Source organism: Streptococcus sp. 9.1(2021), assembly GCF_030466425.1.
Classification (GTDB): Bacteria; Bacillota; Bacilli; order Lactobacillales; family Streptococcaceae; genus Streptococcus; species Streptococcus wuxiensis.
This window is the reverse complement of the sequence record NZ_JAGQFU010000002.1, coordinates 173015-288357: the sequence shown is the minus strand read 5'-3', so window position 1 is coordinate 288357 and position 115343 is coordinate 173015. Positions and strand designations below refer to the sequence as shown.

General features: G+C 39.1%; 113 protein-coding genes and 2 pseudogenes (2 of these 115 running past the window's edge). 80 read left to right on the top strand and 35 right to left on the bottom strand.

Going from position 1 to position 115343, the window contains the following annotated elements; all coding sequences use genetic code 11:
• The 9 genes from KBU52_RS07125 to KBU52_RS07085 all read left to right on the top strand — a co-directional run.
• Positions 1–358, top strand: partial view of a phosphatidate cytidylyltransferase gene (locus tag KBU52_RS07125; protein WP_254724707.1) — the final stretch only. 446 nt of this gene lie to the left of the window's left edge; the window shows 358 of its 804 coding nt (coding positions 447–804); the start codon falls outside the window, past its left edge; it ends in the stop codon at positions 356–358.
• 21 nt (positions 359–379) lie between these two features.
• Complete coding sequence (gene rseP, locus KBU52_RS07120) at positions 380–1636, top strand: RIP metalloprotease RseP (RefSeq protein WP_254724708.1); 1257 nt, start codon at positions 380–382, stop codon at positions 1634–1636.
• A 16-nt stretch (positions 1637–1652) separates the two neighbouring features.
• Positions 1653–3506, top strand: coding sequence for a proline--tRNA ligase (locus tag KBU52_RS07115; protein WP_254724709.1), 1854 nt, complete (start codon positions 1653–1655; stop codon positions 3504–3506).
• A gap of 108 nt (positions 3507–3614) precedes the next feature.
• A complete protein-coding gene (locus tag KBU52_RS07110; RefSeq protein ID WP_254724710.1) occupies positions 3615–4994 on the top strand; it encodes a glycoside hydrolase family 1 protein in 1380 nt (459 codons plus the stop codon).
• A gap of 315 nt (positions 4995–5309) precedes the next feature.
• The gene (locus KBU52_RS07105; protein WP_254724711.1) at positions 5310–6362 is read left to right on the top strand and encodes an LLM class flavin-dependent oxidoreductase; all 1053 of its coding nucleotides are present in this window, start codon (positions 5310–5312) and stop codon (positions 6360–6362) included.
• A gap of 224 nt (positions 6363–6586) precedes the next feature.
• Complete coding sequence (locus KBU52_RS07100; protein WP_254724712.1) at positions 6587–7732, top strand: amidohydrolase; 1146 nt, start codon at positions 6587–6589, stop codon at positions 7730–7732.
• On the top strand, positions 7733–8767 hold the full coding sequence (locus KBU52_RS07095) for a methionine ABC transporter ATP-binding protein (protein ID WP_254724713.1): 1035 nt from the start codon (positions 7733–7735) through the stop codon (positions 8765–8767). It abuts the gene before it with no gap.
• Between the two features lie 67 nt (positions 8768–8834).
• Positions 8835–9401: a methionine ABC transporter permease gene (locus KBU52_RS07090; protein ID WP_254724714.1), complete on the top strand. Its 567-nt coding sequence runs from the start codon at positions 8835–8837 to the stop codon at positions 9399–9401.
• 17 nt (positions 9402–9418) lie between these two features.
• A complete protein-coding gene (locus tag KBU52_RS07085) occupies positions 9419–10252 on the top strand; it encodes a MetQ/NlpA family ABC transporter substrate-binding protein (RefSeq protein WP_254724715.1) in 834 nt (277 codons plus the stop codon).
• Between the two features lie 138 nt (positions 10253–10390).
• Here the strand turns inward: KBU52_RS07085 and KBU52_RS07080 are convergent, their stop codons facing one another.
• From KBU52_RS07080 to KBU52_RS07045, 8 genes are all read right to left on the bottom strand, one after another.
• The gene (locus KBU52_RS07080) at positions 10391–11065 is read right to left on the bottom strand and encodes a rhomboid family intramembrane serine protease (protein ID WP_254724716.1); all 675 of its coding nucleotides are present in this window, start codon (positions 11063–11065) and stop codon (positions 10391–10393) included.
• Positions 11049–11588, bottom strand: a complete 540-nt coding sequence (locus tag KBU52_RS07075; RefSeq protein ID WP_254724717.1) for a 5-formyltetrahydrofolate cyclo-ligase — start codon at positions 11586–11588, stop codon at positions 11049–11051. The genes KBU52_RS07080 and KBU52_RS07075 overlap by 17 nt, the downstream gene beginning before the upstream one ends.
• A 3-nt stretch (positions 11589–11591) precedes the next feature.
• Positions 11592–12722: an N-acetyldiaminopimelate deacetylase gene (locus KBU52_RS07070; RefSeq protein WP_254724718.1), complete on the bottom strand. Its 1131-nt coding sequence runs from the start codon at positions 12720–12722 to the stop codon at positions 11592–11594.
• 61 nt (positions 12723–12783) lie between these two features.
• The gene (dapD, locus tag KBU52_RS07065; RefSeq protein WP_254724719.1) at positions 12784–13482 is read right to left on the bottom strand and encodes a 2,3,4,5-tetrahydropyridine-2,6-dicarboxylate N-acetyltransferase; all 699 of its coding nucleotides are present in this window, start codon (positions 13480–13482) and stop codon (positions 12784–12786) included.
• 63 nt (positions 13483–13545) lie between these two features.
• Positions 13546–14478: a DMT family transporter gene (locus KBU52_RS07060; protein ID WP_036758080.1), complete on the bottom strand. Its 933-nt coding sequence runs from the start codon at positions 14476–14478 to the stop codon at positions 13546–13548.
• A 9-nt stretch (positions 14479–14487) separates the two neighbouring features.
• Positions 14488–17034 carry a penicillin-binding protein PBP1B gene (gene pbp1b, locus KBU52_RS07055; protein ID WP_254724720.1) on the bottom strand — a complete coding sequence of 849 codons (2547 nt, stop codon included), beginning with the start codon at positions 17032–17034 and terminating at the stop codon, positions 14488–14490.
• A 122-nt stretch (positions 17035–17156) separates the two neighbouring features.
• On the bottom strand, positions 17157–18056 hold the full coding sequence (galU, locus tag KBU52_RS07050) for a UTP--glucose-1-phosphate uridylyltransferase GalU (protein ID WP_254724721.1): 900 nt from the start codon (positions 18054–18056) through the stop codon (positions 17157–17159).
• 21 nt (positions 18057–18077) lie between these two features.
• Positions 18078–19094, bottom strand: coding sequence for an NAD(P)H-dependent glycerol-3-phosphate dehydrogenase (locus KBU52_RS07045; protein ID WP_254724722.1), 1017 nt, complete (start codon positions 19092–19094; stop codon positions 18078–18080).
• A gap of 239 nt (positions 19095–19333) precedes the next feature.
• Between KBU52_RS07045 and leuS the strand changes: the two genes are divergently transcribed.
• The 10 genes from leuS to pepC all read left to right on the top strand — a co-directional run bounded on the left by leuS (position 19334) and on the right by pepC (position 30171).
• Positions 19334–21835, top strand: a complete 2502-nt coding sequence (leuS, locus tag KBU52_RS07040) for a leucine--tRNA ligase (protein WP_254724723.1) — start codon at positions 19334–19336, stop codon at positions 21833–21835.
• 111 nt (positions 21836–21946) lie between these two features.
• Positions 21947–22639, top strand: a complete 693-nt coding sequence (locus KBU52_RS07035) for a GNAT family N-acetyltransferase (RefSeq protein ID WP_254724724.1) — start codon at positions 21947–21949, stop codon at positions 22637–22639.
• Positions 22640–22650: 11 nt separating this feature from the next.
• Positions 22651–23073, top strand: a complete 423-nt coding sequence (locus KBU52_RS07030; RefSeq protein ID WP_254724725.1) for a GNAT family N-acetyltransferase — start codon at positions 22651–22653, stop codon at positions 23071–23073.
• A gap of 276 nt (positions 23074–23349) precedes the next feature.
• The gene (locus tag KBU52_RS07025; protein ID WP_254724726.1) at positions 23350–24213 is read left to right on the top strand and encodes an ABC transporter ATP-binding protein; all 864 of its coding nucleotides are present in this window, start codon (positions 23350–23352) and stop codon (positions 24211–24213) included.
• Positions 24213–25067, top strand: coding sequence for an ABC transporter permease (locus KBU52_RS07020; protein ID WP_036758070.1), 855 nt, complete (start codon positions 24213–24215; stop codon positions 25065–25067). Before KBU52_RS07025 ends, KBU52_RS07020 begins: the two co-directional genes overlap by 1 nt.
• 166 nt (positions 25068–25233) lie before the next feature.
• Positions 25234–26232, top strand: coding sequence for a Holliday junction branch migration DNA helicase RuvB (ruvB, locus tag KBU52_RS07015; protein ID WP_016466300.1), 999 nt, complete (start codon positions 25234–25236; stop codon positions 26230–26232).
• Entirely contained in the window at positions 26213–26785 is a 573-nt protein-coding gene (locus KBU52_RS07010) for a nucleotidyltransferase family protein (protein ID WP_016466299.1), read from the top strand. The genes ruvB and KBU52_RS07010 overlap by 20 nt, the downstream gene beginning before the upstream one ends.
• A 954-nt stretch (positions 26786–27739) precedes the next feature.
• Positions 27740–27940 (top strand): hypothetical protein, encoded by a 201-nt coding sequence (locus KBU52_RS07005; RefSeq protein WP_254724727.1) that lies wholly within the window; start codon positions 27740–27742, stop codon positions 27938–27940.
• Between the two features lie 66 nt (positions 27941–28006).
• On the top strand, positions 28007–28717 hold the full coding sequence (locus tag KBU52_RS07000) for a pseudouridine synthase (RefSeq protein WP_254724728.1): 711 nt from the start codon (positions 28007–28009) through the stop codon (positions 28715–28717).
• Between the two features lie 119 nt (positions 28718–28836).
• A complete protein-coding gene (gene pepC, locus KBU52_RS06995; protein WP_036758066.1) occupies positions 28837–30171 on the top strand; it encodes an aminopeptidase C in 1335 nt (444 codons plus the stop codon).
• Positions 30172–30236: 65 nt separating this feature from the next.
• Here the strand turns inward: pepC and KBU52_RS06990 are convergent, their stop codons facing one another.
• From KBU52_RS06990 to KBU52_RS06980, 3 genes are read right to left on the bottom strand one after another with little or no spacing between them, the layout of a single operon-like run.
• Positions 30237–31148: a PTS system mannose/fructose/sorbose family transporter subunit IID gene (locus KBU52_RS06990; RefSeq protein ID WP_004250646.1), complete on the bottom strand. Its 912-nt coding sequence runs from the start codon at positions 31146–31148 to the stop codon at positions 30237–30239.
• Positions 31149–31162: 14 nt separating this feature from the next.
• Positions 31163–31975 (bottom strand): PTS mannose/fructose/sorbose transporter subunit IIC, encoded by an 813-nt coding sequence (locus KBU52_RS06985; protein WP_016466294.1) that lies wholly within the window; start codon positions 31973–31975, stop codon positions 31163–31165.
• Positions 31976–32004: 29 nt separating this feature from the next.
• Positions 32005–32994: a PTS sugar transporter subunit IIB gene (locus KBU52_RS06980; RefSeq protein WP_254724729.1), complete on the bottom strand. Its 990-nt coding sequence runs from the start codon at positions 32992–32994 to the stop codon at positions 32005–32007.
• Positions 32995–33312: 318 nt separating this feature from the next.
• On the opposite strand from KBU52_RS06980, the gene KBU52_RS06975 reads away from it, so the two are divergent.
• The 5 genes from KBU52_RS06975 to KBU52_RS06955 all read left to right on the top strand — a co-directional run bounded on the left by KBU52_RS06975 (position 33313) and on the right by KBU52_RS06955 (position 39468).
• Positions 33313–34590: a gamma-glutamylcysteine synthetase gene (locus KBU52_RS06975; RefSeq protein ID WP_254724730.1), complete on the top strand. Its 1278-nt coding sequence runs from the start codon at positions 33313–33315 to the stop codon at positions 34588–34590.
• 74 nt (positions 34591–34664) lie between these two features.
• Positions 34665–36149 (top strand): threonine synthase, encoded by a 1485-nt coding sequence (thrC, locus tag KBU52_RS06970; RefSeq protein WP_006152891.1) that lies wholly within the window; start codon positions 34665–34667, stop codon positions 36147–36149.
• Positions 36150–36209: 60 nt separating this feature from the next.
• Positions 36210–37490, top strand: coding sequence for an MATE family efflux transporter (locus KBU52_RS06965; RefSeq protein WP_254724731.1), 1281 nt, complete (start codon positions 36210–36212; stop codon positions 37488–37490).
• Between the two features lie 3 nt (positions 37491–37493).
• Positions 37494–38108, top strand: coding sequence for an HAD family hydrolase (locus tag KBU52_RS06960; RefSeq protein ID WP_254724732.1), 615 nt, complete (start codon positions 37494–37496; stop codon positions 38106–38108).
• 166 nt (positions 38109–38274) lie between these two features.
• Positions 38275–39468, top strand: coding sequence for a LysM domain-containing protein (locus KBU52_RS06955; RefSeq protein ID WP_006152904.1), 1194 nt, complete (start codon positions 38275–38277; stop codon positions 39466–39468).
• Positions 39469–39677: 209 nt separating this feature from the next.
• Here the strand turns inward: KBU52_RS06955 and KBU52_RS06950 are convergent, their stop codons facing one another.
• Positions 39678–40535 carry a DUF975 family protein gene (locus KBU52_RS06950; RefSeq protein WP_074324505.1) on the bottom strand — a complete coding sequence of 286 codons (858 nt, stop codon included), beginning with the start codon at positions 40533–40535 and terminating at the stop codon, positions 39678–39680.
• Between the two features lie 116 nt (positions 40536–40651).
• Between KBU52_RS06950 and tgt the strand changes: the two genes are divergently transcribed.
• The 3 genes from tgt to KBU52_RS06935 all read left to right on the top strand — a co-directional run bounded on the left by tgt (position 40652) and on the right by KBU52_RS06935 (position 44204).
• Positions 40652–41794: a tRNA guanosine(34) transglycosylase Tgt gene (tgt, locus tag KBU52_RS06945; RefSeq protein ID WP_254724733.1), complete on the top strand. Its 1143-nt coding sequence runs from the start codon at positions 40652–40654 to the stop codon at positions 41792–41794.
• 133 nt (positions 41795–41927) lie between these two features.
• On the top strand, positions 41928–43745 hold the full coding sequence (locus KBU52_RS06940) for an acyltransferase family protein (protein ID WP_254724734.1): 1818 nt from the start codon (positions 41928–41930) through the stop codon (positions 43743–43745).
• Between the two features lie 117 nt (positions 43746–43862).
• On the top strand, positions 43863–44204 hold the full coding sequence (locus KBU52_RS06935; protein ID WP_254724735.1) for a metal-sulfur cluster assembly factor: 342 nt from the start codon (positions 43863–43865) through the stop codon (positions 44202–44204).
• A 56-nt stretch (positions 44205–44260) separates the two neighbouring features.
• On the opposite strand, the gene ilvD is transcribed toward KBU52_RS06935, so the two are convergent.
• Positions 44261–45964 carry a dihydroxy-acid dehydratase gene (gene ilvD / locus KBU52_RS06930; RefSeq protein WP_004250671.1) on the bottom strand — a complete coding sequence of 568 codons (1704 nt, stop codon included), beginning with the start codon at positions 45962–45964 and terminating at the stop codon, positions 44261–44263.
• A gap of 218 nt (positions 45965–46182) precedes the next feature.
• Between ilvD and rpmF the strand changes: the two genes are divergently transcribed.
• Together rpmF and rpmG are read left to right on the top strand one after the other, a co-directional pair.
• On the top strand, positions 46183–46365 hold the full coding sequence (rpmF, locus tag KBU52_RS06925) for a 50S ribosomal protein L32 (protein ID WP_000290417.1): 183 nt from the start codon (positions 46183–46185) through the stop codon (positions 46363–46365).
• 15 nt (positions 46366–46380) lie between these two features.
• Positions 46381–46530 carry a 50S ribosomal protein L33 gene (gene rpmG / locus KBU52_RS06920; RefSeq protein WP_001265622.1) on the top strand — a complete coding sequence of 50 codons (150 nt, stop codon included), beginning with the start codon at positions 46381–46383 and terminating at the stop codon, positions 46528–46530.
• A 563-nt stretch (positions 46531–47093) separates the two neighbouring features.
• Here the strand turns inward: rpmG and KBU52_RS06915 are convergent.
• Together KBU52_RS06915 and KBU52_RS06910 are read right to left on the bottom strand one after the other, a co-directional pair.
• Entirely contained in the window at positions 47094–47225 is a 132-nt protein-coding gene (locus tag KBU52_RS06915) for a hypothetical protein (protein ID WP_006146247.1), read from the bottom strand.
• Between the two features lie 52 nt (positions 47226–47277).
• Positions 47278–47580, bottom strand: a complete 303-nt coding sequence (locus KBU52_RS06910) for a helix-turn-helix transcriptional regulator (protein ID WP_006146248.1) — start codon at positions 47578–47580, stop codon at positions 47278–47280.
• A 226-nt stretch (positions 47581–47806) separates the two neighbouring features.
• On the opposite strand from KBU52_RS06910, the gene KBU52_RS06905 reads away from it, so the two are divergent.
• From KBU52_RS06905 to KBU52_RS06895, 3 genes are all read left to right on the top strand, one after another.
• Positions 47807–48961 (top strand): MFS transporter, encoded by a 1155-nt coding sequence (locus KBU52_RS06905; protein ID WP_075228136.1) that lies wholly within the window; start codon positions 47807–47809, stop codon positions 48959–48961.
• Positions 48962–49138: 177 nt separating this feature from the next.
• Positions 49139–49327, top strand: coding sequence for a hypothetical protein (locus tag KBU52_RS06900; protein WP_000171299.1), 189 nt, complete (start codon positions 49139–49141; stop codon positions 49325–49327).
• Positions 49320–49931, top strand: a complete 612-nt coding sequence (locus tag KBU52_RS06895; protein WP_075228135.1) for a Fic family protein — start codon at positions 49320–49322, stop codon at positions 49929–49931. Before KBU52_RS06900 ends, KBU52_RS06895 begins: the two co-directional genes overlap by 8 nt.
• A gap of 192 nt (positions 49932–50123) precedes the next feature.
• Here KBU52_RS06895 and KBU52_RS06890 read toward each other — a convergent pair whose 3' ends face one another.
• Positions 50124–50879 (bottom strand): SDR family oxidoreductase, encoded by a 756-nt coding sequence (locus tag KBU52_RS06890; RefSeq protein ID WP_075228134.1) that lies wholly within the window; start codon positions 50877–50879, stop codon positions 50124–50126.
• 283 nt (positions 50880–51162) lie between these two features.
• Between KBU52_RS06890 and KBU52_RS06885 the strand changes: the two genes are divergently transcribed.
• Entirely contained in the window at positions 51163–51525 is a 363-nt protein-coding gene (locus KBU52_RS06885) for a MerR family transcriptional regulator (RefSeq protein ID WP_075228133.1), read from the top strand.
• Positions 51526–51822: 297 nt separating this feature from the next.
• Positions 51823–52185 carry a hypothetical protein gene (locus KBU52_RS06880; RefSeq protein WP_049526032.1) on the top strand — a complete coding sequence of 121 codons (363 nt, stop codon included), beginning with the start codon at positions 51823–51825 and terminating at the stop codon, positions 52183–52185.
• A 69-nt stretch (positions 52186–52254) separates the two neighbouring features.
• Here KBU52_RS06880 and KBU52_RS06875 read toward each other — a convergent pair whose 3' ends face one another.
• Genes KBU52_RS06875 through KBU52_RS06865 form a run of 3 tightly spaced genes read right to left on the bottom strand, consistent with a single transcriptional unit; the run spans position 52255 to position 54646 of the window.
• Entirely contained in the window at positions 52255–52983 is a 729-nt protein-coding gene (locus tag KBU52_RS06875; protein ID WP_006149384.1) for an ABC transporter permease, read from the bottom strand.
• Complete coding sequence (locus KBU52_RS06870) at positions 52980–53729, bottom strand: ABC transporter permease (RefSeq protein ID WP_075228132.1); 750 nt, start codon at positions 53727–53729, stop codon at positions 52980–52982. The genes KBU52_RS06875 and KBU52_RS06870 overlap by 4 nt, the downstream gene beginning before the upstream one ends.
• 5 nt (positions 53730–53734) lie before the next feature.
• Positions 53735–54646, bottom strand: a complete 912-nt coding sequence (locus KBU52_RS06865) for an ABC transporter ATP-binding protein (protein WP_080979260.1) — start codon at positions 54644–54646, stop codon at positions 53735–53737.
• 223 nt (positions 54647–54869) lie between these two features.
• On the opposite strand from KBU52_RS06865, the gene KBU52_RS06860 reads away from it, so the two are divergent.
• Together KBU52_RS06860 and KBU52_RS06855 are read left to right on the top strand one after the other, a co-directional pair.
• Entirely contained in the window at positions 54870–55568 is a 699-nt protein-coding gene (locus tag KBU52_RS06860) for a response regulator transcription factor (RefSeq protein WP_006149379.1), read from the top strand.
• A complete protein-coding gene (locus KBU52_RS06855; RefSeq protein ID WP_254724736.1) occupies positions 55565–56935 on the top strand; it encodes a sensor histidine kinase KdpD in 1371 nt (456 codons plus the stop codon). The genes KBU52_RS06860 and KBU52_RS06855 overlap by 4 nt, the downstream gene beginning before the upstream one ends.
• Positions 56936–57047: 112 nt before the next feature.
• Here the strand turns inward: KBU52_RS06855 and KBU52_RS06850 are convergent, their stop codons facing one another.
• The 6 genes from KBU52_RS06850 to KBU52_RS06825 all read right to left on the bottom strand — a co-directional run bounded on the left by KBU52_RS06850 (position 57048) and on the right by KBU52_RS06825 (position 60754).
• Entirely contained in the window at positions 57048–57734 is a 687-nt protein-coding gene (locus KBU52_RS06850) for an XRE family transcriptional regulator (protein WP_070458752.1), read from the bottom strand.
• Between the two features lie 8 nt (positions 57735–57742).
• Positions 57743–58603 (bottom strand): ImmA/IrrE family metallo-endopeptidase, encoded by an 861-nt coding sequence (locus KBU52_RS06845; RefSeq protein WP_254724737.1) that lies wholly within the window; start codon positions 58601–58603, stop codon positions 57743–57745.
• Positions 58604–58723: 120 nt separating this feature from the next.
• Positions 58724–58909 (bottom strand): hypothetical protein, encoded by a 186-nt coding sequence (locus KBU52_RS06840; RefSeq protein ID WP_006595229.1) that lies wholly within the window; start codon positions 58907–58909, stop codon positions 58724–58726.
• On the bottom strand, positions 58890–59903 hold the full coding sequence (locus KBU52_RS06835; RefSeq protein WP_006595228.1) for a hypothetical protein: 1014 nt from the start codon (positions 59901–59903) through the stop codon (positions 58890–58892). Before KBU52_RS06835 ends, KBU52_RS06840 begins: the two co-directional genes overlap by 20 nt.
• 29 nt (positions 59904–59932) lie before the next feature.
• A complete protein-coding gene (locus KBU52_RS06830) occupies positions 59933–60349 on the bottom strand; it encodes a pyridoxamine 5'-phosphate oxidase family protein (RefSeq protein ID WP_049502658.1) in 417 nt (138 codons plus the stop codon).
• 57 nt (positions 60350–60406) lie between these two features.
• Positions 60407–60754 carry a helix-turn-helix domain-containing protein gene (locus tag KBU52_RS06825; RefSeq protein ID WP_049502657.1) on the bottom strand — a complete coding sequence of 116 codons (348 nt, stop codon included), beginning with the start codon at positions 60752–60754 and terminating at the stop codon, positions 60407–60409.
• A 660-nt stretch (positions 60755–61414) separates the two neighbouring features.
• On the opposite strand from KBU52_RS06825, the gene KBU52_RS06820 reads away from it, so the two are divergent.
• The 16 genes from KBU52_RS06820 (at position 61415) to KBU52_RS06745 (ending at position 75429) form a co-directional block, all read left to right on the top strand.
• Complete coding sequence (locus KBU52_RS06820; RefSeq protein ID WP_195968996.1) at positions 61415–61597, top strand: hypothetical protein; 183 nt, start codon at positions 61415–61417, stop codon at positions 61595–61597.
• A 34-nt stretch (positions 61598–61631) separates the two neighbouring features.
• Positions 61632–61928 (top strand): cytoplasmic protein, encoded by a 297-nt coding sequence (locus KBU52_RS06815; RefSeq protein WP_138261591.1) that lies wholly within the window; start codon positions 61632–61634, stop codon positions 61926–61928.
• 21 nt (positions 61929–61949) lie between these two features.
• Complete coding sequence (locus KBU52_RS06810) at positions 61950–62411, top strand: hypothetical protein (protein ID WP_014713934.1); 462 nt, start codon at positions 61950–61952, stop codon at positions 62409–62411.
• 13 nt (positions 62412–62424) lie between these two features.
• On the top strand, positions 62425–64113 hold the full coding sequence (locus KBU52_RS06805) for an FtsK/SpoIIIE domain-containing protein (protein WP_254724738.1): 1689 nt from the start codon (positions 62425–62427) through the stop codon (positions 64111–64113).
• A gap of 207 nt (positions 64114–64320) precedes the next feature.
• A complete protein-coding gene (locus KBU52_RS06800; RefSeq protein ID WP_254724739.1) occupies positions 64321–65553 on the top strand; it encodes a replication initiation factor domain-containing protein in 1233 nt (410 codons plus the stop codon).
• Between the two features lie 14 nt (positions 65554–65567).
• Complete coding sequence (locus tag KBU52_RS06795; RefSeq protein ID WP_254724740.1) at positions 65568–65801, top strand: hypothetical protein; 234 nt, start codon at positions 65568–65570, stop codon at positions 65799–65801.
• 1 nt (position 65802) lies between these two features.
• Positions 65803–66360 (top strand): conjugal transfer protein, encoded by a 558-nt coding sequence (locus tag KBU52_RS06790; protein ID WP_254724741.1) that lies wholly within the window; start codon positions 65803–65805, stop codon positions 66358–66360.
• Between the two features lie 10 nt (positions 66361–66370).
• Positions 66371–67366 (top strand): conjugal transfer protein, encoded by a 996-nt coding sequence (locus KBU52_RS06785; RefSeq protein ID WP_254724742.1) that lies wholly within the window; start codon positions 66371–66373, stop codon positions 67364–67366.
• Positions 67367–67375: 9 nt separating this feature from the next.
• The gene (locus tag KBU52_RS06780) at positions 67376–67600 is read left to right on the top strand and encodes a TcpD family membrane protein (protein ID WP_001095596.1); all 225 of its coding nucleotides are present in this window, start codon (positions 67376–67378) and stop codon (positions 67598–67600) included.
• Between the two features lie 2 nt (positions 67601–67602).
• Positions 67603–68013 (top strand): conjugal transfer protein, encoded by a 411-nt coding sequence (locus KBU52_RS06775; protein WP_049503699.1) that lies wholly within the window; start codon positions 67603–67605, stop codon positions 68011–68013.
• A 13-nt stretch (positions 68014–68026) separates the two neighbouring features.
• Positions 68027–70531: an ATP-binding protein gene (locus KBU52_RS06770; RefSeq protein ID WP_254724743.1), complete on the top strand. Its 2505-nt coding sequence runs from the start codon at positions 68027–68029 to the stop codon at positions 70529–70531.
• Positions 70532–70542: 11 nt separating this feature from the next.
• Positions 70543–72426 carry a conjugal transfer protein gene (locus KBU52_RS06765; protein ID WP_254724744.1) on the top strand — a complete coding sequence of 628 codons (1884 nt, stop codon included), beginning with the start codon at positions 70543–70545 and terminating at the stop codon, positions 72424–72426.
• A gap of 1 nt (position 72427) precedes the next feature.
• Positions 72428–72652, top strand: coding sequence for a hypothetical protein (locus KBU52_RS06760; protein ID WP_254724745.1), 225 nt, complete (start codon positions 72428–72430; stop codon positions 72650–72652).
• A 16-nt stretch (positions 72653–72668) separates the two neighbouring features.
• Positions 72669–73781 carry a CHAP domain-containing protein gene (locus KBU52_RS06755; RefSeq protein ID WP_254724746.1) on the top strand — a complete coding sequence of 371 codons (1113 nt, stop codon included), beginning with the start codon at positions 72669–72671 and terminating at the stop codon, positions 73779–73781.
• Between the two features lie 13 nt (positions 73782–73794).
• Positions 73795–74052 carry a MerR family transcriptional regulator gene (locus tag KBU52_RS06750; RefSeq protein ID WP_006149329.1) on the top strand — a complete coding sequence of 86 codons (258 nt, stop codon included), beginning with the start codon at positions 73795–73797 and terminating at the stop codon, positions 74050–74052.
• 111 nt (positions 74053–74163) lie between these two features.
• Positions 74164–75429, top strand: coding sequence for a site-specific integrase (locus tag KBU52_RS06745; protein WP_254724747.1), 1266 nt, complete (start codon positions 74164–74166; stop codon positions 75427–75429).
• A gap of 181 nt (positions 75430–75610) precedes the next feature.
• On the opposite strand, the pseudogene KBU52_RS06740 reads toward KBU52_RS06745, so the two are convergent.
• Positions 75611–75796 (bottom strand): annotated as a pseudogene (locus tag KBU52_RS06740) (FanG protein).
• A 28-nt stretch (positions 75797–75824) separates the two neighbouring features.
• Here KBU52_RS06740 and KBU52_RS06735 point away from each other — a divergent pair.
• The 13 genes from KBU52_RS06735 (at position 75825) to KBU52_RS06675 (ending at position 84875) form a co-directional block, all read left to right on the top strand.
• A complete protein-coding gene (locus tag KBU52_RS06735; protein WP_301797083.1) occupies positions 75825–76439 on the top strand; it encodes a CadD family cadmium resistance transporter in 615 nt (204 codons plus the stop codon).
• Between the two features lie 11 nt (positions 76440–76450).
• The gene (gene cadX / locus KBU52_RS06730; protein ID WP_225749960.1) at positions 76451–76789 is read left to right on the top strand and encodes a Cd(II)/Zn(II)-sensing metalloregulatory transcriptional regulator CadX; all 339 of its coding nucleotides are present in this window, start codon (positions 76451–76453) and stop codon (positions 76787–76789) included.
• A 424-nt stretch (positions 76790–77213) separates the two neighbouring features.
• Complete coding sequence (locus KBU52_RS06725; protein WP_006149342.1) at positions 77214–77453, top strand: GlsB/YeaQ/YmgE family stress response membrane protein; 240 nt, start codon at positions 77214–77216, stop codon at positions 77451–77453.
• A gap of 85 nt (positions 77454–77538) precedes the next feature.
• Positions 77539–78102 (top strand): alkaline shock response membrane anchor protein AmaP, encoded by a 564-nt coding sequence (gene amaP, locus KBU52_RS06720; RefSeq protein WP_006149343.1) that lies wholly within the window; start codon positions 77539–77541, stop codon positions 78100–78102.
• 11 nt (positions 78103–78113) lie between these two features.
• On the top strand, positions 78114–78284 hold the full coding sequence (locus KBU52_RS06715) for a DUF2273 domain-containing protein (RefSeq protein WP_004250679.1): 171 nt from the start codon (positions 78114–78116) through the stop codon (positions 78282–78284).
• A gap of 11 nt (positions 78285–78295) precedes the next feature.
• Positions 78296–78925, top strand: coding sequence for an Asp23/Gls24 family envelope stress response protein (locus tag KBU52_RS06710; RefSeq protein ID WP_254724862.1), 630 nt, complete (start codon positions 78296–78298; stop codon positions 78923–78925).
• Between the two features lie 36 nt (positions 78926–78961).
• A complete protein-coding gene (locus KBU52_RS06705) occupies positions 78962–79168 on the top strand; it encodes a CsbD family protein (protein ID WP_254724861.1) in 207 nt (68 codons plus the stop codon).
• A gap of 737 nt (positions 79169–79905) precedes the next feature.
• The gene (locus KBU52_RS06700; RefSeq protein ID WP_036756622.1) at positions 79906–80520 is read left to right on the top strand and encodes a YesL family protein; all 615 of its coding nucleotides are present in this window, start codon (positions 79906–79908) and stop codon (positions 80518–80520) included.
• Positions 80498–82171, top strand: a complete 1674-nt coding sequence (locus KBU52_RS06695; protein ID WP_254724860.1) for a sensor histidine kinase — start codon at positions 80498–80500, stop codon at positions 82169–82171. The genes KBU52_RS06700 and KBU52_RS06695 overlap by 23 nt, the downstream gene beginning before the upstream one ends.
• A 2-nt stretch (positions 82172–82173) precedes the next feature.
• Positions 82174–83460, top strand: a complete 1287-nt coding sequence (locus KBU52_RS06690) for a response regulator transcription factor (RefSeq protein WP_254724859.1) — start codon at positions 82174–82176, stop codon at positions 83458–83460.
• 61 nt (positions 83461–83521) lie between these two features.
• The gene (locus KBU52_RS06685; RefSeq protein WP_254724858.1) at positions 83522–84052 is read left to right on the top strand and encodes an ABC transporter permease; all 531 of its coding nucleotides are present in this window, start codon (positions 83522–83524) and stop codon (positions 84050–84052) included.
• 75 nt (positions 84053–84127) lie between these two features.
• Positions 84128–84595 (top strand): class Ib ribonucleoside-diphosphate reductase assembly flavoprotein NrdI, encoded by a 468-nt coding sequence (gene nrdI, locus KBU52_RS06680; RefSeq protein ID WP_214262685.1) that lies wholly within the window; start codon positions 84128–84130, stop codon positions 84593–84595.
• A gap of 70 nt (positions 84596–84665) precedes the next feature.
• The gene (locus tag KBU52_RS06675; RefSeq protein ID WP_004250709.1) at positions 84666–84875 is read left to right on the top strand and encodes a hypothetical protein; all 210 of its coding nucleotides are present in this window, start codon (positions 84666–84668) and stop codon (positions 84873–84875) included.
• Positions 84876–84909: 34 nt separating this feature from the next.
• Here KBU52_RS06675 and KBU52_RS06670 read toward each other — a convergent pair whose 3' ends face one another.
• Both KBU52_RS06670 and argS read right to left on the bottom strand, forming a co-directional pair.
• Positions 84910–85158 (bottom strand): MarR family transcriptional regulator, encoded by a 249-nt coding sequence (locus KBU52_RS06670; RefSeq protein ID WP_254724857.1) that lies wholly within the window; start codon positions 85156–85158, stop codon positions 84910–84912.
• Positions 85159–85865: 707 nt separating this feature from the next.
• Entirely contained in the window at positions 85866–87557 is a 1692-nt protein-coding gene (gene argS / locus KBU52_RS06665) for an arginine--tRNA ligase (protein WP_254724856.1), read from the bottom strand.
• A gap of 153 nt (positions 87558–87710) precedes the next feature.
• On the opposite strand from argS, the gene argR reads away from it, so the two are divergent.
• Together argR and mutS are read left to right on the top strand one after the other, a co-directional pair.
• Positions 87711–88157: an arginine repressor gene (gene argR, locus KBU52_RS06660; RefSeq protein WP_004250715.1), complete on the top strand. Its 447-nt coding sequence runs from the start codon at positions 87711–87713 to the stop codon at positions 88155–88157.
• Between the two features lie 46 nt (positions 88158–88203).
• Complete coding sequence (gene mutS / locus KBU52_RS06655) at positions 88204–90738, top strand: DNA mismatch repair protein MutS (protein WP_254724855.1); 2535 nt, start codon at positions 88204–88206, stop codon at positions 90736–90738.
• Between the two features lie 39 nt (positions 90739–90777).
• Here the strand turns inward: mutS and KBU52_RS06650 are convergent, their stop codons facing one another.
• Positions 90778–91236, bottom strand: coding sequence for a DUF3021 domain-containing protein (locus KBU52_RS06650; RefSeq protein WP_254724854.1), 459 nt, complete (start codon positions 91234–91236; stop codon positions 90778–90780).
• The gene (locus KBU52_RS06645; RefSeq protein WP_254724853.1) at positions 91233–91673 is read right to left on the bottom strand and encodes a LytTR family DNA-binding domain-containing protein; all 441 of its coding nucleotides are present in this window, start codon (positions 91671–91673) and stop codon (positions 91233–91235) included. The genes KBU52_RS06650 and KBU52_RS06645 overlap by 4 nt, the downstream gene beginning before the upstream one ends.
• Before the next feature lie 343 nt (positions 91674–92016).
• Between KBU52_RS06645 and rpsL the strand changes: the two genes are divergently transcribed.
• The 4 genes from rpsL (at position 92017) to KBU52_RS06625 (ending at position 99939) form a co-directional block, all read left to right on the top strand.
• Entirely contained in the window at positions 92017–92430 is a 414-nt protein-coding gene (gene rpsL / locus KBU52_RS06640) for a 30S ribosomal protein S12 (RefSeq protein ID WP_001142332.1), read from the top strand.
• 19 nt (positions 92431–92449) lie between these two features.
• Positions 92450–92920, top strand: coding sequence for a 30S ribosomal protein S7 (gene rpsG, locus KBU52_RS06635; protein ID WP_004250722.1), 471 nt, complete (start codon positions 92450–92452; stop codon positions 92918–92920).
• Positions 92921–93349: 429 nt separating this feature from the next.
• Positions 93350–95431: an elongation factor G gene (gene fusA, locus KBU52_RS06630; RefSeq protein WP_049495285.1), complete on the top strand. Its 2082-nt coding sequence runs from the start codon at positions 93350–93352 to the stop codon at positions 95429–95431.
• A 113-nt stretch (positions 95432–95544) separates the two neighbouring features.
• Complete coding sequence (locus KBU52_RS06625; protein WP_254724852.1) at positions 95545–99939, top strand: PolC-type DNA polymerase III; 4395 nt, start codon at positions 95545–95547, stop codon at positions 99937–99939.
• Positions 99940–100053: 114 nt separating this feature from the next.
• Here KBU52_RS06625 and KBU52_RS06620 read toward each other — a convergent pair whose 3' ends face one another.
• Positions 100054–101841: an NACHT domain-containing NTPase gene (locus tag KBU52_RS06620; RefSeq protein ID WP_254724851.1), complete on the bottom strand. Its 1788-nt coding sequence runs from the start codon at positions 101839–101841 to the stop codon at positions 100054–100056.
• Between the two features lie 233 nt (positions 101842–102074).
• On the opposite strand from KBU52_RS06620, the gene KBU52_RS06615 reads away from it, so the two are divergent.
• The 5 genes from KBU52_RS06615 (at position 102075) to KBU52_RS06595 (ending at position 106422) form a co-directional block, all read left to right on the top strand.
• Positions 102075–103316, top strand: a complete 1242-nt coding sequence (locus KBU52_RS06615; protein ID WP_016466266.1) for an aminopeptidase — start codon at positions 102075–102077, stop codon at positions 103314–103316.
• A 9-nt stretch (positions 103317–103325) separates the two neighbouring features.
• Positions 103326–103556 carry a GlsB/YeaQ/YmgE family stress response membrane protein gene (locus tag KBU52_RS06610; RefSeq protein WP_006149365.1) on the top strand — a complete coding sequence of 77 codons (231 nt, stop codon included), beginning with the start codon at positions 103326–103328 and terminating at the stop codon, positions 103554–103556.
• 141 nt (positions 103557–103697) lie between these two features.
• Positions 103698–104606 (top strand): LysR family transcriptional regulator, encoded by a 909-nt coding sequence (locus tag KBU52_RS06605; RefSeq protein WP_004250738.1) that lies wholly within the window; start codon positions 103698–103700, stop codon positions 104604–104606.
• Between the two features lie 28 nt (positions 104607–104634).
• Positions 104635–105672: a tRNA preQ1(34) S-adenosylmethionine ribosyltransferase-isomerase QueA gene (gene queA / locus KBU52_RS06600; RefSeq protein WP_254724850.1), complete on the top strand. Its 1038-nt coding sequence runs from the start codon at positions 104635–104637 to the stop codon at positions 105670–105672.
• A gap of 186 nt (positions 105673–105858) precedes the next feature.
• Positions 105859–106422, top strand: coding sequence for an ABC transporter substrate-binding protein (locus tag KBU52_RS06595; RefSeq protein ID WP_225749979.1), 564 nt, complete (start codon positions 105859–105861; stop codon positions 106420–106422).
• Between the two features lie 181 nt (positions 106423–106603).
• On the opposite strand, the gene KBU52_RS06590 is transcribed toward KBU52_RS06595, so the two are convergent.
• Complete coding sequence (locus tag KBU52_RS06590; protein WP_004250745.1) at positions 106604–107137, bottom strand: hypothetical protein; 534 nt, start codon at positions 107135–107137, stop codon at positions 106604–106606.
• Between the two features lie 238 nt (positions 107138–107375).
• On the opposite strand from KBU52_RS06590, the gene KBU52_RS06585 reads away from it, so the two are divergent.
• The 3 genes from KBU52_RS06585 to KBU52_RS06575 all read left to right on the top strand — a co-directional run bounded on the left by KBU52_RS06585 (position 107376) and on the right by KBU52_RS06575 (position 111068).
• A complete protein-coding gene (locus KBU52_RS06585; RefSeq protein ID WP_254724849.1) occupies positions 107376–108035 on the top strand; it encodes a hypothetical protein in 660 nt (219 codons plus the stop codon).
• Positions 108036–108680: 645 nt separating this feature from the next.
• A complete protein-coding gene (locus tag KBU52_RS06580) occupies positions 108681–109970 on the top strand; it encodes a hypothetical protein (RefSeq protein WP_075229763.1) in 1290 nt (429 codons plus the stop codon).
• A 9-nt stretch (positions 109971–109979) separates the two neighbouring features.
• Positions 109980–111068 (top strand): AI-2E family transporter, encoded by a 1089-nt coding sequence (locus KBU52_RS06575; RefSeq protein WP_254724848.1) that lies wholly within the window; start codon positions 109980–109982, stop codon positions 111066–111068.
• 665 nt (positions 111069–111733) lie between these two features.
• On the opposite strand, the gene KBU52_RS06570 is transcribed toward KBU52_RS06575, so the two are convergent.
• Both KBU52_RS06570 and KBU52_RS06565 read right to left on the bottom strand, forming a co-directional pair.
• Positions 111734–112879, bottom strand: a complete 1146-nt coding sequence (locus KBU52_RS06570; protein ID WP_000209242.1) for a low temperature requirement protein A — start codon at positions 112877–112879, stop codon at positions 111734–111736.
• A 164-nt stretch (positions 112880–113043) separates the two neighbouring features.
• Entirely contained in the window at positions 113044–113886 is an 843-nt protein-coding gene (locus KBU52_RS06565) for an aldo/keto reductase (RefSeq protein WP_049486464.1), read from the bottom strand.
• Between the two features lie 102 nt (positions 113887–113988).
• Between KBU52_RS06565 and KBU52_RS06560 the strand changes: the two are divergent.
• Positions 113989–114330 (top strand): annotated as a pseudogene (locus tag KBU52_RS06560) (T6SS immunity protein Tdi1 domain-containing protein); the annotation flags it as partial.
• A 545-nt stretch (positions 114331–114875) separates the two neighbouring features.
• Here the strand turns inward: KBU52_RS06560 and KBU52_RS06555 are convergent.
• Positions 114876–115343, bottom strand: partial view of an HdeD family acid-resistance protein gene (locus tag KBU52_RS06555; RefSeq protein WP_023022109.1) — the 3' portion only. The gene runs 48 nt beyond the window's last position; the window shows 468 of its 516 coding nt (coding positions 49–516); its start codon lies off the right edge, out of view; the stop codon is at positions 114876–114878.

The window sequence follows — 115343 nt, the reverse complement described above, 5'->3', positions numbered from 1 at the left end:
TAGTGGGGCTTATCTCGTAGGAATGAATTTCGGCAAGAGAAGATTGGCTCCGAGAGTCTCACCTAACAAATCCATTGAGGGAGCCTTCGGCGGTATTGTAGCAGCTATGCTTGTTACACTTATCTTTATGTTAGTGGATAGTACAGTTGCCCTTCCTTATGGTATTTACAAAATGACTCTCTTTGCTATTTTCTTTAGTATTGCAGGTCAATTGGGTGACTTGATTGAAAGTGCTATGAAACGCCACTTTGGTGTCAAGGATTCGGGGAAATTTATCCCAGGACATGGTGGAGTGCTTGATCGCTTTGACTCTATGTTAGCTGTTTTCCCTATTATGCACCTCTTTGGCTTATTTTAAGGAAAGGTGAACAAATATTAAATGTTAGGATTATTAACCTTTATCCTTGTTTTTGGAATTATCGTGGTGGTCCACGAGTTCGGACATTTCTACTTTGCTAAGAAGTCTGGAATTTTGGTTCGTGAATTTGCCATTGGTATGGGTCCAAAAATCTTTGCCCATATCGGGAAAGACGGGACTGCTTACACGATTCGTCTCCTACCGCTTGGTGGATATGTCCGCATGGCAGGTTGGGGTGAGGATACCACAGAGATTAAGACAGGAACCCCTGTTAGTTTGACTTTGGCCGAAGATGGCAAGGTCAAGCGCATCAATCTTTCTGGTAAGAAGGTCGACCAAACGGCTCTTCCCATGCAAGTAACCCAGTTTGACTTTGAGGATAAACTCTTTATCACAGGTCTGGTCTTAGAAGAGGAAAAAACGTTCTCCGTAGACCATGATGCAACTATTGTGGAAGCTGATGGAACGGAAGTTCGTATCGCTCCGCTAGATGTTCAATACCAGAATGCGACTGTCTGGGGCAAATTGATTACCAACTTTGCAGGCCCCATGAATAACTTTATCCTAGGAGTTATCGTCTTCTGGATTTTGATTTTCATGCAAGGTGGTGTTCGTGATACACAAAGTAATAACTTTAGTATCATCCCTGATAGCGCTATTGCAAAGGTCGGTGTTGACAATACAGCCCAAATCACCAAAGTCGGTTCACACGAAATCAGTAACTGGCAAGATTTAATTCAGGCAGTTGAGACAGAGACCAAAGACAAAACAGCACCTGTATTGGATGTAACAGTCTCTGAAAATGGAACTGAAAAACAAGTCAGTGTGACCCCTGAGGAAAACCAAGGTCGCTATATTCTAGGTGTTCAACCGAGACTCAAATCAGATATCTGGTCTATGTTTGTAGGTGGATTCACCTCTGCAGCTGACTCGGCTTTACGAATTCTCAACGCCTTGAAGAGCTTGATTTTCCAGCCTGACTTGAATAAATTGGGTGGACCTGTTGCTATCTTTAAGGCAAGTAGTGATGCTGCTAAAAATGGTCTTGAGAATGTTTTGTTCTTCTTGGCTATGATTTCCATCAATATCGGGATTTTCAACTTGATTCCTATCCCGGCACTAGACGGTGGAAAAATCGTGCTCAACATCATCGAAGCTATTCGCCGTAAACCGCTGAAACAAGAAATTGAAACCTATGTGACTCTAGTTGGAGTTGTGATTATGGTTGTCTTGATGATCGCCGTGACTTGGAACGACATCATGCGTACCTTCTTTTAAGAATTAGAGGAAAAATATGAAACAAAGTAAAATGCTAATCCCAACGCTTCGCGAAATGCCAAGCGATGCTCAAGTTATCAGCCACGCCCTTATGTTGCGTGCTGGTTATGTTCGTCAAGTATCAGCAGGTGTTTATTCTTACCTACCACTTGCTAACCGTGTTATCGAAAAAGCCAAGAACATCATGCGTCAAGAGTTTGATAAGATGGGTGCTGTTGAAATGTTGGCTCCTGCCCTTCTCAGTGCCGACCTTTGGCGTGAATCTGGCCGTTATGAAACCTACGGTGAAGACTTGTACAAATTGAAAAATCGTGAGAAGTCAGACTTTATCTTGGGTCCAACTCACGAAGAAACCTTCACAGCGATTGTCCGTGATTCTGTCAAGTCTTACAAACAATTGCCTTTGAACTTGTACCAAATCCAGCCTAAGTATCGTGATGAAAAACGTCCACGTAATGGGCTTCTTCGTACGCGTGAATTTATCATGAAAGATGGTTATAGCTTCCACGCTAACTACGATAGCTTGGATGTAACCTATGATGAGTACAAGGCAGCTTACGAGCGTATCTTTACTCGTAGTGGCTTGGACTTCAAAGCCATCATCGGTGACGGTGGAGCTATGGGTGGTAAGGATAGCCAAGAATTTATGGCCATCACACCTGCTCGTACAGACCTTGACCGTTGGGTTGTTTTAGACAAGTCTGTCGCATCATTTGATGAGATTCCTGTAGATGTACAGAAAGAAATCAAGGCAGAATTGCTCAAATGGATGGTTTCTGGTGAAGATACCATTGCCTACTCAAGTGAGTCAAGCTATGCAGCTAACTTGGAAATGGCAACTAACGCCTACAAACCAAGCAACCGTGTTGTGACTGAAGATGAAGTGACTCGCGTGGAAACACCAGGTGTCAAATCGATTGATGAAGTCGCAGCCTTCTTGAATGTCTCTGAAGAGCAAACAATCAAGACCTTGGTTTATATCGCAGACGAGGAGCCAATTGTAGCTTTACTGGTTGGCAACGACCAACTCAATGAAGTCAAATTGAAAAACTACCTTGGTGCAGACTTCTTAGAACCTGCAACCGAAGCGGAAGTGAAAGAATTGTTGGGAGCGGACTTTGGTTCACTTGGCCCAGTCAATCTTCCAGAAAATGTTAAAATCATCGCTGATCGTAAGGTCCAAGATAGCCGCAATGCTGTTGTAGGTGCTAATGAAGATGGTTACCACTTGACTGGTGTCAACCCAGGTCGTGATTTCACTGCTGAGTATGTCGATATCCGTGAAGTTCGTGAGGGTGAAATCTCTCCAGATGGACAAGGTGTGCTCAACTTTGCACGAGGTATCGAGATTGGTCACATTTTCAAACTCGGTACTCGTTATTCAGCAAGTATGGGAGCGGATGTATTGGATGAAAATGGTCGTGCAGTCCCAATCATCATGGGATGTTATGGTATCGGTGTCAGCCGTCTCCTTTCAGCAGTCATGGAACAACACGCTCGCCTCTTTGTTAACAAAACTCCAAAAGGCGAATATCGTTACGCTTGGGGAATCAACTTCCCTAAAGAATTGGCACCATTTGATGTGCATTTGATTCCAGTTAATGTCAAGGATGAAGCAAGTCTTGCATTGACAAATCGTATCGAAGAAGCCTTGGTCAACAAAGGTTACGAAGTCTTGACGGATGACCGTAACGAACGTGTCGGTGTTAAATTTAGCGATAGCGACTTGATTGGTCTTCCAATCCGTATCACTGTTGGTAAGAAAGCAGCCGACGGGATTGTAGAAGTGAAGATCAAGGCGACAGGGGATACAATCGAAGTTCATGCAGATAACTTGCTTGAAACCCTTGAAATCCTAACAAATAAATAAAATCTATAATCAGAAGAAAAACAAGACAAAAATGTAACTAGTTTTTGCCTTGTTTTTTCTTTATAATGAGAGAAAGTAAACATTAAAATCGTAAAAAGAGGTAGAGCTATGCTAAAATTTCCAAAGGATTTTGTCTGGGGTTCCTCAACTTCTGGGCCACAGACAGAAGGGCGAGTGCCTGGTGACGGAAAGGGAGATAATCTCTGGGATTATTGGTACCAAGTAGAACCAAATCGCTACTACAATGGGATTGGACCAGACAAAACATCGACCTTTTATGAAAATTGGGAAAAGGATATAGAACTATTGTTAGAAACAGGTCATACAGCCTTTCGGACTTCTATCCAGTGGTCTCGTATTTTCCCACAGGGACGTGGGGAAGTCAATCCTCAGGGTGTGGCTTTCTATCGCCAGGTTTTTGAAGCCATCAAGGCTAAGGGTATTCGTCTTTTAGTCAATCTCTATCACTTTGACCTGCCTTTTGCCCTTCAAGAAGATGGAGATGGTTGGGAAAATAAGGCAACCATTAAAGCTTATGAAGACTATGCGCGTTTCTGTTTTGAAACTTATGGAGACTTGGTAGACCAATGGATTACCTTCAATGAGCCTATCGTTCCTGTAGAGTTTGGCTATTTCTATGATGCCCATTATCCTCATAAGGTGGATGCTAAAGCTGCCGTTAAAGTTGCCTATCATACCCAGCTCGCAAGCACTCTTGCGGTGAAGGCCTGCCATGAGGTTTTGCCTGATTCTAAGATTGGAATTGTCCTCAACTTGACACCAGCTTATCCACGTAGTCAGCATCCTGCCGATGTCAAAGCTGCTCGCATTGCTGACCTCTTCCAAGCACAATCTTTCCTAGATCCGTCAGTTTTGGGAACTTATCCAGAAGAATTGGTGGAAATTTTAGCTGATCATGATTTGTTGCCAGATTCTACAGCTGAGGAGTTGGAACTTATTCGTAAGCACACAGTAGATTTCCTTGGAGTCAACTACTACCAACCTTTGCGTGTCATGGCGCCACGTTTTGCTAAGCATCCTGACAGCCCGCTCTTGCCAGAGCATTTCTATGAACCTTACGTCATGCCTGGTCGTAAGATCAATCCGCACCGTGGTTGGGAAATCTACGAGCAAGGAATTTATGACATTGCCCAAAACATCAAGGAAAACTATGGCAATATCGAGTGGATGTTGACAGAGAATGGGATGGGCGTTGAAGGTGAAGATAAATTCCGCGAAAATGGAATGATTCAGGATGATTATCGTATTGACTTTGTCAAAGGTCATCTGGCTGAACTTCATCGCGCCATTGAAGACGGTGCCAACTGTAAAGGCTACTTGATTTGGACCTTTATCGACTGCTGGTCATGGCTCAACAGCTATAAAAACCGCTATGGTTTGGTCGAGCTTGACTTAGAAACACAAGAACGTCGCTTGAAAAAATCAGGCCACTGGTTCAAAGAACTCAGTGACAATAACGGGTTTTAAGGATAAGAAGAGTGAGATGATTTTCATCTCATTTTTCTTATAGGATCATCACTAAGGACCCAATCGTGATCCAATGATTGTTTTAGCGAAAATATCCACGTGATTTCCAAGTTCTCACGAGCGCAGAAGAGAATGTTGCTAAAGATACAGATGCTATGTCCTAACGGCCCTATACTCTTTTCTCTCACCATTTTAAATGGCCATACAATGAACTATCTACTTAATCAAGGTCTTTCTAATGAGCAAATTTATTGCAACTATAACTGACTAGTGATAGAATACCCAAATAACTAATAATAAAGCGAGAAAATTAGTATGGTAGAACTAGGAATTTCAACATTTGGTGAAACAACCGCCTTGGAAGCGACCGGGCAGATTTACAGTCATGATGAACGCATTCGTCAGTTGGTGGCAGAGATTGAGCTTGCTGATAAGGTTGGTTTGGATGTATACGGGATTGGGGAGCATCATCGGGAGGACTTTGCAGTATCGGCGCCAGAGATTGTTCTTGCAGCTGGGGCAGTCAATACCAAGAAAATTCGTTTGACTAGTGCAGTCAGCATTCTCTCGAGTATGGATCCGATCCGTTTGTTCCAACAATATGCCACCATCGATGCCTTGTCAAATGGCCGTGCAGAGATTATGGCAGGGCGTGGTTCATTCACCGAGTCTTTTCCACTGTTTGGCTATGACTTGAAAGACTATGAAGCTCTCTTTGATGAAAAATTGGACCTGCTTCAGCTGGCAAATGAAAGCACCAAAGTGAACTGGCGTGGACAACTGACCCAGAGTATTGCTGGAAAAGAAGTATATCCACGTCCAGTTCAGGGAAAATTGCCCTTGTGGGTAGCGACGGGGGGAAACGTTGAGTCAACAGTCAAGATTGCTCATGCTGGTTTGCCGATTGTCTATGCGATTATCGGTGGCAATCCTCGCTATTTTAAAAAGTTGATTCAGGCTTATCGTGAGATTGGAAGCGAAGCGGGTCATGCTGATAAAGACTTGAAAGTGGGAGCACATTCTTGGGGTTGGATTGCTGAAGATGGCGAGCAGGCAGTGAAAGATTATTTCCATCCGACCAAGCAAGTGGTAGATGCGATTTCCAAAGACCGACCACACTGGCAGGAATTGCGTTATGAGCAATATCTTGAGCAGGTGGGTCCAAATGGCGCTATGTTAGTGGGAAATCCAGATCAGGTAGCAGAAAAATTGATTCGTATGATTGAGGATTTAGACTTGGATCGCTTTATGTTGCACCTACCACTTGGTTCTATGCCACATGATCAAGTTCTACGAGCCATTGAACTTTTTGGAACGCAAGTGGCACCCAAAGTGCGTGCTTATTTTGTCATGAAAGAAGGGTTATAAAAAAATCCAATCAAATTGATAAAAAATCTATATACCCGTCTGATTTTTAAAAAACTAGAAATAAAAGAAACTCTGGAAAGCTAATAAAAACAAGCTTTTTAGGGTTTTTTCTTTTGCTGATATAAAAAAATTTAATCGGATTGATAGTCAATATATATTAGGAAAACACAAGGAGGAGTGGTAAGATGGTGACAATCTAAATGGATGAAATGGAGGAGATTAACATGAGTATCAGTCAATCTCATTTAGAAGAAGAATTTAAATGGTTTCATAGTCACCCCGAATTGTCATTTGAAGAATTTGAGACAACGAAACGAGTACGACAGTTATTAGAAAATGCTGGCATTGAGATTCTAGATTTACCATTAAGAACGGGCCTAGTAGCAGTCATTAGAGGTGGTGAGAGTGGACCAACAATTGCCATCCGAACAGATATTGATGCCCTTCCTATCCAGGAGAAAACATCTCTAGCTTATCGTTCTATCCATTCAAATGTGATGCATGCATGTGGTCATGATTTCCATTTGACTTCTGTATATGGAGCAGCACTCCAGTTGCATGCGCTAAGAAAAGACTTAAAAGGGACTATAAAAATTATCTTTCAACCAGCCGAGGAGATTTTTTCTGGAGCCGTTCATGTGATGGAAACGGGTGTTTTGGATGATGTTGATGCTATATTTGGTTTACATGCCAATCCCTCTTTGCCTATAGGAACTGTCGCTATTAAAACAGGTAGTGTTACAGCAGCTGTGGATCGTTTTCAAATCACTCTACGAGGAGTAGGTACTCATGCAGCTCACCCAGATCAGGGAATTGATCCCATCATTGGGACAACCCAATTAGTGACAGCTCTACAGTCAATCATCAGTAGAAATGTCAATCCTTTTTCAACAAACTTAATTAGTGTAACTCATATAAAAGCTGGAGCAACTTGGAATGTGATACCAGAAGATACTTTTGTTGAAGGGACAGTCAGAACTTTAGATGTAGTGGATAGGCAATTTATCAAAAAGAGAATTTATGAACTAACAGAAAATATTTCACAAGCCTTTCGTTTAAAATCTGAGATCAATTGGATAGCAGGGCCGCCAGCAACCAAGAATGATGGGGAACTAGCTGAGTTTGTCTCAGAAATTGCTCAAAAAAGTGGATTGGAAGTAGTCAAACCAGCAGATAGTTTAGGCGGAGAAGATTTTGCCTTTTATCAAGAAAAGATTAAAGGAATGTTTATCCTGGTAGGAACAGGCGAATCTTATCCTTTACACCATCCAGAGTTTCAAGTAGATCCAACAGCTCTTCTTGCTACTTCGAACTTGCTAGCAAGAATTGGGAAAGAATCTTTAGAGAAACTTGTTGAGAAAGGGGAGTAAATGATTGAATTAAGAGATGTTACGAAACAGTTTCAAACTAAACAGCATACGGTTATTGCCTTAGATAAAGTTTCTCTAAAAATTGAAAAGGGTGATATCTTTGGAATTATCGGTTATTCAGGTGCTGGGAAGTCAACATTGCTAAGAATGGTAAATGGATTAGAGAAGCCGAATGAGGGCGATGTTATTGTCGCAGGTAAACGAATCAAAGATTTGACAGAAAATGAACTCAATCAACTTCGGAAAAAAATCGGAATGGTATTTCAACAGTTTAGTTTATTAGAAACAAGAACTGTATTTCAAAATATTGCACTTCCTTTGGTATTGTTAAGAAAGAATAAGAGTGATATCGCTCAAAGAGTAGAAGAACTACTTGATTTTGTGGACTTAAAGGATAAAAAGGATGTTCCAGTAAATAAATTGTCGGGTGGACAAAAGCAACGTGTAGGTATCGCTAGGGCTTTAGCCACAAATCCAGAGATTCTACTCTGTGATGAGGCGACAAGCGCTTTAGATCCTAAAACAACGCAATCCATCTTGAAATTATTAAAAAAAATCAATCAGAATTTTGGGATTACGATCTTGTTGATTACTCATGAGATGGAAGTTGTCAAGGAAATTTGCAATAAAATGGCTGTCATGGAACATGGGGAAATCGTAGAACAAGGTAGTGTTGTAGATTTGTTCACTTCTCCAAAGAATGACTTGACAAGAAGTTTTATTCATACCATTGTGAATCACAATATTCCACGGAGTATTTTAAAAAGACTTGATCAACGATATCCTATCTATAGATTGACTTTTTTAGGTGAGAATTCAGAACAGGATCTTCTATCAAGAATCAATAAGGAATATAAGGTTTCGACACGGATTTTATCTGCTTCTGTAAATGAAGTAGGGGAAACAGTTTTGGGAATCTTGTTTATCCAAATTGAAGGGGAAGAAAATTTACTCAAAGAAGTTGAGGAGTATGCTCGTAAAAATCAAGTTTCAATAGAGAGGATTGTATATGGTGAAGGATTGGCTACAAATTAGTAGTGATAAATTAGTTGAATCAGCGAATCAAACCATCTATATGATTGGTTGGTCCTTATTTTTTGGAATGTTACTAGCGATTCCGCTGGGCTTAGCAATGACTTTATGCAGAAAAGGTGGTCTAAAGGAAAATTTAGTTGTATTTTGGATCATCAATGGTATTGTAAATATCGTCCGTTCAGTTCCTTTTGTTATTCTATTGGTGTTTATAGCTCCAGTGACAAAAATTGTCGTGGGAACTCGGATTGGTACGACTGCAGCCATTGTTCCCCTGGTTTTGTATATTGCACCCTACCTAGCTCGCTTAATAGAGGCTTCTTTATTGGAAGTGAAATCTAGTGTATTAGAGGCAGCTCAAGCAATGGGAGCCAGTACATTGCAGATTATCTGGTATTTTCTATTACCGGAAGCAAAAGCCTCGCTTATTTTAGCCTTGACAACAGGAACAATTGGTTTGCTTGGTGCAACTGCTATGGCAGGTACGATTGGAGGTGGGGGAGTTGGTGATTTGGCCTTAACTTACGGTTACCAACGCTTTAATACCCCTCTGATGTTTGCTACGGTCGTGATATTGATTGTGATTGTACAGTTAATTCAAGCAATTGGAAATTATTTATCTCTTAAATTTAGATAGAAGGAAAGGTAAACTCAATGAAAAAACTAACAAGTGTGATTCTATTTTTAGTAGGGCTACTGTTTTTAGTAGCATGTTCAACAAATAGTGGAAGTAAAGAAGCTACAAAAGAGCAGTCTTCTGATAAGAAGGTTATCAAGTACGGGAAAGCGGCAGGACCTTATACAGTCTTATTTGAAGATGCGATTATTCCCATCTTAGAAAAAGAAGGGTATCAATTTAAAGTAGTGGAATTTTCAGACTTACTACAGAATGATACAGCTCTAAATGAAGGTGAGATTGACGTCAATGTTGAACAACATACTGCTTATATGGAAAATTTCAATAAAACGCAAAATGGAGATCTTGTTGCTATTAGTAAAATTCCAACAATTCCCGCAGGAATTTTCTCTTCAAAACATAAAGATTTAAAAGCTATTTCAAAAGGTGCTAAAATCGCCATTCCGAGTGATGCTTCAAATACAGCTCGAGCTTATAAGTTGCTTGAAAAGGCAGGTTGGTTAAAAATGGATCCAAATGCATCTGTTTCGAAATTGACAAAAGATGACATTGTTGAAAATCCTTATCAACTTGGGATTACGGAAATGGATTCAGCCAATATCCCTAGAGCTTTGGATGACTTTGATTACGCAGTCATAACAGGAAGTATTGTCTACAGTGCAGGAATCGATGCTTCAACAGCCTTGTTGCAAGAAGATATCTTGGACCATTTGATTTTGCAAGTGGTCGTTAAAGAGGAAAATAAAGATAGTGACTGGGCAAAGGCAATCAAAGATGCTTACCATTCAAAAGAATTCAAAGACTATTTAGAAAAAAATAATAAAGGCTTGTGGTTTGTGCCCAATGATTAATAGCATAAAAATCGAACCGCTGTAATAAGAAACACCTCGAGGACTAGAAAAGGATCTAGTTCTTGAGGTGTTTTTATATATGAGATAAGTGAATTAATCTTTGTTTGAAAATAAAGATACTCCCTAGATGAGACTAGCTTATAACAAGCCCACAAAAAGCATCAAAGCTGATAAAGCAATGAAAACTAGGGTTGCAAGACCCCGTTGACCTGGGCTGTAAATCTTTCGTTCGCCTAGAACTGGGAAGACGATAGCTAGTAATGCACCGCCGACAGCACCCCCGACATGCCCAGCAAGGCTGATACCAGGCATTAAAATACTACCCACTAGGTTGATGACCAAGAGGGAGAGATAGGATTGACCAAGCTGTTGGAGATAGGGATTGCGTGAAGCATATCGGAGAACAACAATTGAGGCAAACATACCGTAGAGGGCAGTTGAAGCACCTGCGGTAATGGCATCAGGACTAAAAACTAGGACAAAGAGATTTCCCATCATACCTGATAGAAGGTAGATAAAGAAAAACTGTTTGGAACCAAAGATTTGCTCCATCTGACGTCCCAAAAAGTAGAGGGATAGCATATTGACTAAAAAGTGCTGCAAGCCAATGTGGACAAAGGTTGCGGAGAATAAGCGCCAGATTTGTTCAGGCATGGCCTTGATAGCAGGGGGATACACAGCTCCAAATTTATACAAGGTGGCTGCGCTGGTATAGTTGAAACCACTGGTTAGAAACATGAGTACAAAAACCAGGGTTGTCACGAGTAGAAAGAAGCTCGTGACAGGATACCGACGATCAAAAATTTCTTTCATAGATGAGTACCTCCTCAACAGGAATATCGTAGTGCTCAGGTTGAAAATTCTGAATCTGACATGGATAAATCGTACTAATTGTATGACCTGGGAAATGCTCTAAGTAGCGGTCGTAGTAACCACCACCGTAGCCAACCCTATATTTTGAAGGATTGAAAGCCAAACCAGGAACATGAATTAGGTCAATCTGAGAGGGTTCAAGGATTGTGAAGTCTCCTTGAGGTTCAAGAAGTCCAAAAGAATTTCTCTCAAGTTGTTCTGGTTTATAGACGACAAAGTCCATTTTCCCATGTGGATAGGTTTTGGGAATGAGGAGTGTCTTCCCATCCTTTTGAGCTTGATTGATGAGTCTAGCTGTCTGAAATTCATGAGGAAAAGACAGGTAAGTGGCGATGGTTTTTGCTTCCTTGTAGAAGGGATGTAGAAGTAGTTGCTCAGTCAACCAAGCGTCCATGACTTCCTTTTCTTCGGCTGATAGAGATTTGAGTTCTTGCAAGACCTGCTTGCGTAGGGCTTTTTTCATTGTTTACTCCGCAGTTTTCTTTGCTAAAAAGCTTGATACAGCCTCGACTCCAATTGCCAGAGCTTCTTCCTTAGGACTCATCTGTGGATGGTGAAGAGCATAGGGACTATCAATTCCAAGCCAGAACATGACTCCAGGAACCTTTGATAGAAGATAACCAAAGTCCTCTCCTGTCATGGCAGGCTCGATATTGATGAGTTCAATTCCCTCTTTTTCATCAAAGAAGGTCATCAATTCCTGGGCTAATTCAGGGTTGTTTTCGACAGGTAGGTAACCTCCCTGCTTGAGTTCAACTTCCACATCCATATCAAAAGCAGCTGCGACACCTTCAGCGATGGCTTTGACACGTTTTTGAACTAAGAGACTCATGCTATGTGTGAGAGCTCGAATGGTTCCATGCAAGAAAGCTGTATCAGCGATGACATTATTGGTTGTTCCAGCTTGAAAGACACCGAAAGTGACGACAGCTCCCTCGATAGGATCGACATTACGGCTGACAACCGACTGAACTTGAGTGACAAAATAGCTAGCTGCAACTAGAGCGTCGTTTGCTTGATGTGGAAAGGCAGCGTGACCACCTTTACCCTTGAAGCGAATCTTGACTTCGCAAGTTCCTGCGAAGAGTGTATGGGTATTGGTCGCAATCTGTCCAACTTTTAGGTCTGGACGAACATGAAGCCCATAGAATTGATCAGGCAACCAGTCACCAAATGCTCCATCTTCATACATGAGCATACCACCTGCTTCGTTTTCCTCGGCAGGTTGGAAGAGAAAGAGGAGATTGTTTTTAGGTTGGTTTTCTAGAGCACGTTCGAGACTTCCTAGGGCAATGGTCATATGAAAATCATGCCCACAAGCATGCATACGGTCTGGGTGCTGAGAGGCAAAGGCAAGACCTGTTTGTTCAAGGATTGGGAGTCCGTCGATATCTGTCCGCCAACCGATGGTACGTTCTGGCTGACTTCCCTGTAAATACACTAGAATACCTGTTTGCCAAGTACGAATCTGAACAAAATCCTTACCAGCTGTTAATTTCTCAATGATATTGAGCAAATAAGCTTGAGTCTTGACTTCTTCTAAACCGATCTCAGGAATTTGGTGAAGATCGCGTCGAGTGTGAATCAAATCTAACATATCTAATTTCCTTCTACTGATACGATAAAGAGGCTGGAAAAGTTTCCGCCTCTGTTACTAATTACAAGGTACGAAGCGCATCCTCTAGCGCTGTTTTTTGTTGAGTTTGGCTATCGATTTCTTTGATAACACGAGCTGGAACACCTGCCACCACAACATTTTCTGGGACATCTTGAGTGACGATGGCACCTGCTGCAACAACAGATCCGCTACCGATTTGAACACCTTCGATAACCACAGCGTTAGCACCGATGAGTACATTGTCACCCACACGGACAGGCTCTGCACTAGCTGGTTCGATAACGCCTGCAAGAACAGCTCCCGCACCCACGTGACTATTTTTACCGACAATAGCACGTCCGCCTAGAATAGCACCCATGTCAATCATAGTGCCAGCACCGATTTCAGCACCAATATTGATCACAGTTCCCATCATGATAACAGCGTTGTCGCCAATCTCAACCTGGTCACGGATGATAGCCCCTGGTTCGATACGAGCATTGATGTCGCGTTTATCAAGAAGAGGTACAGCTGAGTTGCGAGCGTCTTGCTCAACAACATAATCTTTATTTTCTGTTAGTCCTTCAAGAAGAGGTGCGATATCCTTCCAGTCTCCAAAAAGAACATTTCCAAGTTTGGTAACAGAAGCAGGGATAGCTCCGGCAAGTTGCCCCTCAAAGGTTACTTTTACGCTGGTCTTTTTCTCAGCATTGGCGATGAATTGGATAATTTCTTGGGCATTCATTTTTGTAGCAGTCATAGATGTCTCCTCACTCTTTGTAATGCTTACTATTCTACCAAAAAAGGCTTCAAAATTGAAGCCTTAAGTGTTAAAAGAAGATTCTTTCAGTTTGTCCTTTGATTCTTCGATGGATAGGAAGATCATGGGAATAATAATCAAAATCATAGCTAATAGTAGGTAGCCGTCCAAGACCAGACCTAGAAATAGAACGCTTAGAATAGCAGAGGATAGCGGTTCACTTGCACTAACCACTGACACCACCAATGGGGATACGAGCGAGACAGCCTTCATAGATAGGAAAAAGGCAAAAGCTGTTCCCAAAAAGGCAATGGTCAAACAAATCAAGATGCTCACCCAATCAAGCTGAAAACTAATTCTATAAACAGGGTAGAGAAAATTACTAAAGAGTCCAGCCAGCATCATTCCCCAACCAACAGTGGGAACAAAACCATATTTTCGAGCAAATGGCTGGGGCAAAATGACATTAAACATGACGCCCAGTGCACTGAGAAGTCCAGTTAGTAAGGCGATAGGAGTGATGGATAACTTAGAGAGATCGCCCTTGGTAGCCATCAAAAAGACCCCAAGCATAGCAGTTAAAACATAGAAGATTGCTTTTTTAGAAGCTTTTTTCTTGTAGATGATGCGGTTGTAGATGAGAATGAAGACAGGACTGATAAATTGTAGGATGGTTGCAGTTGTCGCATTAGAGTATTCTACACAGAGATAGAAGAAATACTGAACAGAGAAGATTCCTAAGATGGCATAAGCCAGAAAAGGCAGGTAGTTTTTGCGCTTTCTCCAGATATCGAATAGCTGTGAGCGAAACTTAAAGCTAGAGAAGATAAGTACGAAACTACCTGCAAGGCTTAGTCGCATGGAAGTAATCCAGCCGGATGATACTTGATAATGCGTAAAGAAGAATTCTCCTAAAATGCCACAAATACCCCATATTAATCCAGATAGGAGGGAGTAAATGGTTCCCTTAAAAATATTCTTTTGATACTGATTCATATAGAAAGGTTAGCGTTGTAGTCTATTTGACGAAGAGTTGTTACTTCCGTTGGTAATATTATTGTTATTATTACCGTTATTGTTGTTGCTGTTGCTATTATTGCTATTGTTATTTCGATTATTGTTATTGTTGTTATTGTTGTTTGAATTATTATTGTTGGAATTAGAAGATTTTGGCAGACTTCCCAAAATAGTATTCCAAGCATTTTGGTAGTCAGCATCGCTTCCACCAATAGCAAATCTGTAGGTAGTAGTTGGAGCACCAGTTTGATTAGCCCAATAGCTTGTTACCATTTCTCCAGTTACTTCAATTTCTCTACCGTTAATAGTAACCTTACCTGGTTTCTGACCAGTCGATCTAAGGACTTGAGAAGAAGTGACACTTGAGTCAAGGCTAAAGCGTTCAGAACCCCAAACAGAAGGAGAAGCTTGCTGAATAGCATTGACCAGATAAGCCATATATTTAGCATTGCGGTAGTGTCCTGCACCTTTACCAAGTGGTCGGTTATCATCGTGACCAAGCCAACCACCAAGGGTCAATCTTGGAGTTGAAAGCATAAGCCACATATCACCATCTTCATTGGTTGTACCCGTTTTACCAATCCAGTCAGCGCCCGCTAAACTTGGATTGATCGCAGCAAGGTCGCTCTGGAAGCTTGAAGTGACTCGTGACGAAATAACATCTCTCAACAAGCTCTGCATAATGGTTGCAGTCGCTTTAGAGTATACCTGAACAGGTTCGTCTTTGTGCTCATAGATAACCTCACCACTAGTTTTTTCGATTTTCGAAATCATGAATTTTTTATGATAAACACCGTTGTTGGCTAAGGTTTGGTATCCGTTTGTATGTTGAGCTACAGTAACTTCGATTCCTCCACCCATAGGCAAACTTTCAATGTCGTATTCCGGGATTTCATAGCCCATTTTTTCCATGTAAGAGCGAACATCGACTCCTTTTTCACGGAGTGTGCGGTAAGTCCAGTAGGCTGGGATGTTCCATGAATAATTGAGGGCTTCTTTCAAGCTCATCATGCCTGTACCAGGGCTATTGACATACATGATTGGGTTTCCGTTTGAGAAGTTAGTTGGATAGTTAGATAGGACACTTGCACTTCCCATCAAACCTTGGTCAATGGCAATACTGTAGGCTAGGATTGGTTTAGTAGTTGAAGCAGGAGAACGTTTGGTATTAAAAGCGTGGTTGTTTTGGTTACTTTGGTAATCGCGACCCCCAACAAAACCTAAGATAGCTCCCGTTTGATTATCCATCAAAACATTTCCGACTTCAGGTTGACCGGTATTATCATCAACTAGATAGCCATAGTTTGCCACTGCATCTTGCATGGCAGTATGTATAGCTTTGTCGATTGTAGTTGTGATACGGTAACCACCATTTTGAATTTCTTTTTCAGCTAATTCACGATAGGATTTTTGGATGGACTCGTTTTTGAGTTCTTGGGCAGAGACGTTGTCTTTTTGTACCAAGTAATCATACATGAGGTTAGTTGCCTCATCGAGAGCAGTAAAGTAGAGATAGCCCCTAGAAGTTACGTTTACACTTTCAGCTGGTAAGAAATCCTGTTTGATATCGTATGCTTTATAGGTTTCGTAGTCTTCTTGACTGAGGACCCCTGTTCTGTACATATTGTAAAGAACATCTTGAGAGCGTTTGATACCAAGTGCCATATCTTCTTCACTCTTCATTTCTCCCGTAGATTCATAAGGTGAGTAAGAGATAGGACTTTGTGGCAAGCCTGCTATGAAGGCTGCTTGAGGTATCGTTAGCTGATAGGCGTCAACACCGAAAATACCCTTGGCTGCTTGTTGAGCTCCTGCGATATTTTGCCCTTTATTGTTACGACCAAATGGAGCGACATTGAGATAGGTTGTCAAGATTTCGTCCTTGCTCATTGCTCTCTCTAAGGCCAAGGCGTCCACGATTTCAGTAGCTTTACGGGTTAGTGTAGGAGCATCACCAACCACTTGTTGCTTGATGAGCTGCTGTGTTAATGTAGAGCCTCCACTAGAAGAACCAAGTCCGATAAAGTTTCCTAGGCTGGCACGAATAACCGCTTTAGGAACGACTCCATTGTGCTCTGCGAAATGTTCATCCTCAGTCGCAACGATAGCCTGCTTGAGATTGTCTGAAATAGCATCCGATGCGACAGAAGTCCGAAGGAGGTCGCTTTCAATAGCGCCAATCATGGAACCGTCAGCATAGCGAATCTCAGAAATGGACGAAATATCGTTCACTTGTTTGACTAAATCTTCTGTTTGAGGGACGGTCACTTTGTCAAACAGAGATACAGCATAACCGAAAACAACCCCAGTACCTAAAAGTCCACCAAGAAAGGCGATGATGAATAGGGTATTAAAGGTTGCCTTTATTCCCAGTAAGATATTAGCAAAGATAGTCCAAATATTCGTTTTGGTTTGCTTTTTCTTTTTAGAATTTTTAGGACCTTTTTTTCCTAGATGTATATTTTTTAGTTTTGTTTTACGGGACTCCAGTAAGGCCAGTCCTTTTTCTTTCATAGATAATAATTTATTCTTCATTTCTTTCCTCACTCCTTATTATTATACCATAAAAGCAATGATTGCAAGAAATTAGGCTTGGACTAGCTTTGGAGGTGTTTAGACAACAAAAAAACCAGGTATTTTCAACCTGGTTTAAGGGCTTATTTTTCTCCTGAGAGTTCTTTCCCAAGGTTAATCAAATAAGTTTTCAAGTCATCTTTGACTTGAGGGTGTCTAAGTGCGTAGTCGATTGAAGTTTTCATAAAGCCAAACTTGTCTCCAACATCATAACGAGCCCCCTTGAATTCACGAGCAAATACACGTTGAGTTTTGTTGAGGGTATCGATAGCGTCTGTTAGCTGGATTTCATTTCCGGCACCAGGTTTTTGATTTTCAAGAATAGCAAAAATCTCTGGTGTGAGAAGATAGCGACCAATGATGGCTAAATCACTAGGTGCGTCTTCAGGTGCTGGTTTTTCAACGAAGGTTTCAACGCTATAAAGTCCATCTTTTCCTTCACCTTGAGGTGCGATAACGCCATAAGCAGAGACTTCTTCGTGTGGTACAGGCATTACGGCGATAGTAGAAGCGTGAGTCGCTTCGTAATCATTCATAAGTTGCTTGGTCAATGGGACAGCATTGTCATCAGTGATATCCATGAGGTCATCTCCCAGCATGACCACAAAAGGTTCATTCCCAACGAATGCTTTGGCTTGTAAAACGGCATCTCCGAGTCCACGTGGGTGTGTTTGACGGATGAAGTGAAGGCGCATGCCAGTCGTTTCATCAACTAATTTTAAGAGATCTGTTTTTCCTTTTTCCTTGAGGTTATATTCTAGTTCAAAGTTTGAGTCAAAGTGGTCTTCGATAGAACGTTTTGACTTCCCTGTTACAACAAGAATGTCCTCAATTCCAGACTTGAGAGCTTCTTCAACGATGAATTGAATGGTTGGCTTATCCATGATTGGCAACATTTCTTTGGCCAAGGCTTTGGTTGCTGGTAGGAAACGAGTTCCAAGTCCCGCAGCAGGGATAACAGCTTTTCTAACTTTTTGCTTCATGAGCTTCCTTTCTAACGGTGATTATGACCACTCGTTTTCTGCCTTGAACTCGTTACTCATGAGTTCAGAAACAGCATCCTTAATATTAACATTTTCATAAATAACTTGGTAAATAGCCTGGGTAATAGGCATATAGACTCCAAGCTCTTGCGCCAATTCGTAAGCAGCTTTGGTTGTTGAAATTCCTTCGATGACCATTCCCATATTTGCTTCGATATCTGCCAAGGCTTCACCACGCCCAAGAGCATCACCTGCTCGCCAGTTACGTGAGTGGACAGAAGTTCCTGTAACGATTAAATCCCCAACTCCAGAAAGACCACTGTAAGTTAATGGATTTGCTCCGAGCTTGACTCCTAGACGAGTGATTTCCGCAAGCCCGCGCGTGATAATGGCCGCCTTAGCATTATCCCCAAAGCCAAGTCCATGAAGGGCACCTGCACCAACAGCGATGATATTTTTAAGAGCACCAGCTGTTTCCACTCCGATCACATCTGTATTGGTATAAAGACGGAAGTAGTGGTTACTAAAGAGTGTCTGAACATACTGAGCTGTCTCTAAATCTTTAGAAGCAGCAGTAATCAAGGTGATGTCGCGTACAATTGTTTCTTCTGCGTGACTAGGACCAGATACAACCACAATTTCACTGCGGAACTCTTCAGGGATTTCTTCTTCAAGAATGGTTGAAAGACGTTTGTGACTATTTGGCTCGAGACCTTTTGAAGCATGCATAATAACCACTTTATGGTCCAAAACAGCAGCTACCTGTTGAGCTACCAATCTTGTCACCTTAGTTGGAACTACGAACAAGACAGCGTCAACGCCCTTCAAGACTTCTGCTAAATCATGGTAGGCAACAATCTTTTCGTCTAATACAGTATCCTTAAAATAGCGTTTGTTGGTATGTTGTGTATTGATTTCGTCAATTTGGTCAGGAATATTTCCCCAGATACGTACTTCATGTCCATTGTCATTTAAAACTTGTGACAGAGCAGTACCCCAAGAACCAGGCCCTAAAACAGCGATGGTTTGTTTGTTCATTTTCCCCTCCTTCTGAGAAAGCACTTTCCTATATTTTACCATAAAAAGCACTAACTTGCATTAATATTATTTATTAAGAATTGTTTGAATAGGAAATTATATAAATTGGAGAATTTTTAGAATTTATTTGTAAAATAGTTTAGTGTTCAAAGGGCGAAACGATAAAAAACACGAAAATAGGAACAATATTTCCCCTAAAAATGGTATAATAGGTGCATCACGAAAATTGGAGAGACAGCATGAGTTTTTACAATCACAAAGAAATCGAGCCTAAGTGGCAAAAGTACTGGGCTGACCATCACACCTTTAAGACAGGAACAGACGCTTCAAAACCGAAGTTTTATGCATTGGACATGTTCCCTTATCCATCTGGGGCGGGTCTTCACGTAGGGCACCCAGAAGGCTATACAGCGACCGATATCCTCAGTCGTTACAAACGTGCCCAAGGTTACAACGTCCTTCACCCAATGGGTTGGGATGCTTTTGGTTTGCCTGCAGAGCAATACGCTATGGATACAGGGAATGACCCAGCGGAATTCACCGCGGAAAACATTGCCAACTTCAAACGCCAAATCAATGCCCTTGGATTCTCTTACGACTGGGACCGTGAGGTAAATACAACAGATCCGAACTATTACAAATGGACACAATGGATCTTCACCAAGCTTTACGAAAAAGGCTTGGCCTATGAAGCGGAAGTGCCAGTAAACTGGGTGGAAGAGTTGGGAACAGCTATCGCCAACGAAGAAGTCCTTCCTGACGGAACTTCTGAGCGTGGAGGTTATCCAGTTGTCCGCAAACCAATGCGCCAATGGATGCTTAAAATCACTGCTTATGCTGAGCGCCTGCTCAATGACTTGGATGACCTTGACTGGCCAGAGTCTATCAAGGACATGCAACGCAACTGGATTGGGAAATCAACTGGTGCTAACGTAACTTTCAAAGTAAAAGGGACAGACAAGGAATTCCCCGTCTTTACGACACGTCCAGATACCCTTTTTGGTGCAACCTTCACTGTCTTAGCTCCTGAACATGACTTGGTAGATGCCATCACAAGTCCAGAACAAGCTGAGGCTGTAGCTGACTACAAACATCAAGCTAGCTTGAAATCTGATCTGGCTCGTACAGACCTTGCTAAGGAAAAAACAGGGGTTTGGACCGGTGCTTATGCGATCAACCCTGTCAATGGGAAAGAAATCCCAATCTGGATTGCCGACTACGTTTTGTCTAGCTATGGTACCGGTGCTGTTATGGCTGTGCCTGCCCATGACCAACGTGACTGGGAATTTGCCAAACAGTTTGGACTTCCAATCGTAGAAGTACTGGAAGGTGGAAACGTAGCAGAAGCTGCCTACACAGAAGATGGTCTTCACGTTAATTCAGACTTCTTAGATGGACTCAACAAAGAAGAAGCGATTGCCAAGATTGTAGCTTGGTTGGAAGAAAAAGGCTGTGGTCAAGAGAAAATCACTTACCGTCTTCGTGACTGGCTCTTTAGCCGTCAACGTTACTGGGGTGAACCAATCCCAATCATTCATTGGGAAGATGGAACTTCAACAGCTGTTCCTGAAAATGAATTGCCACTTGTACTGCCAGTCACCAAGGACATCCGCCCTTCAGGTACTGGTGAAAGCCCACTAGCTAACTTGACAGACTGGCTAGAAGTGACTCGTGAAGATGGGGTCAAAGGTCGTCGTGAAACCAACACTATGCCACAATGGGCTGGTTCAAGCTGGTACTACCTCCGTTATATCGACCCACATAACACTGAGAAATTGGCCGATGAGGACCTCCTCAAACAATGGTTGCCAGTCGATATCTACGTGGGTGGTGCAGAACACGCTGTTCTTCACTTGCTTTACGCTCGTTTCTGGCATAAATTCCTCTATGATATCGGTGTTGTTCCAACCAAAGAACCATTCCAAAAACTCTTTAACCAAGGAATGATCTTGGGAACTAGCTACCGTGACCATCGTGGAGCTCTTGTGGCAACTGACAAGGTTGAAAAACGTGATGGTTCCTTCTTCCATGTGGAAACAGGGGAAGAGTTGGAGCAAGCACCAGCCAAGATGTCTAAATCTCTCAAGAACGTGGTTAATCCAGATGATGTGGTGGAACAATACGGTGCTGATACCCTTCGTGTCTATGAAATGTTTATGGGACCACTCGATGCTTCAATCGCTTGGTCAGAAGAAGGTCTAGAAGGAAGCCGTAAATTCCTTGACCGTGTGTATCGTTTGATTACAACCAAAGAAATCGTTGCGGAAAACAATGGTGCTCTAGACAAGGTTTATAACGAAACCGTTAAAGCTGTCACTGAGCAAATCGAGTCCATGAAATTCAACACAGCCATTGCCCAACTCATGGTCTTTGTTAACGCAGCGAACAAGGAAGACAAACTCTATGTGGATTACGCTAAAGGCTTTATCCAATTGATTGCCCCATTTGCTCCTCACTTGGCTGAAGAACTCTGGCAAACAGTGGCAGCAACAGGCGAGTCTATCTCTTATGTAGCTTGGCCAACATGGGACGAAAGTAAATTGGTTGAAGACGAAATTGAAATCGTCGTTCAAATCAAAGGAAAAGTCCGTGCTAAACTCATGGTCGCAAAAGACCTTTCACGCGAAGAATTGCAAGAAATTGCTCTCTCTGACGAAAAAGTCAAAGCAGAAATTGATGGCAAAGACATCGTGAAAGTGATTAGTGTACCTAACAAGCTTGTAAATATCGTAACGAAATAAATTTAAAAGTCCTTCAGAGCTAAGTTCTGGAGGATTTTTTGTAGATTACCTGTGAGATGTGATATACTATTCACATCTTTAAACTTATAAGTATGAGACAAGGAGAAAACAATGCCAGTAAATGAATACGGTCAGATGATTGGTGAACCTGTAGATGATACACCTGGAGTTTTGCCTTCACTTGTACGGATAGAAGGGCAGTATACGATTATTGAGGCTCTGTCAGTAGAAAAGCACGCGAAGGATTTGCTGGCTGTCTATGGCCCAGATAGCCCTCGTGACATGTGGACCTATCTCTTTCAACCACCAGTAGAAAATCTCGAAGAATTAATCGTCGCTTTAAAGCAGATGATTGAGCGCAAGGATCGCTTTTACTACGCGATTATAGATAAAGTGACTGGAAAGGCGCTGGGGACTTTTTCTCTCATGCGTATTGACCAAGCTAATCGCACCATTGAAGTTGGCGCGGTGACCTTTTCTCCGGCTCTCAAACAGACCAGGATGGGAACAGAAGCTCACTATTTGCTAGCTCGTTATGTTTTTGAAGAACTCAACTATCGCCGCTATGAGTGGAAGTGCGACGCCCTCAATCTTCCATCTAGAAAAGCAGCAGAACGTTTGGGCTTTGTCTATGAAGGAACTTTCCGCCAAGCTGTTATCTATAAAGGTCGCACCAGAGATACGGATTGGATGTCTATGATCGATAAGGACTGGCCAAAGGTTAAAGCACGATTTGAAGCGTGGTTAAAATCTGAGAATTTTGATGAAAATGGGCAACAGTTGAAATCTCTTAGAGAATGTTAGAAAGGTTTGTTATGATTAAGATTACAAATGAAAGATCTGTTTCAATTAATGACGTTTTGCATCTCTATCAGGCAGTTGGTTGGACAAACTATACCAATCAGCCACAGATGTTGGAGAAGGCCTTGTCTCATTCACTAGCGACTTATCTTGCCCGTGATGATGAGGAAATCGTTGGTTTAGTGCGTCTGGTTGGAGACGGTTTTTCATCCGTTTTTGTCCAGGATTTGATTGTTTTGCCTAGCTATCAGCGCCAAGGAATTGGTAGTAACTTGATGAAAGAAGCCTTGGCTGACTATAAGGATGCCTATCAAATACAACTAGCGACTGAACAGACAGAAAAAACCTTGGGTTTTTACCGTTCTCTGGGGTTTGAATCCTTATCTACTTATGATTGTACAGGAATGATTTGGGTGGATCGAAAAAACTTACAATAATTCTTTTATCTTAAGTTAACTTTAAGTTTACTCATGTATCATGTAATCATTAAGTAAAGACCTCCTAACTTTATTTAATAGAAATCCTAAACTTTTCTTTTTCATAATAATCTCCCTAAAGAAGCCACCAAATCAGGTGGCTTTTTTTATGTTCAAATGCAGAAGTTTTAAGGTAGAATTGACCACATAATCATCCATTTTGACCACATAGTACCAAACTATATTTTTTCTTTTTCCTTTTTGTTAAACTGAAGGTGTAAAAAGGAGGAAGGAAATATGATTTTACAAGCAAAAGGCCTCACTAAGAACTATGGAGACCATACAGCAGTAAAAGATATAAATTTAGAGTTTAAAAAAGGAAGTTTTAACGCAATCTTAGGACCTAATGGGGCTGGTAAATCGACCACGATTTCAATGTTAATCGGACTTAAACGAGCAACTAATGGTCAAATCATCTATGCGCCCAATACTAGGATTGGAGTTGTTTTTCAAGCAAGTGTATTGGATGAAAAGTTGACGGTCAAAGAAAACCTAGCCATTCGCGCTCAGCAGTATAAGGGGATTAAAGGTGGTCGTGTGGAAGATTTAATCAATCAACTAGGGTTGACTGCTTTTCAGAAACAACTTTATGGAGCTTTATCAGGAGGACAGAAACGTCGAGTTGACATTGCTCGGGCTCTCCTATCCAATCCCGATATTTTATTTCTAGATGAGCCTACGACTGGACTAGATATTCAGACTCGCAAATCCATTTGGGATTTATTGTATCGTCTACAAAGAGATGAAGGGATGACTATTATTTTAACGACTCATTATCTGGATGAAGCAGATGAGGCAAATCAACTTTATATTATAGATCATGGAAAGGTTATTGCCCAAGGTTCTGCTGCTGAAATTAAAAGTGAGTACGCTTCCAATCTTTTAAAAATTTGTTTTAAAGACAAGCAGGTGGAGAAATTCTTACCTAAAAATATGCCTGTGGAAAAGGAAAATGAGTTTGAGTATAGTCTTTATCCTAAGAGCCAATTGGAAGCTATTGATTATTTGACCCAAGTTCGTGAGAAGATTGCTAGCTTTGAATTTCGTCCAGGAACTATGGATGATGCCTTCATAGCCCTTACAGGAAGAGAGGTGCGCTAATGTTGGCCTTATTAAAACGTGATTTTTTGTTGTATTTTCGTAATCGTTCAGGAGTCTTTTTCTCATTACTGGGAGCTTTGATTTCCTTTCTACTCTATATCATTTTTTTGCAGAAAAATTTGATGGATGCCTGGTCCCAACTTCCTGATAATAAGAGCCTTTTAAATAACTGGCTGATGGGTGGAACCTTGGCTGTGACTGGGATTACAACCAGTTTTACAGCTTTGACCCAGATGGTACAAGACCGTGAAAATCAAGTGGATCAGGATCTCTTTTTGACAGATTTAGGGAGCTGGGGCTTGCAACTGTCTTATCTTATTAGTAGCCTTATCATTTCCTTTGTTATGCAAGCCTTTATGCTTATTGTTATGAGCCTTTATTTTCAAGAAATTCCAGCTATGAGTAAGCTATTTGAAATAAGTTTAATCATGCTACTAAGTAGTCTCCTTTCAACATTGGTAAATGTACTCTTGATTTATCATTTCCAGTCAGTAGATAGTCTGGGTAAATTGGCTACAATTGTAGGTACAGTTTCAGGATTTTTAGTAGGAACTTATGTACCAATGGGAATTCTTCCTAACTTCGCTCAAGTTCTCATGAAGTGCACACCGGCTACCTATCTTGCTTCTCTCTATAGACAGGTCTTAATGAAGGAGCAATTAGAAACTACATTTATGGGGAATAGTAGCTTATTAGAAGAGTTTCAAGAAAAATTAGGAATCCGGCTTAATTGGCAGAACCTTTTAACAAAGGAAGAAACATACTTAATAGTGGTGAGTATCTGCCTCCTAACTTTTCTGCTTTGGCTGCTAGTAGTTAAAATCTCTAGCAAAAAAATAAAATTTATAGGTTAAGCTAACTTTAAGTCTTCTCTTGTATCATATAGTTATTAAGTAAAGGCCTCCTAACTTTATTTAATAGAAATCCTAAACTTTTCTTTTTCATAATAATCTCCCTAAAGAAGCCACCAAATCAGGTGGCTTTTTTGTTTGTAGGCTGGATTTTTGCTATAATAGGAACATGAGTAGAATTTTAGATAATGAAATCATGGGTGATGAGGAGTTGGTAGAACGTACCCTCCGTCCCCAATATTTACGTGAATATATCGGACAAGACAAGGTCAAGGATCAGCTTCAAATCTTTATCGAGGCAGCAAAAATGCGTGATGAGGCGCTGGATCATGTTCTTTTATTTGGCCCTCCAGGTCTCGGGAAAACAACCATGGCTTTTGTCATTGCCAATGAATTGGGAGTTAATCTCAAGCAGACATCTGGTCCCGTTATCGAAAAAGCCGGTGATTTGGTAGCGATTTTGAATGACTTGGAGCCAGGAGATGTTCTTTTTATTGATGAGATTCATCGCTTGCCCATGTCGGTAGAAGAGGTACTTTACAGTGCCATGGAAGACTTCTACATTGACATCATGATTGGTGCTGGAGAAGCTAGTCGTAGTGTCCATCTAGATTTGCCACCATTTACCTTGATTGGGGCAACGACACGAGCTGGGATGCTTTCAAATCCTCTTCGTGCCCGTTTTGGGATTACAGGTCACATGGAATATTATACCCATTCTGACTTGACAGAGATTGTCGAGCGGACGGCAGATATCTTTGAGATGGAAATCACCCATGAAGCTGCTTCCGAGTTAGCTTTACGCAGTCGTGGAACTCCTCGTATTGCTAATCGTCTTCTCAAGCGCGTGCGTGACTTTGCCCAGATTATGGGCGATGGCTTGATTGATGATGTCATTACGGATAAGGCCTTGACTATGCTGGATGTAGACCATGAAGGTTTGGACTATGTAGACCAAAAAATCCTTCGCACCATGATTGAGATGTATGGCGGCGGACCTGTCGGTCTAGGAACTCTTTCGGTTAATATCGCCGAAGAGCGTGAGACAGTAGAGGATATGTATGAACCTTACCTGATCCAGAAAGGATTTATCATGCGAACTCGTTCAGGACGGGTCGCGACAGCTAAGGCTTATGAACATTTAGGGTATGAATATATTGAAAAATAAGACTGAAATCTTAGACTCTTTCAGAGAAAATCCTGACATGATGGCTATTCTGACTATCATCTGTGACTTGGAGTTGAAAGATTCTTGGTTGGCGGCTGGTTCAGTTCGAAATTTTATTTGGAATCTCTTGTCAGATAAACCAGCCTTTGACCGTGAAACGGATGTGGATGTCATTTTCTTTGACCCAGAGGTGAGTTATGAAGAAACGCTGGCAATAGAAAACAAGTTGAGAGAGGATTTTCCCGAGTATCAATGGGAGCTGAAGAATCAAGCCTATATGCATCAGCATAGTCCCCATACGGAACCGTATGTGAATTCCTGTGACGCTATGAGTAAATATCCCGAACGTTGTACAGCGATAGGACTTCGCTTGCATGCTGATGCAACTTTAGAGCTCTTTGCTCCTTATGGTTTAGAGGATATTTTGAACTTTCAGGTTTCTCCAACTCCCCATTTTTTAGAAAATGACGACCGGATGAAGCTTTATCAACAGCGTTTATCTAAGAAAAACTGGCAAGTAAAATGGAAAAATCTCACATTTAAAAATACTTAAGGAAACTTTAAGATAGGAGCTGTATACTTATCTCATAAGTTAAGAAGACCTTAACTTATACTCCTAAAACTTTTTCATAATAATCTCCCTATAAAAAAATTAAGTCGCCCAATCAGGCGGCTTTTTTTTGTTGCGAACTCGAAGTGAGAATGGTTTCTAATAAAGGGCAAACACCGGCGAAATGTTGACAAAGGGGAAAGATTTCTCTAGTATAAGAAGTGAGCTAGAGATTTTCTGAGATTAGAGTAAATGGAAGTCCAGTGGTTTGAGAAAGAGATGTTGAACAATGACTAAAAGAATGAAAAACAATAGGAAACTAGTTAATCTAGGATTGTATCAAAACAAAATAGTCTATTATGACTTAAAAGAAAAGAGACTTTACTTTTCCATTCTCGAAAGAACCTCTAAGAATCAACACTATTACACTCTTGGACTCACTTTGCTATCTCTCCCCATTATTAGATTGCTGAATGGTTTAACCATTTTTGATATACCTACTATCAAATATTCTAGTTTCATTCTATGTTCCTGTCTTTCCTTGCTCATAGGGAAATTTGTAGTTGACTATTATGACAAAGACTTGGACTTATATCCTGCATTGTTTACGGACATTGAGTACTCAGAGTTTTTAGAAATAGCAAAGAAAAATGGAACTCTTGCTTTCGTATTTATTTGTATTAGTAGTATCAGTTTGATAGGTTGCTTGATAGTTTACCTAGTCTATGCAAAGTTTTTAGGATTGCTGATTTATTCTGTTCTCTTGTTCATTCTCTACATCTGTGTAGTCAATAATGTACATAGAAGGAATAAAGTGATTAAAAAACTAATTTGGTTAACGATTAACGAATAAAGACCTTCCGTATTTTCCATATGATTTGGTTGCGGAAGGTGAGAAGGAATAATAAGTCTCGTGGAGTACTATGAATAAAATTTTTAAAAAAGATTGGAGTAAATATGAGTAACAAAGTATCAATTATGCAAGAAATGTTTAAAAAAGAAGGTTCAGATGAACTCGTTCCTGCAGTAACCATTATCTTGGATGGGCAAATTAGAAATATCATTGATGCCCTAACAGAACAGAATGGCTATGAAGGCTATCCAGAGGCTATTTCAGATATTCTTTTCAAAGGGATAGAAGGTATGATTAAAAAATAAATTGGAGAAAGATAATCCGAGAAAAAGAGAGCGAAAACCGCTCTCTTTTTATGATATAATAGCCCTATGAGATTAGATAAATTTTTAGTAGCCTGCGCTGTCGGGAGTCGGACTGAGGTCAAAAACCTTCTCAAGGCTGGACGCGTGACGGTCAATGGCAAGAAAGAAAAATCTGCAAAGCTACAAATTGATGAAGAGACAGACGAAATTTGTTTTGACGGACAAAAGCTAGACTACGAGGAGTTTGTCTACTACATGATGAACAAGCCCCAGGGCGTTATCTCAGCGACTGAAGATCCTAAACATAAGACTGTTTTGGACTTGTTGGATGACTATGCACGTGCCAAGGAAGTTTTCCCAGTAGGGCGCTTAGATATCGATACGCATGGATTTTTGCTCTTGACCAATGATGGCAAGCTGGCTCATGCCCTTCTTTCACCTAAACGCCATGTGGATAAAACCTATCTTGCGCAGGTCAAGGGAATCATGACGGATGAAGACATTGAGACATTTGACAAGGGCATTCCGCTCAAGGACTTTACCTGTCAGCCTGCCAAGCTGGAGCTTGTGTCGATTGATACGGAAAAGGATCAAAGCCTGGTCCGAGTGACCATTGCAGAAGGGAAGTTCCACCAAGTCAAACGGATGGTAGCCTACTGTGGCAAGGAAGTGGTGGACTTGCAACGTTTAACCATGGGAACTTTGACCTTGGATGAGGATTTGAAACGTGGAGAATGGCGTCGATTAACCAAGGAAGAGTTAGAAGCTTTGCTTTAGAGTGTTCAATAAACTGGATAATCGGAAAAGGAAGGGAGAATATCCCTGCCTTTTTCAGTTTTTGGTTGCTTCCTTTGTGAAAAGCGTTATAATAGACAGTAAGAAAAAAGGAGGATTTTATGAACGCGATTCAAGAATCATTTACAGATAAATTATTTGCCAACTATGAAGCAAATGTAAAGTACCAAGCTATCGAAAATGCTGCTAGCCATAACGGTATTTTTGCAGCCTTAGAGCGTCGCCAAAGCCATGTCGACAATACACCTGTTTTCTCGCTTGATTTGACAAAGGACAAGGTCACTAACCAGAAGGCTTCTGGTCGTTGCTGGATGTTTGCCGCACTTAATACTTTCCGCCACAAACTCATCTCTCAATACAAACTTGAAAACTTTGAATTGTCACAAGCCCACACCTTCTTCTGGGACAAATATGAAAAATCTAACTGGTTCTTGGAGCAAGTCATTGCGACTGCTGACCAAGAATTGACAAGCCGCAAGGTTAGCTTCCTACTCCAAACTCCACAACAAGATGGTGGTCAGTGGGATATGGTAGTTTCTCTCTTTGAGAAATATGGTGTCGTTCCTAAGTCTGTTTATCCAGAGTCTGTTTCATCTAGCAGTAGCCGTGAGCTCAATGCAATCCTTAACAAATTGCTTCGTCAAGATGCTCAAATCTTGCGTGACCTCTTGGCTTCTGGTGCAGACCAAGCGACTGTTCAAGCTAAGAAAGAAGACCTCTTGCAAGAAATCTTTAATTTCCTTGCCATGTCACTAGGACTTCCACCACGTCAGTTTGACTTTGCTTATCGCGATAAGGATAACAACTACCAAAGCGAAAAGGGCATCACCCCACAAGAATTTTACAAGAAATACGTTGACCTTCCACTAGAAGACTACGTTTCTGTGATCAATGCTCCAACTGCTGATAAACCATACGGTAAATCATATACAGTTGAGATGTTGGGAAATGTCGTTGGAAGCCGTGCAGTTCGCTACATCAACGTACCGATGGAACGCTTGAAAGAATTGGCCATTGCCCAAATGCAAACAGGAGAAACTGTTTGGTTTGGTTCTGATGTCGGCCAGCTCAGCAACCGTAAAGCAGGAATCCTTGCGACAGATGTTTATGACTTTGAATCAAGTATGGACATTCAACTCACTCAAGACAAGGCAGGACGTTTGGACTACAGCGAAAGCTTGATGACCCACGCTATGGTCTTGACAGGTGTTGATTTGGATGAAAATGGTAAATCAACTAAGTGGAAAGTTGAAAACTCATGGGGAGACAAGGTCGGTACAGATGGTTACTTTGTTGCCTCAGATGCTTGGATGGACGAATACACTTACCAAATCGTTGTACGTAAAGAATTGCTGACAGCAGAAGAACAAGCTGCCTATGAAGCAGAACCAATCGTGCTTGCACCATGGGATCCAATGGGTGCCTTGGCAGAATAATTGAAAATAAAAAAGAATCAGGTGATAAACCTGATTCTTTTTTTGTTTGTACATTCTCGCCGAGATTACATGATACCGAAGAAACGAGCTGCGATACCAACTGCAAAGAGGGCAAGGATGATTGTGATTGGAGATACTTTTTTCTTAAGCAACCACATGCAAAGGAAAGTAAGGAGAAGTCCCATCAATCCTGGAATCAATGAGTCCAACTGACCTTGAAGTGTTTGTGGTTGAACGCTATCCAAGCTCATACCACTAAGTGCTTGGCCGAGGATTCCCTTCAATTCTCCACCTGTAACAGCACCTTCTGGGAAGTTGATGTAGGCACCTTCTGACAGTTGTTTACCTGGAAGGTTGATAGTGAAGTTGATGGATACCCAACGTTGTACAAGAACGGCAAGGATGAACATACCAAGGATTGAAGCTCCTTTAGTGATGTCTTTCAAGATACCACCTGACATGTCTTTAGTGATTTCAGATCCAGCCTTGTAACCAAACTCTTGTGTGTACCAAAGGAAAGACATACGGATTGCATTCCATCCAAAGAAGAAGAGAAGTGGTCCAACGATATTACCAGTTGCAGCAAGTGAAGCACCAAGAGCACCAAGGATAGGACGAACTGTAAACCAGAAGACTGGGTCACCGATACCAGCAAGAGGTCCCATCATACCAATCTTAACACCTTGGATAGCAGCGTCATCGATTTCAGTACCGTTAGCGCGTTCTTCTTCAAGTGCAAGAGTAACCCCCATGATTGGAGCAGCTACGTATGGGTGAGTGTTGAAGAATTCAAGGTGACGCTCAAGAGCAGCTGCTTGGTCTTCTTTTTTAGTGTAAAGTTTCTTGATAGCTGGGATCAAAGAGTAAGCCCAACCCAAGTTTTGCATACGTTCGTAGTTCCATGAACCTTGAAGGAATTGTGAACGCCACCAAACTTTTTGGCGATCTGATTTTGATAATTGAATTTTTTCAGCCATGATTGTTCCCCTTTCTAGTAGTCTTCTAGGATATCACCGATTGGATCGTTAGAAGTTGCAGCTCCTCCGCCACCGTTTCCACCTTGTTTAGAAAGGTTGAGGTAGATGAAGGCAAGCGCAACACCGATGACACCAAGGGCAATCAAAGTCAATTGAGAAATTGCTGCAAGAGCAAAACCGATAGCGAAGAATGGCCATACTTCACGAGTAGCCATCATGTTGATAACCAAAGCGTAACCAACGGCAACGACCATGGCACCACCGACAGCCATACCACCGTTCAACCAGTCTGGCATTAAACCAAGAGCGTCTTGAACAGCAGAAGCTGGGATAGCAATAAGGAAGGCTGCAGGAACAGCGATACGAAGACCTTGAAGAATAAGGGCAAAGTAGTGAGCACGTTCAACAGCTGCAATGTTTCCTTCTTTAGCAGCAGCATCTGCAGTGTGAACCAAACCAACTGAGATTGTACGAACGATCATAGTCAAGAAAAGTCCAGCTACAGCAAGAGGGATTGCAGTTGCAGTTGCGACTGCGATACCTTCAGTAGTAAAGTTACCACCTTTAATCATGATAATTGCAGCAGCAACAGAAGCAAGAGCAGCGTCAGGAGCTACGGCTGCTCCGATGTTAGCCCAACCAAGGGCAATCATTTGAAGTGATCCACCAAGCATAACCCCTGCTTCGAGGTTACCAGTTACAAGACCGATGAGGGTACATGCTACGATTGGTTGATGGAATTGGAATTGGTCGAGGATACCTTCAAGACCTGCGAAGAAGGCAACAACTACAACCAAGATAGCAGAAATGATTGAAATATCTGACATGGTTTTATTCCTTTTCTATTTAATGTTAATTATTGAACGTTAGCTTTGCTAATCAAGTCAAACAAATCTTTTTTCGTGTCGTTTGGTACTTTACGTACGTCAAATTCAACACCAAGGTCACGCATTTTTTCAAATGTAGCAACGTCGTCTTTGTCCATTGACAATACGTTGTTGATCATTGTTTTACCAGTTGAGTGAGCCATTGATCCAACGTTAAGAGTCTTGATTGGTACACCGCCTTCGATAGCACGAAGGGCATCTTGAGGTGTTTCAAACAAGATAAGGGCGTGTGTGTTACCAAAACGAGGGTCTTTTGCAACCTCAATCAATTTTTTGATTGGTACAACGTTAGCTTTTACTCCGTTAGGAGCAGCTTGTTTGATCAACTCTTTACGCAATTCGTCGTTAGCAACGTTATCTGAAGCAACGATGATACGGTCTGCTTTTGAATCTGGTGTCCAAGCAGTTGCGACTTGTCCGTGAAGGAGACGTGTGTCAAGACGTGCAAGGTTGATTTTCAATTTACCGTCTCCGATAACAGTTCCTTCTGGAATAGCAGCTTGGGCAACTGGAGCGGCTGCAGCAGTTGCAACTTCCTCAGCTGGGTTTAGCTCGTCTGGAAGAGCCTTGATGCCATCCTTGGATTCTTTAATGATGTTTGCAGCAACTTTAGCCACTCCAGCATTAGCGTCCATCAGGCGTTCGGTGTAGGCTTGGATTAACATCGGCAAGTTAAGTCCTGTGATGATGGCAAATTTACGCTCAGGATTTTCTCCCATTACGCGACTAGCTTGGTTAAATGGAGAACCACTCCAAAGGTCAGCCAAGACTAGAACCTCATCTTCTGCGTCAAATGCAGCCACAGCATTGTTGAATTTTGCGTATAAATCATCTGGACCTTCGTTTGGCATAAAGGTTACAACTTGAACCTTTTCTTGTTCACCAAAGATCATAGATCCTGACTGATGAATACCCGCGGCAAATTCACCGTGACTCGCAATAATGATTCCGATACTCATTATTGTCATTCCTCCTTATAAAATGTTTGGCTTGTAGTTTAAGAAAACTTTAAGACTAACTAAGTATAAACCGTTTTCATAAAAAAATCAACAAATTAAATTAAATTATACAAAAATTATAGGAGTAATGATTTTTAAAGATATTGATATATCAACATTTTTAGAAGAGGTTTTAAAAGCAAACATGTAAAATTTAATATAAATTCCAAATCTGCCCTTATTTTGTAAAAAGTTTGTTTTCGACAAGATTATCTCTGATTTTTGGTATAATAGAGAGTAATTTATTTCTAGTATGAGAAGTTAGAGTGAGAGGTATGTATGTCCCCTTCAATTCAGTTATTAAAAGACCGCTATTTAAAAAATATCAAAGAAAATCCAGATCTCTACATCGGTATTGAGTTGGAGTTTCCTATCGTTCATACGAAAGGCCAACCTACAGATATTGAAGTCAGCAAGGATTTGTTGCGCTTTTTGATGGATGCTCTCAATCTGGAAGTTGAAAAGGTAGACCAGGAGGGCAATCCGATTCAACTTGTAGAACCGATGAGTCAAGATCGGATTCTGTTTGAGGTTTCTTATACAACCTTGGAATTTGCCTTTGGTAGGGCTCAGAATATCCAAGAGGTTGAAGGACGTTTTCAGGCCTATATGAAGGTAATTCAAGAAAAGCTAGGCGAAAAGAATCATGCTATCCAGGGTTGGGGGATTCACCCAAATTGGAATCAAAATGACAATCGACCTGTAGCTTATCCACGCTATCAGATGCTGATGGATTATCTGAGTATTGGGAGTCGCCAAGAAAGTGCGCATTTACATGACTTTCCGCAATACGGAGCCTTCATCTGCGGGAGTCAAGTCCAGTTGGATGTTTCGACCGCTAACTACCTACGTGTCATCAATGCTTTCACACAGATAGAGGCAGCCAAAGCTTACCTGTTTGCCAATTCTGAGTTTTCTGGAGCAGACTGGGACACCCAGATTTCACGAGATATCTTTTGGGAAGATTCCATGCATGGGATTTATCCAGAGAATGTTGGTGTCAATACCAGACTCTTTAAAAATGAGGATGATTTCTTTGATTATTTAGACCATTCTGCGATTTTTACAGCAGAACGAGATGGGGAAACCTACTATTTTTCTCCGATTCAAGCTAGAGATTATCTAGCTACTGATGAGATCCATGCTTATACTCTAAATGGAAAAGAGACTCTGCTTGCCCCTCTAGAAAAGGATTTCCAAACGCACCGTAGCTACCAATTCCAAGATTTAACAACTCGAGGAACGGTCGAATTTCGTAGTGTTTGTACACAGCCGTTAGACCGAACTTTTGCTTCAGCAGCCTTTCATCTAGGTTTGTTGGTGAATCTTGACAAGCTTGAAGCTTACCTAGAAACAGCTCCTTTCTTTGAAAGTTTTGGTCGTGACTACAAGTCTTTGAGAAGACAATTTTCTAAGAAACACCTCACAGATGAAGAAACAGCTGGGATTGTCCAGTTCTCCAAAGACTTGCTAGCGATAGCAGAGCAAGGACTTGAGATGAGAGGTCAGAGTGAAACGACTTATTTAGTGCCTTTGAAAGAAGAAATGGACGTATAATTTTCTTATAACGGAAGAATTTTCTGAAAAATCATGTTATAATGAATGAGACTATAGATAAAGGATAGAGATTTATGACATTAGTTTATCAATCAACGCGTGATGCGAACAATACAGTAACAGCCAGCCAAGCGATTTTGCAAGGCTTGGCAACAGATGGAGGCTTATTTACTCCAGTTAGTTATCCAAAGGTGGACTTGGATTTTGACACATTGAAAGACGCTTCTTACCAAGAAGTAGCTAAGCTTGTCTTGTCAGCCTTTTTGGATGACTTTACAGCAGAAGAGTTGGACTACTGTATCACCAACGCCTATGACAGCAAGTTTGATACACCAGCAATTGCCCCTCTTGTAAAACTTGATGGCCAATACAACTTGGAACTTTTCCACGGTTCAACCATTGCCTTCAAGGATATGGCCTTGTCTATCTTGCCTTACTTTATGACAACGGCAGCTAAGAAACACGGCTTGGAAAACAAGATTGTCATCTTGACAGCAACATCTGGAGATACTGGGAAAGCTGCTATGGCAGGATTCGCGGATGTCCCAGGTACTGAAATTATCGTTTTTTATCCAAAAGACGGTGTCAGCAAGGTACAAGAGTTGCAAATGACCACTCAAACGGGCGAAAATACCCATGTTATCGCTATTGATGGAAACTTTGACGATGCTCAGACTAATGTGAAACATATGTTCAATGATGTGGCTCTTCGTGAAAAATTAGCAGCCAACAAGCTCCAGTTCTCATCAGCTAACTCTATGAATATCGGTCGTTTGGTACCACAGATTGTCTACTATGTGTATGCCTACGCTCAGCTTGTTAAAACTGGTGAGATTAAGGCTGGTGACAAGGTTAACTTCACCGTACCGACAGGAAACTTTGGGAATATCTTGGCTGCCTTTTATGCGAAGCAAATTGGCCTACCAGTCGGCAAGTTAATTTGTGCTTCAAATGACAACAATGTCTTGACAGATTTCTTTAAAACTCGTGTTTATGACAAGAAGCGTGAGTTTAAGGTAACCACTAGCCCATCTATGGATATCTTAGTGTCTTCAAACTTGGAGCGCTTGATTTTCCATCTTTTGGGAAATGATGCGGTTAAGACAGCTGAACTTATGAATGCTTTGAATAACCAAGGTCAGTATGAATTGACAGATTTTGATGCAGAGATTCTTGACCTTTTTGCAGCAGAGTATGCGACTGAAGCAGAAACAGCAGCAGAAATCAAGCGTGTTTATGAGGCAGATGCTTATATTGAGGACCCTCATACAGCAGTTGCTTCGGCCGTATATAAAAAATACCAAGCGGCGACAGATGATGTGACTAAGACCGTGATTGCTTCAACAGCTAGTCCTTATAAATTCCCAGTAGTTGCAGTAGAAGCTGTAACAGGGAAATCAGGTTTGAGCGACTTTGAGGCCTTGGCTCAGTTGCACGAAATTTCAGGAGTGGCAGTGCCACCAGCAGTTGATGGCCTTGAAACAGCTCCAGTTCGTCACAAGACAACTGTTGCAGCGGCAGATATGCAGGTGGCAGTAGAATCTTATCTAGGACTTTAAGACAGAGGAAGTAAACTCGGTTGGGAAACTAACTGAGTTTCTTTTCATCAGGAGGAAGGATTGTTTAAGAAAAATAAGGATATTCTCAACATAGCTTTACCTGCCATGGGTGAAAATTTCTTGCAGATGCTCATGGGGATGGTAGATAGCTACTTGGTAGCTAATCTGGGGTTGATCGCCATTTCGGGTGTGTCTGTAGCTGGAAATATAATCACCATTTATCAGGCTATTTTTATTGCCTTGGGAGCAGCAATTTCTAGTGTCATTTCAAAAAGTGTGGGACAGAAAGATCAGCCTAGACTAGCCTACCATGTGACAGAAGCTCTCAAGATAACCTTGCTATTGAGTTTAATTTTAGGTGGCTTGTCCATCTTTGCAGGTCAAGAGATGATTGGTCTTTTAGGTACTGAACAGGCTGTGGCTGAAAGTGGTGGCTTATACCTATCTTTAGTTGGTGGGACAATCGTTCTCCTGGGCTTAATGACTAGTTTAGGGGCCTTGATTCGCGCCACCCACAATCCTCGACTTCCGCTTTATGTTAGTTTTTTATCCAATGCTTTAAATATTGTTTTTTCAAGTGTCGCCATTTTTATCCTTGATATGGGGATAGCTGGTGTAGCTTGGGGGACTATTTTGTCTCGTTTGATCGGGGTTGTAATTTTGTGGTCACAATTAAAACTTCCATATAGGAGACCAACGTTTGAACTGGATAAAGACCTGCTGACCTTGGCGTTACCTGCAGCGGGAGAACGTCTCATGATGAGGGCTGGTGATGTAGTCATAATTGCCTTGGTTGTTTCCTTTGGGACGGAGGCAGTCGCGGGAAATGCTATCGGTGAAGTTTTGACTCAGTTCAACTATATGCCTGCCTTCGGTGTTGCGACAGCAACAGTCATGCAGGTAGCTCGAGCAGTAGGGGAGAATGATTGGGCAAGGGTGGACAGACTAAGTAAGCAAACTTTTTGCTTGTCTTTCTTTCTCATGTTGCCTTTAACGCTTAGTATCTATGCTCTCGGGACACCACTAAGTTATCTCTACACCAGCGATCCTGTGGCTATCAAAGCCAGTGTTTTAGTGACTCTTTTTTCACTTTTAGGGACTCCTATGACAACGGGGACGGTCATTTATACAGCTGTCTGGCAAGGTTTGGGAAATGCCCGACTTCCCTTTTATGCGACAAGTATTGGAATGTGGTGCATCCGTATTGGGACTGGTTACCTGATGGGAATTGTTCTTGGATGGGGTTTGCCTGGTATTTGGGCTGGAACGCTTTTGGATAATGGTTTCCGTTGGATGTTCCTACGCTTTCGTTATAAATCTTATATGACATTGAAAGGATAAGAAATGCAAGAAACGGCTTTTATTTGGGATTTAGACGGGACCTTATTGGACTCCTATGAAGCTATTTTGTCAGGGATCGAGGAAACCTATGCACAATTTTCCATTCCTTTTGACAAGGAAAAAGTTCGAGCTTTTATCTTGAAATACTCTGTCCAGGATTTACTAGTGCAAGTGGCAGAAGAAAGAGGCTTGGATGTTGATAGGCTCAATCAAGTCCGTGCTCAGAGCTTGGCTGAAAAGAATGCCCAGGTCATCTTGATGCCGGGGGCGCGCGAGGTTTTAGCCTGGGCAAATCAGCAAGGAATTCAGCAATTTGTCTACACCCACAAAGGCGATAATGCCTTGACTATTTTACGAGATTTGGGATTGGATGTTTATTTCACAGAAATTTTGACAAGCCAGAGCGGTTTTGCTCGTAAACCAAGTCCAGAAGCAGCGACCTACCTTATCAGCAAATACCATTTAAAACCAGACCGCACCTTTTATATAGGGGATCGTACTTTGGATATCGAGTTTGCTCAGAGTAGTAGCATTCAGAGTATCAATTTCCTTGGAACTCCGGTGGATTGCAATCATCAGATTTCTTGTTTAGCGGATATTCCTTCTCTCTCTTTATGAAAGAGAATATGTCAGCTTTGTGACAAAAATCATACAAACTATTTCAATTAATGTAGTTTGTTACAGAGCTTAGACAGTTTTATTAAATAGCCCCCAAAGGGCTTTTTTTCTTTTTTCTTTATGTTATGATAGAAAGGTACTACATTTGAAAAGGAGTTTGAATAGTATGAAGAAACGAATTATTTTAGCATCAACAGTAGCTCTATCACTTGCCCCTACCTTGGCGACTCAAGCAGAAGAAATTGTATGGTCACCACGTTCAGTTGAGCAAATTCAAAACGATGTTGCTAAAAGCGAAAATAAAACAAGTTACACAATTAAGTACGGAGATACCCTAAGCACGATTGCAGAGGCTTTGGGAGTAGACTTAAATGTCCTTGCAAACTTGAACAAAATCACAAATATTGACTTGATTTTTCCAGAAACTGTACTGACTACAACTGTGAACGACAATGAGGAAGTAACAGAGGTTGAGATTTATACACCTCAAGAAGTTGGTTCTGATGTAGCAAGTGCAACAGCAGATTTAACAACGAATCAAGTAACAGTAGATGAACAAACTGTTCAAGTCGAAGATTTGACACAACCAGTTGAAGAAACAACGACTACTGTTGAGGAGACAACTACAACAGAAGCAACAACTGGAGTTGTAGCAGAAACTACAGTATCGTCAGAAGCAACAACTGAAGCTGCGGCACCTGTCGTTGAAGAAACAACTACGGTCGCTGAACCAACAACTACAGTTGAGGAAACAACTACGGTCGCTGAACCAACAACTACAGTTGAGGAAACAACTACGGCTGCTGAACCAACTACAACAGTTGAGGAAACAACTACGGCCGCTGAAACAACTACAACAGTTGAAGAAACAACGACTACAGAAGCAACAACTGAGGCTGTAACAGAAGCTCAATCGGCTCCAGCAACTTACCAAGCTGAACCAAGTCAAGGTGCATCAGCAACTTATACAGCACCAGCGGCTCCTGATTATGCAACTATTGCAGCAACAAAATCTGAAAATGCAGGTCTTCAACCACAAACAGCTGCATTTAAAGAAGAAGTAGCTAACTTGTTTGGTATCACATCATTTAGTGGTTACCGTCCAGGAGATCCAGGTGACCACGGAAAAGGTCTAGCGATTGACTTCATGGTCCCAGTTAGCTCAGCTCTCGGTGACCAAATTGCAGATTATGCTATCCAAAATATGGCTAGCCGTGGAATCAACTACATCATCTGGAAACAACGTTTCTACGCACCATACGATAGCAAATACGGACCAGCCTACACTTGGAATCCAATGCCAGATCGTGGTAGCGTAACAGAAAACCACTATGACCACGTTCACGTATCAATGAACTAATAATGAATGAGAAGTTGGGAACTGATTCAGTTTCCACTTCTTTTTTCTATTTCGATTGCTTAGGTAGTGAAAAAATCCAGGCATAAATATAGATGAAAAGCCTTATAGAAACATGACGAGGAGACTGTTTTATATTTTTGGAGAGTAGTTCTGGTTAAAATAAAACAACCAGCACTTTCTATGAAGGTGCTGGTTTTTAATAACTGCTGTTAAACTTTTCTCCGCTTGATTTCAAGTAGTCTTTGATAGAAGAAGATTTGGCTACTATAGATATAAGGGAAGATAGAGATACTTGCGATTCCAAAGCTAATCCAGATAAGGATGTACCAAGGAAGTAGCTGTAAATCAAGGACAAAGCGTTGGAACTTATAGCCTTTCATGAGAAAGCGGCTGGTATGTAGCACGCGGCTCGGTTTGGCAATTCCGATTGCAAGGGTGTCACATAAAAGTAGTTCAACTTGGGAATAGGCATAATATTGTGGCAGATAGATAATGGTTCCCAAAATCATTACTAGGACGCTACCAAAGAAATAGAGAGCGAAAGTAAGTAGGAAGTGTTCGATATCTGGATTGGTGACGTCGACAGATGGAAATTCGGGATGAAGTTCCACAAATTTACGAGCCATGGCACTGCTATAAAAGAGCAAGTAGACTCCAAAAAGATTAGGAATGCTCCATAAAAAGAGATAGAAACGCTTGAGTAAGAGCGTTAGAAAAGTTTGGGTAAAGAAGCGGTTGTCAAGCAAGGACAGACTATCTTTAAAGGAAAGCTCTATCTCAGAAATTCTGTAAAGATTAATCGTGGTAAAGAGAGCACCAGCTAGGATGATAGAACTTGTAAATCCAACGGCTATCGGAAAGAGAGCAGACTGGATTGTGATCCCTAGAAAACTCAAGAAGGACTGTTCAAGAATGCCTTCATCAAGTAGGGATAAAGGTCTGATAAAGCTCGATAGAATAAAGAGAATACTTGGTAATAAAAAGACAAGCAGCAAGCGAGGGTGCTCAGCTTGAAATTGTCTAGCCTGCTCGCGAACTTCTTTTAAATTAATTTTTGGGTACTTCATTCTTTCATTATACCATAGTTCGTGACAGTTCCTGTTTTTTTTGATAGAATCATACAGTATGCCCCTGGGCACAAAGTAAGAACTGGGACTGTCTTTCCCAGCTTCGGAGGTAAAAAATGTCAGATTCGCCAATCAAATATCGATTGATTAAAAAAGAAAAACACACAGGAGCTCGTTTGGGTGAGATTATCACACCCCATGGAACCTTCCCGACGCCTATGTTTATGCCAGTAGGGACTCAGGCAACGGTCAAGACTCAGTCGCCAGAAGAATTGAAAGAGATGGGGTCAGGGATTATCCTATCCAACACCTATCACTTGTGGCTTCGCCCTGGGGACGAACTCATTGCCCGTGCTGGAGGTCTTCACAAGTTTATGAACTGGGACCAACCAATCTTAACGGATAGCGGTGGATTCCAAGTGTATTCTCTAGCAGACAGCCGTAATATTACAGAAGAAGGGGTAACCTTCAAGAATCACCTCAACGGTTCTAAGATGTTCCTTTCGCCTGAAAAAGCTATTTCTATCCAGAACAATCTAGGCTCAGACATCATGATGTCCTTTGACGAATGTCCCCAATTTTATCAACCTTATGATTATGTGAAAAAATCGATTGAACGTACTAGCCGTTGGGCTGAGCGTGGGTTAAAGGCTCACCGTCGCCCACATGACCAAGGTTTGTTTGGGATTGTACAGGGGGCAGGATTTGAAGATCTTCGTCGTCAGTCGGCGCATGATCTTGTAAGCATGGACTTCCCAGGCTACTCTATCGGAGGACTAGCGGTTGGAGAAACCCACGAAGAGATGAACGCAGTTTTGGACTTCACCACTCAACTCCTTCCTGAGAACAAACCTCGTTACTTGATGGGAGTGGGAGCGCCAGATAGCTTGATTGATGGTGTTATCCGTGGTGTCGATATGTTTGACTGTGTCTTGCCGACTCGTATCGCTCGTAACGGGACTTGTATGACCAGTCAAGGTCGCTTGGTAGTCAAGAATGCTCAGTTTGCGGAGGACTTTACACCACTTGATCCAGAGTGTGATTGCTACACATGTAAGAATTATACCCGTGCTTATCTACGCCATTTGCTTAAGGCAGATGAAACCTTTGGTATCCGCTTGACAAGTTACCATAATCTGTATTTCTTGATCAATCTGATGAAGCAGGTTCGCCAGGCTATCATGGATGATAATCTCCTGGAATTTCGTGAACATTTTGTTGAAAAATATGGTTATAACAAGTCAGGGCGAAATTTTTAAATTTAGCTTGAGATCCACCAAAAATCCTAAGTTTTCTCTTAGGATTTTTCTGTTTTTTTTGATAAAATAAAGGTACTATGAATGAAAGTTAGATGGCTTTTTTGCCAATCTAATGAATGGAGAATAAACTCGTATGCGTATTAAATGGTTTTCCTTGATTAGGATTACAGGTTTGCTTTTGGTACTCTTGTATCATTTCTTTCAGACGGCTTTCCCAGGAGGTTTCTTCGGGGTTGACGTCTTCTTTACCTTCTCAGGTTTTCTGATCACATCACTTTTATTAGAAGAATTTGGACAAAAAGGGAAGATTGATATCTTAGGATTTTTTAGAAGACGTTTCTATCGAATTTTTCCACCGGTCGTTTTAATGATTCTTGTCATCATGCCATTCACCTTCTTGGTTCGCCAAGATTATGTGGCAGGAATTGGTGGGCAGATTGCCGGTGTTCTAGGATTTATGACGAACTTCTATGAAATGCTGACAGGAGGAAGTTATGAATCTCAGTTTATCCCTCACCTCTTTGTTCACAACTGGAGCTTAGCTGTTGAAGTTCATTATTATATCTTGTGGGGCTTGGCAGTCTGGTTCCTATCTAAGCGAGCAAAATCAAGCGGACAACTACGAGGAACAATCTTTCTACTTTCATCAGCTGCCTTTATCGTCAGTTTCCTTTCGATGTTTATCGGTAGTTTTATTGTAAGTTCTTATTCAACAGTATACTTTTCAAGCTTAACTCATGTGTATCCATTCTTTTTAGGTAGTGTGCTTGCTACCGTAATAGGGGTTCGTCATGCAACGCCACTTCTTAAACGTTTGAATAGAAGCTTGGATTTGAAGCAGACTTTGCTAGTTTTTGGAGCTGGGCTTGGAGTCTTGCTCTTACTGACCTTCTTTGTGAAATTTACATATCTCTTTGCTTATTTACTCGGCTTCTTATTAGCAAGTTTAGCTGCACTTCTGATGATTGTTGCAGCACGCGTCTTGCATGAGAAAACACCGACGATCAAAGAGCCAAAGATTATCAGCTTTTTAGCGGATACAAGCTATGCTGTCTATCTTTTCCACTGGCCGTTCTATATTATTTTCTCACAGTTAATGGGAAATATTCCGGCAGTGATTTTAACCACCATCTTCTCTTATACCTTCGCAACCCTTTCTTTCTATGTTATCGAACCTTTAGTAGCAGGAAAATCTACTGATCTCTTGCAAAAGGCAAAAGAAATTCCGCATATTAAACCGGTCTTTGCTGGTAGTGCTGGAGTACTTGGTCTGATTACCGTTTCCGTGATATTGATAGCTCCTCAAGTAGGCGCATTTGAAACGGATTTGATGGTTAATGGTCTCAATCAGGCGCAAACCAATATGAACCGAACAAAAACCATGGCAGATCAAGCAGAAGCTAGTCGCTATAATATAGCTGAGGGTGTATCCATCATTGGAGATTCGGTAACCTTGCGTGCTTCTGAGGGACTAAAAGAAGTCTTGCCAGATGCGCAGATTGATGGTCAGGTCAGTCGAACTACCAAACAGGCAAATGAATTGATGCTGAATTACAGTCAGAATAAAGCCTTGCCTAAAATTGTAGTCATTGCGACTGGCGTTAATAATCCTGAAAATTATAAAGCCGATTTGGATTTGCTGATAACAAATCTTCCAAAAGGACATCAACTTGTTTTAGTTACTCCATACGAGGGGGACACAACGCAGGAAACACAACCTTATGTTGAGCAGTATGCAAGCTATGCGCGTGAACTGGCACAAAAATATCCATATATAGCACTAGCAGATTGGAACCAAGTCGCCAAAGATCATCCAGATATTTGGAAGGGAACAGACCAGGTTCACTTCGGTAGTGATACGACTAAGCAGGATGAAGGAGCAAAACTTTACGCAGAAACCATTAATGCTGCCGTTAAAGCTCTCGCAGACAAACCTGTCAAATCAAAATAATCACTAAAAAGTAGAGATTGTATCTCTACTTTTTTGCTTTAACGAGAATTGGGAAAAACTTGCCAAATTGTCAGAATTATGAGAAAATAGGAACAATCAAAAAATGGAGGGAATGCAATGAGAGAAGACATCAAGATTAATGACCGTGCTCTAGCATTGGAAGATCAAATCATTGAAGTACTCGAAAAAGTTTATGATACAGATGTAGAGTTAGATGTATACAATCTCGGATTGATTTATGAGATTCATTTAGATGAGGCTGGCCTTTGTACAGTTGTTATGACCTTCACTGATACTGCCTGTGACTGTGCAGAAAGTCTGCCAATCGAGATTGTGGCAGGTTTAAAACAAATTGATGGGATTGAGGATGTCAAGGTTAAGGTTACCTGGTCTCCAGCATGGAAGATTACACGCATTAGTCGTTATGGGCGTATAGCTCTAGGGCTACCTCCTCGATAATGATTTATTTTGAAAATACAAAAAAGCAAGCCAGTTGAGGCTTGCTTTTGATTTGCTTATTTTTTACCAGATTGTTCCATATTCCAGAAATCTGTAACGGCACCACGTGATGCAGAAGATACGGTATGGGCATATTTACCGAGGACACCACGGCTATATAGTGGTGGCAAGGTTGTTTCTGCCTTACGTTTTTCAAGTTCTTCATCGGAAACGTCCATGGAAATTTCTTTTGTATCTTGGTCAACAGTGACGATATCTCCTGTACGGAGGTAGGCAATTGGTCCACCATCCTGAGCTTCAGGAGCGATATGTCCAACAACCAATCCATAAGTACCACCAGAGAAGCGTCCGTCTGTCAAGAGGGCAACCTTGTCTCCTTGGCCTTTACCAACGATCATGGATGAAAGTGATAGCATCTCAGGCATACCAGGGCCACCCTTAGGTCCAACAAAACGAACAACGACTACGTCGCCATCAACGATTTCATCTGACAAGACAGCTTGGATAGCATCTTCTTCTGAGTCAAAGACCTTAGCTGGACCAACGTGGCGACGAACCTTAACACCGGACACCTTGGCAACTGCACCGTCAGGAGCAAGATTACCGTTCAAGATGATAAGCGGACCGTCCGCACGTTTAGGATTTTCAAGTGGCATGATGACTTTTTGACCTGGAGTAAGATCTGCAAAGTCAGCTAAGTTTTCAGCGACAGTCTTACCAGTACATGTGATGCGGTCTCCATGAAGGAATCCATTTGCCAACAAGTACTTCATAACCGCAGGCACACCACCAACTTCGTAGAGATCTTGGAAGACATACTGACCAGAAGGTTTCAAGTCGGCCAAGTGAGGCACACGTTCTTGGATGGTATTGAAGTCCTCAAGTGACAAGTCAACATTAGCCGCGTGGGCAATAGCAAGTAAGTGAAGAGTGGCGTTAGTAGAACCACCGAGAGCCATTGTCACTGTAATGGCATCTTCAAAGGCTTCGCGAGTCAAGATATCAGAAGGTTTGATACCAAGTTCAAGCATTTTGACAACTGCACGACCGGCTGCTTCGATGTCTTCTTTCTTATCAGCAGATTCAGCTGGGTGAGAAGAAGAACCTGGCAAGCTCATCCCCAAAACTTCGATAGCAGTAGCCATAGTATTGGCAGTATACATACCTCCACAACCACCAGGTCCAGGGCAGGCATTACATTCCAGACGTTTGACGTCCTCAGCCGTCATATCGCCGTGGTTCCACTTACCGATTCCTTCAAATACAGAAACCAAGTCGATGTCTTTGCCATCTAGTTTTCCAGGGGCGATAGTACCACCGTAAGCGAAAATAGCTGGGATATCCATATTGGCAATGGCAATCATAGAACCAGGCATGTTCTTGTCACAACCCCCGATAGCCACAAAGGCATCCACGTTATGACCACCCATAGCTGCTTCGATAGAGTCCGCGATGATATCACGTGACGTTAGGGAGAAGCGCATACCAGGCGTTCCCATAGCAATCCCGTCGGCTACCGTAATGGTTCCAAACTGCACAGGCCAAGCACCCGCAGATTTAACCCCTTCTTTAGCCAATTTCCCAAAGTCATGCAAGTGGATATTACATGGTGTGTTTTCCGCCCAAGTTGAAATGACCCCAACAATCGGTGTTTCAAAGTCCTTATCTGTCATACCAGTCGCACGAAGCATGGCACGGTTAGGTGATTTTACCATGCTGTCATAGATGCTACTGCGGTGACGTTTATCTAATTCTGTCATTCAAGTCCCTCCCATTTCAGTTTGTTCCATTATAGCACAATTTTCATATGAATAACAGAAGAAAATTTTTAAATTTTCAGACAATTCAGCAGTGTACGATAAAAAAATACAACTTTTTTTGTCAAGTAACTTTACTTTACAAAAAAGTTTTGATATACTATTAAAGTTGATGAAAATCAAACCTAATTGAATTTATATCTTAAAAGGAGAAAAACGAAATGGCAGTACCTGCACGTCGCACATCAAAAGCGAAGAAAAACAAACGTCGTACACACTACAAAGTAACAGCTCCATCTGTAAACTTTGACGAAACTACTGGAGATTACTCACGTTCTCACCGCGTATCACTTAAAGGATACTACAAAGGACGTAAGATCGCTAAAGCTGCATCAGCTGAATAATAGAAGGGAGATACCATGCGCGTAAATATTACACTTGAACACAAAGAATCTGGTGAACGCTTGTACCTTACTTCTAAAAACAAACGTAACACTCCAGACCGTCTTCAATTGAAGAAATACTCACCAAAACTTCGCAAACACGTTGTGTTTACAGAGGTGAAATAGGGATTCACTACACGTCAATAGATGTGAAAACCCTTGATTTTAAGCGATTCCTGAAATTCTAAATTTCACTACATTGCAATATAAATCAACCGAATCACTACCTTTTTCACTACCTTTTTTGAAATAAAAATAATGATTCGGATATTTAAAAGAAGAGGAACTTTAGTGTGAAGCTCCTCTTTTTTATTTGTTCTTTTACTTACAAATCGTAAGACCTGGTTTGACACGGTTTGATTTCAAGTAATTTATAAATAGCTTTAGATCAGATTTCAGAAGACTTGGACTGCTTTTTCATTTGATAAATTGTAAAATATAGTGCAACAAAAATCTCATAATTAGGAAATTAAATCTTTAGTAGTTAAATATAATTAAACTGTGTAAGAATGAATATGAAGATTAATAGAACAATTTTTCATGTGTAATACATACAAAATAATTTGACACCTCTATAATCTATAAATTTGTTTTATTTCTAATATCAAACCAAATTTTAGGGTAGTGTACAATAAGTTGTGTAAACACAAAAAGGAATAAATCCGTTATAGTAGAGTTGCGAAACATTACTAGAAAGAGATTTCTTCCTTAACTATTTCTACATCAACATGGTCATTAGTCAATGCCTCTAATAAAGTAGTTGTTGAACCAGTATTTCTAAATAAAACATCACAAACTACATTTTTTAAATATCTTTTCATATACCTCCCCGTTAACACAAGAAAACTACTGGTCTAGTTGAAATGCATTTGATTATTTGTCTAAAGAATTAAGAAAGCCAGGTAAGAAAGTATCAAATGTCTCATGATTTAACTTTACAAATTTATTCTGACCTACTTTTCTTGTTGTAGTAAGACCAGCTTCTCGCAAAGTTTTAAAATGATACGAAGCAGCTGATTTACTAATAATGAGCAAATCGCCAATTTCTCCACAACTTAGTTCAGTATTCGCTCTGTACAGTAATCTAATAATTTTTAGACGAACATTATCTGCTAATGCTTTAAAAATTTTAACTCTTAAATCATCTTCGCTAAGGTTATATTGTTTCATAGTCATAAAGTAATTTTACTATTGAAATAAACACTTGTCAATTTTTTGTACGGCCGTCGTTGACTTTTCTGCATTATAGTGATAATATAAAGTTTAATAGTTCAATAATTGTTTAACTATTAAATTTAAAAAGGAGGTGTTTTATGAAACAGAACTGGATAGCAATTATTACGTAAAGTATCTATTTATAACTTATAACAAAAATATTCTTAGAAAGTGATGTTAATATACAATGAAAAAATACTCTTATTTGTTCTTCTTAACAATGTTCATTATAGGGACCGATACATTTTTAATTTCTCCACTGCTTCCAACTTTAGCAAACCTATATAATATAAATTCTTCAGTTTCTGGTTGGATGGTCAGCGCATATGCAATAGGTTATGCTGTATTTGCCCTTATCTCAGGCCCAATTTCAGATGGTCGTGATAGAAAAAAAGTAATGACTTATGGGCTGATTGCTTTTACCATTTCAACTTTTCTATGTGGTTTTGCAACAAGTTTTCCTTTAATGCTCCTTTTTCGCTTATTTGCAGGTATCAGTGCTTCATTTATAACTCCACAAGTTTGGGCTTCAATTCCTATTGTTGTTGATAAAAAGTATATTGTGCAGGTTATGGGATATGCGACCGCTGGTTTATCCGTTTCTCAAATGGCTGGGGTACCTATTGGTGGCTATCTGGCAAACTTTTCTTGGCAAACTCCCTTTTATACGATTGCGTTTGCTTCCTTAATACTTCTCATTTTAATCCATATTTTTCTACCAAAACTTGAAATTGGAAAAGCAAATAGAATTTCTTTTACAGAGGCTTATAAAAATATCCTAACTAATAAAAAATCAGTTAGTTATCTAATTGCTTATTTTGTTTTTCAAACAGGTTCTTTTACAGCCATTACCTTCATATCTACATGGTTTACCAATGACTTTAATATGAGTTTAACTAACATTAGTACTGCAATTATAGCTATTGGTGCAGGTAACTTATTGGGTTCTTTATTTGGAAGTCAATTGGTTAAAAAATTTGGTTTACAAAGAACTTTTAAAACTGAATTACTTACATTAATTATCCTCTACCTTATTCTACCTTTTGCTAATAATTTTTGGGTAGCCGAAATTTTATTAATAATTATCTATATAAATAATGGATTTATTTTTCCTTTGTTTATGGCGACTTTGCAAGGTACTGTTGAAAATGCACGAAGTACGATTTCTTCATTATCAAATGCAGTAATGTATTTAGGTGAAACAATTGCAGGTATAGTGGGAGGAGTTCTCTTTGTGAAATTTACAGGATTCTCAGGAATTTCTGTTTTCGCAGCTATTATGATTGCCTTATCATGGTTATTGTATGCACAAGCAGGGGCGTTTAAGAAAGATAAATCTTAAGCTCAATATTTTAATTCTAAAAACAATATAAAATAAAGAGGTTGGAACAAAAGTCTGACCTCAAATATAAAAAGCGAACAAAACTAGTTTTCTGGCTTTAATAACAGTCTCTATCCTTTAGGTGAAAATACCGATTTTATGGTATAATAAGGATAACTCTATACAAGGAGGTGTGCCATGACTCTTGATGTAAATAAAGAAGAATTAACAATTTTAGGAATTCCCTTTGATAACTTTTCAGATTTTGATACCGTCTGGTATGCTATTGGGTCATCAATGATTGAAAATTATGAACCTACTGTTCAAGATGTGATTGATTTAAAAACTTATGTTATCAACAAACGAAAGGAATTGAATATTGGTTAAAAATCAATACGAAGGCTATGAGTACATTGATCCCAATCACCAATATACCTATCCAAATTCTACAGTCTTAATCAACAAACAAAATATTACAAATATTGAAGAAGCCTACCGGAATGAGCATTTATTCGTTACTAGAAGGCTTGCAGACTTGCGCTTGAAAACCATAGAAGTCTACTCCATTAGTGATATTTTAGCCATTCATAAATATTTATTTCAAGATGTCTATGCTTGGGCGGGACAATTTCGCAAGGTGAATATCTCAAAAAATGGGAATCCTTTTATGTCAATACAATCTTTCAGTACTGCCCAAGCATATATAAATCGCCTTATTCATACCTATTATCAAACTGCTAATTCAAAAGATGAGATTATTAAACAATTAGCAAAAATTCTTGATAATCTTAATTATTTCCATCCCTTTCGAGAAGGGAATGGACGAACTCAACGAGAAGTTATTCGTTCCTTAGCACTATCAAAAGGTTATTCTGCACAAATACGAGTGGAACAAGATGATGAAATTTACAACCTTTATATGGACGGAACTGTCTATGGAGAATTAAGAAAGTTAGAAGAACTACTTGGTAAAATACTGGAAAAATTGTAAATTAGTCTACAAAAATACTTCTATATTTTTAAATATCCTAAATATCACAGAAAATTATAACTTACCAAGGTTTAAATCATAATAGATAGACAAAAAGCTTCTGAAATCTAACATTTCAGAAGCTTTTTTCTTGTCATAAAATGGCTGCAACTATTATTATTCAATACATATTATCTCTATTTATTAAAATAATTAATGATTAAGTAGTGGCCCACTAAGATGAAAATCAAAATTTGTAACATCAACTAAACCAACAACTTTGTCACTTTGATATAATTCCATCAAAAATTGTGCCATCTCTTCACTTGTGTGATATTTAGCAAAATGCTCATCATAATCATATTCTTTAGAATCTGTAGCAACTTGACCGAATTCCGTTTTTGTGGCAGCTGGAGCTAAAACCTTAGCTTTTAATTGATGTTGATTTGCCTCTAGTTCCAATGCCAAGCCTTCTGTAAAAGCACTGACATAAAATTTACTTGCACAGTATGTAACTGCATTTGGAACCATCATGTATCCGCCTCTAGATGATAAGTTAATCAATTGAGCGCCTTTACAATCTTTATAATCTCTCACATATAGAGTTGATAGAATTGTTAAAGCTTCAATGTTTAGATGGATTAATGTTATTATCTTTTCTAAATCTTGAGATTCAACCTTATCATAATTTCCAAAACCAGCATTATTTATTAGCGTAGTAATGTGATATTTTTTCAAGCTTTCATAAAGAGCAAAAATATTACTGGACTTCGATAAATCAACAACTTTAATAACAACATCTAAATCCGGATAATGGTTCAAAATCTCTTGCTTCAATTTTTCTAGTCGTTCTTGACGCCGAGCAATTAAAATAAGATTCGTTCCTAATTTTGCAAATTGTCTTGCTGTCTCCGCTCCTATACCAGCACTGGCTCCAGTAATACAAGTATAATTCTTCGTTTGTCCCATACTTTTTTCTCCTTTACAGATTGCTATTTGCATTTTTTATAAGAGTCGCTGCTCCCATCAAGGTTCTTGACAGCCTTATCACTAAGCCCCTTTGGAGCTCTCTATTCCTTCAAACCAATTTTTCGTCTATATGGTATTACCTCCTCTCCTAGCTTTATATCAAATTCCTTTGATACTATGTATTTTACATAGTAAAGCGCACTTTATGTCAAGAGAAAACTGAAAATTTTTTAATTTTTTAAAAATTATGCTAAAATAATAAAAAATAAAGGGGGGAAATATTATGGCTTACTATTCTATTGGAGAATTTGCTAAAAAAACTGGACTTCCTATTTCCACACTTCGATACTATGAGCAAGAAAAATTGATTTACTCACACAGAGAAGAAAATAATCGTAGATACTATGATGACTCTGATATAGCGTGGGCTCAATTCATTATTAGATTAAAAAAGACGGGAATGTCTATTAAAAATATGCAAGAATACACTGACCTAAGATATAAAGGAGACTCCACAATTCCTCAACGACTTAGACTACTATTTTTTCAACTTGATGAACTTCATAAGCAACAAACTGAAATTAACCAACATATTGATTTTCTTGAAAAGAAAATTAAAACTTATTTAGGTATTAATCCTAATTAGCACCATTATTATTTTCTTTATCTAAAAAAGGGATTGACAATTGAACTCTTTTTATATTACTTGTTAAATGGTTGTAATTGGGATTTTCTTAAGTTGAACTTGTAAAATAGAAGTGTATACATTTTTAATCTATAGTCGTAGAGATTTAGTAAAACTATAGCCAAATATAGATCTTTTTCTATAATTTACTAATGTCTGTTATAATGGACATTATTTGAAATTTCCATTATAACAGACATTAATACAGTTTTGTAACATTATTTTGGTATAGTAATATTATAAAAGGAGGCAAAGATTATGAGAAAATTAGTAGGTATATTACTGCTTTCATTATCAATAATTACTTTAATTGCTTGCTCAAAAAACAACCACCAATCTTTAGATGGTGAGTATTATTGGATCTCAAGTGAAAGAAACGAGTTGGCGTTTACTATTAAAGGAGATAATGCTTCCATAGAGCATGGAGAAGCCGATAGTTTTATCATTAACAAAAAAAAGAATACGATCGAATTAACTGGACAAAATATTGCAAGTCGAACAGAAGAATATTCATTTAAAGATGGGGTCTTTTCTGTTGATATTAGTGGAGTTAAGCACGACTACTATCTTAAAGATAGCGAAGCATATAATAACGCACTAAAACAATATGGATATAAATAACATCATTCACACCTATTTTCCTGAATAGGTGTTTTTTTCAAATAAAAAAGACTCCGGAGAGTCTTCGCATTACTTATGCAATTCTTTATTACTCAATGTATGAAAAATCCCCCACAGAAGAATATTTACAATGATAAACAGCAATATTTCCACTAAATTAAAGTCTATCAAATTCCGTGACCGCATTGCCACCATAGCTTGGGAGTAGGGATAGATTAAAGATAATTTATCTGATACAAAAATCATCATGAATCCTACGAAAGTACCAATAGAACCAATTCCCACAGATTTACTAAAAACACGAGTTTTAGCTGTCACAAAAAACTGTACTGCCATCATACTAATTGTTCCAAAAATCCCCAATAAATCCCACTTAAGGTAGGTGAACAAATTAGAAATTTCTAAATGAATTAGGTGAGCACTGACATAAAAAATACCAAACAAGAACAACTGTAAAACAGCAATAAACAAGATAATTACTATTTCTTTTGCCAACAATAATTTCCCAAGACTGACATTATTAGCTCTGAGAAATTCAATATTTTTCCTATCAAACTCTTTTCCTAACATCATGGCTACATAAATGCTGACCAAAATCGGAAAGAAAAGCTGGCTATAATAGAAGGTCAATTGTCCCCATAAAACAGGCACTTTTTCACTTTCTGCAACCATAGAATAAGCTGCACCTAAGTAAATACCAAGACCAATCAGGCTACAAAAAGCTAAGAAGAAAATACCAATCATCAACATGGAAAATTTTTGGGTTTTCCGCCATTCTACTGATAGATAAGACATCATAGCTTGCCTCCTTTCTTTTCAACTAGATAGAGAGATAAGAAGAGATAGATTAGGGCTATTGGCAAATATGTAAAGAGTTTAAATCCTAGGTTTGTCGCCAAAACATAACTCACTTGACTGGCGACTTTCTGGTAATCCACCAGAGACAGATATGCTATACCACCAAATGGGAAAATCAGCTGTAGAAAAGCTGTTGCATGACCAAATCCAACTCCAAGAAATCCTCCGAAAATCCCTAATGCCATTATCAATGCCTGCTTTTTCAGTAAAAACTGCAAAGTCAAAAACAGACAGGTTAAGACAAAAGATGCTAGCAAGAAAATGACGATTTGCCAGAGGATTAGGCTAACAGGCATTTCTAGACCAGAAAAGTTTGCAATCAACTGGACTACTACTCCCTCCAAAATAGCGAGAAAGGTCAAAACGAACATAGTCAGGCCAAGCTTACTCAGAAAGATATGCCGTACATTTTCACCATTTGCCATAAGCAGTTTGAAAGTGTTGCCCTCCTTCTCGTTCTTGACAATCCGGGATACAAAGAGAGCAATCACGATAGGGAGAATCAAGCCATTTACTTCTTTTATCATATAGAAAATTAGGTTAATCTGGTGCATGTCTGGATTACTTAGGTAGCGTGTAGCGGCTGCAATTGCCCAAGCAAATCCGACTCCCATAACTAGTATGATAATGAAGAAGGATTTGGTTCGTTTTGCCTTGAGCAATTCAATAGACAAATTATTCAACATAAGACTCACTCCTTGGTTAAGTTGAGGAAGATAGATTCCAAGGTTTCTTGTTCTTGCTTCACTTCATAAATTGGAACTTCCTCGACTATTAAATCTCGTAACAAACTAGAAATCTGCTGGTCGGCAAGGTTAGTCAGCTTGAGTTTATCCTCATGTATTTCTAACATCTTGCACGGATAACCAAATAACACTTGGCTAATGGCTTCATGTCGACCTCTAAAATCCCCACGCACTTCCAGCCATTTATTGGACTGAATTTTACGAATTTCTCCCTCGTAAACGAGTTGACCATGATTGATAATCCCTACACGGTCAGCGATATGCTCTACTTCAGAAAGGATATGGGTAGAGATGAAGACAGTAATGCCCTGTTCTTTTGCCAACTTGATAATCAGTTCCCGAATTTCATGAATCCCTGCTGGGTCTAGCCCGTTAGTTGGTTCATCCAGTATCAACAAACGCGGTTTCTTGACTAAGGCAAAGGCTAAAGCCAAACGCTGTTTCATACCCAGAGAATAATCTTTAACCAATTTTTTCTTGTTTTTAGGTTGATCTAACCCAACAATTTTCAAGGTTTCCTGAATATTTTTCTTATCAAATCCAAGGATTTTTTGGAAAACCAAGAGATTTTCATAGCCTGTCAAATTAGGATAATAAGACGGTTCTTCAATCATAGAGCCAATCTGATTAAGATACTGCTTGTCCGTACCTATGGATTGACCGAACACTTCAATATCCCCAGCTGTACGAGAAATCAAAGACAAAATCATCTTCATGGTGGTTGTTTTCCCAGCTCCATTTGGACCTAGAAAACCATAAATCTCACCTTGTTGAACTGATAAGGAACTAAGGTTAACTACCTGAGTGTCCTTAAATTCCTTTTGTAAGTTTTTTATCTGTAAAACATTACTAATCATTATGAACTTCCTCCTCAACGAGATTCATTTGTTGTTTAGCCATTTGGAAATACCTCACTGATTAAAATTTATTTGAGAAGTATCTCTATCTAGGTTATGTCTTTATTATAGACATGCTAGATTAATTTTAAACTAAGCTAACCTTAATTTTACATTAAGATTAAAGTATTTTTCTTTTTTTCACTCTTTTAAATGGTATAATTTAAATAAGCGAGGTAAGATTATGAGTTTCGAACAACAACTCCTGAATAAGCACATCCTTATCATTGATGACGACAAAATTTTAAACTCTTCCATAAGAGATATTCTCACTGCCTACGGATTTTCCAATCTAACATCAGCCTATGATATAGAATCTAGTTTGGACATGATTGAAATAGAGCAGTTCGACCTTTTCCTTTTGGACATTATGCTACCCGATGGGGATGGCTACACATTAGCAAAACATATCCGAAAAAAAGGCGATACTCCTATCCTCTTTCTGACTGCCAAAAATAATCCTGAAGATGAGATAGCTGGTTTCAATGCTGGTGGTGATGATTATATCATGAAACCCTTCATTCCAAAAAATCTTATCTATCGTATTATGGCTCTGCTCCGTAGAAGTTATAAATCAGAACAGGAAACAATACAGATTGGACAGACTTTGGTGAGTTTTCGGAATGCAACAGTACAAAAAAATGGAGCAGAAATTTCTATTACGCCAATTGAAATTCAGATTTTGAAAAAACTTTACGATAATAAAAATTACATCGTTTCAACCGAATCTCTCTGTGATACGATTTGGGGAGTGGATAGCTTTGGTTATGAAAACTCTTTGACTGTACATATTCGGAAAATTCGAGAAAAAATAGAAGAAAATCCTTCAAAACCTCAATATTTAAAGACAGCTAAAGGGCTAGGATATAAATTGTTATCATGATTATGAATCAAACCAAAATTTTAAGGTATTCACTAAAGAAATTTATCTTTTCTTCCATCATTATCTTTATTACCAATATTCTTCTAATTGCCAGTTTTGTTTTCTACATTAGTAAAAAGCAAACTGCTACTGAGACTGTGAAAATAATTTCTGAACACATTACCATCACAAATAATAACGTCCACATACCTGAAAATGATATTTCTAGTCTAAAAGAACAAAAGTTATGGCTCATGGTATTGGATAAGCAGACTGGAAAACAAGTGTTCGAACAGTATAAACCTACAGAAGTTCCTTCGCAATTTGACTACGGGGACATTTTACAGTTTTCTCGCTATTATCTTTCAGATTATCCTGTTTTTAGTCAGATAAAAGGTGGATACATCATTGTTGTTGGTTTTCCAAAAGATAAAATTGCTCGTTATAGTTTTAATTACTTAGATATAGATAGTCTCCGCCTGTTTCCACTAATAGCATTTGGAGTATTGCTTTTCAACTGCCTTTATTTCGCTTTTCTTTACTACTATGGCGTGACGCATATCAATCGTAAAATTGTGCCTCTTGTAACTGCTATTCAGAATCTCCCAGATGGTTTGAAAAATCCAATAAATTCTATATCAGAACTAGAATATCTTACAACTGCAATTAATCAAACCGATACTCTACTCAAAGAGAATGAAGTCTTTAAAGAGCAATGGATTTCAGGTATTGCACACGATATCAAAACACCTCTTTCTGTCATCATTTCTAACGCGTCCTTGTTAAATGATTCTGAACTAGATACACAGTTTAAAAAACATATTCGTCCAATATTGACGGAATCCTATTACATCCAAAATGTTTTAAATGACTTAAATATAGTAGCTCGCCTTTCATCCGGTCATCTTCAATTAAATCAGACTGAAACAAAAATTATCCCCTTCTTCAAAGACATTCTCATCCATATTTTAAATCAAGAAATCTGGAATGAATTTGAATTTGAATTTGATTACGATTATTCACTTGTTAATCAATCTATCATGATTGAGCAGTTTTTAATCACAAGAGTTATCCATAATATCATCTACAACTCTGTTTTACATAACGAAAAGGGTTGCACAATAAGAATCCACTTATACAAAAAAGATACAAATGTAATTGTCGAAATCAAAGATAATGGACAGGGAGCTTCACCAGAAAAAATTGCTGAACTTAATGAATTATCTTTTAAAAATATTGATATTTCTAAAATTAGAACGACTGGAATTGGGCTAAAAATTTCAAAACAAATTGTTGATTTGCATCAGGGCTCTATTTCATTTGCTAGCGTTCAAAATGAATTCTTTGAAAGTATCATTTCACTTCCGATTTTCAACATTACCAATTAGATAAAAAAATGGAGAAGAACCATTAGAGTCTTCTCCATTTTATTCATCTTATCTTCCACTTATACCCTGTCTAGAAAAAATAATACACTATTATTATTTTACATTAACAATATCACTGTTCAACAGGTAAGAAATTCCCTACAATAATCCCTACAATTCTAGGATCTTCATCATACGAAAGAAAAATATCTCGATATTTTGGATTGATAGAAACTAACCGTAAACCCTGTTCTTCCTGGTAAACTCTTTTAATGTATGTCTGATTATTACAGACTACTGCATATACTGCACCATCATAATCAAACCCTGTTTCACGGATGAGAGCCACAGAACCATTTTGATATTTGGGTTCCATTGAGTCACCAGAAATCCATGAGGCGAAATCGTGGGCTAGTTCTTCATCAAAATAGACAGTATCATAGTTTTGATCGTTATACACCGATGAACCGATACCAGCAGACATTTGTTCGTAAACATGGTATTCGTATAGTTTTTCTGACATTGAAACAATGTTCTTACATTTTTCTTTTTGAACTAGGCCTCTGACATAACTAAGTGCATTATTCTTACCTTCATCCGATAAAGTATTATATAGTCGGACGATTTCGACCTCTGTAAAATAACCTTTTGGAACATTTAGAATCTGCTCCAAAAGCTTTATTTTTTCTCTAGATGGTTGTTTTATTCCGCGTTCCCATGCAGAATAGGCTTGGTAGGTAATACCCAATTGATCTGCAATATCTTTTTGAGTCATTTTTAGCTCTTTTCTGCGAGCCTTTAGTTTTTCTGGTTGGTACATCGTTTCCCTCACATTAATAGTAATTTCAATTCAGCTTTTTGTTTTGCCTCTTTGTCCGTTAGCTTATTTTTATCCCAAACATAAGCTATAGATTTTCCTTTGTCATAAATGAGCCATACTCTTAAATTATTACAGTAAGTCTTTATTGTTTTCCAATTCTCTTGATCTAGAAGTTCTGGATATTCTTGACTAGTCACGAAGCCTTTTTTGATTACTGATTGCTCAATCTTATTGATTAGAGAAGTCTGATAGTTGTTGAATTCCTTTATAATCTGATCTTTGACACCGTGAAACAAAAGGAGTAGTGTGGCATTTTGTCCATCAATATAAGCATCGATAGCCTGCTTAATGGTACTTTCTTTTCCAGGATAATATTCTCTAAGAAGATCTAAAAGGCGATAAAACAATGCCTGTTTTGAAACATCCAGACTATTTTGAATCTTTTGAAAGGTGTCGCAACTATAATAAATCTTTGACAACAAAACAATGTCAGGCATTAATACTACAGCAGAGAAAATATTCGCTTCTCGCTCTAGTAGGTTCTCCTGATTATCAATAGATTCTGCAAAATAAGTGCCTTCATGCTTAAGTATGAAATGCCCCAGTTCGTGACACAGAGTAAAATTCTGCTTTACAATCGGATTATCCTTTTCATAAGAAAAACTAATACCTAATTCATCAATAACAGTCAATCCTTCAATCTTACGATTAGAGAAGTGGTGACTAATCACTTGAATCTGATATTCTTGAATACAGTGTTGAAAGAAGTAGTTGAAATTATAATTTAGTAATGAAATGTCATGATCTTTCATATACTGGTATAACACATGTTTTGTAGACTTACTTATTCTTGTATACAATTCATCCAAAGAATGATACCTCCTTTAAGTATAAAATACAAAACTAAACCAATTTAGTTGAGTTTATTATATAAAAAAAGTGGATGTGTGTCCACTTTTTTTATATTACGTTAAATATATAAACATAGTCTAATTATTTCTTTTTTTTACCAAAGCTGAAAGTGCTATTCCTCCAAAAGTCAGCAACGCCCCTCCAATTTTATTCCTGTGTTCTCTATAAAATCTTTCGTGCTCTCCACAGAATTTTGCTTTTGGAGAGTATACTTCTTTATTACATCTAAAGTATTTACATGTTTTAATTTTCTCTTCTTTCATTCGTATCTTCCTCTACTAATAATGTTTCTGAATGGTTAACCAATGCATTGATATTTTCTGAAATACTCTGTGTCAAATTTATAAAAGAGCTGCTATTTCCTTTTGTAAAATTATCAATTTTCCAAGCTAAACTTTTTCCATCATATTTAGGCTCAAGTAAAGTTTGCTCAGTAAAAGCTTTGTAATTGCTTAATACAGCTATAACAGACTCATGTTCCTCTAATACTGTATACGCAACAACATTTAATTGCATTGCAGATGACAGGTAACTAATTGATTGTTGAAGCAGAGTATTTATTCTTTTTGCATCTTTTGAATTGGTTTTAATGTTGATAAAGTCTAAACCATCTGTGTAAATTGACATCATTAGTTTTGCAATGGTATTATTATTTTCTTTAATCGCTGAAAGTAGTAATTCTTTTTTTAATTGCTCATTTCTGGTTGCTAAGGCCTCTACAATTAGTTGGCGAGCACTGAAAAAGCCTGAAAATCTATCATTGTATTGCCCTTGTTCCACGCGGATAACTAGTTCATTTAAGCTTTCAATTTGTTCTGAAATAGATGCTAGTTGCCCTTGTATTGCAGAAAGCTCAGGTAGATTCCCTAACTCTTTGACAGTCCTTTTCTCTAAGGTTACACTACTTTTAATTTTTCCAGATTCAGTATCTTTTAATACTGCATAGGTCTCGCCTGTCTTTTTTCGTATACCATAACTCCATTCTCCCGATTTTAACTTTTCTTTTGCAACTTCAGATAATTTTGCAACGTATTCTACATTGTCATTATCATTCTTTTCAACAAGCTTTTTTAATAATTTAGCTTCGGGAATATGAGCAAATAAATTATTTCTAATCTTATTAGCAACTACTAAAGAGGCTTCTTTTTGCAGTGGAGTTAATGAATATGATTGGAAATCATAGTTGTATAATTCCTTTTTTCTGACATCAACTTCAAAATGCTCCATTTTTGGTATTTCAATTTCAAAACTCTCCATACTTTAATCCCCATTTTTGGAACTTTAATTTAAAGTTCTATAGTTTGTATTGTTTCTAGATCTTTGGTAACGATCGCAGTATCAAATCGTATTTCAAATAAAACTAAAGATTCCCCTGCAAATTCAATAGTATTTTTGTAACCTGGTACTTTAGCAATAAACTGGTCCGCTACTTCAAAAATAGTTTTGGTACTTTTTTGAACTAAGCCCTTAGCTTTTACGTGTTCATTTCCAGAGTGTGGAATTGTAGTAAATGCAATATGAGAGTTTGATTCCATTTCCTTAATCTTATCATTACCTTTGAAAGATGAGAAGTAGAGTATATTATTGGTTGAATCAAAAACAAAATTTACTATTCTTACATTTGGAATATTGTTTACAGATGTCGCTAAGGCAATTTCTTTTTGTTCTGACATTATTTTCAAAAATTCTTTTTTTACATCCATTTATAAAACACTCCTTTTAATCAATGAAGTTATCGAACAAAAAAGCTAATTTTTTGTTTACTTATTTTTTTCAAATGCTTTTTTTCTCTTTTCCATAAACTCGATCAACTCTTTCTTGAAAATAGCCTTTTCTTCTTCGGTTAGACCATTTGAATTCATACGGAAAAGAAGTTCTACATTATCTAACTCGTCTTCTTTTAGATGTTCATCCGAATTACCAACTAAATAATCAATTGATACATTTAAAACTTGTGCAATCTTGACTAAATTATCTTGTGTTGGTTTTTTAGCTCCACGTTCCCATGAAGCATAAGCTGGTTGCGAAATTCCTAGTTTTTCAGCTACATCGACTTGTGTAAGATGTGCTTGTTTTCTAAGGTTTTTTAATCGTTCCGAAAATTCCATTTTAAACCTCTAAAATTTTTTTGTATTAATTTCAAATAATCTCTTGACAAATATAACCAATGGTTATATAATATAAAATATAGCCGGAAGTTATATTGGTTTTAAAAATAATAACGCCTAACTATCGGCATTATGATCATTGACAATTAAATAAAAAGTGCGTCTGACAACCAGAGGACTGATCATCAGAACAACACATAAACTTCGTACCTTTATTGTAAATGTTTTGATAAGAAAAGTCAAGTCCGTTTTATGGTTGAAGTGAAGATAGAAAACAAGATTCCATTCTTGTGGGCTTCCACGCATTTCGGACTTTCGCACTTTTCCGAATAGTAAAGTGAACTAGCTTCGCCAAAGGGCGTAAGAGAATCCCTTGGGTATGATCATGACTACCTGAAGAGATTGGCTGGGAAAGCGATGGTAATTGACGCAAAGCACCTTGCTAAACGTTGCCACCGTGAAGGAGGGATCCTTCAACCAAATAACTTTTCTTTACTGCTGTCTATCTAATTAGATAGACCTACTCTCAAGCTACTAAGTTCTTTCCTTTTTTCACTTAGTAGCTTTTTTTACTTATTACAATAAAGGAGAATGATATGACAAACTTTTTTCGCACTACAATGTAAACGACTCTATGATAACTATGAATTTACCTATGGCATGTTTAGCGAATCTGATAAACTACAGGCTAAACTCTATGCTCAAGCTCAAATTGATTTAGACAATCTCGCAGATGATGCTCGTAGAAATGGCTATGCTCATGGGGATATTCAATTCTATAGTCGAATGTTTAAACGAAAACTATTTACCCACTATTACTCAAGAGTAAAGCAACTAGCTTAACTCTTTTTATTTTACACTCAGAAAGGAAAATCTTATGATCTCAGAAACACTTAAAATGAAACCAGAATTTATTGGCCCTGCTTACTATGAACGTTTAGGAAATGCTCCTAAATTTATTTTTGGAAAAGAAGGCAAATACCAACGTCACATTCTAAACAGCGCAGAGCACGGTGCCTTTCATGTCATTACACCAGCCTCTACAACGGTCTTCCCAGAAGATGCTCTAGTAGAAGCGGTTAACCCAATCTTTTTCCCGGACACTGCTCTTAATGGCAATACTGTTGCACCTTATCTCAATGTCTTTGCTGAAAAATTGGTAATCAAAAAATAAGAAATAAAAGGAGAAAATTACATGGCTAAAATTGGATTAAACTACGGAGAAAAACTACAAATTGCTGACAAGACTTATCGTGTTATTACAGACGGGTTAGATGTCCCAGCTGTCCTTGGGAAACTGACTTTCCGAGGCATTGAGGGCCCTGATATCATCTTTGAAGTGGATCGCTCACAACGAAATCCTGATGGATCATTTGTACAAGTCAATACAGGTGAGATCCGTGGAATTGTTGTAGGGATTCATTCTTCTGTCCAGCACGAAACCCTCTTTTTCACTATCGCAGATATGTCAGAGTCTGAGATCGAGGACCTGGGTATTAAATACCGAGAAGAGGTTGAATTAGAAGATATTGTTATTACTCATACCCATGTCAATCGTAATGATATCTATAAGCTCTTTGCTTCTAAAATCAAGAAAAAAACTGGAGGCGCACCGACTAAAGAAAACAAACCAGTAGAAAATAAGAAGGAAAACTAGGAGGTGATGCACTATGAAACTCTTTACCTATCGAGGAAAAAGAGTTCGAATTTTTCATCGTAAACTAAAGGGAATCACATGGTTTGTCTGGTGGTTTCCTTTTTTGTTGGCTATTAGTTACTACAGCTACTTACATTTAGAAGAATTAAAAGTCCATCCCTTACCTCAAGGATATTTTCTAGGAGCTGGGCTTCTCTTTTCTTTAATCTTCTCTTGGTTTATCAATCGGGTTTGCTACAGGAAGATGCTCTTTTTTCAAAAGCTCAATAGCCTTCGAATTCTTTCTCGCTTTTTGCTAGAGAATAACCTCTATCTAGTTAAAAAGGTCAGACGTGAAAACAAGATCATTGAAAAAATCACCTTACCTCAAGTGTATATCAAACAGTCTCGCTACAAGATTGAAGTGAGTTTCATTCTAGAAGGTAATAAATTTCAAGATCGCTTCCTCAACCTTGGAGCTACGCTTGAAGTCATGTTTAATGGAGATTTTCGAAATAAAACCTTTGATAACCGCTTTATCAAATATGAAATTGCTATTAATCGGATTGATAGTCGAATCACCATCGATGAAGTAAAAGTCAAGGGATCAAAACTCCAGCTCATGAAAGATGTATCTTGGGATTATATTGAAGAACCTCATCTTCTCATCGGTGGTGGAACTGGTGGAGGAAAAACCGTTGTTCTGATGACCATAATCTATGCACTAGCTAAAGTCGGCTTTGTCGATATCTGTGATCCAAAGAATTCTGACCTGGCTGGATTAAAGAAAATTCCAGTCTTTCATGGTCGGGTATATACTAGTAAGGAAGATATCATTAACTGTTTTAAAGAGAGTGTAGAGTTCATGGAAAAACGCTATGAACGGATGTCTACTTCGCCAAAATTCCAAGCTGGAAAGAACTTTACTCATTATGACATGAAACCAAAATTCATTCTAGTAGACGAGTGGGCAGCGCTTATGGCAAAGATCGATCGTGACTATAGCCAACAGTCAGAACTAATGGAATACCTCTCCCAGTTAGTTCTAGAAGGCCGTCAAGCTGGAGTCTTTATCATCTTTGCTATGCAACGGCCCGATGGTGAATTTATTAAAACTGCTCTTCGAGATAACTTTATGAAGCGTCTTTCCGTCGGTCATTTAGAATCAACAGGATATGACATGATGTTTGGAGATGCTAATAAGACCAAAGAGTTTAAAAAGTTGGATGAAATCAATGGAATCAAGGTCAAAGGACGGGGTTATATCGCAAACAACGGAGAACTGGCTGGTGAGTTTTTCTCTCCTTATGTACCGCTTGATCAAGGCTTTTCCTTCTATGATGCCTACTCTAACATTCCGATCATGGAGTTTGAAGGAGAAGAATTCTCAGTATTTGAAGAATATAAACCACCGGTTGAAACCATTGATCCTATAGAGGAAGAGGAGTCTATAGAAAACGAACCAAACAAACGACCACTCAAGGAATTTGCGGACGAACAAAATCTTAAAATGCCAACCTTACGCAAGATTATCTATCTCTTAACAGAACAAGGGATCATCTTTGAACGGACTGTATCCGCTATTCTAGTGGATCCTTTTCAAGAAAAACTTCTTCTTGAAATCCTCGCTCAATTTGAAGAGGGAGGACGCAGGTCTTATCCAAAAGCAGTTGAAGCGACGATTGTTCATCATGGGCTAGGACAAGGGCAAGGGCAAGCCTGACCGCAGGTCAGGCGCAGACCGTAGCCCGAAGTTTCTAGGCCATGATGAAACTTCAACCCCCGTTTTCTAATAGGGGGGTTACATTTGGCAAAAACGCCAAGTCCACCCCTCCTCATTCCTTATGGGAGTTGGGTTTTCAATTTTTATGAAGTGTGTCACTTTCGTCAAAAAAGTGTGTCACTTTGCTAGAAAGAGGTGTTGCGATGAATGGACAAAATTAGTCCTTTTCATATTAAGAATTTCAGAAAACAAACAGGACTGAATCAAAAAGAATTTGCACAAGCTGTTGATCTTCCTACACGAACCTACCGCTCTTATGAAACAGGCGAAAGAGGGCTAACGATTGATAAGTTTAGGGAACTAAAAGAAAGACTCGGTTACTATCAAGACTGCGATAAAAACAGACTTCGGGCTCAAATCGACTATCTACGATTGACCTTTCCTCGATTAAAAGATTTAGATGCTTTCTGTGAAAACTTTCTTCACTGCCACCTAAGTGAATTTACAGACCAAGAAACCCGTCTCATGAACTATACCCACTTGTGGCAACGAGGAAATATCTGGATTTTTGATTTCTTTGATAAGTCTGTGACTAATGACTACCAAACTTGTCTTCAACTATCCGGTCAAGGATGTCGTGAGCTGGAATTGCTTCTAGAAGACAAGGGGATCACTTGGCAGATCTTTCTTCAAAATATTCTTTATTCCTATGAAGATGTTCGGGTAAAGCGTCTCGATATCGCTTTAGATGAACTCTATAAGGGTTATGGTCACGAGGACGAACAAATTCAAATTCCCAAATTGATTGATAAACTCTATTCCAAAGAAATTGTTCTAGATACGATCAAGAAATGGAATATCACTGGTGGTGGATCATTTACAGATAATGAAGACATGGAAGCTAATCACGGCTTGTCCATTTATTTTGGGAGCCGTCAAAGTCAACTCTACTTCAACTTTTATGAAAAGCGCTATGAAATTGCTCGAATGGAAAACATCTCCTTGGACGAATCCTTGGAGATTTTTGGCATCTGGAATCGCTATGAACTCCGCTTTTCAGATCAGAAAGCTCAAGGCATTGTGGAGGAATACATCAATGGTGTAGATCTCGGAGAAATCGCAAGAGGCATCATCAATAAAGAAATCCAAGTCTATGATGGAGTTACTCGTTTTGGAGCCTATAAACCCGACGAAAAATGGCAACGGCTCTTTGGGGGTGTCGAACCCTTAAAACTCTCAACCAACCCACAACCATACAGTATTGAGCGAACCATTCGCTGGCTGACCTATCAAGTTGCTAACTCCCTTGCACTAGTCACTGAAGCAGATAAAATCCTGCAAACAGAATACATGAAGATGATTCAGAATAGCGGAGAGATCACTGATCGAGGAAAAGCCATGTTACGACTTCTCAAAGCCAATAAACACTATGAACACTAGAAAGGAAAAACTATATGGAATACAAAGTTCAAATCAATTCACTAGACAACTTTAAAGCTTGGTCTGGTGGACTAACCACCTTGAACACTGTCCGTGAACGTGGTGGAATAGATACTTTAACTGTTATATGTGAAGATATCTTCTCTGGTGATACGCCAACAGAAGGACAAATCAATGACTGGCTCTGGTTTGATTCAGATTTTATCTACCAAGCTCTAGGCTACGATGATCTGCTTGAGGCTTCTTGAGATGCTAAAGAAGATTTATCAAGCAGACTTTCTGCTTCTTCCAGAACAAGAATTCTGGCATTTGTACATTCTCTTACGAAAAGGCAAGGACTTCTACTATGAATGTGCAGGCAGATGTACAGAAGATCTTCCAGATAGTAGAGGGTTCTATAACTATGAACATGCCTGTTTCATGCTAGATGGTCAAGTGTTGAGCGTAAATAAAAAAATGCGTCCCTCACTCATTACTTATATCCAAAAGACCATCAAAGACAATCAAGAAACATTTAGAAAGGAAATTGAAATGGCCACTAAAACTATTTTTGAAAAGAAAGTTTCTCAAGTCACGAATGAACTGGGAGAATTACTGAAAAAGAAAGATCATAGAGAGGCTTGGACCAAGGCTGGAGAATTAAATAGTCTCCTAAAAAAAGAAGAAGCCAAAGACCTAAAACCTCAATTGATCGAACAACTCCAAACTGAGCTACGAGGCTACTATTACATTAACGGCGAGATCGAAAAAGCCAATAAGCGCCTCTATGCAAAAGGATCAAAGCTCATTGAGCTTGCTGGTCTCTAAAGGAGGATTTATGGATAAAGCTAAACGCTACTTGCTTCAAGCAAAAGAATATCTCTCACACTTCAAAAAGGTAGAGAAAAAAGGAGGCCCACCAAAGCTAAAAGTCACCAATAAAAAGACCGTCAATATCGCCGTCATAGGAGGAATTTCTTTCCTCCTTTTTGTTGGTTTCTTGGGATCTATCCGTGCTATCACACTCTCAAATAAGGTAGGTACACTACAAGCTCAAGTTGAGGCCACTCAAAAGCAACAGACAAAGCCTATGGAGTCGAGTAGAAAATATGACTACAAACTCCAGTATTACTTGAATGATTACGTATATGCTTATTTCACTCTTCCACAAGAAGGCGATAAACAAAAAGCTCAAGTTGACTACTTAAATAAATTTTACAATTTCATTCCTGATGTAAAATCTCAAGGGCAAGTTCGAAATCCTAGCACACTTCTCTATTCTCAGTTAGTGACTGTAGAAGGGAAAGTTGCGACCTATAAGGTTAAATACAAGGAAAGCATCCATCGGGATAACAACACAGAAGAAAAAGAAATTGTGACAGGTTTCAATATTCCTTTTGATGAAAAAGATGGGAAATATTATGTTTCTGGCCTTCCTTGGTTTTCTGCCATTGAATCCTCACAAGCTGGACACTTTAGCGAAGACGATAAGCTCCAACTCACTGCCAATGATCATTTTTCAGACAGCGAGCGAAAGAAAGTAGAGAAATTCCTCAAGGTCTTCTTTACCAACTACACCACAAGCCAAGATAATCTTAATCTGATTGCTAAGGATGTGGATATCATCGCAAATAGCACTTTCAAAACGATCGACTACACTTATCTCAAACAGGACGGTGATGATTTAATCGCTTATGTCCAAGCTACCTTTGAAGTTGGAGGTACCACTCACTCGGAAAACTTCACCTTTACTCTCTCAGAAAAAGAAAAGACCTACTATGTCTCAAAACTAGAACACACCATTCCACTGAATTATGCAAATGATAAAGAATAGGAGAACTCTATGAATACAAACAATCTACGAACCTTCCTTCAGGGTGATGGAATTTGGATCCTGACAGCTATTGCTGTGCTCTTAGCGATCAAGGCTTGGCGGAACAGCTCTTGGCTTCAACTCTTCTCTGTCGTTGGTTTCTATGCCGTTATTGTTTCAATTGCGAAAGGACAAGATATCCTAAAAGCAGTCGGCTGGTTCCTGCGACTCTTCGGTATTGAATCAGGACTCTAAGTATGAATGAAGAAAGACTTTATGATTACAGTAAGGGCCTAAATGCTCCTTATTGGATCCAAGAAATCAAGACAAAAAAGGGCACTCGACTATGGTACTTTGCGACACCCATGCAGTTGTCCTTTTTCATTGTTTTTATCATCGTCTTTGTGGCCATGTTACTCTTTGGAGGGTTTATCTTTGTGCCACTCGCAAAAATCACTCACTCAATTTCTCTCTTGCTCTATTGGTATCTCCCTTACAAATTGGCCAAGTTCTATACTGAATACGAGCCTCACGGTAAAAAGATGCACGTCTTTATTGGAGATTACCTGATTTACTTTTGGGACTTTAAGATCAATAAAAAAGCTATCTACCATGAAGATCGAATAGAGCCTGTAGAAGAAATTGTCTTTGAAAAAACAAATCTATAGAAAAGGAGGGCCTATGAGTATTACTTTAACTTATCCTATAAGGGAAACACATGAAAATCTAGCTCTCAAAAAAGATCAAACAGTCGTTGCTTATTATCGTATTCCAAACACTCCCATCACCATTACGGATGATGAAAAAAAGGGCAAACATAAAATTACGGTTGCTCAAATGATGAAGAAGCTCCAGAAAAACAAGTTCTTTGAAATATCTCTGATCCCTAAAGACTATCTCTTAGAAGAGAAAATGAGAGACTTTTCAGATGCTCTAGCAGATGACAGTCGTGAACTAGGAGAAGAACTTCTTCTCTACACAGTGGATCGCCTAACAGATGAAATGGAAATCCCTTATCAGTTTGACTGGGTCGTAGGAGTGACTTTACGCAAACAAAATCATGGAGCTACAGTAAAAGACTTGGCCTATGAGAGCTTTAATGAGTTCACTGAAAAGATCGCAAAGGGTCTTGGCTATGAATATGAATTATGTCCCACCTGGTATGAAGACTATAAAAGTGATGAATTCACCATTTTCCAAGCCTTCTCAGTTCTTCGGGCAAAGCGTTTATCCAATGAAGAACTCTTTTATTACCAGCGGATGCAATACCTCCGCTATATTCCTCACTACAAGAAGGAGGTGCTCGCCAATCGTGCTCAATTCAATATCACAGACACCTTGATCAAAGTCTTAAAAGGTGGCTTTCTCAAGTTAGAAAGCCCCTATGGTTCATCTTTTGTGACGATTCTTCCTGTAGGTAAATTTCCTGTTCAATTCAACGGTTTTCATCTTGGCGAATTTATCCAACGTTTGAACTTCCCCGTTGAACTACGAATCAAGGCAGAATTCATTGATACCGGTAAGATCAAAGGTCGAATGGGACGATCGAATACACGTTACAGAAACATCATGGAAGAGGCAGAAAATACTGATACTGTTCAACAAGACGAGATCATCATGGGCTCTATCTCCCTAAAGGACTTAATGAAGAAAGTCGGAAACAAGGAAGATATCATCGAATATGGAGCCTATCTGATTGTCTCTGCTTCTAGTGTGAACCAACTCCGTCAAAGACGGCAAGTGGTTTTGAACTACTTTGATGATATGGGCGTTGAAATCAGTGAGGCCTCTCAAGACGGACCTTATCTCTTTCAAGCCCTGCTCTATGGAGAAAACCTCCAAAAGAAAACTCGCACCTGGACACATATGGTCACAGCTCGTGGATTTTCAGAGCTCATGCCCTTCACCAATACCTCTTCTGGAAACCGTATCGGTTGGTATATCGGCCGAGTAGATAACTGGACAGGGCGTTGGGACAATATTGAGAAAGCTATTGATTCCTCAAAGAATATTGTCCTCTACAATGCGACAGTGGGAAATAAGGAAGATATCGCTGGAAAGATTACCAAGAACCCGCATATCATCATTACGGGTGCAACAGGACAAGGAAAATCCTTTCTCGCCCAGATCATCTTTTTAAGTGTGGCTTTACAAAATGTTAAAACCCTTTATATCGACCCTAAACGTGAACTTAGAAATCACTACCAAGAAGTGATTAACTCGCCTGAATTCGCACGTCTCTATCCTGAACGCAAGAAACAGATTGAGAACTTTAACTTTGTGACACTGGATAGCTCACTACCATCAAACCATGGAGTCTTAGATCCTATTGTCGTTCTAGATAAAGAACAAGCTGTAGAGGTCGCAAAAAACATGCTTGAGTTTTTACTACAAGCCGTAGATGATGTTACGATGGATCAGAAAACAGCTATCACAGAAGCTATTAATGCGATTGTAGAAAAACGGGTCGCTGGTGAGAGAGTCGGCTTTAAACATGTCCTAAAAGTGCTTAGAGACTCTACTTCCTCAGAAATTGCTTCGGTTGGTCGTTATCTGACTTCAATTGTCACAAACTCTATCTTGGAACTAGCCTTTTCAGATGGGACCACTCAAGGCCTTAACTATGAATCACGAGTGACCATCCTAGAGGTCAATAACCTCAAACTACCAAAGGATGATTCCACAAAAATTTCAGATCATGAACGCAACTCTATTGCCCTCATGTTTGCGCTGGGTGCCTTCTGTACCCACTTTGGAGAACGAAATGAAAATGAAGATACCATTGAGTTCTTTGACGAAGCATGGATTCTTATGAAGTCTGCAGAAGGAAAAGCCGTTATCAAAAATATGCGTCGGATTGGGCGCTCCAAAAATAATACCTTGGCACTGATTACGCAATCTGTACATGATGCAGAAAATGACGATGATACTACTGGATTCGGAACCATCTTTGCTTTTTATGAAAAGTCAGAACGAGAAGATATCCTAAAACACGTCAATCTCGAAGTCACTGAAAGCAATCTCGAATGGATTGACAATATGATTTCTGGCCAATGCCTGTACTATGACGTCTATGGCAATCTCAATATGATTTCCGTACACAACATCTTTGAAGATATTGATATGCTTCTAAAACCAATGAAAGCTACGGTATCATCAAGCCTTGAAAATAAATACGCTAGTTAGGAGGTGGATCCATGCAAGAAGCTTTTGACAAACTAAGAGGAGTCGATATCTTCTCTCTCAAGTCCTATATGGAGCCTACTGGGTTCGCTTCTTTTAACGGGGCTTGGGTTCTGATTAATGAGCTTTTCGTCAACTTCTTCTTTTTCATTCTAAACGCAGTGGTGGGCTTCTTTTCTTTGCTGATTCGAATTCTTGAAAAGATTGATCTCTACTCCAACTACAAGAACTATGTATTTAATGGAGCGATGAATATCTGGAAAGGATTCATCGGTTCAAGTTCTGGCGGAGTCGCAAAACAATCACTCGTTTCAATGTTGCTTCTGATTCTAGCGTTCTATCTCTTTTATCAATTTTTCTTTTCGAAAGGAGCTTTTTCAAGAACTCTCCTTCATGTCTTTTTAGTTCTTATCCTCGGTTTTGGTTATTTTGGAACAATCTCTGGAACATCAGGTGGTCTGTATCTACTTGATACTATCAACCATGTCTCTCAAGATGTCAGTAAACATATCACGAATATCAAGGTGGAGTATGGAAATAATAAATCCATTAAAATTGGCGATTCCATGGCAGATAGCTATATTGCAGAAACCTCTTATAAAGCTTATGTCTTTGTCAATACAGGGCAAGAGAATGGGAAATATAAGAATAGCCAAGATGGGAAACAAGAGACTTTTGACGATAGTAAGGTACTAGGAACGGGCGATAAAAATGGAAACTTTAAAGCGGTTAAGTCTAAAGATCGCAATAAATATCTAGATGAACTAGGAAATGGAGCCAATGATGATGGTGAAAAGAACCGGTGGGTTTCAGCTATGCCAGATTTCATCTTTACTCGCATGTTTTATGTCATCTTCAAAATCTGTGAAGCCTTCGTCTTAGCGATACCGGTTATTTTGATCCAAATGTTAAACGTTATTGCTCAGACACTCGTCCTGATGATGATCCTGCTTTTTCCAATTGTGCTACTAATGTCCTTTGTACCAAGAATGCAAGATTTGATTTTTGGAGTCTTGAAAGTCATGTTTGGTGGCTTGCTTTTCCCAGCCATCACAAGTCTATTAACTCTTTTAGTCTTCTACATTGAAAAAATGATCGAAAACATTGTCATTACAGGTTTTGATGGCATCCTTAAAACACTTCCATCTTTGATTATCTTCGGCCTTGTCTTTAAACTACTTATTTCAGTTGTATCAAAAGGACTTGTATACTTCCTTCTATGGAAATATAAAGCTGAGTTGATCCAATTCATTTTAGGATCTAAAGCACGTATGGTTGCGAATGATATTGGAAATAAAGTTGAAAAAGGGGTCACAAAGACCAGAGAGGTGGCTTCACAAGTACCGTCGAGAAGCCTTTCATCTGCTCAACACCTTGGAAACTTTGCCTTAGCAGGTGCTGGTTTTGGGGCTGGGATGATGATGAATGCCAAGAGTCACTTCCAAAATGTTGGTTCTTTCTTTACTAATAAGGAATCAGAGCACCAATCTGATGAGGTGCTCCCAGCAGAAACACTTGAGACTCCAATAAGACCAGATGCTCCAGAACCAAGCATTTCGAAAACAAAGCCAATGTTAGAAGGGATTAAATCAGTTGAAGAAAAAACATCAACTCCTTCAATGGAATCCCCAATCACGGTAGAGCCAACACCAAGTTCAAACGAAGAATTTCAAACTCTTAAAGAAGAATGGATTTCTCCATTTAAACAACTCCGCATTAATAGCATTGAGCATAAATTAGAGGAATATAAAGATCCTCAAGCAATGTACAAAGCCCAAGGATCGAATGCCTTCACTCGTGCTTATAGGAAAACCATGACACGAGACGATAAATTGAGAGCCAATATTGAACGAAGAGACCGATTAACAGAACGCTTAAAACAACTTAGAGGAGAATGATATGAATACCAAAATACGCTCAAGAACTTCTTTTACAAGAGTTCTTGAAGAAACTCTTTATCAAGCCTACCAAGAAGGAAAACGCTCAGTCGATTTCCTTCTTTTGTTTCCAGTCTCAGAACAAGAAAGAGACCAAATCATCCTACAAACAAAGTCCTATTCAGTCGTTTTAGATGCAAAATGGCGTTTTGGGACGGTTTTGTTCACTGCTTATATAAGACATTAACTAGAAAGGAGATTCGATGAAAAAACTAAAATGGTTTCTATTAGCTGGTCTCATTCCTCTCTTTCTACCGGTCCTCATTATCATTATCCTTATGGGGGCTGTCGGAGGTGGTGGAACGAATGGCTCACCCCAATCCCAAAATGGAGTGACTTATGCGGATCACTGGTCAGATGGAGATCCTTATACTCATAACTTACTTGTTCATCGCTTCGGTATCACAGCAGAGCAATTAGACGGCTTTTTAGATACGTTAGGAATCTCCTATGATAAAAACCGAATTAATGGGAAAAAGCTCCTCGAATGGGAAGCTAAATCTAATCTTGATGTCCGTGGAATCGTTGCGATCGCACTGAATGAAAGTTCCCTTGGAACTGCTGGAGTAGCCACTAATCCTGGAGCCAATATGTTTGGTTTTGGAGCTTATGACTCCAATCCAGAATATGCCAATAACTTTAATGATGAGATTGCTGTTGTCGGACTAACCCAACAAACCATCATTGGAAATAAAAACCAAACCTTCAAAATTCAAGATGACAAGGCTAAAAAGTTTGCGAATGGAACACTCAATCCAGCAACTGATGGTGGGGTCTATTTCACAGATACCACCGGATCAGGAAAAAGACGTGCAGAAACCATGCAAAAACTAGATACCTTCATCGATGAACATGGAGGAACACCAAAAGCACCTGAACAAACGACAGGAAAAACTAGAGATGGCGGAGGAGTAACTTCAAACGATATACCTGTAGGTTATAGTTTGACAACAGCTATTGATACCACAGGATATATCACTAGTACTTATCCTTGGGGACAATGTACCTGGTATGTCTTCAACCGTGGAAAACAAGTCGGAGTCAACTTTGATCCATTTATGGGAAATGGTGGACAATGGATGAATAAGCCAGGTTTCACAACAACCCATACACCAACAGAACACTCTGCTCTATCATTTAGCCCTGGACAAGCTGGAGCTGATCCAATATACGGACATATTTCATTTGTGGAGCAAGTCAAATCAGACGGTTCAATTCTCGTCTCTGAATGTAATGTGAAAGGATTGGGGATTATTAGTTACCGCACATTTGATGCGGAAACTGCCAAACAATTTACCTATGTTATTGGACATTAGAAAGGATAATTATATGGATACACTACAACAAGTAAAACTAGATAAAATTGAAAATCTTCTTCAAGTATTGGTGAACCTTCTCGACAAAAAAAGCAACTCCAATCACTTGGAAATTATAACTCAAAAAGAAGTTCTAAAAGAATTGAATATATCACCTAACACACTGAAGAGTTGGGAAAGAAAAGGACTAGCTCGTCTGGAGCCACCTATTGAAGGAACGAGAACAGTCTACTATAAACGGCATGACATCATTAAATTTCTATCAACTTAATAGTAAAGCAGGATTGCAACAAACAACTCACGAATATGCTAAAATAATATCATCTTAAAAGAAGGTGAGGGTCTTATTTTAGCCTTTTAAATATCCGAATCAAGAGGCGTTATGAATAAAGAAACCATTCAACACAACAATAAAAAAGTTATAAAAATTACCAAGCAGAACGGTGAAATAAGCTATTCAATCAAAGGTGTTTATATCGGAACAGACATTAAGACTGGTAAGCGAATTACAAGAACAATCACTGCTAAAACATTAAAAGCTCTAGATAGAAAAATTATTGAATCCAAAATTCAATTTGAAAAATCTGGGTCAACTACTAAAGAAACTATCCAAATCGGTAATTTTGAAAGTTTAGCTGAATTTTGGTTCAGCCATTTTAAAACTTGGGTATCTTCGCAAAATACATTAAACCGTGTTCGAGGGTACTTAGATACATACATCATTCCACAATTTGGCGATTATAGACCAGAGCAGATTGAAGCATCAGATATCCAATTATGGCTAAATCAATTAGCAAAAAAAGCCAAACAAGCAATTGAATCTGGGGAAAAACGTGCCCCGAAAGGCAGTGCAAAAGATTTTGGTGCAATGGCACATAAAATGAGTGATATTTTTGATTTTGGAATAACAAATTGCGGTTTGAAAAACAATCCTGCAAAGACAATCAAGATACCACCAAAACCCAAAGCCATTAAAGAACGCATCATGGTCCTTCATGATGAGGATTTAAAACTTTGGCTAGCTTACCTTGACACACTACCAAACACGAGAGCAAATCGTCGTTTTAAAATCATTTGTAATACATTACTGGCTTCAGCACTACGAATCAATGAACTATTAGCTTTAGAAATTACTGATCTTGATTTTGAAACTAATGAAATCATTGTCAATAAAACTTTAATGTGGAAAAGTGCTAATAAAAAATTGAACCAAAAAGGAGGGATCATTTGTAAAAATTCTCCTAAAACTGATGCCGGTAATCGTAGAGTTGCTGTTCCAATATCAACTTTAGAAGGACTAAGAGAATTTCATCAAGAAATGAGTCTCTACTTTGAAGAACATCATTTACCAAGATCCAAATTGATATTTCCAACGATTTATGGAAATTATATGTGTGATAGAAATGAGCGTGCAACTCTAAAAAAACGACTTATCGAATTAGGACTACCAAATTATGGGTTTCACCTATTCCGACATACACATGCCTCTATGATGCTCAATGCCGGAACTAACTGGAAAGAGCTACAACATAGGATGGGACATAAGTCTATTACCACAACTATGGATACATATGCTGAACTAGCACCAAAGAAAAAATTCGAAGCAGTTGATATTTTTCTGGATAAATTACAAGAACTCACGGATTAATACAATCACTACCTTTATCACTACCTTTTTACTTCAAAAGCCTGTACTCCTTGATTTGACAAGGATTACAGATTGATTATTTAACCCTTACAGAAGTGAAGTAAGCATTCAATACGAATTAATACATAAGAAAAACGCTGATTTCAAGCGTTTTTTCTTTTTTCAATTTCAATACATTTCACTATATTTCAGTCCAAACTCTACCTTTTTCTCTACCTTTTTTAGATAAATATATCATCTGGATATTGAAGTTAAGCCCTGCTATCATTTCGATGGCAGGGCTTTTTAATGTTTGCTACACTACCTTCTTATCTATATTTTGATGGAGCTGAAGTTGACATCTACAAAGTTTAATGTTAAAATACATTCAAAAGTATATTTGAATGAGGTGTTTTATGGTTCAAAATGTTGTTACTTCAATAATCCTGTATTCTGGGACAGCCGTAGACTTACTTATTATCCTAATGTTATTTTTTGCCAAAAGAAAAAGCAGAAAAGACATCATTAACATCTATTTAGGACAATTTCTAGGCTCTGTTAGTCTAATATTGCTAAGTTTACTTTTTGCATTTGTCTTAAATTATATTCCTAGTAAAGAGATTTTAGGTTTGCTCGGTTTGATTCCAATTTTCCTAGGGCTCAAAGTTTTGCTTTTAGGAGATTCTGATGGAGAAGCTATTGCAAAAGATGGTTTGCGCAAAGATAATAAAAACCTGATTTTTCTAGTCGCTATGATTACTTTTGCAAGTTGTGGTGCTGACAATATTGGTGTTTTTGTCCCATATTTTATTACCTTAAATTTAACGAATTTGATAGTGGCTTTACTTACCTTTCTAGTCATGATTTATCTCTTGGTTTTTTCTGCCCAAAAATTGGCACAAGTCCCTTCTGTTGGAGAAACTTTGGAGAAATATAGCAGATGGTTTATTGCCGTTGTTTATTTAGGATTGGGGATGTATATCCTGATTGAAAACAACAGCTTTGACATGCTAAGGACTGTGTTCGGCTAGGAGAAAAAATTATGAAAAAAGATAGTATCTGCCAAGTGGATGTTATTAATCAACAAAATGTTACAACCGCAACGAACTACCTTGAAAAGGAAAAAGTCCAAAAATCACTTCGTATTTTATCAAAGTTTACCGATAATAAACAGATAAATATCATCTTTTATCTCCTTGCTGTTGAAGAACTCTGTGTCTGTGATATAGCCTGTTTACTAAATCTCAGCATGGCATCTGCCTCCCACCATCTTCGTAAACTAGCCAATCAAAACGTCTTGGATACTAGAAGAGAGGGGAAAATTATATATTATTTTATAAAAGATGAGGAAATCAGAGATTTTTTTAATCAACTAGGATAACAACTATTTTTACTACTCTACCATTCACTCTACCTTTTATTATGTAGCATTCTAAAAACATTGATGTTCCAACGTTTCTAACAGCTAAAATAGAAATTATTTAATCTTTTTATAGAAGTGAAGTAAGCATTCAATACGAATCAATACATAAGAAAACGCTGATTTTAAGCGTTTTTTCTTTTTCCAATTTCAATGTATTGCAAAAAAATCAACCGAATGACTACATTTTTTGAGAAATAAATTAGATGTTCGGATATAGGGAAAACGCTCTAGTCATATTGTCTAGAGCGTTTTTGTGTTGTTTTAAAAAATAGACATTTTATTAAAGCATATATTCGTGAGCATATAATTTGAGCACGCTCTCATATTTTGATATACTATATTCAACCCAGATATATTGGGGTTATGAAAGGAGGCGCATATTATGTTATGGTCCATTATTGTAGGAGGCTTTATCGGCCTTGCAGCAGGGGCAATCACTAAAAAAGGTGGCTCAATGGGAGTAATTGCTAATATTTTTGCCGGTTTAATCGGTTCATCAGTAGGTCAATCACTCCTTGGTACTTGGGGACCTTCACTAGCTGGTATGGCTATCATTCCATCTATTGTTGGTGCAGTGATTGTAGTTTCTGTGGTATCGTTCTTTTTGGGTAAAAAAGGTTAATTTTTTACTTGAAAGCAGACTATAGCTTTTAATTTATAATGACGGGTAAAGTTATGGTTTGTTGCACTAATTGAAAGGATTTTATATGTCAAAATCAAAGAAAATAGTATTGTTTATTTTCTGTATTTTAATCTTGACAATTTTCCTTCCTATTTTGATAGATTACCACCAGGTTAGTGATTTAGGGATTCAATTGACTAGCTGGCGACAGACATCATTTGAATATTATCTCGCTAGATATGTGTTTTGGGGGCTTCTAGGCCTGTCTATCTTAGTTTTATTATGGATGTTAGTAATCCTGTTTTATCCTAGACAATATCTGGAAATAAAACTTGGAACTAAAGATGATAATTTAAAACTAAAAAATTCAGCTATTGAAGGGTTTGTTCGATGTTTATTGGATGAACACAAGATGGTCAAAAATCCCAAAATTCAGGTACATACTCGGAAAAAGAAATGTTTCGTTTATGTAGAAGGTACAGCTGTTCTTTCAGATAACATTGCTAACAAATTTGAAGTAGTTCAAAACGAAATCACTCAAGGATTGAAAGAATTCTTTGGTATTGATCGAGAGGTTAAACTGGAAGTTTCAGTGAAAGAATATGACCCTCAAAAAGCAGCTAAGAAAATTGTTAGTCGTGTAAAGTAAGGAAGTAAAAAATGGAATGGTTTAAAAAATATCAATACCCAATTCTATGTGGTGTAGTAGGTATTATTCTAGCCTGCTTCATCCTATCCTTCGGTTTCTTTAAAACATTGTTCGTTTTAATCTGTGGAGCCCTAGGAATTTGGTTGGGATACTATGTACAGAAGAATTATTTAAATAAATAAAGGAGTTTCATATGTCAAACGTAGAAAAAAATGTAAATGTAAATACTGAAAAAAAAGATGTTGTTGTTTCTAAAGATGTTCGCGGAGAATTAACTTACGAAGATAAAGTTATTCAAAAAATCATCGGTCTTTCACTAGATAGAGTCCCAGGGCTATTACATGTTGACGGTGGATTCTTCTCAAATCTTACTGAAAAAATTGTTAACACTAACGATGTAACACACGGTGTTAACGTTGAAGTTGGTAAAGAACAAGTAGCAGTTGACTTGAACGTTATCGTAGAGTACAGAAAAAATGTTCCAACTCTATACAAGGAAATCAAAGATGTTATCGTATCAGAAGTTGCGAAAATGACTGATCTAGAAGTAGTTGAAGTTAACGTTAATGTTGTTGACATCAAAACTAAAGAACAACATGAAGCAGACTCAGTTAGCCTTCAAGATCGTGTAACTGACGTGGCAGAATCAACAGGCGAGTTTGCGTCAGAACAATTGTCTAGAGTGAAATCTGGTATCGGTTCAGGTGTCGCAGCAGCACAAGAAAAACTTGGCGAAGGCGCTGAATTCGTTCAAGAAAAAGTTGGCCAAGGCGTTGACAATGTTAAAGACGCTGCAACCAAAGCAGAACCACGTGTTCACTAATTACTAATTTATAAAAAATAAAAGGAGGACATACTTATGTCTACAGAAGAAAAATTCAACCAAGCAGCAGGATCTGTTAAAGAAGGCGTTGGCAAATTGATCGGCGACAAAGAACTTGAAAGCGAAGGAGCTACTGAAAAAGTTGCTTCTAAAGTGAAAGAAGTCGCTGAAGATGCAAAAGACGCTATTGAAGGCGCTGTTGAAGGTGTTAAAAACATCTTTAAAAAAGACGACGCTAAATAATAAAATTTAGGTAATCTTGCTATTTTCCTTGAAAACACTCCCTAACTGGGGGTGTTTTTGTTATTTATTTTATCAATACACGTTTTATAGAGAAAAAAGAATACAGGACAAACAAATTCCTGTATTCTTAAAATAACTTAGAGCAGCTTTAACAAAACAGCGACTAATATGATTATAGTGCAAATTATTTTTCCGATTTTTTCATGTTGTTGAACAATTTTTCAGAGAAAAGAGTCAATATAAGCGCAACACCCATCAACGCAGTGCTTAAAGTTTGAGTAGTCATGGTACATACTCCTTTCGTTATTTTGTTAATCAAGCTTCTAAAATAACTTAGAACAGATATGATAATGATACGACTAACATGATTATAGCGCAAATTATTTTTACGATTTTTACATATTGTTGTTTGAACAATTTATCAGAGAAAAGACTCAAAATAAGAGCAATCCAAAACACGGTAGTTCTTAAAATAAAAATAGTCATGTCTCGTCCCCCTTTCGTTATTTTGTCAAACCAATAATTAAGTTGAATAGTAATTATCTAATTTTCAAACATATCCATCTGTCCTGGTAAAGCCTTTGTTCTTTGGTTATTAATCGGTTTCTCTATCTATCTTTATTATAGTACAAAGATCCTTATTAAACCGATAAATGTATTTATTTTTAGTGCTCCTATTTTTGAGAGCGCTTGAAATATGTTATAATAAAACTAGATTAAATTTTTGGAGGAAAACCGTGGGAAATTTCATTGAGCTAGTCTTTCATCGTTTCTTTTTGGGGATGATTGCGACGGCTTATTTTTGGTTATTGACACTAGCAGGAGGAGTGGTCTTTGGTATAGCACCCGCTAGTGCAACTCTCATGAGTTTATTTGCTGAAAACGGCTATTCTTACCGTGCTTATCGTTTCAAGGAAGCATGGGCTTTATTTAAGAGCAATTTTGTCAAAAGTAATCTCAGTTTCTACACCTTTATAGGGATTGACTTGATCTTGATTTATGGCTTGTATCTGATGATTCAGTTGCCAAACCAGACCATTATCCACTTGGCAGCAACATTTCTAAATATCTTTTTAGTAGCCTTGGTATTTTTGGCCTATACGGTATCTTTAAAGTTACAGGTTTACTTTGAATTGTCCTATAAAAACACCTTAAAGCTTGCCTTTATCGGAATTTTTATGAGTTTATCAGCAGTGGCCAAGGTTCTATTTGGTAGCGTCTTGTTAGCCATTATTGGTTTCTATATGCCAGCCCTCATCGCTTTTGTAGGTATTGGAATGTGGCATTTCTTTATTAGTGATTTATTGGAGCCTGTTTATGAAAGTATTCATGAAAAATTGGCAACCAAATAAGACCAAACAATTCCGCCTCCACTCACTCCTAAGAATCTATAGTCTGGTGATGATTATCATCATTTCCTGCTTTGCTCTCTTGATTTCTTATGCAGACTGGGATATGCGTGAAAGGGAAGCCAATCGTGTTGGTCAGCGTGTTCTCGCTCGAACAGTCGATGAGGTTGAATACTATTATCGAGAGTCAACCCGCCTAGCCCAGAGTTTAGTGGATAATCAAGCTCGGATTGAAGGAATTTACAAGTATTTTAGCCTCAGTACGCCGGATTATTTTTACTGGCAGTTAGAACGCAAGGCGTCACCCTATATTTCCGTTTCCATTTATGAAAATATCGATGATATTTACGTGCGAAACGATTTTGTGACAGGTATTTCGATTGTTCTACAGGATTCAACAGACGTATTTGTTTCCAAAAGAGGAAACAGAGGTGGACAGAAAATTCCAGCTGAGAGCTTTAAACCGGATGCTAATAGTTTCGCTGTTCCAGTGTCTGATCCCATCTCGGACCAGGCTCTAGGTGTCATTTATATTTCCGTAGAACCAGAAGTCCTCTATAAAGCGATTGACAACACTAGGGGAACAATTCCTGTAGCAGTAACAGTCATTGCACCATATGAAACAGATATGTTCTATATTGGAGCGAAGGGAACGAATGAGTCTTGGTTGGTAGGAACAACTGCCCATGGTTATCAAGTTCGAGTAGCTGTACCAAAGGATTATGTTTGGAGTGGGACTTTAGCGAGTTCAGCACTTATTTTAGGTTTGAGCACCCTCTTTATCATCATTTTATATATGACCTTAAGAAGGACTTTTTCTGACTATCAAAGTCAGGTTGTGGACTTGGTGGACTCTATCCAAGCTATTACTAAGGGAGAGCAGACCAAGAGAATCGACACAGATAAAAAGGACCAGGAATTGCTACTAATTGCTGAGTCGACAAATGATATGCTGGATCGACTAGAAAGTAATATTCACGATATTTATCAACTGGAACTCAATCAAAAAGATGCCAACATGCGAGCCTTACAAGCTCAAATTAATCCGCATTTCATGTACAATACTCTGGAATTTTTGCGGATGTACGCGGTGATGGAAAATCAAAATGAACTAGCAGATATCATCTATGAGTTCAGTAGTCTCCTACGCAATAATATCTCTGACGAACGAGAAACGACCCTCAAACAAGAAGTGGAGTTTTGTCGGAAGTACAGTTATCTCTGTATGGTTCGCTATCCAAAATCCATTGCCTACGGATTTAAGATTGACCCTGAATTGGAAGAAATGCGTATTCCAAAGTTCACCCTCCAACCGTTAGTGGAAAATTATTTTGCCCATGGAGTTGATCACAGAAGAACAGATAATGTTATCAGTATCAAGGCTTTGAAAAAAGATGGCTATGTCGAAATCTTAGTAACCGATAATGGTCGTGGGATGTCTGCTGAAAAACTAGCAGAAATTCAAGCTAAACTGGCTCAAAGAACCTTTGAACACACAGCAGATTATAAGGGGCAACGACAGTCTATTGGGATTGTTAATATCCACGAACGCTTTGTGCTCTACTTTGGAGACCGCTATAACATCAATGTAGAATCAGCTGAACAAAAAGGCGTTCAATATAGAATCACCATTCAGGATGAAGAGAAAGGATAAACATGTATAAAGTACTATTAGTTGACGATGAGTACATGATTACAGAAGGACTTAAGCGTTTGATCCCTTTTGAAAAATGGGATATGGAAGTCGTTGCAACAGCCAATCATGCTGACGACGCTTTGGACTATGTTCGAGAACATCCCGTAGATATCGTCATTTCTGATGTCAACATGCCTGGCAAGACAGGACTTGAAATGATTGGGGAAATGAAGGAACTCTTGCCAGAGGCTTACTATATCCTTCTTTCCGGCTATCAAGAATTTGACTATGTCAAGAAAGCCATGAACCTCAATGTTGTAGATTATCTTGTCAAACCAGTTGATAAGGTTGAACTGGAGCATTTACTTGAGAAAATCCTTGGTCAGCTTCGTGAGAAAGTGCATGAACCAGAAATGTTGAGCCAAAAGTTAGACGACGAAGCATTTAAAGCACACCTGTCTCAAAAAGAAAACTGGTGGATTGGACTCTCCCAAGAGAAACAAGGGGATTTTGTCATTCCTTACTATGTTTTAGGTCAGGACTGGCAGATTGTGATTGCAACCCAGAAATTCGATGGTTTACTCGTTATGCCTTTTGAGTCACCTTATCAGGCAAACTTTGAAAAATGGAAATTTGACGTTGAAAAAGCACTCTTCTATGGAACTGTAAACCTCGATCAATCTGAGAGTCTCTTTTCTTATTATGAACCCATTTATCGAGTTATTATCCAAGGAAATCTTCAGCAGATTATCGAAGAGTTGAATTTGCTTGAGAAGATTGTCTTAGAAAATACACCGAGGGTGTCCATTACCAAGCAACTCTTTACTCAGTTTGTGATGGATGTCTTCCACCTCTTTGAGCATCTGAAAGCAGATGATATGACAGATATTGTCAAAAGAATTCATGCCATCACAAACTTTGAAGATTTAGTGGCTTATACCAAGGAAACTTTGACGTCCTTCTTTGGCCAATACCGCATGAATGAGAATGTTGTCAGTGTACTCGAAGTCATTGGTAGAGACTACAAAAAAGAACTTTCTCTCAAGGATATCAGCAAGGATCTCTTTATCAATCCTGTGTATTTAGGTCAGTTAATCAAGAAGGAAACCAATTCAACCTTTGCTGAGCTTCTCAATAAGCAACGGATTAAGGCAGCCCAGCAACTCTTGCTGTCTACAAACGATAGTATTGAGGATATTTGCTATACGGTTGGTTATAGTAATGTAGGGTATTTCTACAAGGTCTTTCGAAAACTATGTGGAAAGTCTCCGAAGGCCTACCGCAAGCAGATTGAAGTCACCCTCTAACTTTTGTCATCCATCTTAAAATATGCTATAATAAATTCAAAAATATGAGGAGGTTACTTTTATGAAAAAGAAACCAATCTATCTATGGGTTTTATTGGTCTTATCAGCGATTAGTTCAGCCTTGGCAGTAGTTGGAATATTCACTCCAGTACCTAGTAAGGACGCCCTTCGTGCTAGTCAAGAAAATGTTGGGACACTTAGTGCTCAACAAATAGAAGATGCTGTTAACTATGCCCACCAAGTGTCAGAGTCATCTCACTCTATTTTTAACACGATACTCATTATTCTATCTGCTATCCTAGTTGTAGTAGCCTTTGTTTTCTTAATTCGTAAGAACCTGCAGTTGGCAAACTACACTTATGTTGGATATGCCTTGCTAGCTATTGTTGGACTAGTCCATGACAATATGAATCTACAAGATGCTATGCAATTGATTAAAGATGACACCCTACGTTTAGGAATGGAAGTCATGTCAAAAGTAACCACTATCATATTCATCGTCATCAATGTTATCTTTTTGGGAATCGTCTTCTATAAAATATGGCGTCAGCAAAAAGAATTAACAGAATCTCAAGAGGAAGAACTCGCCTAAGAGTTGACAAAGGATAACTATCAAGATACAATCTTGGTAGTTATTTTTTTGGATTCGAGAAAGAGGGAGGAAAAGATGAAAAAAATTTCCTTAGTTTATATCAGTCTAAGTGGCAACACGGAGAGTTTTGTAACACGTTTGAAAGCTTATTTGTTGGAGCAATATGCGAATATTGATGTGGAAAAAATTCATATTAAAGACTTGGTCAAGGATGGAGAAGACTTCTTTGAAATGACCAACCCATATGTGGCTTTTCTACCGACTTACCTCGAAGGTGGCAATGGAGTTGACAATGGAGATGTGGAAATCTTGACCACTCCAGTAGGTGACTTTATCGCATATGGTGATAATGCTAGCAAGTGTTTTGGTGTCGTAGGATCGGGTAACCGCAATTTTAACAACCAATACTGTTTGACCGCCAAGCAATACAGCCAGCGCTTTGGTTTTCCAGTCCTAGCTGACTTTGAAATGCGCGGAATGCTAGGAGATATCAAAAAGGTTGCTGGGATTATTGCTGAACTTTATGAACTTGAATCCTTGTAAGAGGATAGAGATGCTGGGCTAGATTTTTATCCCATGGTTCATAGAATTATTTCAAAAGAGAACAGTTCAAATGAGTAAATTACAGAGATCATTTTTAAAGTATATAAAACGCAAACCAAGCTTCAAGGATATTATGCTATGCAGTGCCTTGCTACTATTAGCGATTGCTCTGCTACTGTTCTCTGAGAAAATTTTTGATGAAAATGTAGCACCAGTTGGAACCATGGTATCCTTAGGGATTGTTATCCTGGTAGGAATCTTAGCTGTCAGAAATAAATAAAAAGACTCGAGAAATGTCATCTCGAGTCTTTTTGTTAGTTGCGAATTTCGTCAACGATTTCTTTTGCAATTGGAATTCCTAAACGGTAACCTTTGTTGATGTAGTCAATGACATCATTGATATTTTCTATCGTTTGGATTTTCTCTTTGATAGTTGCACGAAAATCTGGATCTTTCAATAGTTGGTCCTGAAGCAGTCTTTGAAGTTTCTCTTTTTCATATTTGTTGACAAGAAAGAGAAAAAGAAGACTGATAACAACTAGAATATAAGCATACTGGCTCATAAAAATTCTCCCTAGGTGATAAAGAAGTAAGTGGTTAGATAAAAGTAAAGTTTTTTATTTTTCGAGTGATAATACTGTAAGCGCCTAGCTACTTGTTATTAATTAGTAAGACGTTTAGGTAAATCGCCTCATTACGACGTCGTGGCCCCTAAATCGATTATATTTAGGGGACATGACTAGTGAAGCAGTTAGCTAGTCTGCATAAAAGCGGCTAGCGTCTAACAATTATGAATTTTAGTTACAGTAACTTGAAGATTACGACGTCTTTCGGTAGAAATCGATAATATTTCTATCGAAAGACTAGTGAGGCGCCTAGCCAAAGTCCGAATAGGATTTGGCGTTAGTTACTTAGCTTACTTAGCAATAAATTAATTTAATAGATTACGACATGCATCCAAATAAGTCGATATTATTTATTTGGATGCATTAGTAAGGCGTTTAGGCAAATCGCCTCATTTACGACGTCGTGGCCCCTAAATCGATTATATTTAGGGAGCTTGACTAGTGAAGCAGTTAGCTAGTCCGCATAAAAGCGGCTAGCGTCTAACAATTATGAATTTTAGTTACAGTCACTTGAAGATTACGACGTCTTTCGGTAGAAATCGATAATATTTCTATCGAAAGACTAGTGAGGCGCCTAGCCAAAGTCCGAATAGGATTTGGCGTTAGTTACTTAGATTGCTTTGCAATCAAGTAACTTTGGCGAGTTACATCTTCTCTGGCGCCTCTACACCCAACAGACGAAGCGCTTCTTTGAGGACGACTGCTGTTGCATAGCTAAGGGCTAGACGGCTATCGCGTTCTGGACTTTCATCTAAGATACGAGTGTGGGCATAGTATTTGTTAAAGGCTTGAGCTAAGCTGATTGCAAATTTAGCGATGATAGAAGGTTCGTAATTATCAGCTGCACGTTTAATAATACGTGGGAAGTCTTGAATTAGCTTAATGATTTCCCAGCTTTCAACATCGTTCAAGCTATAGTTGGCACCTGCTTCAGGTTTGAAATCAGCTTTACGCAAGATTGATTGGATACGAGCGTAGGCGTATTGAACATAAGGGCCAGTCTCCCCTTCGAAGGATACCATAGCTTCAAGGTCGAAGTCATATCCATTTGTACGGTCAGTTTTAAGGTCATAGAATTTAATGGCCCCAACCCCAACAGCATGAGCGACCTGGTCTTTGTTTTCAAGTTCTGGATTTTTGGCTTCGATCTGCGCTTTAGCACGGCTGATGGCTTCTGCAACAGTTGGTTCTAGCAAGATAACATTCCCTTTACGAGTAGAAAGTTTTTTCCCTTCTTTTGTAACCAAGCCAAAAGGAACATGGACAATATCTTGGCTCCAATCGTAACCCATCTCTTGAAGAACTGCCTTGAGTTGTTTAAAGTGAGCTGATTGCTCTTGACCAACGACATAGATTGATTTGGCAAATTGGTATTCGTTTTTACGGTAGAGGGCCGCAGCCAAGTCACGTGTGATGTAGAGAGTTGCACCGTCAGATTTCTTGATAAGAGCTGGGTGTTCAATTCCATATTTTTCGAGATTAACAACTTGAGCACCTTCTGATTCGACTAATAGTCCTTTTTCAGAAAGGATGTCTACAACTGCATCCATTTTATCATTGTAGAAGGCTTCTCCGTTGTAGCTGTCGAATTCAACTTGTAGCTCATTGTAGAGACGGTTAAATTCTACCAAGCTTTCATCGCGGAACCATTGCCAAAGAGCGAGAGCTTCCTTATCGCCGTTTTCAAGTTTGCGGAACCATTCGCGTGCTTCTTCATCCAAACTTGGGTCGTTCTCAGCTTCAGCATTGATGCGGACATAGAGCTTAAGGAGTTCGTCAATTGGATGAGCCTTAACTGCTTCTTCATTACCCCATTTCTTGTAGGCAACAATCAACATCCCAAACTGTTTACCCCAGTCTCCCAAATGGTTGACCTTGACAGTTTTATAGCCGATTTTTTGGAAGATATGTGACAAGCTGTCTCCGATAACTGTTGAACGAAGGTGACCGATTGAAAATGGTTTAGCGATATTAGGGCTAGACATGTCAATGACAACATTTTCTTGATTGCCAATCTCTTGGTCAGCGTAGTGCTCTTTTTCAGTGATAACGTTTTGTAGAACTTGACCAGAAATTGCAGCCTTATCAAGGAAGAAGTTGACGTAAGGACCCGTTGCTACAACCTTTTCAAAGGCTTGACTATTGATCTTTTCAGCGATGTCAGCAGCAATCATTTGAGGAGCTTTACGTTCGACCTTTGCCAATGAGAAGGCAGGGAAGGCGATATCTCCCATATCTGAGTTTTTAGGTGTTTCTAGTAAATTTAAAATAGCCTCTTGGTCCAGGCTATCAATGACGCTAGCCAACTCGCTAGCAATCAATTCTTTTGTATTCATTTAGGGCTCCTTTAGGGCTTTTCTACTATTTTATCATAATTTACTACATTTTTTTTGAAAGAAGAGATATTTTTTGAAATATCCAGTTTTTTTGATATAATGTTCTTACTAAAAAAATGTAAAATGTTATAAATATGCAATCGAAAGGATCTTATGAGAAAAAGAGAACGTCATCAGCTCATCAAACGAATGATTACAGAAGAAAAATTAGGAACTCAAAAGGAAATTCAAGATCGATTGGAAGCCTGTGATGTCTTTGTGACACAGACGACCTTATCCCGTGATTTGCGAGAGCTTGGCTTAACCAAAGTTAAAAAAAACGATGTTGTCTACTATGTGCTAGCAAATGAGACAGAGAAGATTGATCTGGTCGAATTCCTATCACATCACTTAGAAGGTGTTGCAAGAGCCGAATTCACCTTGGTTCTCCACACTAAACTTGGAGAAGCATCCGTTTTAGCCAATGTAGTAGATTCAAATAAAGATGGGTGGATCTTAGGTACTGTTGCCGGAGCGAATACCTTATTGGTTATCTGTAAGGATCAACATGCAGCTAAAGTCATGGAAGAACGCTTGCTAGAGTTAATGGAAGATAGATAAGGTCTTGAGAGCTTCTCTCAGGACTGTTTTTACAAGGAGAGAGTAAATGACTACTGAAAAATTATCACCTGGTATGCAACAGTATGTGGATATCAAAAAACAATATCCAGATGCTTTTTTGCTTTTTCGTATGGGTGATTTTTATGAGTTGTTTTATGAAGATGCAGTCAATGCTGCACAGATACTAGAAATCTCACTAACCAGTCGCAATAAAAATGCTGAAAATCCGATTCCCATGGCTGGAGTTCCTTATCATTCTGCCCAACAGTACATTGACGTTCTAGTTGAACGTGGCTACAAGGTTGCCATCGCTGAACAGATGGAAGACCCTAAGCAAGCTGTTGGTGTCGTTAAGCGCGAGGTTGTTCAGGTCATTACACCAGGAACAGTGGTTGATAGCAGTAAGCCAGATAGTCACAATAACTTTTTAGTGGCTATTGATCGTGAAGGTTCCCAGTATGGACTAGCCTATATGGACCTGGTTACAGGTGATTTTTATGTAACGGGATTATCCGATTTCTCCCTAGTCTGTGGTGAAATCCGCAATCTCAAGGCTAGAGAAGTAGTGGTTGGCTACGACTTATCTGAAGCAGAAGAACAGATTCTCAGCCGTCAAATGAATCTAGTACTTTCCTATGAACAAGAAACATATGAAGACGTTCATCTGTTGGATTCAAGATTGGCGCCCATTGAAAAAGCTGCCAGTGGAAAACTTCTCCAGTATGTTCATCGGACGCAGATGAGAGAGTTGAATCACTTAAAACCTGTTATTCGTTATGAAATCAAAGATTTCTTGCAGATGGATTTTGCGACCAAGGCTAGTCTTGATTTGGTTGAAAATGCTCGCTCAGGTAAGAAACAAGGGAGTCTGTTCTGGTTGCTAGATGAGACTAAAACTGCAATGGGGATGCGTCTTCTACGTTCTTGGATTCAACGTCCTTTGATTGATAAGGACCGCATCCTTGAACGACAGGAGGTTGTGCAAGTCTTTCTGGATTATTTCTTTGAGCGCAGTGATTTAACGGAAAGCCTCAAGGGAGTCTACGATATCGAACGTCTGGCTAGCCGAGTATCTTTTGGAAAAAGCAATCCTAAAGATCTTTTGCAATTAGCGACTACCTTAGCTAGTGTTCCACGAATACGCGCAATATTGGAGGGAATGGAGCAACCAGCTCTAGCTTATCTAATTGAACAACTGGATGCTATCCCAGAGTTGGAGAATCTCATTAGTGCAGCCATTGCCCCTGAGGCACCTCACGTGATTACCGAAGGTGGTATTATCCGAACGGGCTTTGATGAGACCTTGGACAAATACCGTCGTGTGCTGAGAGAAGGGACCAGCTGGATTGCTGAGATTGAGGCCAAGGAAAGAGAAAACTCTGGCATCAATACTCTCAAGATTGACTACAATAAAAAAGACGGCTACTATTTCCATGTAACCAACTCGCAGCTAGGTAACGTACCAGCTCACTTTTTCTGCAAGGCTACGCTGAAAAACTCTGAGCGATTTGGGACAGAGGAATTGGCGCGTATCGAGGGAGAAATGTTAGAGGCGCGTGAGAAATCAGCAAACCTAGAATACGAAATCTTTATGCGTATTCGTGAGGAGGTTGGCAAGTATATCCAACGTCTACAGGCTCTGGCTCAAGGAATCGCTACTGTCGATGTCTTGCAAGGCTTGGCAGTAGTTGCAGAAAAACAACACCTGATTCGACCAGAGTTTGGGCAAGAGTCGCGGATTGATATCCAGAATGGTCGTCACGCAGTTGTTGAAAAGGTAATGGGAGCTCAGACCTATATTCCAAATAGTATCCAGATGGATGAAGATACTAGCATTCAACTAATTACAGGTCCGAACATGAGTGGGAAGTCAACCTACATGCGTCAACTAGCCATTACAGCGGTTATGGCTCAGATGGGTTCTTATGTCCCCGCAGAAAGTGCTCGACTGCCAATTTTTGATGCGATTTTTACCCGTATCGGTGCGGCAGATGATTTGGTTTCAGGTCAATCTACCTTTATGGTAGAGATGATGGAAGCTAACAATGCCATTAGTCATGCGACAAAGGATTCATTGATTCTTTTTGATGAGCTTGGTCGAGGAACCGCAACTTATGATGGTATGGCTCTAGCCCAGTCTATTATCGAGTATATCCATGAGCATATTGGTGCCAAGACTCTCTTTGCCACGCACTACCATGAATTAACCAGTCTGGAAGCTAGTCTTGAACATCTAGTAAATGTACATGTGGCTACGCTTGAGCAAAATGGTCAGGTCACTTTCCTTCATAAGATTGAACCAGGTCCAGCAGACAAATCGTACGGTATTCACGTTGCTAAGATTGCAGGATTGCCAGCAGACTTGCTAAAAAGAGCGGATGCGATTCTAACTCAACTAGAGAGCCAAGGTCAGGAAAATCCAATCTCTATCAACCAAAGGAATGTTGTCAATGAGCAAATGTCTCTCTTTGATGAAAAAGAAGAAAATCCTATCCTAGCAGAGTTGGCCCAAGTAGATGTGTACAATATGACACCGATGCAAGCCATGAATCTCTTATTAGAGCTAAAACAAAAATTATAAGCAAAAACCCACTCCGTTTTGTGAGTGGGTTTTTAGGTCTTATTTTTTCTGAGCTAATAGTTGGTTGATGTGGGCAACCTTCTTTGATTCTCTCTTATAGAGAACAACCCAGATGATGAGGTAGACGATTGCAAACTCTGGGATGAGTTGAAGGATGAAAGTCCAGTGAAGAGGGAACCAGCCTGCTAGGATTGCTAGAGGTACAAAACCTAGCAACATAAGGAAGAAGTGAGTGACAGTCGCACGAAGAAGGCTCCAATCTTGAGCGAATAGACGGCTACCAAAACTAAAGAGGACTCCAATAGCTGACCAGATAAGCAGACAGTAAAGTAAGACGAGTGATCCATGCACCTGATGTTGGGTCATGAATTGCCCAATTAAAGAGTTGGGGCTGAGAGGTGCGTAGTTACTTGGTGAGTGGATAAAAGAAAAGATAATAGATAGGATGAGGCCGATGAGGATACCAGTTGTGGCATCGTGAAATACTTGTTTTTTCATAGTTCTAATTTCTCCTTAATAGTTTTGAGGTAACGGCGAGATGAGTAGGTGAAACTTTCGTTTTTAAGATAAATTTCAATCAAGCCGTTAGAGGTTAGTTTTAGATGACTAATTGCATCAATGTTGACAATTTCCGATTGGGAAATTTGGATAAAGGAAGCAGGTAGAATTTCACTTGCTTGGTAGAGACGAATGTCAAGTGCATAGGTTTGGCTATCCGTCTCGGCCAGAACCTTACGATTTTCAATGTATACACGCTGAATCTTGCTAATCTGAATCAAGTAGACCTGGTCTTGGAATTTTCCTTTGATGGTTTCTTTTTGATCCAGGGATTGTACAAAGTCCTGAACCTTTTGAACTCTAGGGGACAAGGTCGGTGCCTCTATGATGATTTGCTCTTCGGTGTATTGCTGATCAATATCAAGTCTGAGTTTCATAATTTCTCCTTTATAAAGTTGTAATAGAGATCTCTTACTTACAAATCTATTAAACACCATTTTGTCGACAAATACAAGAAGCTCTGTCTATGTGGTCGGTTGAAGAGTCTATCTGGTAGGTGACCGTTTTCAAAGAGATTTTAGAGCAAATAAGTCAAAAAATAAGAAGAAATATATTGACAAAAATAGAAAAAACGTGGTACAATGTTAGACGGTACTTTTTACTTTTGGTCTCTCAAGAGTGTACAGGGACGTGCTGACAAATGTTGCAAAAGTACACACAGATGATAGCTGTCACCAAGTGTATCATCACCAAAAATAAAAAAAACACAGGAGAATGTAGATGCCTACAATTAACCAATTGGTTCGCAAACCGCGTAAATCAAAAGTAGAAAAATCTAAATCACCAGCTTTGAACGTTGGTTACAACAGTCATAAAAAAGTTCAAACAAACGTTTCTTCACCACAAAAACGTGGTGTAGCAACTCGTGTTGGAACTATGACACCTAAAAAACCTAACTCTGCCCTTCGTAAATTTGCTCGTGTACGTTTGAGCAACCTTATCGAAGTTACTGCTTACATCCCAGGTATCGGACACAACTTGCAAGAGCACAGCGTGGTGCTTCTTCGTGGTGGACGTGTAAAAGACCTTCCAGGGGTACGTTACCATATCGTCCGTGGTGCACTTGATACTGCAGGTGTTAACGATCGTAAACAAGGCCGTTCTAAATACGGTACTAAACGTCCAAAAGCATAAGGAAAGGGGATAAAGAGAAATGAGTCGTAAAAATAGAGCTCCAAAACGTGAAGTATTGCCAGATCCGCTTTACAATTCACAATTAGTTACTCGTCTTATCAACCGCGTTATGCTTGACGGTAAACGTGGTACAGCTGCTTCAATCGTTTACGGTGCTTTTGAGCAAATCAAAGAAGCTACTGGTAACGATGCACTTGAAGTATTTGAAACAGCTATGGAAAACATCATGCCTGTACTTGAAGTACGTGCACGTCGTGTTGGTGGATCAAACTACCAAGTCCCAGTTGAAGTTCGTCCAGAACGTCGTACAACACTTGGACTTCGTTGGTTGGTAACAATTGCTCGCCTTCGTGGTGAACACACAATGCAAGACCGTCTTGCAAAAGAAATCTTGGATGCTGCTAACAACACTGGTGCAGCAGTTAAGAAACGTGAAGACACTCACCGTATGGCTGAAGCTAACCGTGCCTTCGCACACTTCCGTTGGTAAGATTAAGATACTAAGGGCGTTAGAAAAGCGACTGAAAATTAGGAAGCTTAACGAAGAATCGAAGATTCTAGGAAAGCTTATCTATTTTCCGAGCTTTTAGCCCGAGTTCAATTATGATACCAAGAGCGGCAAAGGCCCAAGGCAAAAATAGGAAACTGATGCAGTGTTCCGTGAACACAAAGCAGTTTATCTTTTTTGCACCGGGCCTCGCTCGGGTTCAAATCAGTTAACTTGAGCTTTTAGCCCGGGTTCAATTGAGCTAATATCGGCTAACTAACTATAGCCCGAGTACAATTCAACTTCCCATCTCACGAGTTGAAACCAACTAAACAAGATAAACATTGAGAACGGGTGGGTCCTGCCTATCCGTTTTTATTGAAATCGTGTTATAATAGAATAGAAATAAAAAATATAGGAGAAACAAACCTCATGGCACGCGAATTTTCACTTGAAAAAACTCGTAATATCGGTATCATGGCCCACGTCGATGCTGGTAAAACAACTACAACTGAGCGTATTCTTTACTACACTGGTAAAATCCACAAAATCGGTGAAACTCACGAAGGTGCGTCTCAAATGGACTGGATGGAGCAAGAGCAAGAACGTGGTATCACTATCACATCTGCTGCGACAACAGCTCAATGGAACAACCACCGCGTAAACATCATCGACACACCAGGACACGTGGACTTCACAATCGAAGTACAACGTTCTCTTCGTGTATTGGACGGTGCGGTTACAGTTCTTGACTCACAATCAGGTGTTGAGCCTCAAACTGAAACAGTTTGGCGTCAAGCAACTGAGTACGGAGTTCCACGTATCGTATTTGCCAACAAAATGGACAAAATCGGTGCTGACTTCCTTTACTCAGTAAGCACACTTCACGATCGTCTTCAAGCAAATGCACACCCAATTCAATTGCCAATCGGTGCTGAAGATGACTTCCGCGGAATCATCGACTTGATCAAGATGAAAGCTGAAATCTATACTAACGACCTTGGTACAGATATCCTTGAAGAAGATATTCCAGCTGAATACCTTGAACAAGCTCAAGAATACCGTGAAAAATTGGTTGAAGCAGTTGCTGAAACTGACGAAGAATTGATGATGAAATACCTCGAAGGTGAAGAAATCACTAACGAGGAATTGAAAGCTGGTATCCGTAAAGCGACTATCAACGTTGAATTCTACCCAGTACTTTGTGGTTCTGCCTTCAAGAACAAGGGTGTTCAATTGATGCTTGATGCGGTTATCGACTACCTTCCAAGCCCACTTGATATCCCTGCGATCAAAGGTATCAACCCAGATACAGATGAAGAAGAAACTCGTCCAGCATCTGATGAAGAGCCATTTGCAGCTCTTGCCTTCAAGATCATGACTGACCCATTCGTAGGTCGTTTGACATTCTTCCGTGTTTACTCAGGTGTTCTTCAATCAGGTTCTTACGTATTGAATACTTCTAAAGGTAAACGTGAACGTATCGGACGTATCCTTCAAATGCACGCTAACAGCCGTCAAGAAATCGACACTGTTTATTCAGGTGATATCGCTGCTGCCGTTGGTTTGAAAGACACTACAACTGGTGACTCATTGACAGATGAAAAAGCTAAAATCATCCTTGAGTCAATCAACGTTCCAGAACCAGTTATCCAATTGATGGTTGAACCAAAATCTAAAGCAGACCAAGATAAGATGGGTATCGCCCTTCAAAAATTGGCTGAAGAAGATCCAACATTCCGCGTTGAAACTAACGTTGAAACTGGTGAAACAGTTATCTCTGGTATGGGTGAACTTCACCTTGACGTCCTTGTTGACCGTATGCGTCGTGAGTTCAAAGTTGAAGCGAACGTAGGTGCTCCTCAAGTATCTTACCGTGAAACATTCCGCGCTTCTACTCAAGCACGTGGATTCTTCAAACGTCAGTCTGGTGGTAAAGGTCAATTCGGTGATGTATGGATTGAATTTACTCCAAACGAAGAAGGTAAAGGATTCGAATTCGAAAACGCAATCGTCGGTGGTGTGGTTCCTCGTGAATTTATCCCAGCGGTTGAAAAAGGTTTGGTAGAATCTATGGCTAACGGTGTTCTTGCTGGTTACCCAATGGTTGACGTTAAAGCTAAGCTTTACGATGGTTCATACCACGATGTCGACTCATCTGAAACTGCCTTCAAGATTGCTGCATCTCTTGCACTTAAAGAAGCTGCTAAGACTGCACAACCAGCTATCCTTGAGCCAATGATGCTTGTAACAATCACTGTTCCAGAAGAAAACCTTGGTGATGTTATGGGTCACGTAACTGCTCGTCGCGGACGTGTAGATGGTATGGAAGCACACGGTAACAGCCAAATCGTTCGTGCTTACGTTCCACTTGCTGAAATGTTCGGTTATGCAACAGTTCTTCGTTCTGCATCACAAGGACGTGGTACATTCATGATGGTATTCGACCACTACGAAGATGTACCTAAGTCAGTACAAGAAGAAATCATTAAGAAAAACAAAGGTGAAGAATAATTCACCGTCACTTTAAAAGAAGTCACTTTGTGGCTTCTTTTTCTGTTTGGTAGAAATAGCTAAAATTGCTTCAAATATGGTAAAATAGAAGGAGTATATTGTGAGGAAAATGGATGTCAACCACTTTTGAAATTTTAATGAATCAGTTGGGTATCCCCGCTGAGATAAGAAATCATGAGGCCTTCTCCCAGGCTGAAATTGAACAAGTTATTGTACACAAGCAAAGTAACATTTGGGAGTTTCGTTTTGTCTTTGAGAATATTCTGCCCTTTGAACTCTTTTTAGCATTGAAGAAGGGATTGAAAGAAGAATTTTCAAAAACAGGAAATCAAGCGACTTTCGAGATTAAAACGAAAGATCAAGATTTTTCAAGAGAGCTTTTACAGGCCTACTATCGGGAGGCTTTTTCAGATGGCCCTTGTTCTAGTCAAGGCTTTCGAACCATGTATCAGGATTTTCAGGTTCGATTTGAAAATGATCAGTTGATTATTGAGGCCTCTGAAGCAGCAGATACAGAGCATTTCAGAAAAAACCACTTGCCAAATCTTAGCGAACAACTTGAACTCTTTGGTTTTCCTAAGTTTACATGCCATTTAGAGAAAAATGAAGATTTGACAAAGGAAGAGCAGGAAGCTTTCCATTCTGAAAATCAAATGATTGTTCAGGCTGCCAATGATGAGACCCTTCGAGCTATGGAACAGTTAGAACAGATGGCACCGCCTCCTCCAGTTGAGGATAAACCTGTCTTTGATTTCCAAGCCAAGAAGGCAGCTGCTAAGCCTAAACTCGACAAGGCAGAGGTAACTCCAATGATTGAGGTCAATACCGAAGAAAATCGACTGGTTTTTGAAGGGGTTGTCTTTGATGTGGAGCATAAAGTGACTAGAACGGGTCGTGTCTTGATTAATTTTAAGATGACGGACTATACGTCTAGTTTCTCCATGCAAAAATGGGTCCGAAACGAAGAAGAAGCTCAGAAGTTTGACATCATTAAGAAAAATTCATGGCTCCGTGTTCGTGGAAATGTCGAGGTCAATAATTTCACACGAGATTTGACCATGAATGTGCAAGATGTGCAGGAAGTTGTTCACTATGAACGTAAGGACTTGATGCCAGAAGGTCAGCGTCGCGTTGAGTTTCATGCCCATACCAATATGTCGACTATGGATGCTCTTCCTGAGGTTGAGGAAATCGTTGGAACAGCAGCAAAATGGGGCCACAAAGCAGTGGCAATCACAGACCACGGCAATGTTCAGTCTTTCCCTCATGGATATAAGGCAGCCAAGAAAGCTGGTATTCAGCTCATTTATGGAATGGAAGCCAATATCGTAGAAGACCGTGTTCCTATCGTCTATAACGAAGTGGAGATGGATCTTTCTGAAGCTACCTATGTAGTCTTTGACGTGGAAACGACTGGTCTATCAGCTATCTATAATGACTTGATTCAGGTGGCCGCTTCCAAGATGTACAAGGGCAATATCATTGCTGAGTTTGATGAATTTATCAATCCTGGGCACCCCTTATCAGCCTTTACAACTGAATTGACAGGGATTACTGATGATCATGTAAAAAACGCTAAACCCTTGATTCAAGTTCTGAAAGAATTCCAAGAATTCTGTAAAGATACCGTTCTTGTAGCCCATAATGCAAGCTTTGACGTTGGTTTTATGAATGCCAACTATGAGCGTCACGGTCTTCCAAAAATTACTCAACCTGTCATCGATACGCTAGAGTTCGCTAGAAATCTCTATCCAGAGTACAAGCGACATGGTTTGGGACCCTTGACCAAACGTTTTGGTGTTGCCCTAGAACACCACCATATGGCCAACTATGATGCGGAAGCAACTGGCCGTCTGCTCTTTATCTTTATCAAAGAAGTAGCAGAAAAACACGGTGTGACGGACTTGGCACGATTAAACCTTGATTTAATCAGTCCAGATTCATATAAAAAAGCTCGTGTCAAGCATGCGACAATCTATGTGAAAAATCAAGTGGGCTTGAAAAATATCTTTAAGCTGGTTTCCCTCTCTAATACCCAGTATTTTGAAGGAGTCCCACGGATTCCACGTACGGTGCTGGATGCCCATCGAGAAGGTTTGATCTTAGGTTCAGCCTGTACAGAAGGGGAAGTCTTTGACGCAGTCGTATCACAAGGTGTAGATGCGGCAGTCGAAGTAGCCAAATACTATGATTTTATCGAGGTGATGCCTCCAGCTATCTATGCGCCTCTGATTGCCAAAGAGCAGGTCAAGGATATGGAGGAGCTTCAGACCATTATCAAGAGCTTGATTGAGGTCGGAGACCGTCTCGGTAAGCCAGTTCTTGCGACAGGGAACGTCCACTATATCGAACCTGAGGATGAGATTTATCGCGAGATCATCGTGAGAAGTCTCGGTCAGGGTGCCATGATTAACCGAACGATCGGCCATGGAGAAGCTGCCCAACCAGCTCCGCTACCAAAGGCACATTTTAGAACAACTAATGAAATGTTGGATGAATTTGCCTTTCTAGGAGAAGATTTGGCTCGTAAGATTGTCATTGAAAATACCAATGCCTTGGCAGAAATCTTTGAGCCTGTTGAGGTCGTTAAAGGCGACTTGTATACACCTTTCATTGACAAGGCTGAAGAAACGGTCGCTGAATTGACCTACAAGAAAGCTTTTGAAATCTATGGAAATCCACTCCCAGATATCGTTGATTTACGGATTGAAAAGGAACTAACCTCTATCTTGGGGAATGGTTTCGCCGTGATTTATCTGGCTTCGCAAATGCTAGTGCACCGTTCAAACGAACGGGGTTACTTGGTTGGTTCACGTGGGTCTGTTGGATCCAGTTTCGTTGCGACCATGATTGGAATTACCGAGGTTAATCCGCTTTCTCCTCACTATGTTTGTGGTCAGTGTCAGTACAGTGAGTTTATCACGGATGGTTCCTACGGTTCAGGCTTTGATATGCCCAATAAAGACTGTCCAAACTGTGGCCACAAGCTCAGCAAGAATGGACAGGATATTCCTTTCGAGACCTTCCTTGGTTTTGACGGGGATAAGGTTCCCGATATCGATTTGAACTTCTCAGGTGAAGACCAACCGAGCGCCCATTTGGATGTTCGTGATATCTTTGGGGAAGAATATGCCTTCCGTGCAGGAACGGTTGGTACGGTGGCTGCTAAAACAGCCTATGGATTTGTTAAAGGTTACGAGCGTGACTATGGCAAATTCTACCGAGAAGCCGAAGTTGAGCGCCTAGCCCAAGGAGCTGCTGGTGTTAAACGTACGACCGGTCAGCACCCAGGAGGAATCGTTGTTATCCCTAATTATATGGATGTCTATGACTTCACTCCAGTACAGTATCCTGCAGATGATGTCACTGCTGAATGGCAGACCACTCACTTTAACTTCCACGATATCGATGAGAACGTCCTCAAGCTCGATGTCCTAGGGCATGATGATCCGACTATGATTCGCAAGCTCCAGGACTTGTCAGGTATTGATCCAAATGATATTCCTATGGATGATCCTGATGTCATGGACCTTTTCTCAGGTACAGATATCCTTGGAGTGACCCCTGATCAAATCGGGACTTCAACTGGTATGCTTGGTATTCCAGAGTTTGGTACTAACTTTGTTCGAGGGATGGTGGATGAAACCCATCCGACGACCTTTGCGGAGTTGCTTCAGCTTTCTGGTCTGTCTCACGGTACCGACGTATGGTTGGGAAATGCCCAAGATTTGATTAAGGCTGGAATAGCGGACCTATCAACCGTTATCGGATGTCGGGATGACATCATGGTTTACCTCATGCACGCAGGTTTAGATCCAAAGATGGCCTTTACCATCATGGAGCGAGTGCGTAAGGGATTGTGGCTTAAAATCTCAGAAGAAGAGCGCAACGGTTATATCGAAGCCATGAAGGCCAATAATGTGCCTGAGTGGTATATCGAATCTTGTGGAAAAATCAAGTACATGTTCCCTAAAGCCCATGCGGCAGCCTACGTTATGATGGCCCTTCGCGTGGCCTACTTCAAGGTTCACCATCCGATTTATTATTACTGTGCTTACTTCTCCATCCGTGCTAAGGCCTTTGATATCAAAACTATGGGAGCAGGCTTGGATGCCATTAAACGTAAGATACAAGAAATTGCTGAAAAGCGTAAGAACAATGAAGCTTCCAACGTAGAAATTGACCTCTACACAACACTTGAAATCGTCAATGAGATGTGGGAACGTGGCTTTAAGTTCGGCAAATTGGACCTCTATCGCAGTGATGCAACTGAATTCATCATCGATGGAGATACCCTCATCCCACCATTTGTTGCTATGGATGGACTGGGAGAGAACGTTGCCAAGCAACTGGTTCGTGCCCGTCAAGAGGGAGAATTCCTCTCTAAAACAGAACTCCGCAAGCGTGGAGGACTTTCCTCAACCTTGGTTGAAAAAATGGATGAAATGGGCATTCTCGGCAATATGCCAGAGGACAATCAGTTGAGTTTGTTTGATGATTTGTTTTAAGAAGGCAGATTAGCCCCAATTTAACAGAGATGTTTGATAATTAAAAAAATAACAGGACATTGGACAATCCTGTTATTTTTTAATTGTGAACATAAATATACAACGGCTAGATTACTAATCCTCTAAGACTATATCCTCTTCTTTTAGGTCTTCTATCAGTTTCTGCTTATAGTGAGTCAGAGAGAGTGTATGTTGACCGACCCAAGAGTTTTTAAATAAGTCCAATAATTCTTTGTTTTTAATGAGGTCTTCTGGTCCTATAACCTTTTCTATTAAATGATTATCTTCGCAGAATGATATTAGGGGCTTATTATCACTTGTACTGTAGACTGTATAATCAATAGTATTGTCGAAAAAATAATAAATAAAACTCTGAAGTTTACCTGTTGGTTCGTAGAATCCTAATCCAAGAGATGAGTCGCTAGGACCAGGAGAAATTTCAATTTTTATGGGAAAATTGAGAATGTAATATTCAAATAAGTCTTCTTCATCAGATTTAGATTCTTCAAATTTATCTAATAATGGAATCAATATGTTGCTATTGAAGCGTAGGGTATTCATATCCTCTAACATAAAAAATACAGAATCTGCACTGGCCCTAAATTTTCCCGATTCTATTAAACGAAAACTATAGTCACGCATCTTACTATCCGTTTGTATATTTAGAAAGTAAGCAACAAAATATTCTTGGAAAGAACGATGGGAGAACTTGTATCTGTTTCCTTCTTTGTATAGTACACACAGACAGTTTTCTAAATCGTGGATAAAATTGCCTATATTGAGAACGTTTTTAATTCGAGGAGGAAATTTTTTAAAAATTTCTTCAATCTCTGGGAAGGTAAACTCTGTTTTTGCTTTTTGGTATGTCAGAAGACAGAAGATTGCAAAACACTCTTTAAAAGTATCTGAACTTAAATCTGATAACATTTTTCGTCGATAACTTTTCGTAGCATCGTGCTTTGAGAACATGGTATCAAAGGCTTGATAGTAGAATAGGTGTAATTTTTGCGGAATTTCTGCATAGTCATTGTAAGTGGAGAGCATAATATTTAGTAAGAGAGGATTTGAAGCAAAGGATTCATGTCTATCATATAAACCACTCTCTAGATCACGAATAAATTTATTTTTGAGTTCTTCATCGGGATATTCAATTTTAGTAATAAGACTAATGGCTTGTTCTTTATTAAAAGGAACAGCTTTTATAACTGTGAAACGTTGAAATTCAATGAATTCCGATTCGCTATAAGGTCTGGAAGAAAGGATATAATGGTTTTCAGGATATTTGTCACAAAAATCATTTAACTTCTTGAAAAATTCTTTTTGGTTTTCGCTATACAATTCATCATAGCCATCCAATAGGAATAAAAAGCATCCAGATTGAAGTGCATAATCTAAATATTCTTCTTGGAATGTATTGTGAAATTGATTTAGTTTTTTAAGCAGTAATTTCTCAAGTTCTAAATGCCCCTCTTCGTTGAAATCTTTTAATTCAATAAAAATAGGAATATAGTCTTTTAATTCTAATTCACTTAGAAAAAGGTGTTTCATGAGAGTAGATTTACCAATTCCACCAGAACCTTCAATGATTAAAAATTTTGAGATATCAGTTAATACTCTTGTTTTTGTGGGCTTGATGAGTTCGGAACCTTTTTTTAAAAAAGGAACTTCAAAAAAATCATACAGTCTTTTGGGCTCAATTCCGTAGATAATCGTTTTGATTCGACTGTATTTTTCATAAGATTTTGTCAAATAAGCTTGGAATGGAATCCCTAGATTAATTTTTGCCTCATCGAGGAGAGTTTTAACTTTGTCAGTCGTTTTGGAAATTATAGGTGAAAAGTATTTATCCAGAATAGCACTAGTAAATTGTTTTGCAATTTCATTGTTAAAGATTTCGTCCATTATCTTTTCGCTCCTGTGTACTTTTAGTGTATATCTACAGAATATCACCTTATATTTTTTATGTCAATATAGCTGTATATTGCATTCTCAATTCTTGGATAGTTAAATAAAAACAAGCTTTAATGAGCTTGTTTTTTAAAATGCTAATATATGTGATATACTAGTAAGGGAAGAATTTTGAGTAAGACAAATATGCTCAAAGATTTGAAATAAAAATAGAAAAGAGAAACAAGATGGTTTTACCAAATTTTAAAGAAAATCTAGAAAAATACGCCAAGTTATTGGTGGCAAACGGAGTTAACGTGCAACCTGGTCATACTTTGGCACTCTCAATCGATGTGGAGCAACGCGAGTTGGCTCACTTAATCGTCAAAGAAGCCTATGCACTTGGAGCGCACGAAGTTATCGTTCAATGGGCAGATGATTTTGTAAACCGTGAGAAATTCCTTCACGCGCCGATGGAGCGTTTGGACAATGTGCCAGAATACAAGATTGCTGAGATGAACTACCTTCTTGAAAACAAAGCAAGTCGTCTCGGTGTTCGTTCTTCTGATCCAGGTGCCTTGAACGGAGTGGATGCTGAAAAGCTCTCAGCTTCTGCCAAAGCTATGGGAATTGCTATGAAGCCAATGCGTATTGCAACTCAATCTAACAAGGTTAGCTGGACTGTAGCAGCAGCTGCTGGACTCGAGTGGGCTAAGAAAGTCTTTCCAAATGCTGCAAGTGACGAAGAAGCAGTAGACCTCCTTTGGGACCAAATCTTCAAGACTTGCCGTGTCTACGAAGAAGATCCAGTTAAAGCTTGGGAAGAACATGCAGCTATCTTGAAGAGCAAGGCAGAAATGCTCAACAAAGAACAATTCTCAGCTCTTCACTACACTGCTCCTGGAACAGACTTGACACTTGGCTTGCCTAAGAACCACGTTTGGGAATCTGCCGGAGCAATCAATGCTCAAGGCGAAGGTTTCTTGCCAAATATGCCAACAGAAGAAGTCTTTACAGCCCCTGATTTCCGTCGCGCAGATGGTTATGTAACGTCTACAAAACCTCTTAGCTACAATGGAAATATTATCGAAGGCATCAAGGTGACCTTTGAAAATGGTCAAATCGTTGATATCACAGCTGAAAAGGGTGATCAGGTTATGAAGGACCTCGTCTTTAAGAATGCTGGTGCGCGTGCCTTGGGTGAATGTGCCTTGGTACCAGATCCAAGCCCAATTTCACAATCAGGAATTACTTTCTTTAACACCCTTTTTGACGAAAATGCTTCAAATCACTTGGCTATCGGTGCCGCTTATGCAACGAGCGTTGTTGGTGGAGCTGAGATGAGCGAAGAAGAGCTGGAAGCTGCAGGACTTAACCGTTCAGATGTTCACGTTGACTTTATGATTGGTTCTAACCAAATGGATATCGATGGTATCCGTGAGGATGGGACACGCGTACCACTCTTCCGCAATGGAGATTGGGCAATTTAAGGAGAAACTATGATTGGAAGTATGTTTGTCGGTCTTTTGATCGGACTATTAGCAGGAGCTATCACCAATCGTGGAGAACGGATGGGATGCTTCGGAAAAATGTTCTTGGGTTGGATTGGTGCTTTCCTGGGTCAAATGCTTTTTGGAACTTGGGGTCCTATCTTAGCTGATACGGCTATTATCCCATCAGTTTTAGGCGCCATGATTTTATTAGCCATCTTTTGGAGAAAAGACAGCTAGTTTTAACTTGCTAGAACAGAAAAAGAGGTTGGAAATCTTCCAACCTCTTTTTTATGAGCTGCAATAAGACTGATATGCGGCTAACTTGGCTTTCAGTGACTGTTCCTTTTTATATTGCCTCAAGTATGGTACAATAAAAACATGAGAATTCAACAATTACACTATATTATTAAAATCGTAGAGACTGGTTCGATGAATGAGGCTGCCAAGCAACTTTTCATTACACAACCGAGTCTATCAAATGCCGTTCGTGACCTAGAAAATGAGATGGGAATTGAGATTTTTATCCGAAATCCTAAAGGAATTACCCTTACACGTGATGGGATGGAGTTTTTATCCTATGCACGTCAGGTTGTCGAGCAAACGCAACTTCTAGAAGAACGCTATAAGAACCCAATCGCTCATCGCGAGCTTTTTAGTGTGTCTTCGCAGCACTATGCCTTTGTAGTTAATGCCTTTGTTTCCTTGCTCAAGAAAAGCGATATGGAAAAGTACGAGCTTTTTTTGCGTGAGACGAGAACTTGGGAGATTATCGATGATGTCAAGAACTTCCGAAGTGAAGTGGGGGTTCTCTTTTTAAATAGCTATAACCGAGATGTTCTTTCGAAGATGTTGGATGACAACCATCTAGTTGCCCACCATCTCTTTACAGCCCAACCCCATATCTTTGTCAGCAAGACTAACCCTCTTGCTAAAAGAGACAAGGTGCAGTTGGCAGACCTAGAAGACTTCCCATATTTGAGCTATGACCAAGGTACCCATAATTCCTTCTATTTCTCAGAGGAGATTTTGTCTCAGGAACACCACAAGAAATCCATCGTTGTTAGTGACCGTGCGACCTTGTTCAATCTCTTGATTGGTTTGGATGGCTATACCATCGCGACAGGTATCCTCAATAGTAATCTTAATGGAGACAATATCGTTTCGATTCCACTTGATATTGATGATCCCATTGAACTGGTTTATATCCAGCATGAGAAAACTAGCTTGTCTAAGATGGGTGAACGCTTCATCGAGTATCTACTTGAAGAAGTTCGCTTTGATAAGTAATTTGCATAAATGAGAAGAGAAAAGAAGAATGACGACATTAAATACAAATGATTTTGACTTTCACTTGCCTGAGGAGTTGATTGCACAAACACCTTTGGAAAAGCGCGATGCCTCTAAACTCTTGATGGTCAATCGCCAGACTGGAGAATTTCAAGATCGCCACTTTCACTCTATTATCGAAATGCTAGAGCCAGGTGATGCCCTGGTTATGAATGATACCCGTGTATTGCCAGCTCGACTTCATGGTCAAAAAGAAGAAACAGGGGGCCATGTTGAACTCTTGCTTTTGAAAAATACAGCTGGAGATGAGTGGGAAGTCTTGGCTAAACCAGCTAAACGTCTCAAGGTCGGCACCCGTGTTATTTTTGGTGATGGTCGACTTAGCGCGGTTGTGACCGAGGAATTAACCCATGGCGGCCGTATTGTCCGTTTTGAATATGAGGGGATTTTCTTAGAGGTACTTGAAAGTCTTGGAGAAATGCCTTTGCCTCCTTATATTCACGAAAAATTGGCTGACCGTGAACGTTACCAGACAGTCTATGCCAAGGAGAGTGGATCAGCAGCAGCCCCAACTGCAGGGCTACATTTTACCAAAGAATTACTAGAGGAAATTCAGCAAAAAGGAGTTCATCTAGTCTACTTAACCTTGCACGTTGGACTTGGGACCTTTAGACCTGTTTCAGTAGATAATTTGGATGAGCATGAGATGCACTCAGAGTTTTACCAATTGTCTGAGGAAGCTGCAGCGACCTTGCGTCAGGTCAAAGAAAATGGTGGCCGTGTCATTGCTGTAGGAACAACCTCTATCCGTACGCTAGAGACTATCGGAAGCAAGTTTGACGGCCAAATCCAGGCTGACTCTGGCTGGACCAATATCTTTATCAAGCCAGGCTATGACTGGAAGGTGGTGGATGCTTTTTCTACTAATTTCCATTTGCCGAAGTCTACCTTGGTCATGCTTGTCTCAGCTTTTGCAGGCCGTGAATTGGTCCTCAAAGCCTACCAGCATGCAATCGATGAAAAATACCGTTTCTTTAGCTTTGGCGATGCCATGTTTATCTACTAAAAAACGAGCAAATCAAAACTAGAAATAAAAGGGCTAATTCCTACTTGGATTAGCCTTTTTTCGACATATGATAGCTATTGAATTAAAAGCAAATAAATGATACACTGAAGACTATGATACAGCCGTCAAATATATGCAAAATCTGACGAGCTACTTTTATCTGAGTCTATTTCAAAGGAGATTTTTATGAAAAACAAAACATTACGCTATACGAGCCTATCAGTCCTGACCTTGTTGACTGCCTTGACCTTGGTTGCCTGTGGTGGAAAGACTGACAAGAATACGTCATCTTCAAACCAAAAGGAGACAACAAGCAAGGTGACTACAGAGTCCGCAAGTAAAACTGAAGCAGGCCAAAAAGAGGAGCAGAAGTCAGAAACAAATAGTGCGACAGAAGCTACAACCACTCAAGCAGAACAAAAGGAAGATAAGCAAAAATCACAAGAGGCTTACGCTAAGTTTGTAGGGACTTGGGAAAACTACGCGGGAACAACTGCAACAGTCACAGCAGATGGAATTGTAACGATCCAAAGTTCAAATGGAACCTTTAAATACGAGATGGGTCAAGTAGAGGAAAAAGATGGCTACTACTCAACAGGTATTCATCTTGTCGGTGGTGGACAAGGGGCACGACTGATCTTTACCCCAGCTGGAGTCCAAAACGAAGTGACAGGTACAGATGGCAGCCAAGATGTCTTGTCTATCGGTCAATCTGTAAGTGACAAAGATAACCAGTTTTACCGTAACTAAGAACATCAATCAGAAGTAAGGGTGGAGAAATGTCCTTGCTTTTCTATGTTCTCAAAGCATAAATTTTTTATCATTCAACTATACACGACGTTTAAGTTGGACGATAAACCTGCCCACTTTGAAGCGCAAGTACTAAATCGCTAACAACACAAAAGCCCTGATGTAGGGCTTTTTTTACTTGCTAGTATAAGAAATCAATGCCGTAGTTTTCTTTTAGATAGGTTGCCAACTCGGCTTTTTCTTCCTCTCTAAATCGACAGAGGCTAAGAGCGAGTCGCAATATCAGGGCACTTGTATTGATGATAACATTTGACTTAGAAATATCTTCTAGCTGGGTGACCTCTCTCAGATCAAAATCTAAATAGTAAGCTTTGCTGTTGGTATGGTCAGGGTCACTGACATCCACTTCAACATAAGATGCTCGCAACAATTCTTCTTTTGGGATGAAAATTTCCTTGGAAAAGAAGAGCCCAGGATAGACATAAATACCTTCAAAGGTGAATTCAAAGGAGAGTCTGCGACTAGAAAGTCTTTTGATGCCTGCAATCGTTGCATAGATAGCAGTGAAAAAGAGGATGGTTGGTACCACAGTGAGAAGACTGAGCTGAGAAAAGTCGATCAATCCATGCGCGAGAAAAAAGAAAAATTGAAAGAATATACCTACCGCAAAAACTAGATAGCCGACACCGACAAATTTTGAATAATAGATTTTCATAGAAACCTCCAGATATAGAATTGAACTCTCCAACGCTTTTTCAGTAGAAGTCGTAAAGATCATGCAGAGTTAAAATTTTAGGTATTCCCATCATATCCTATGGAGCGAAGTTCTGTCAACCTTTTAGCAAGATGTGGCTCTTAGCTATCTTATGACCTAGCAAGTTGGTTTATGGTATACTAGGATAATAAAATTCCAAAATTTGAAGACTTGTTTTCATAAATAGAAAGAGGTCAATATGTTTTTTCTCGGACGCCGTCGTGTCTTTATCGGCGAATGCAATGGTCAGGCTGTTTATTATGACCAAAAGACAGGAGAGGCTTTAGCTGCTCCAAAGAGTAAGTTGCTCAATACTGAAAAAGCTGGTGAAACGAATTCTTTTATTCCTGAATTGGTAATTCTCTTACTAGTAGGTGGACCTGCAATTTCGGGCTTCTTTTCCCTCAAGTTTATTGGTGTCTATAACTGGTTCAGTCTAGCCTGTATTCTTCTATTTTGGTTGATGCAGTTTTCCTTGTTGGTTGCTATACTTGAACGAGCACTTTATAAAAATGTTCGAAAGGCCCAGCCAACGACAGAGAAAGTCTTTTTCTTTGCAGCATCTCATAATTTGTTTGTAAAAAACCAGTTTGATCCTAGACAACTGTCTGCTTTACCTTATCGATTTGCCCGCTTTGTAGTAAATATAGTGTCTATCTATTACTTTTTGTATTTCTTGATTCTTCCTCTAAAATTTGGCCAACCGATTGGTGATGAAGGCTATGGTTTGTGGTTTGCTGGCTGGTTATTCTTTTCAGTATTTCTTTTGTATAACCAAAACAATCCAGTTCGCTTTGTGAAGATTATGAGATTATACAGCCAAGGAAAAGTACGATTTAAGGAAGAAGTGGAACATTGAGAAACTATCTTGGGATTCTGCTAAATATCTAGAGAAAATCTTTTAGAAAAACAAAAAAGCCTTGTAAATCAAGGCTTTTTCCTGTTGTTTAGATGCCCCCTGCAGGCTCTTTGAAAGAAACTTAGAAAAATCTAAAATGAAATTATTTCAAAATGGGGTAAAAGCAAAATTTCCCTCCCTACTTTCTCAATTATTCCTAATTTTAGTTCCAAAAAGCTTCAATTCATAATCTAATTATAATATGGGTAATGGGTACTATCTTATTACATTCAGATTTTTGTTCTCTTCAAAGAGTTATGTAGGCTTTATGGTTTTAAATAGGTAAAAAGTTGAACTATAGTGAGTATTGTGTCATAATAGATAGTATATAAATCATTAATAGAATAGAAATAATATTTTCTTACCTTTACAAGTAGTATTGGTTAGACATTTTTTCGTCTCAATTGTACTTATCTCTCAAGTTTAGCTAGTTTTTATAAGCTCTGTTTTCGAATCAATAAAACAAATTTCAGAAGTGCAAAAGACAAGATGGTGACATTGCTACAGTCAGTCGCCATGTCTTGCTGGCACAGGCTGTTTGTGCCGTCAGCTATTTACCAGTCAATTTGATCAAAGGGCTTAATTATTATTTTTGAAAGGTCTTTTATGGAAAAAATTCTTTCTTTAGGTCTGACAGGTAAGAAATTACTTGTTCAGGGTTTCTTGTTTGTTCTGCTAGGTCTTATCTTGATGGTCACGGGAACTTGGTTGCCAGTGACGGTTATTCGACTGGTTCTGTTTTTAGCTTGGATAGCAACGGTCTTAGATTTAGTATTACGTATTTTCAAAAAAAGTCAGTCAACGGACACCTTGGGAGTTGCACTGGTTAAATTGTTAGTGATGGGATATTTGCTAGGCTCGAATCTTGCTACTGATGTGCCAATTTATATTTTGGCTCTTGTGATTGGAATTTCTCAGATTTTTCATGCTAGTATCAACCTTGTCACCTATGTTCTCTACCGCAAAAACAAAATTCGACCTCGTTTTCGTTTCTTACTAGATGGTCTCGTACTAGTTTTTCTTGGTGGGACTAGTCTTTTGTCCTCTACGGGAAATTCTGTCTTTCAACTCTTTGTTTTAGGGGCTTATTTTTGCCTTTATGGTGTGTCCAATATCCGTGACGGTTTCTTATTTGAAAAGGAAATTGGGAAAAACCATCTCAAACGTCGTGTCAGAATGAGCTTACCTATTGCCCTAGCCGCTCTCATCCCTGCAAGTACTTTAGCAAAAATCAATAAATTCATGCAGGAAAATGCTGATGAGGAAGAGGAAATCTATCTTGGAATGGTGAAGTTTGGTAAGACAGCAGATCTTGAAATTTTCGTTCATACAGCGGAGACTTCTCTATTTTCAGCTATTGGTCATGTGGACCTTTGTTATCAAGGACGTGTGATTTCTTATGGAAACTATGATCCGTCATCTGAGACCTTATTTGGTATGGTTGGAGATGGTGTTTTATATTTTTGCGACCGTGATAAGTACATTGACTTATGTAAACGGGAGAGTCAAAAAACGCTATTTGGTTACGGAATAGATTTGACACCGGAAATGGAAGAAGCGGTTCAGGAAAAATTAGCTGAATTAAAACAACTAACGATTCCTTGGGAGCCAAGCGCAGATAAAATTAAAACGGAAGATGGTAAGGAAGACTACACCTACGCTTATAAAATCAGACATGAGACGGATGGGGAACTTTATAAATTTATCAAATCTAAGTTTAAATCCTACTTTGTCTTATCTACAAACTGTGTGCTCTTGGCTGATACCATAGTCGGTCAGGCTGGCACCGATATCCTCTCACCCAAAGGATTTATCGCTCCAGGAACTTACCAAGCCTACCTTAATCGAGAGTTTGAAAAACCAAATAGTATAGTCGTATCTAAACATGTTTATTAAGGAGAATTTATGAACTTAGTAAAAAAATACACCCCGTTAATACTTTTTATAGGGCTGGTTGCTCTTGTAATTCTGAATGCGTCGAGCTTTATATCAGGAGCAATCTCTTTCTTTGACGTGACTTCAACCTTGATTTATGGCGCTGTTATTGCTTTTGTGCTTAATGTTCCTATGAAAAAAATTGAACAGTACTTAGTTAAATTGAAGGTAAAGGCAGAGTTGCGTCGTCCGATTGCCATGGTACTTGTTTTCCTAGCTCTTATCTTAATCGTGATTGCTCTTTTGGTTTTGGTGCTGCCAACCCTAGCCCAGACTATTAGTCAGCTGGGAACAGTCCTTTCAACAGTCCTTACTCAACTTGGGAAATTGCTAGGCAGCTCGGAATTTGTAACCAAAGACATGTTGTCAACTATCGTATCAGGCATACAGGGACAATCTAGTTCTATTAGCCAAGCTTTGATAGGTTTTTTATCAGGTCTGACTAGTAATATCGGCAATATTTTTTCAAGTTTGATGAATGCCTTTTTGATTATAGTCTTCACCTTTTTATTTTTATCCAGTAAGGAACATTTGGCAGCGATGACGAGCCGACTTCTGAAAGTCTTACTTTCAGAGAAGGTAGTGATAAAGTTGACTTACATTGGACAAGTAGCACTAGAGACTTATGACCAATTTTTGATGAGTCAGCTGATTGAAGCAGTTATCATAGGAGTTATGATAGCGGTTGGTTACAGCGTGTTTGGGATACCCTATGGAGTAATGACAGGTATCTTTGCAGGAGTGCTATCGTTCATTCCTTATGTAGGGCCTATGATTGCTTGTGTTGTGGGAGCGATTTTTATCTTCACAGTGAGTCCTACTCAAGCCTTACTTTCTCTTCTTCTATATCAAGTTATACAGCTGATTGAAGGAAACCTTATTTATCCTAGAGTTGTAGGTCAGTCTATTGGTTTGCCAGCTATTTTCACGCTTGCGGCTGCTAGTATTGGAGGCAATCTCTTTGGCTTACTTGGGATGATATTCTTTACACCGATATCTGCTGTTATCTATCGATTGGTTAAAGAATTTGTCGTTGCAAAGGAAAATCAGGTAGATTGAGAAAGACTGAATTTAATAAGATATACTAAGAAGAGAGTGAAAGATTCTCTTCTCTTTTATTTCTAAATGACTTGCTCTTGTTCTGTTGCGAAAATTTATGAATTCATAATAGCCCATTTTAATCTCTATGCGGATTGGCCATGTAATATGGGCACAAATTAGTATAGTTTAGTTAATTATAGACTAGCTCTGTACTGTAAAAAACAGTTGGTCTTATCAAATATTGCTAGCAATTGATTGAGAATAAATGATAAGTTTGATAAGGTTGGAAAACCTTTATAATGATTTGCTACAAAAAGTTATTTGACATCAAAAAAGCCTTGAAATCAAGGCTTTTTCCTGTTGATTTAGATGCCCCCTACATGGATTTGTAAGAACTTTTCATATTGAAAATAAACAAAAATGTTGAAATATAGCTGATTTTAGGGAAATACTTTTAGGTGTTTTCACTGTCAGGCTTTAAAAACGTGGCAAAAGTGGGGCAAAAACGAATGACTCACATTTGGTTTGAAAATCTATAATACCTAATGATTATGCCATACTAGATATATAGTGTTGTTATAAATAAATGTCAGTGCGAGTTCAAATCGGAGGATAAAATGGAAAAACAAATTAATGAAAAAAAAGCCTTGGAAAACCAAGGCTTTTTTAATGCTATAAACTCATTAAAAGAACCCCCAGTTAGATTTGGAATATTTTTTATTCTGTGTCACATAAAAATAAATAAAATGAATGGCTATAGCTAGAGTAAAAATGGTTGCAATACTCAACACTGTTATAGGATTAGAAGCGAAAAGCAAAGAGAGAATCAAGGCAGCCAGATAGAGTGTCGCTTGAGCACAGTAGTAACTTCTCGGATAGCGAAGATAGTTTTTGTTATAGGGCCCATTTGCTAGGACAGCAGCTTGGAAGAGGCCAATTCCGATATAAAAGAAGCTGATTGCAACGAGAAGATTAGCCTCGGGATTCAGGAGATAACCCATCGAAACTGTCATCAACATAAGCCCGATGAAAATAGGATAGTGACTATAAATTACAAATAATCCCTTTTGACTAGATCCTTCATCAATAGCATGGTCAAATTCGCCAAAATAAAACAAGAACAGGGAAAGCATGATAACGAAATTGAGAACCGAATAAATCGAGAAATTCTCGACTGTAAAGAAGCTAGCTAGCCCAACAACCATCTCTCCAAACGTAATAATCACAAGAAGGGAGACGCGCTCGATTAAATGGGGAAGATTTACCTGGAAATGCTCATCTTTAGTAATCAAGAAAATTGGCACAATAAATGTTAGCAGAATACTAGCAATAAAGATATAGACTCCAACGTAAATAGGAAAAAGAGCTGCCAGATAGACTCCTAAACTTCCTAGACCTGTTAACCATAGAAAACCTTTGATACTTTCCCGATCAGTATTATCGGTTGATTTTCTAAAAAATTCAACCAAATATTGAAAAAATAAGGTAAGGGTCAATGTACCAACAGCCCAACAGGTATAATAGAACCATTGTTGCCAATTGTATCCAATCATATTGGACATAAAGAGCATAAGTCCCATGTTGATAAACATGATTACCATGTTAAATAACGAGTTTGTTCCATAGCGATTGGTATAAATGGTTTGAATCATCCAGGAATTGATGATAACCATGACAGAGATGAAGAAATCAAGTAAAGAATCCCAAGCCACAACACCGCTATGAAGAGGGTGAATTAAAGCAGTTGCTTTTGAAATTGCAAAAACAAACACTAGGTCATAAAATAGTTCTGAAAATTCTACACGTTTATGCTTAATAAGAGTTGTCATATTAATACCTTTCTACTTTAGAAATACAATTCATTATAACAGAAAATGGTAATGAGAGAAAAAGGATATGCTTAAATAATTTCATGTGGCGCGAATTGTAAAAACCTTGACTTCTTTTGTCATTTACTTGAAAAAGCAACCCTGACGAGTTGATTAAAATCCTATTAAAAATTAACTTTGTCAGGATCATCCTGAGTTTTGATGCCTTGAATCTTATCCAAGACCGCCATATCTTCCTCTGATAAGTCGAAGCCGAAGATATCCAAGTTAGCTTTTATATTTTTAGGTGTCACAGACTTAGGTAGTGGCAAGAAACCTTTTTGAAGGCTCCAACGCAGAGCAACTTGTGCCACAGATTTACCGTTACGTTCAGCCACTGCTTCAACATCTTCATTTCCAAAAATACCACCTGTACCTAGTGGACTATAGGCTTCAATAAGGATATCGCGCTCTTGGCAATAGGCAACTAAGTCTTCTTGGTCACAACCTGGAGCCAAGAGGATTTGATTGACATGTGGAACAATTTCAGCTGTTTCAATAAGAGCTTCTAGGTGATGTTGCATAAAGTTAGACACACCGATAGCGCGCACCTTACCTTCTTTGTAAGCTTCTTCCATAGCCTTCCATGCACCCGCATTGCCAGCCTTCCAAGCATCATTCTCACGAAGCGCCTTTGGATTAGGCCAATGGATAAGCAAAAGATCCAAATAATCCACACCAAGTCTTTCGAGAGACTCATCGATAGAAGTCTTAGCCAACTCGTAATCGTGCTTATCATTCCAAAGTTTGGTAGTTAGGAAAATATCCTCACGTGCCAAATCACTATCAGCAATCGCCTTACCTACAGAAACCTCGTTACCGTAAATTTGTGCGGTATCAATATGTGTGTAACCCGCCTTAAGTGCGAAGCTAACGCTGTTATAGGCTTCTTCGCCTTCAGCAATTTGCCAAGTTCCAAAACCAATTTTAGGAATAGCAACCCCATTTGCAAGTGTATATGTTTCCATGATTTTCACCTTTTCTTTTTTTAATAGTACTATCTTAAATAAGATAAGGCAAAAATGCAAAGATTTGCTACGGCTATTATTATGAATAGTTCCTTACTTCTTTTTCCGATGTTCGTAACAGCATTTGGAGATATTATTACTTGGGAAGAGAATGAATTTGTTGGTATTGTAAAATATAACCTTCAAGACTGCGACATTATTATAAAGAGCTTGAAATATTTCCTTCAGTATTTAGATAACTCATATGTGACTGATAACTTTGAACTTGATTTATATAGACAAGCTGTATCAAAACATGGTGCTCTGTCTTATAACCAATGTTTCGGTTTTGTCCCGCTCTTGGCATTAGGAGGCTTTAAAGATGTGGATCACATGGATAAAGTAAAAGTCCTGGAACACATTTATCTCATGTACCAACTCACAGGCGGAGTATTTGACGATTGATAAAAAAGAACCACCCTTGCGGTGGTTTTTTCGACGAAAACGAGTGTGAGATAAATAACGAGTCTTTGGATGAGACTCTCTAATTTGGTGAATATAAATTATTTGGTACAAAATTTGGTACAAAAAACAAAATGACAAGCAAAAAAGCCTTATAAATCAAGGCTTTTTCCTGTTGATTTAGATACCCCCTACATGGATTTGTAAGAACTTTTCATATTGAAAATAAACAAAAATGTTGAAATATAGCTGATTTTAGGGAAATACTTTTAGGTATTTTCAATGTCAGGATTTAAAAATGGGGCAAAAGCGGGGCAAAAACGAATGACTCGTATTTTGTTTGAAAACCTATAATACCTAATGATTATGCTATTCTAGATATATAGTTTTGTTATAAATAAATGTCAGTGCGAGATCAAATTGGAGAATAAAATGGAAAAACAAATTTCTACGCAGAATGGAATGCGAAAAAGTGATAATTAAAGAGACAAAAAAGCTGAGAATATGATTTCCCAGCTTTTTTGAATGCGATAGAAATAGCAACTAGACTATTTACGAAAGGCCTCAATAATGTAGGTGAAGCCAGTAACTAAAACTGAAAAGGCAATGACATAAACGACAAAGACACCTGTAGCCACTGGATTGAACAGAATCACTAGACCTAGTAAAAATTCAAGCAAGGCTACCCACGTGATATTGCTACCAATAATAGGGAAAGTCAATCTTAGACGATTGCCTTTAAAGAAAGCAATAATGGCTTCTACAATTAACCAAATTCCTACAATGGTCGGAATGACGACCGGCAGGGTCACAAAGCCATAAGCAACGAGGTAAAGAGCTAAGAGAAGACTAACAAATCCTTGGAAAAGATAAACAGGTGAGCGAAGCTCTTTTGGTGCAGAGAAATAGCCTAAAATAGCTGCTATAGAAGAAACCAGTAAACCAAATGAAATCCACCAGCTGTAAGCAACAAGATTAGCTACTGGGTTTGTAAATAGGAAAAGTCCTAAAAGGAC

Coding starts and splice junctions, on each gene's coding strand:
- rseP (WP_254724708.1), top strand. CDS start 380: ATGTTAGGATTATTAACCTTTATCCTTGTTTTTGGAATTATCGTGGTG.
- KBU52_RS07115 (WP_254724709.1), top strand. CDS start 1,653: ATGAAACAAAGTAAAATGCTAATCCCAACGCTTCGCGAAATGCCAAGC.
- KBU52_RS07110 (WP_254724710.1), top strand. CDS start 3,615: ATGCTAAAATTTCCAAAGGATTTTGTCTGGGGTTCCTCAACTTCTGGG.
- KBU52_RS07105 (WP_254724711.1), top strand. CDS start 5,310: ATGGTAGAACTAGGAATTTCAACATTTGGTGAAACAACCGCCTTGGAA.
- KBU52_RS07100 (WP_254724712.1), top strand. CDS start 6,587: ATGAGTATCAGTCAATCTCATTTAGAAGAAGAATTTAAATGGTTTCAT.
- KBU52_RS07095 (WP_254724713.1), top strand. CDS start 7,733: ATGATTGAATTAAGAGATGTTACGAAACAGTTTCAAACTAAACAGCAT.
- KBU52_RS07090 (WP_254724714.1), top strand. CDS start 8,835: ATGTTACTAGCGATTCCGCTGGGCTTAGCAATGACTTTATGCAGAAAA.
- KBU52_RS07085 (WP_254724715.1), top strand. CDS start 9,419: ATGAAAAAACTAACAAGTGTGATTCTATTTTTAGTAGGGCTACTGTTT.
- KBU52_RS07080 (WP_254724716.1), bottom strand. CDS start 11,065: ATGAAAGAAATTTTTGATCGTCGGTATCCTGTCACGAGCTTCTTTCTA.
- KBU52_RS07075 (WP_254724717.1), bottom strand. CDS start 11,588: ATGAAAAAAGCCCTACGCAAGCAGGTCTTGCAAGAACTCAAATCTCTA.
- KBU52_RS07070 (WP_254724718.1), bottom strand. CDS start 12,722: ATGTTAGATTTGATTCACACTCGACGCGATCTTCACCAAATTCCTGAG.
- dapD (WP_254724719.1), bottom strand. CDS start 13,482: ATGACTGCTACAAAAATGAATGCCCAAGAAATTATCCAATTCATCGCC.
- KBU52_RS07060 (WP_036758080.1), bottom strand. CDS start 14,478: ATGAATCAGTATCAAAAGAATATTTTTAAGGGAACCATTTACTCCCTC.
- pbp1b (WP_254724720.1), bottom strand. CDS start 17,034: ATGAAGAATAAATTATTATCTATGAAAGAAAAAGGACTGGCCTTACTG.
- galU (WP_254724721.1), bottom strand. CDS start 18,056: ATGAAGCAAAAAGTTAGAAAAGCTGTTATCCCTGCTGCGGGACTTGGA.
- KBU52_RS07045 (WP_254724722.1), bottom strand. CDS start 19,094: ATGAACAAACAAACCATCGCTGTTTTAGGGCCTGGTTCTTGGGGTACT.
- leuS (WP_254724723.1), top strand. CDS start 19,334: ATGAGTTTTTACAATCACAAAGAAATCGAGCCTAAGTGGCAAAAGTAC.
- KBU52_RS07035 (WP_254724724.1), top strand. CDS start 21,947: ATGCCAGTAAATGAATACGGTCAGATGATTGGTGAACCTGTAGATGAT.
- KBU52_RS07030 (WP_254724725.1), top strand. CDS start 22,651: ATGATTAAGATTACAAATGAAAGATCTGTTTCAATTAATGACGTTTTG.
- KBU52_RS07025 (WP_254724726.1), top strand. CDS start 23,350: ATGATTTTACAAGCAAAAGGCCTCACTAAGAACTATGGAGACCATACA.
- KBU52_RS07020 (WP_036758070.1), top strand. CDS start 24,213: ATGTTGGCCTTATTAAAACGTGATTTTTTGTTGTATTTTCGTAATCGT.
- ruvB (WP_016466300.1), top strand. CDS start 25,234: ATGAGTAGAATTTTAGATAATGAAATCATGGGTGATGAGGAGTTGGTA.
- KBU52_RS07010 (WP_016466299.1), top strand. CDS start 26,213: ATGAATATATTGAAAAATAAGACTGAAATCTTAGACTCTTTCAGAGAA.
- KBU52_RS07005 (WP_254724727.1), top strand. CDS start 27,740: ATGAGTAACAAAGTATCAATTATGCAAGAAATGTTTAAAAAAGAAGGT.
- KBU52_RS07000 (WP_254724728.1), top strand. CDS start 28,007: ATGAGATTAGATAAATTTTTAGTAGCCTGCGCTGTCGGGAGTCGGACT.
- pepC (WP_036758066.1), top strand. CDS start 28,837: ATGAACGCGATTCAAGAATCATTTACAGATAAATTATTTGCCAACTAT.
- KBU52_RS06990 (WP_004250646.1), bottom strand. CDS start 31,148: ATGGCTGAAAAAATTCAATTATCAAAATCAGATCGCCAAAAAGTTTGG.
- KBU52_RS06985 (WP_016466294.1), bottom strand. CDS start 31,975: ATGTCAGATATTTCAATCATTTCTGCTATCTTGGTTGTAGTTGTTGCC.
- KBU52_RS06980 (WP_254724729.1), bottom strand. CDS start 32,994: ATGAGTATCGGAATCATTATTGCGAGTCACGGTGAATTTGCCGCGGGT.
- KBU52_RS06975 (WP_254724730.1), top strand. CDS start 33,313: ATGTCCCCTTCAATTCAGTTATTAAAAGACCGCTATTTAAAAAATATC.
- thrC (WP_006152891.1), top strand. CDS start 34,665: ATGACATTAGTTTATCAATCAACGCGTGATGCGAACAATACAGTAACA.
- KBU52_RS06960 (WP_254724732.1), top strand. CDS start 37,494: ATGCAAGAAACGGCTTTTATTTGGGATTTAGACGGGACCTTATTGGAC.
- KBU52_RS06955 (WP_006152904.1), top strand. CDS start 38,275: ATGAAGAAACGAATTATTTTAGCATCAACAGTAGCTCTATCACTTGCC.
- KBU52_RS06950 (WP_074324505.1), bottom strand. CDS start 40,535: ATGAAGTACCCAAAAATTAATTTAAAAGAAGTTCGCGAGCAGGCTAGA.
- tgt (WP_254724733.1), top strand. CDS start 40,652: ATGTCAGATTCGCCAATCAAATATCGATTGATTAAAAAAGAAAAACAC.
- KBU52_RS06940 (WP_254724734.1), top strand. CDS start 41,928: ATGCGTATTAAATGGTTTTCCTTGATTAGGATTACAGGTTTGCTTTTG.
- KBU52_RS06935 (WP_254724735.1), top strand. CDS start 43,863: ATGAGAGAAGACATCAAGATTAATGACCGTGCTCTAGCATTGGAAGAT.
- ilvD (WP_004250671.1), bottom strand. CDS start 45,964: ATGACAGAATTAGATAAACGTCACCGCAGTAGCATCTATGACAGCATG.
- rpmF (WP_000290417.1), top strand. CDS start 46,183: ATGGCAGTACCTGCACGTCGCACATCAAAAGCGAAGAAAAACAAACGT.
- rpmG (WP_001265622.1), top strand. CDS start 46,381: ATGCGCGTAAATATTACACTTGAACACAAAGAATCTGGTGAACGCTTG.
- KBU52_RS06915 (WP_006146247.1), bottom strand. CDS start 47,225: ATGAAAAGATATTTAAAAAATGTAGTTTGTGATGTTTTATTTAGAAAT.
- KBU52_RS06910 (WP_006146248.1), bottom strand. CDS start 47,580: ATGACTATGAAACAATATAACCTTAGCGAAGATGATTTAAGAGTTAAA.
- KBU52_RS06905 (WP_075228136.1), top strand. CDS start 47,807: ATGAAAAAATACTCTTATTTGTTCTTCTTAACAATGTTCATTATAGGG.
- KBU52_RS06900 (WP_000171299.1), top strand. CDS start 49,139: ATGACTCTTGATGTAAATAAAGAAGAATTAACAATTTTAGGAATTCCC.
- KBU52_RS06890 (WP_075228134.1), bottom strand. CDS start 50,879: ATGGGACAAACGAAGAATTATACTTGTATTACTGGAGCCAGTGCTGGT.
- KBU52_RS06885 (WP_075228133.1), top strand. CDS start 51,163: ATGGCTTACTATTCTATTGGAGAATTTGCTAAAAAAACTGGACTTCCT.
- KBU52_RS06880 (WP_049526032.1), top strand. CDS start 51,823: ATGAGAAAATTAGTAGGTATATTACTGCTTTCATTATCAATAATTACT.
- KBU52_RS06875 (WP_006149384.1), bottom strand. CDS start 52,983: ATGATGTCTTATCTATCAGTAGAATGGCGGAAAACCCAAAAATTTTCC.
- KBU52_RS06870 (WP_075228132.1), bottom strand. CDS start 53,729: ATGTTGAATAATTTGTCTATTGAATTGCTCAAGGCAAAACGAACCAAA.
- KBU52_RS06865 (WP_080979260.1), bottom strand. CDS start 54,646: ATGATTAGTAATGTTTTACAGATAAAAAACTTACAAAAGGAATTTAAG.
- KBU52_RS06860 (WP_006149379.1), top strand. CDS start 54,870: ATGAGTTTCGAACAACAACTCCTGAATAAGCACATCCTTATCATTGAT.
- KBU52_RS06855 (WP_254724736.1), top strand. CDS start 55,565: ATGATTATGAATCAAACCAAAATTTTAAGGTATTCACTAAAGAAATTT.
- KBU52_RS06850 (WP_070458752.1), bottom strand. CDS start 57,734: ATGTACCAACCAGAAAAACTAAAGGCTCGCAGAAAAGAGCTAAAAATG.
- KBU52_RS06840 (WP_006595229.1), bottom strand. CDS start 58,909: ATGAAAGAAGAGAAAATTAAAACATGTAAATACTTTAGATGTAATAAA.
- KBU52_RS06835 (WP_006595228.1), bottom strand. CDS start 59,903: ATGGAGAGTTTTGAAATTGAAATACCAAAAATGGAGCATTTTGAAGTT.
- KBU52_RS06830 (WP_049502658.1), bottom strand. CDS start 60,349: ATGGATGTAAAAAAAGAATTTTTGAAAATAATGTCAGAACAAAAAGAA.
- KBU52_RS06825 (WP_049502657.1), bottom strand. CDS start 60,754: ATGGAATTTTCGGAACGATTAAAAAACCTTAGAAAACAAGCACATCTT.
- KBU52_RS06820 (WP_195968996.1), top strand. CDS start 61,415: ATGTTTAGCGAATCTGATAAACTACAGGCTAAACTCTATGCTCAAGCT.
- KBU52_RS06815 (WP_138261591.1), top strand. CDS start 61,632: ATGATCTCAGAAACACTTAAAATGAAACCAGAATTTATTGGCCCTGCT.
- KBU52_RS06810 (WP_014713934.1), top strand. CDS start 61,950: ATGGCTAAAATTGGATTAAACTACGGAGAAAAACTACAAATTGCTGAC.
- KBU52_RS06805 (WP_254724738.1), top strand. CDS start 62,425: ATGAAACTCTTTACCTATCGAGGAAAAAGAGTTCGAATTTTTCATCGT.
- KBU52_RS06800 (WP_254724739.1), top strand. CDS start 64,321: ATGGACAAAATTAGTCCTTTTCATATTAAGAATTTCAGAAAACAAACA.
- KBU52_RS06795 (WP_254724740.1), top strand. CDS start 65,568: ATGGAATACAAAGTTCAAATCAATTCACTAGACAACTTTAAAGCTTGG.
- KBU52_RS06790 (WP_254724741.1), top strand. CDS start 65,803: ATGCTAAAGAAGATTTATCAAGCAGACTTTCTGCTTCTTCCAGAACAA.
- KBU52_RS06785 (WP_254724742.1), top strand. CDS start 66,371: ATGGATAAAGCTAAACGCTACTTGCTTCAAGCAAAAGAATATCTCTCA.
- KBU52_RS06780 (WP_001095596.1), top strand. CDS start 67,376: ATGAATACAAACAATCTACGAACCTTCCTTCAGGGTGATGGAATTTGG.
- KBU52_RS06775 (WP_049503699.1), top strand. CDS start 67,603: ATGAATGAAGAAAGACTTTATGATTACAGTAAGGGCCTAAATGCTCCT.
- KBU52_RS06770 (WP_254724743.1), top strand. CDS start 68,027: ATGAGTATTACTTTAACTTATCCTATAAGGGAAACACATGAAAATCTA.
- KBU52_RS06765 (WP_254724744.1), top strand. CDS start 70,543: ATGCAAGAAGCTTTTGACAAACTAAGAGGAGTCGATATCTTCTCTCTC.
- KBU52_RS06760 (WP_254724745.1), top strand. CDS start 72,428: ATGAATACCAAAATACGCTCAAGAACTTCTTTTACAAGAGTTCTTGAA.
- KBU52_RS06755 (WP_254724746.1), top strand. CDS start 72,669: ATGAAAAAACTAAAATGGTTTCTATTAGCTGGTCTCATTCCTCTCTTT.
- KBU52_RS06750 (WP_006149329.1), top strand. CDS start 73,795: ATGGATACACTACAACAAGTAAAACTAGATAAAATTGAAAATCTTCTT.
- KBU52_RS06745 (WP_254724747.1), top strand. CDS start 74,164: ATGAATAAAGAAACCATTCAACACAACAATAAAAAAGTTATAAAAATT.
- KBU52_RS06735 (WP_301797083.1), top strand. CDS start 75,825: ATGGTTCAAAATGTTGTTACTTCAATAATCCTGTATTCTGGGACAGCC.
- cadX (WP_225749960.1), top strand. CDS start 76,451: ATGAAAAAAGATAGTATCTGCCAAGTGGATGTTATTAATCAACAAAAT.
- KBU52_RS06725 (WP_006149342.1), top strand. CDS start 77,214: ATGTTATGGTCCATTATTGTAGGAGGCTTTATCGGCCTTGCAGCAGGG.
- amaP (WP_006149343.1), top strand. CDS start 77,539: ATGTCAAAATCAAAGAAAATAGTATTGTTTATTTTCTGTATTTTAATC.
- KBU52_RS06715 (WP_004250679.1), top strand. CDS start 78,114: ATGGAATGGTTTAAAAAATATCAATACCCAATTCTATGTGGTGTAGTA.
- KBU52_RS06710 (WP_254724862.1), top strand. CDS start 78,296: ATGTCAAACGTAGAAAAAAATGTAAATGTAAATACTGAAAAAAAAGAT.
- KBU52_RS06705 (WP_254724861.1), top strand. CDS start 78,962: ATGTCTACAGAAGAAAAATTCAACCAAGCAGCAGGATCTGTTAAAGAA.
- KBU52_RS06695 (WP_254724860.1), top strand. CDS start 80,498: ATGAAAAATTGGCAACCAAATAAGACCAAACAATTCCGCCTCCACTCA.
- KBU52_RS06690 (WP_254724859.1), top strand. CDS start 82,174: ATGTATAAAGTACTATTAGTTGACGATGAGTACATGATTACAGAAGGA.
- KBU52_RS06685 (WP_254724858.1), top strand. CDS start 83,522: ATGAAAAAGAAACCAATCTATCTATGGGTTTTATTGGTCTTATCAGCG.
- nrdI (WP_214262685.1), top strand. CDS start 84,128: ATGAAAAAAATTTCCTTAGTTTATATCAGTCTAAGTGGCAACACGGAG.
- KBU52_RS06675 (WP_004250709.1), top strand. CDS start 84,666: ATGAGTAAATTACAGAGATCATTTTTAAAGTATATAAAACGCAAACCA.
- KBU52_RS06670 (WP_254724857.1), bottom strand. CDS start 85,158: ATGAGCCAGTATGCTTATATTCTAGTTGTTATCAGTCTTCTTTTTCTC.
- argS (WP_254724856.1), bottom strand. CDS start 87,557: ATGAATACAAAAGAATTGATTGCTAGCGAGTTGGCTAGCGTCATTGAT.
- argR (WP_004250715.1), top strand. CDS start 87,711: ATGAGAAAAAGAGAACGTCATCAGCTCATCAAACGAATGATTACAGAA.
- mutS (WP_254724855.1), top strand. CDS start 88,204: ATGACTACTGAAAAATTATCACCTGGTATGCAACAGTATGTGGATATC.
- KBU52_RS06650 (WP_254724854.1), bottom strand. CDS start 91,236: ATGAAAAAACAAGTATTTCACGATGCCACAACTGGTATCCTCATCGGC.
- KBU52_RS06645 (WP_254724853.1), bottom strand. CDS start 91,673: ATGAAACTCAGACTTGATATTGATCAGCAATACACCGAAGAGCAAATC.
- rpsL (WP_001142332.1), top strand. CDS start 92,017: ATGCCTACAATTAACCAATTGGTTCGCAAACCGCGTAAATCAAAAGTA.
- rpsG (WP_004250722.1), top strand. CDS start 92,450: ATGAGTCGTAAAAATAGAGCTCCAAAACGTGAAGTATTGCCAGATCCG.
- fusA (WP_049495285.1), top strand. CDS start 93,350: ATGGCACGCGAATTTTCACTTGAAAAAACTCGTAATATCGGTATCATG.
- KBU52_RS06625 (WP_254724852.1), top strand. CDS start 95,545: ATGTCAACCACTTTTGAAATTTTAATGAATCAGTTGGGTATCCCCGCT.
- KBU52_RS06620 (WP_254724851.1), bottom strand. CDS start 101,841: ATGGACGAAATCTTTAACAATGAAATTGCAAAACAATTTACTAGTGCT.
- KBU52_RS06615 (WP_016466266.1), top strand. CDS start 102,075: ATGGTTTTACCAAATTTTAAAGAAAATCTAGAAAAATACGCCAAGTTA.
- KBU52_RS06610 (WP_006149365.1), top strand. CDS start 103,326: ATGATTGGAAGTATGTTTGTCGGTCTTTTGATCGGACTATTAGCAGGA.
- KBU52_RS06605 (WP_004250738.1), top strand. CDS start 103,698: ATGAGAATTCAACAATTACACTATATTATTAAAATCGTAGAGACTGGT.
- queA (WP_254724850.1), top strand. CDS start 104,635: ATGACGACATTAAATACAAATGATTTTGACTTTCACTTGCCTGAGGAG.
- KBU52_RS06595 (WP_225749979.1), top strand. CDS start 105,859: ATGAAAAACAAAACATTACGCTATACGAGCCTATCAGTCCTGACCTTG.
- KBU52_RS06590 (WP_004250745.1), bottom strand. CDS start 107,137: ATGAAAATCTATTATTCAAAATTTGTCGGTGTCGGCTATCTAGTTTTT.
- KBU52_RS06585 (WP_254724849.1), top strand. CDS start 107,376: ATGTTTTTTCTCGGACGCCGTCGTGTCTTTATCGGCGAATGCAATGGT.
- KBU52_RS06580 (WP_075229763.1), top strand. CDS start 108,681: ATGGAAAAAATTCTTTCTTTAGGTCTGACAGGTAAGAAATTACTTGTT.
- KBU52_RS06575 (WP_254724848.1), top strand. CDS start 109,980: ATGAACTTAGTAAAAAAATACACCCCGTTAATACTTTTTATAGGGCTG.
- KBU52_RS06570 (WP_000209242.1), bottom strand. CDS start 112,879: ATGACAACTCTTATTAAGCATAAACGTGTAGAATTTTCAGAACTATTT.
- KBU52_RS06565 (WP_049486464.1), bottom strand. CDS start 113,886: ATGGAAACATATACACTTGCAAATGGGGTTGCTATTCCTAAAATTGGT.